Below are 112,635 nucleotides of genomic sequence, written 5' to 3'. Positions count from 1 at the left end.
TGGTGGCATTGGTGACGCCGCTACGGCGGGCCAGCTCGCGCTGGGACAGTTTGTAGCTTTCGCGTACTAATTTGAGTCGTGAGCCCGTATCCATGACAGCCTTATGTGCTTGGTACTTAAGGGTAATGGGGGTGGAGAGCAGGCGCGGATCACGCCGTTTTCCGGTCCCGGAAACGTGAAAGGCGGCTATTAAATCACGTTTGTTGGTGTTGCTCAGCAGGTTCGATAAACGGCTGAAAAAAACTTTCTTCCGTCCTGATATTGCACCAACTGTGGGAGCGAGCCTGCTCGCGAAGGCGGTGTGCCAGGCGACATCAATGTTGGCTGAAATGGCCTCTTCGCGAGCAGGCTCGCTCCCACAGGGGAAAGCAGTGTTTGTAGCAATAAAAAAGCCGGCGACACCTTTTGGGGCCGTCGCCGGCGAGGTAAAGCTTAAATACCGAAACGGTCGCGCAGCGAGTAGTACACGGCGCCCATGGCGGTGAGCGGCGCGGAGAACGTGCGCCCGCCGATCATTGGCATGTGCGGTAGCGAGGCGAAGGCGTCGAAGCGCTCGGCGTCGCCGCGGATCATTTCCGAGATCAGTTTGCCGGCCAGGTGCGAACAGGTGACGCCGTGGCCGCTGTAGCCCTGCATGTAGTAGGCGTTTTTCTCGATACGGCCGAATTGCGGCATGCGCGACATGGTCAGCAGGAAGTTGCCGGTCCAGCGGTAGTCGATCTTCACGTCCTTCAGTTGCGAGAAGGTCTTGAGGATTTTCGGGCGGATCAACTGCTCAATATCGTCCGGCTCGCGGGCGCCGTAGACCACGCCGCCGCCGTAGAGCAAGCGGTTGTCGGCGGTAAGGCGGAAGTAATCGAGCAGGTAGTTGCAGTCTTCGACACAGTAGTTATTGGTGATCAGGCTTTTGGCCTGTTTTTCCGACAACGGCTCGGTGACGACGATCTGCGATCCGCAAGGCATGCTCTTGCTGGTCACCCGATTGTCCAGGCCCTGCGGCAGGTAGGCGTTACCGGCGATGAGCAGGTACTTGGCCCGAACCACGCCTTTGGCGGTGCGCACGGTGATCGGTTCGCCGTAGGTGATTTCCACCGCCGCCGATTGTTCGAAGATCTTGCCACCCAGGCCGATGATGGCCGAGGCTTCGCCGAGGGCCAGGTTCAGCGGGTGAATGTGCCCGCCCTGCATGTCCAGCAGACCGCCGACATAGTTGTCGCAACCCACTTCGCGCTTGATATCCGACTCGCTGAGCAGGGTCAGGTTCTTGTTGCCGTAGCGCTCCCAGCTTTTCTTCTGCTCGGCCAGGCCCTTGAACTGTTTCTTGTTCAGCGCGGCAAAGATGCCGCCCGGACGGTAGTCACACTGAATGTCATAGTGCTGTATGCGCTGACGGATGATGTCGGCGCCTTCGAAAATCATGCTGCCGAGTACTTCAGCGGTCTTGTCGCCATAGCGCTCTTCGATGACATCGACGTCGCGGCTGTAGGAGTTGACCAGTTGCCCGCCGTTGCGACCGCTGGCGCCGAAGCCGACTTTTGCCGCTTCGAGTACGGTGACGCTGTAGCCCGCCTCGGCGAGGAACAACGCCGAGGACAGACCGGTGTAGCCGGCGCCGATCACACAGACATCGCATTCCACCAGCTCTTCAAGTACCGGAAAGTCACCGGTGAAGTTGCGGGTGGCGGCGTAGTAGCTGTTTACATGTTTCATAAGATTCTCCGATGGCCGCCGGCACAAACGGCGGCCGCCGCTTTTATTGTTATTTAGAGCTTGATCCAGGTCGCTTTGAGTTCGGTGTACTTGTCGAACGCATGCAGCGATTTGTCCCGACCATTGCCTGACTGCTTGAACCCGCCGAACGGCGCGGTCATGTCACCGCCGTCGTACTGGTTGACCCAGACGCTGCCGGCGCGCAAGCCACGGGCGAAGGTGTGGGCCTTGCTCAGGTTGCTGGTCCACACGCCTGCCGCCAGACCGAAGATGCTGTCGTTGGCGATCGCCAGGGCTTCTTCAGCCGTGTCGAAGGTGATCAGCGACAGTACAGGGCCGAAGATTTCTTCACGGGCAATGGTCATGGCGTTGGTCACACCGTCGAAAATCGCCGGTTCGACGTACAGGCCACCGGTGTCTTCCAGGGTGCGTTGGCCACCGGCAATCAGCTCGGCGCCCTGCTCCCGACCGATGTCGATGTAACGCAGCACGTTGTCCAGCTGACGCTGATCGACGACCGCGCCAACGGTGGTCGCAGGATCGAGCGCGTGCCCCGGTTTCCACGCTTGCAGGGCTTCCACCAGCAGCGGGATGAACTGGTCGCGGATCGAACGCTCCACCAACAGACGCGAACCGGCAGTGCAGACTTCACCCTGGTTGAAGGCGATGCCGCTGGCCGCAGCCTGGGCCGCCACACGCAAGTCCGGCGCATCGGCGAACACCACGTGCGGGCTCTTGCCACCAGCTTCCAGCCAGACGCGTTTCATGTTGCTTTGTCCGGCGTAGACCAACAGCTGCTTGGCCACCGCTGTCGAGCCGGTGAACGCCAGCACATCGACATCCATGTGCAGCGCCAGAGCCTTGCCGACGGTATGACCGTAGCCTGGCAGCACGTTGAACACGCCTTTGGGGATGCCGGCGTCCAGCGCCAGCTGCGCGATGCGGATCGCGGTCAGTGGCGATTTTTCCGAAGGCTTGAGGATGAACGAGTTGCCCGCCGCCAGAGCCGGAGCGAATTTCCAGCTGGCCATGATCAACGGGAAGTTCCACGGCACGATGGCCGCGACCACGCCGGCCGGCTCGCGCGTCACTAGTCCAAGCTGATCACGGGGTGTGGCAGCGACTTCGTCGTAAATCTTGTCGATGGCTTCGGCGGTCCAGCGGATCGCGTTGGCGGTCGCCGGGATGTCGATGTTCATCGAATCGCTGATGGGTTTACCCATGTCCAGGGTTTCCAGCAGCGCCAGTTCTTCCCGGTTAGCCAGGATCAGATCGGCGAAGCGGATCAGGATGCGCTTGCGTTCGACCGGGGCGAGGTTGGCCCAAATGCCGGATTCGAAAGTACGGCGTGCAACGGCAACCGCCGCGTTCGCATCGGCTTCGTCGGTGCTGGCGACGTTCGCCAGAAAGCGACCGTCCACAGGGCTGACGCATTCGAATGTGGCGCCGCTGGCGGCTGCGCAGTATTGACCGTCGATGAAGGCACGGCTTTCGATGTTGAGGGACTGGAAGCGTTGCTCCCAGTCGCTGCGAGTGATTGTCATGGTTGTGACTCGACGCAGGGAATTGAGTGATCGTCGGACGGACACCCGTCCAATCAAAAAAATGAAATGCGATCCCTGTGGGAGCTGGCTTGCCAGCGATTGCGGCGGATCAGACACCATCAATGTTGACTGTGACGACGCCATCGCTGGCAAGCCAGCTCCCACAGGGATGGATGGCGTACACAGGTTTTGTGTACGCCTCCAACACCGTCAAACGGTATGCAAGTACCAGTTGTACTCAAGGTCCGAGATGGAGTTTTCGAACTCGGCCAGTTCGCTTTCCTTGCACGCCACGAACACGTCGATGTACATCGGGTCGATGTACTTGGCCATGACTTCGCTGTCGTCCAGTTCGCGCAGTGCGTCGCGCAGGTTGTTCGGCAAGCTTTGTTCGTTCTGCTCGTAGCTGTTGCCTTCCACTGGCGCGCCGGGTTCGATCTGGTTGGTCAGGCCGTGGTGCACACCGGCCAGGACCGAGGCCATCAGCAGGTACGGGTTGGCATCGGCGCCGGCTACACGGTGCTCGATGCGCACGGCGTCCTTTGAGCCGGTCGGTACACGTACCGCCACGGTACGGTTGTCGATGCCCCAGCTCGGCGAGTTCGGTACGTAGAACTGTGCGCCGAAACGGCGGTACGAGTTGACGTTCGGGCAGAGGAACGCCATCTGCGCCGGCAGGGTCTCGAGCACACCGCCGATCGCGTGTCGCAGCGCGGCGTTCTGCTCGGGATCCTCGCTGGCAAAGATGTTATTGCCTTCCTTGTCGAGAATCGAAATGTGCACGTGCAGACCGTTGCCCGCCTGGCCCGGATACGGCTTGGCCATGAAGGTGGTGTCCATCTCGTGGTCGTAGGCGATGTTCTTCACTAGACGCTTGAGCAGCACCGCATAGTCGCAGGCCTTTATAGGATCGGCCACGTGGTGCAGGTTGACTTCGAACTGCGCCGGGGCGCTTTCCTTGACGATGGCGTCGGCCGGGATGCCTTGCTCTTTCGCGCCTTCCAGAATGTCCTGGAGGCAGTCGACGTATTCGTCGAGGTCGTCGATCAGGTAGACCTGGGTCGACATCGGACGCTTGCCCGAAACCGGCGAACGTGGCGATTGCGGACGACCGTTCACGTTGTCCTGGTCGATCAGGTAGAACTCCAGTTCGAACGCGGCGCAGATGGTCAGGCCCAGGTCGTCGAATTTGCGCACGACATTGGCCAGCACTTCGCGCGGATCGGCGAAGAACGGCTCGCCTTCCAGTTCGTGCATGGTCATCAGCAGTTGTGCGGTCGGGCGCTTCTGCCAGGGCTCGATGCTCAGGGTGCCGGGGATCGGGTAGCAGATCCGGTCGGAGTCGCCGATATCCAGACCCAGGCCGGTGCTTTCCACCGTGGAGCCGTTGATGTCCAGAGCAAACAGAGACGCCGGCAGGTTGATGCCTTTCTCGTAAACCTTATGGAGACTGGTGCGTTCGATGCGCTTGCCGCGCACCACACCGTTCATATCCGCAATCAGAAGGTCGACGTACAAAACCTCAGGATATTTCTTAAGGAATGCGTTTGCTTCGTTGAGTTGAACGGTACGCAGAGGGACCGACATGATGCACCTATTAGCTGTTAATTATTATGTTCACCGCCCTTTCACGTAGCCAGTCAATCCGAAAGACAAAGTGAAGTCAATAGCGAACACTCAGCCTTTCAGCGTTTATTTTCGGGCACTTCAGGAGGACGAGAGTGCCACATCAGCCGCCAGACGCCCGTAAAACCCGAAGATCGGACGTTCGGCGTTTAGAATTTTTTACATGAGAGTTGTCAATTAAAATCAACAAGGCTAAGCTCCGGAAAAGCTCGTTCAAGTGTGAAACTTCGAGGTGATAAAAATGGCATTCAAGCCATTGATCGGCGTTACTGCGTGCGTCAAACAGATTGGCCTGCACCCCTACCATGTCAGCGGCGACAAGTACTTGCGTGCTGTCAGCGTTGCGGCGCTGGGGCTGCCCGTCGTCATTCCTTCCCTGGCTGAACTGACCGAAATCGATGACCTGCTGCCGCAGCTCGACGGTCTGTTGCTGACCGGCTCGCCGTCGAACGTGGAACCCTTCCACTATCAAGGCCCCGACAGCGCTCCCGGCACGGAACACGATCCCCAGCGGGATCGCACCACCCTTCCCCTGATTCGCGCGGCCATTGCCGCCGGCGTGCCGGTACTCGGCATCTGCCGTGGCTTCCAGGAGATGAACGTGGTGTTCGGTGGCAGCCTGCACCAGAAAGTCCATGAACTGCCCGGCTTCCTCGATCACCGCGAAGCCAACCATCCGGACCTGGCGGTGCAATACGCACCGGCCCATGCGGTCACGGTGCAACCGGGTGGTGTGTTCGAAGCCCTGGATCTGCCCCCGGTGTTCCAGGTCAACTCGATTCACAGCCAGGGCATCGACCGACTCGCCCCCGGCCTGCGCAGCGAGGCCATCGCGCCCGATGGCTTGATCGAGGCGGTGTCGGTGGAGCACAGCAAGGCCTTCGCCCTCGGCGTGCAATGGCACCCGGAATGGCAGGTGCTGGACAACCCGCCCTACCTGAGCATTTTCCAGGCGTTCGGCCAAGCGTGCCGGCAACGGGCGGCGCTGCGTCACTCGCGCTGACGTAAAACCCGAAAAACAATTTTCTGCCCCCGCGGGACAGGCGGGCGTGCCTTTGCGCGTCCGTCGCTCGCGATAACAACACACTGCAATAACAACAAGTACCGCAGCCAGGAAGGCGGCACCGGATAAACCCGAGAGGTATGGGTAAGGGAGTCAAACGCAATCCCCCTGTGGGATCGCCGCTGGACTCACTGGCACCGTAAGACTCGGGTTTGCAATCAACTATTAAGTCAGGCCGCGTTGGCCCGACGACTGAAACCTGTTGGGAGTTTCACATGGCAAACGCCTCCAGCATCTACAGGAAGGCCCTTGAAGGTCACCAGGCACCGAAAAAGGTGTTGGTGAAGGTCGATCGCGTCACCAAGAAATTCGACGAAACCACCGCTGTGGACGATGTGTCCCTGGAAATCCATCAAGGCGAAATCTTTGCCCTGCTCGGTGGTTCCGGTTCCGGCAAATCGACGCTGTTGCGCATGCTCGCCGGCTTCGAGCGCCCGACCGAAGGCCGGATTCTGCTCGACGGCGTCGACATCACCGACATGCCGCCGTACGAACGGCCGATCAACATGATGTTCCAGTCCTATGCCCTGTTCCCGCACATGACCGTGGCACAGAACATCGCCTTCGGCCTCAAACAGGACCGTTTGCCCGCCGCCGAAATCGACGCCCGCGTACAAGAGATGCTGCGCCTGGTGCACATGACCCAGTACGCCAAGCGCAAACCCCATCAGTTGTCCGGCGGCCAGCGTCAGCGCGTGGCCCTGGCCCGCTCCCTGGCCAAGCGGCCGAAACTGCTGTTGCTCGACGAGCCCATGGGTGCGCTGGATAAAAAGCTGCGCTCGCAGATGCAGCTGGAACTGGTGGAAATCATCGAACGCGTCGGCGTGACCTGCGTGATGGTGACCCACGATCAGGAAGAGGCCATGACCATGGCCCAGCGCATCGCGATCATGCACCTGGGCTGGATCGCCCAGATCGGCAGCCCGGTCGACATCTACGAGGCACCGGTCAGCCGCATGGTCTGCGAGTTCATCGGTAACGTGAATGCCTTCGATGGCACGGTGGTGGAAGACCTGGAAGGTCACGCGATCATTCACAGCCCGGATCTGGAACAGAAAATCTACGTCGGCCACGGCGTCAGTACCTCGGTGCAGGACAAGTCGATCACCTACGCCATCCGCCCGGAAAAACTGCTGGTCAGTACCGTCAAGCCAGACACCCGCTACAACTGGTCCAGCGGCAAGGTGCATGACATCGCCTACCTCGGCGGCCACTCGGTGTTCTACGTCGAACTGCCTGGCGGCAAGGTCGTGCAGTCGTTCATGGCCAACGCCGAACGCCGTGGGGCGCGTCCGACCTGGGACGATCAGGTCTACGTGTGGTGGGAAGACGACAGCGGCGTGGTACTGCGCGCATGAGAACCTTCAATCAGCAGTTCCTGCGCCTGGTGCCCAGCGGTCGTAAGCTCGTCATCGGCATTCCGTTCCTGTGGCTGTGCCTGTTCTTCATGCTGCCGTTCTTCCTGGTGATGAAGATCAGCTTCTCGGAAGCAGCCCTGGCCATTCCACCCTACTCGGAGATCTACACCTACGCCGAGCAGAAATTCAATCTGCTGCTCAACATCGGCAACTACACGCTGCTGGGCGAAGATGAGCTGTACCTCTCGGCTTACCTCGGTTCGTTGAAGGTCGCGCTGTTCAGTACGCTGATGTGCCTGGTGATCGGTTTTCCGATGGCCTATGCCATTACCAAGGCGAGCAAGGAAGCGCAAAACGTCTTGATGTTGCTGATCATGATGCCGACCTGGACGGCGATCCTGATCCGCGTTTATGCGTGGATGGGCATCCTCAGCAACAACGGTCTGCTCAACGGCTTTCTGATGTGGACCGGTCTGACCGATCACCCGATCGAGATCCTCAACACCAACACCGCCGTCTATATCGGCGTGGTGTACGCGTATCTGCCGTTCATGATCCTGCCGCTCTACGCCAATCTGGTGAAGCACGATCAGAGCCTGCTGGAAGCGGCGTCTGACCTGGGTTCGAGTACCTTCAACAGCTTCTGGAAAATCACCGTGCCGCTGGCCAAGAACGGCATCATCGCCGGTTGCATGCTGGTGTTCATTCCAGTGGTCGGCGAGTTCGTGATTCCGGAACTGCTGGGCGGCCCGGAAACCCTGATGATCGGTCGCGTGCTGTGGCAAGAGTTCTTCAATAACCGCGACTGGCCGGTGGCGTCCGCGCTGGCGGTGGTGATGCTGTTGATCCTGATTGTGCCGATTCTGCTGTTCAACCGCAGCCAGGCCAAAGAGATGGAGGCACGGGGATGAAACGTTTCGGGTTCTCAAAATTGATGCTGGTGTTCGGCCTGTCGTTTATCTACTTGCCGATGCTGATTCTGGTGATCTACTCGTTCAACGCTTCGAAGCTGGTGACGGTGTGGGGTGGCTGGTCGTTCAAGTGGTACGCCGGCCTGCTCGACAACTCGCAACTGATGGGCTCGGTGGTGCGCTCGCTGGAAATCGCCTGCTATACCGCGATTGCAGCCGTGGCGCTGGGCACACTGGCCGCGTTCGTGCTGACTCGCGTCACGCGCTTCAAGGGCCGCACGCTGTTCGGTGGCCTGGTGACCGCGCCACTGGTGATGCCGGAGGTGATCACCGGTCTGTCGCTGTTGCTGCTGTTCGTGGCCATGGCGCAACTGATCGGCTGGCCGATGGAACGCGGCATCGTGACGATCTGGATCGCCCACACCACGTTTTGTGCCGCTTACGTGGCGGTGGTAGTCTCCGCCCGCCTTCGCGAGCTGGACCTGTCCATCGAAGAAGCGGCCATGGACCTCGGGGCCAAGCCGTTCAAAGTGTTTTTCCTGATCACCATCCCGATGATCGCACCGTCACTGGCGGCCGGCGGCATGATGTCCTTTGCCCTGTCGCTGGATGACCTGGTACTGGCGAGCTTCGTGTCGGGTCCGGGCTCCACCACCCTGCCGATGGAAGTGTTCTCAGCGGTGCGCCTGGGGGTGAAGCCGGAGATCAATGCCGTGGCCAGTTTGATTCTACTGGCGGTATCGATGGTGACCTTCATGGTCTGGTACTTCAGCCGCCGTGCCGAAGCCAGCCGCAAACGGGCGATTCAGGAAGCGATGGATCAGACCGCCAGCGAGTCCTGGCAACAACCGAAAAAGCAAATGGTAGAAGCGACGGCCTAGGGCCGTCGCGTTTCACAGCTTTTGCGTCAATTGAATAAAAAGAATGGAGTTGTACCGATGAAAATGTTTGGCAGGACTCTGCTGACACTGTCCTTATTGGGCGCGATGGTTACGGGCGCCCAGGCCAATGACAAGGTTCTGCGCGTCTACAACTGGTCGGATTACATTGCCCCGGACACCGTCAAGAAGTTCGAAGACGAGACCGGGATCCAGGTGACCTACGATGTGTTCGACAGTAACGAAACCCTGGAAGCACGCCTGCTGGCGGGCAAGTCCGGCTACGACATCGTCGTGCCGTCCAACAGTTTCCTGGCCAAGCAGGTCAAGGCCGGCGTCTATCAGGAACTGGACAAATCCAAGCTGCCGAACTGGAAAAACCTCAATCCGGTGTTGCTGAAAAACGCCTCTGCCAGCGATCCGGATAACGCCCATGCCTTCCCGTACATGTGGGGCTCGATCGGCATCGGTTTCAATCCGGACAAGGTCAAGGAAGTCCTCGGCGCCAACGCCCCGACCAACTCCTGGGATTTGCTGTTCAAACCGGAAAACGCGGAAAAACTGAAAGCCTGCGGCATCAGCTTCCTCGATTCACCGACCGAGATGCTCCCCGCCGCCCTGCACTACCTGGGCTACCCGGTGAACGATCAGGACAAGCAACACATCGCCGAAGCCGAAGCGCTGTTCATGAAAATTCGCCCGTCGGTGGCGTACTTCCATTCGTCGAAATACATCTCCGACCTGGCCAACGGCAACATCTGCGTGGCCGTCGGTTACTCCGGCGACGTGCTGCAGGCCAAGGCCCGCGCCCAGGAAGCCGGGGACAAGGTGAAGATCGACTACAGCATCCCGAAAGAAGGCGCCGGCAGCTTCTACGACATGGTCGCCATCCCCCGCGATGCCGCCAACGTCGAGAACGCCCACCTGTTCATGAACTTCCTGATGCGCCCGGACATCATCGCCGAGATCACCAACAACATCGGCTACAGCAACGCCAACGCGGCAGCGACGCCGTTGGTGGATGAAGCGATTCGCAACGACCCGGGTTCGTATCCGTCGCAGGACGTGATGGCGACCTTGTATGCCATTCCGGATATGCCGATTGGTGTGCAGCGGGTGATGACCCGGGGTTGGACCAAGGTGAAGTTGGGTAAATAACTGACACCACAGGGGGCGTGCCAGGCCCAAGACTCTTAATGTTTTCCGTTCACGCAGCGCCTTACCACCGCTGCACTCGTCTCCGATGAACGGCCTCACCTGGCTCCTCGGTTAAGGTGAGTTTGGCGCCCTCGGGCGCCTTTTTTTGTTTCGGCTACGAAATTCCCAATGGCCACGAGGCCAGCGGTATGTACCGGCCCTTGTGCGATTCGAACAGGGCGAATCGATCGGCGCGCAGGAAAAACTCCGGCGGCGTGGCGGACTCGGGCACCGGCGCGCGAAAATCCCGGGCCAGGGTCAGGTGCGGGCGAAACTCCCGTGGTGCATCCCCCGATACAAACGGCAACACGGCCTGTTCCAGGTCATACACCAGGCGCAATAACGCTGGCGACGCCTGCTCCGGCGCCAACACCAGCACCCCTGCCCTGCGCCAGACATCCAGCCGATCCAGCACCACGGTCAAGCGCTCGTCCGAAGTGCGCACTGATGCGGCAGCCTTGCAGATATCGGCAATCTGCGCCGTGGCGACCGAACCGAGGAATTTCAGGGTCAGGTGAAAATTCTCCGCCGGCACCGGTCGCCCGTTCCTCAGTTGCAAGGCGCTGCGCCATTGAGCAATCACCTTGCGTTGCGCCGGCGCGCAGTCCAGGGCAAAAAACAGCCGTTTGAACGGCTCATGGGATTCGTCGCTCATTCGTGGCACCTCCTGACATCCAAGTTATAGTTCATGCAAACACGCTTCAACTGGAGGGGGCCATGCGAGAAATCATCAGCAAAGAGCCATGGTGGGCCGTACCACCGAAACCCGGTCAGGATGAGTCCGAGCTGGAATGGGGCTGGCTGGTTCACTACAACGAAGGAGAGCCGCGCTTCGAGTTCGTCAAGGAGCGGCCAACCGACAGCGAGATTCGTAACCGCAAGAGTTGCAGGATCACCCCGTCATCCGAGTGATCCTGCGCGGGTTGTTCACGCCTTCACGATCGTTTCAAAACCACCGAAGATCATCCGCTGACCATCGAACGGCATGGGATTGACGTCTGGCTGCATCCTCGGGTCGGCCATCATCTTTTCCATCGCGGCGTCACTGGTGGCCTTGTCCGGCCAGATGAGCCAGCCAAACACCACGGTTTCGTTTTCCTTGAGTTTTACCGCCATCGGGAACGAAGTCACCTTGCCATCAGGCACGTCACTGCCCCAGCACTCGACCACGCTCAAGGCGCCGTTTTCCTTGAAAAGCCCGGCGGCGATCTCGGCGTGTTTCTTGTATTTATCACGGTTGGCAGTGGGCACCGCAGCGACAAAAGCATTCACGTAAGACATGCGGGTTCTCCTTGAGTCATGGGTTGATTCGCTGGTTAGTCGATTGGCTCGGCTGCCATTCGACATGGCTGGCCTCCAGACCGACCGGCGGTTCAGCGCTGCCTGCCAGGTTGCCTTCGATCTGCCCCGCCATATACAGGGTTCCGGCCATGACTCCGGTGGTCGGGTTCTGTACCAGCTTGGTCCAGGCCTTGTCGAACGTATTGCCCAGACTGCTGCGAATCAGTGCCTCACTGTCGGGCCGGTCGTTGGCCTGGATAATCGCCCGGATCCCCGCCACGCCCACCGAAATCAGGGCACCGGCCAGTTTTCCTGCTGCCGCGGCCACGGCGCTGGCCGCACCACGGGGCGCCATTTCAGCTTCGATTCGTCGACTGGCGCGCTTGGCGACCGGTGCCATCGCGGTGTCGGTCGAATCGACGCCCTTGTCCCCACCGGCCTTATGGATCTTGTCGACCAGCGCGGCGTAGGCCGGCAGGTTATTCAACGGCTCGGCGTACACCACCTGATACAGTGAGGCGTCACGCGCCGAGGGTGGCCCGAGGGCAATGGCCGGGACTTTCTGGATGCGGCCATTGAGTTGGGCGATGGGCACGCCATGGCGCTGGGAAATGCGCTGCAGGTCTTCCTTGAGAATGTCCACGTAGAACGCCGACGCCAGACTGAGAATCTGATCGGGATCGATCTCCACCGCCACCGGCGCCAGGACTTTTTCCTGGTATTGCTCCAGCAAGTAAGCGGCCAGGCGCTTTTCCGAAGCATCCCGCTCGCCCTGGGCGCTGAGGGTGTACCAGCTGACTTTCATCGACAACCATTCCTGGGTCCAGTAGCTGCTGAACCACGGAATGAAGTTTTCTTCGGTCAGTTGATAGACCCGCGTGCGCCAGTAATCCATGGCGCCGCGGGCGTAGATTTTGGTCTGCTCGGTGGCCGATTGCGACGCCGCGACAATCTCCCGGTCCACTTGCTGCCAGGTACTCGGCGAGATCATGACCTGCGGCGTTTCCACCGGCGCGCGCGGGGCCGTGACGCACCCCGCCAACACCACCAGCACGGCGACGATCAGCGAACGCAGGTTCAAGATCGCGGTTCCCAACTGTTGGCGCCGGACCGAATGCCCGGCGCTCAAAAGGCCCTGAATTGAGTATAGGTGGCGGCCATTGCCCTGATGTCGTCCTCAATACCGCCTTCGCGAGCAGGCTCCGGGCGGCGTTCCGACGAAGAGGCCGGAACGATCACCACAAACCGACCATCACTCCCATCGATATTCACCATCGCCACGATTGCCTTCCGCCCGCCGGCCGTCAGCGTAGGATCAATTGCAACCCAACACGAAACCCTGAAGCGGAGGGTCGAATCATGCTAATCCATCTCCTGACCTGCCTGGCCCTGACGGCCTTCACGTTGAGCGTATTTGGCTGGTTCGTTCTGTCCGAGGAGCGCACGTCATGATCTACGAAGTCACCCTGGCCGTGAGCTTCCCGGTGTTCGGCAATAACTACTACTCGCAGCAATTCGAGTCTCGTAAAGTGTTGACCCTGGTGTTCGACAAAAAATTCGAAGCGTTGCTGATTCCGGCAGCCGGTCATCACTTCAACAACGAAGTGGTCGGGCTCAACGATCAGTTCCGCTTCCTCAACGATGTGCTGGCCGAGCATTTGCTGGCGACCGAGGTCGCTGCCACCGCGCGCCGCAATCAATACTTCTGAACCGCGGGTTCATTTATCGCCAGGCACGGTGTTCGTTTCGGGTTTGGCCATTGCAATGAACTCGCCCAATTCCTGAATCAGCTCACGACTGTCGGTGATCATTTGTTCCCAGTCGGTCGGGAAACGAACGTTCAGCGGCAGCTGATCAATGCGCCAGCGTGACGGCAGCGGCTGATCGAACTTGGCGGCGACCTGCAGACCCATTTCGCTGGCGGCAAACGGCCCGCGCAACACCGTTGGCGTGCGGCCGGCGCTGTCCACCGCCTGCACCACGCGGGCCGTCAACCATTTGCCGTCGGGCATGCGCACGCGCAGCGGCTGGCCGATCCCGGCGTAGCTGATATTCAGCGGTTCCAGATAGATCCACAATAATGGCTCTTCAAGCTGCTCGATGCGCATCAGCAAGGTGCCGGCGCCGACGTTTTCGCCGGGGTTGACCAGCACTTCCGCCACCCGCCCGCTCTGCGCGGCCTTGACCGGCAACGCCGCCAGGCGGGTCTGCAACCATTTTTGCTCGGCGGTGCGTTCAGCCTTCTCACGCTCGTCGCTCAACGGTTGATTGGCCAGTTGCTCGCGGCGCTCGAACGCCAGCAGGTCCGCCTTGAAACTGTCGAGTTCGGACTGCGCGGCCAGCACCTCGCCGCGGGACACGGCGCCACGAATCACCAGGTCCTCAAGCACCCTCACCCGGTCTTCCGAGCGGGCAATTCGGGTCCTGAGCAATTGCCGCTCCCGACCACCCAGTTTGGCATTGCTCAAGCGTGTGGTATTGGCCGGGACAGCGGAGAGTTGCGCCAACCGGGCACGCCACTCGGGGTTGTCGAGATTGGCCAGGGGCTGATCGATCCGCACCTGGTCACCGGCCTTGACGAGCAGTTGCTCGACCCGACCGGCATCCCGCGCACGCACCTCCAGAATCGGCAAGCGCAGTTGCGCCGGCGCGTCGATCATCAGCATGCCGTACACCAGCTTGCCGCCCAGCCAGATCAACGGGCTCGCCACCAATAACAGGATCAGGTACCAGCGCACACGAAACGCCGCGCGTTTGCTCGGGGCGTAAAGCACACTCAAACCTTGCTCCTGAGTCGGGTTCAGTTCCTTGCGACTATCGAAACGAATCTTCATGACGGCTCACCGTTTTGGAAAGTCCCGCCAGGCTTGCCAGTCGATGCCGGCAATCCCCAGGGGTTGCAGTTGTTCGCGCCAGGCGCTGGTCTGGCGTTGCAACTGTTCGGTCGACGCGCCGGCCCAGGACTCCGTGGCATCCAGTTGCGGCTCGGTGCTTTGCGCCAGGCGAAATTGCAGCGCGGGCCAGCGTCTGGCGATCTGCTCGGCCATGCGCGCACTGTTTTTCGGGTTGCGGGTGTAGATCATCAGGCTGACCTGACGCACCCCTGCGTCGGGCAGCGCACAGGGCACACAGGTTTGTCCGGGCTTGGGCTCGGCGAACCAGCGATGATGGCTGGACATTTCTACCGGCCAGGGGCTTTGCGCCGCGGCCATGCGCAAGGTCCCGAGCAGGTCTTTCAAGCGTTGATCAGGAACGGGAACCCCCAGTTGCTCGACTTCCAGATCCAGGTGCAGGCTGGTGAACGCCAAACCTTTAAGCTTGTGCAGTAAATCGGTGAGTTGATGGCGCCCTTCTGGCTCGATCCATTCCGGATCGCCCAGCAACAGGCTCACTTGCATCCCCTCGGCCGCCGCTTGCCGCAGCAATTGCTCCAGCCGCTGGCGCGTGGTGGTCAAATCATGGATCTGTGCGGCTTTGAGACCCAGGTAGATCTTGTCCATCCCGGCCTTGTGCAGCGCCGCCAGTTCGTTTGTCCGTTGATCGGGATCGAGCAGCGCTTCGCTGTCCCAGACGTAACTGGCCTGGGACCACGTCGAGGGCGCCGCCCGCAGCGTTGTCAATGCGAGGGGCAGGCACAGGGCCAGGACAAAGCGTATCGATCGCATATCAAAACCTCGTGGCTCGTTTAAGTACCCACCAGGGCGCCATCGAACTTTCTTCATGCCCGCGACGGAACATCTCGTTGAGCATGGCCACCGCGCTCCAGCACCGCAGGATCAGCATGAACAGCGGAAAAAGCGGCACCAGCAATCCCAGGACCATGTCCTGCCGGGGTCGGTCGGAGACCATCAGCAACATGGCCAAAAACAACAGCATGGTAATCATCAGGTACAGCAGATAGACCAGTACAAACAGAAACAGCAGGGTCTTGCCCGGCAAAACGAACAAGGCGATCAGGGTGTAGCTGAAGATCAGAAATGGCAGCACCAGCTGGAAAAAGAACCCCGTGAGCAGGATCATCAGAAAGGTTTTCCAACCCAGTAATTTAGGATCGATGTTGCGGTTGTGCTTTCGGATGTACAGAAAAAACAGGTCGCCATCCCAGCGCAGTCGCTGCATCAGAAACTGCCAGAGCGTTGCCGGTGCGTCGGTATGACCGATCGCTTCGGGTTCGAAGGGAATCCGCAGGTCGTGGCGCTTGAAGTAGCTCTTGATACGCAGTGTCAGGTCCAGGTCCTCGGCGGTGTGGGTGTTCCAGCCGCCGATTTTCACCAGGAAGCTGCGACGAAACGCACCAAAGGCTCCTGAGACGTTGTTGACCAGGTTCCATTCGGACAGACCGATTTTCGACATATGGATCGACAACAGATATTCCAGCGCCTGCATCGCGGTTACCCAGGAGCCCCAGACATTGCGCACACGCAGGCTGCCGGCGACCGCTGGTACCGAGGGGTCCTCGAAATGCCGCACGATGGAGCTGACCATGTTGTTGTCAAAGGACGTATCGCCGTCGAGCGCCATCACGATTTCGCCACTGGCCAGCGACAGGCCTGCATTCAGGGAAGACACCCGTCCGCCCCGCTGCCATTTGGCAATCGGCCGTAAATGACGCCTGGGGTACAACTGCGGATCGACGTTGAAACTGCGCACGGCGCTGAGCGTCGGATGGTTGATCGTGGCGCCATCCACCACGGGAATCATCTCGATGTGGCCCTGGTAGGTTTGCTCACACAGGCTCAACAGCGTGGTCTGAACGTCCATCCCTTCGCTGTAGCAGGTGATGATGCAAGAAACCCTGGGGCGATAGAGGCTGTTCTTCGGCACCCGGCTGCGGCGCTGTGTGAACCAGCGCAAAACGCCGAGCAACACCATGATCATCAGCGGCAGTTCAAACATCAGGAACAATGGAAAAAGCATGTAGAACAAACGGCTCAGCCCGTCCGTCCCCATGAACGCAACCAGCAGGATGTAGAGTTGCTCCATCAATGGGCTCATGGCATCACCCCAGTTCACTGGCCAGACGGGCCAGGAGCAGTTCACCGTCTTCCTGATCGAGAAGATCCTGGGGCGCGGTGATGCTGATGACACGCAGGGAAATGTCGCTGGTCTCCGGCGCGGAAAACAGCTCGGCGACCTTGCCCAGGCGTTGCTTGACGATTGCCAGGCCATTGGCATCGGTATGGGGCAGCATGATCCAGAAGAATTCTTCGGTACTTCGCGAACAGCGGTCGGTGTCCCTGACGGTTTCCTTCAAGCGATCGGTCACGCTGTCGATGAATGCGTGGCCGCGCTGTTCGCCCAGGCGCGACAAAGTCCCGGTCAGGTTGACGAAACGCAGGCCGATCAACGAGAAGGGAGGATCGGGGTAACGGCGCACGAGCTGGATCTGCCAGCTCAGCAGGTCATAGAAATCCTTGCCACCCAACAGACTGAGCCGACCGAAATGCTGGGCCGAATGGTCGCTGAACTCCTGGCGACAGCGGAAGCGCCCGGCTTCGGTCAGGCGGTAATCCCTGACTTCCCGCACCCGCAACTTGTCGGGCGTGTGCGACAGGCCGCAGTCCAGACAACGCGCTTGCACTTCGGCATCGACAAAAAACGCCTGGCACGACCGGCAGCGATAATTCTCCATCGGGCGGTCGTAATCGCTGCCAATGTGACGCAGGCGGTTCAGACAGTTGGGGCATAGCAGCACCCCGTCCTTGAGGAAGGATTCCTGAGGCCCGACATGGCCACAGGTAAAGCAATGCAATGAAGGTTGCCGGGAAATGTCCAGGGCGTGGCATTCGGCGCACACATCGATGAAATTGAGCCTTCCGGAGCCACAATCCGAACAGAGGCGGACGCGGTCGACCAGAACCCCCTCCTCCAGCCAGTTCTGCTGTGCCACCAGGCTCAACCAGACAAACGCGTTGACTTGCTCGCTATCCGCCAGGGCATCCAGTAGCGGATAGCGATAATGCTGGGGGACTTCAGGGTCCCGCAGGGCGTAGATTCGGGCGTCGTCGCGCATCCACAGCCAAGACAGCACCCGACTCTCGAAGCGTTCGGGGGCCGTGCCCTGATTGAACAGCTTGAAACGCTCAAGCCACCCTCGCCATTTGGTTTTGATTTCGTTGGAGTCGGCCGGGCAAGGACCATCTCCCAGGGCTTCGCACAAAGCATCCTGATCCCGGCAGCAATAAATGAGGGTGTAGCGATAAGGGGGTATGGAGCGCAATTTGCGCAGGACCTTTCCCGCATGGGTGCCGGGCATGTCCAGCAGCACGACATCGAATGCGGCGACAGCCAACAGGCTGCCAAGATCGGTAAAGTGCGCAATCTCAGGAAGATTCGCGCTTGGAACTCTATTACCGAGTATCGCGATCCGTGGATTTGTAATCGGCATGGCACACGCCCTCTACCAAAGACAAGAGAAATGCGATTAAACGAGAGATACCAACACTAGCACCGCTTCGCAGAAGCGCGAGCTTAATTGTGAAGTTATTTTTTGACAGTTCGAATGCCGGAAGTTCGTCAGAGAACAGATTGAATTTGCAAACGCCCCACAGCGGTGCAATTAATGCCTCACGAGAATAAAAACAAACATAAAGCTTTATTTTTCATATAGTTAAAAAACTAGCAAACTAACTAAAAATACAATTGCCATTACTGGTTAATTGCCATCATACGGAGCGTTTTGCCAATTTTTCTATTGACTGCGACTGACAATCAATTGCCACCTTGATTACTGTTATGCAGACATACAATTCGAACACTTATAAGTTCAAATTTTTTTTATATTAAAATAACAGGCACTTATTACCAAACCAAACTCATTAACCACAGTTGGTTCATCAGCTTAACAGCCACTACTTCAATATCAACCCCACTCATTTACCAACGAATAAAGTTGGTTATATGCACACTATTACTCACAAACTTCCCTTAGGCACCCCCGCAACCAGCGATGCACAGGGTCGGCATCCAGGCGCGGATGCCAGAGCATGGCCACGGTAAATTCCGGCAAGGACAGCGGCAGTGCAAAGCTGTGCATGCCCCATCGCAGGTTGGCGGTGTGGCGTTCCGGCACGCTGGCGATCAGGTCACTGGAGCGGGCGAGCGCCAGCGCGGTGGAAAAACCGGCAACGATGGTCACGATCTGTCGCTGCACACCATGGGCCGCCAGGGCGTCATCGACCGGTCCCTTGTCCAGCCCACGGCGGGACACGCTGATGTGGCTGCCCGCCGCATAGCGCTCAGGTGTGATCTCGCCCTCCTCCAGCGCATGCCCCGCACGCACCACGCCGATAAAACGATCGCGGAACAATCCCTGGGTCCGTAGCTCCGGACTGGCAGCCTTGCCGACGACACCGGTTTCCAGATCGACCGTGCCGTCGCGCAATGACGTGCTGTCCTTGTCGGGTTTGTGCATGAAACGCAGGCGTATGCCCGGCGCTTGTTCCGCGATACGTGCGATCAGTACGGCGCCGAAGTTTTCGACGAAACCTTCGCTGGTGCGCAGGGTAAAAGTGCGCACCACGCCGTTGAGGTCGGGTTGCTCGGCCGGTCGCAGGACCGATTCGGCGTCCTGTACGAGCTGGCCGACCCGCTCACGCAATTCAAGCGCCCGCGGCGTCGGCACCAGGCCGCGCCCGGCCCTGACCAGCAACGGATCGCCGGTGGTTTCCCGCAAGCGCGCCAGCGCCCGGCTCATCGCCGACGGGCTCAGCCTCAAGCGCTTGGCTGCGCGGGCCACGCTGCCCTCTGTCAGCAGGACATCCAGGGTGATCAGCAGGTTGAAATCTGGTGTGGACATGGTTTGCACCGTGGTTTTGTGGAGTGGCGTCTAGTGCATGTATCAAGTGCAACCGGTGCGCCTTCCGCCATGTTAGGTGCGGGCGTAGCTTTGCGGTAGCTCCAATCGGGAGTGGCCAGAAAAGAGGAACAGCATGGACTCTACAACGACCCTTACAGAAAGCGGACAACGGGCACCGTCCGTCAGGTGGGCGTTGGTGAGCCTGTCGTTGTCGATGTTGTTGTCATCCCTGGGCACCAGCATTGCCAATGTCGGTTTGCCGACGCTGGCTCGGGTGTTCGATGCGTCCTTTCAACAGGTGCAGTGGATCGTCCTCGCCTACCTGCTGGCCATCACCACGTTAATCGTCAGCGTCGGTCGCCTCGGTGACCTGACGGGGCGGCGCCGTCTGCTGTTATCCGGAATTAGTGTGTTTACCCTGGCCTCGGCCCTGTGCGGCCTGGCGCCGAACCTTGAACTGTTGATTGGCGCGCGGGGGCTGCAAGGGCTCGGCGCGGCGATCATGATGGCGCTGACCCTTGCATTCGTAGGCGAGACCGTAGCGAAAGAGAAAACCGGCAGCGCCATGGGTTTGCTCGGCACGATGTCGGCCATGGGTACGGCGATGGGACCGTCCCTCGGTGGTGTATTGATCGCCGGATTGGGCTGGCAGGCGATTTTCCTGATCTCGGTGCCGTTGGGCTTGCTGACCCTGCTGCTCGCCTGGCGCTATTTGCCTGCCGATAAACCCAAAACGTCGCGGCGCGCTTTCGATCCGCTGGGCACCCTGCTGCTGGCCCTGACACTCGCCGCCTACGCACTGGCCATGACCCTGGGGCGCGGCCATTTCGGCCCGCTCAACATCGCATTGCTACTGGCGGCTTGCGTGGGCATGGGGTTGTTTGTGTGGGTTGAGAAACGCGTGACTGCGCCGTTGATTCAACTGGCGATGTTCCGTGATCGGCAGCTCAGCGGCAGCCTGGTTATGAGTCTACAGGTGACCACAGTGATGATGGCCACCCTGGTAGTCGGACCGTTCTACCTGTCGCAGACCCTCGGACTAAACGCCGTCGGGGTCGGGCTGGTGCTGTCGGTCGGGCCATTGGTCGCCGCATTCGCCGGGGTACCTGCCGGGCGTATTGCCGACCGCTTCGGCGCCCGGCGCATGACCTTCATCGGGTTGGTTGCCATCGCACTGGGCTGCCTGCTGTTGTCTGCGTTGCCGAGCAGCCTGGGAATCATCGGCTACATCACACCCATGGTGGTGATCACATTGGGTTATGCGGTGTTTCAGACGGCCAATAACACGGCGGTGATGGCTGATGTACAGCCGGAACAGCGGGGAGTGGTGTCGGGGTTGCTCAACCTGTCGCGAAATCTTGGGTTGATCACTGGGGCGGCGGTGTTGGGGGCGGTGTTTGCTTTGGCTTCGGGGACGAGCGTTACCGCGTCCCCGCAAGCGGTTGCCCACGGAATGCGCACGACTTTTGCCGTTGCGCTGGGTCTGATCGGCATTGCTTGCCTTGTAGGAGCGATGCTTGCTCGCGATGGACGTCAACGTTAACGCGTGCTGTCTGAATGCCCGCGTTGTTCTGACACTTTTCGCGAGCAAGCTCGCTCCTGAAAGACAGCGTTTATTACTTGAGGATCAGCAGCGGCGTATCTTTCTTGACGATGTAGGTCGCCAGTTCCGAAGCCTTTTCCTTGCCGATGTTCTTCGCGACATGGGCGGTGCCGGCCGGGATGTACAGGGATTCGCCCGCCTTGAGGATGACGTTTGGCTGACCTTCGAGTTCGTACTCGAACGTTCCTTCAATCACATAGGCCACTTCAACGCCAGGGTGAGAATGTTTCGGCGATACGACGCCCGGTTCGAAATCGACGCGCACCTGAATGACTTCACGGCCTTCTACATCAAGATCGCGGCGCACCAGGTCGGTACGGCTGATACCTGTCTGCCAACTCTTGGCAGGAGCCTGGCCAGCGTTGGCGGCTGGTTTGGTTTCCTGGGCCTGGGACAGGCCGGCGAACGCGGTCAGTGTCGCGGCGACGAATGCAGCGCCGAGCAAGGTGGCGGTTTTGGATTTGTTATTTCGGGACATCGCAGTTCTCCAATGAGCGCGGGGTAAAAAGCGCGCGGGGTGCTTTGTGGGCAGTGCCGTTGTGGGCAGCTCCATTACGCGGTCGCCGTGTATCGCGCTCGTGTCGCGCAGGGCCTGTTTTTGTATGCGCAAGTAGCTGTCGGCAAAGGAGATACGTTCAGATACACAGGCCTGGTTCGTCGCCGGACATTATTTTTGCTTTTCGCTGATACCTTTTTTGCTGTCGTTCGGTGTGTAGGGGAATTCTCATTTTTCCTTTGCATCCACAGGCATGCCGCATGACATCCAGATCGCCGCAGTACCTTTCCAGAGTCCGTCCCGCCCGCCTCCCCTTGAGCGCTTTGAGCCTGGCCATCGCGCTGACCGCCATGGGTCCGGTTCACAGTGCCCTGGCTGCCGACACCACGCAAAGCGCGGCCACGCGCAGCTACGCCATCGGCGCGGGTTCACTGGCCAGTGTGTTGGCGCAATTAGCGGCACAATCGGGGGTGCTGCTGTCGTTCGATGCCAACCTGCTCAATGATCAACAAAGCACCGGTCTGCAAGGCAACTACAGTGTGCAGTCCGGTTTCGCCCGGTTGTTGCAGGGCAGCGGCTTTTCGCTGATCAACACCGGTGCCGACAGCTACACCGTGGCACCGCAGGTCGACAGTAACGCGGCATTGGAGCTGGGCGCGACCACGGTGAACGGCGTGAACACCGCAGCGGCCGATACCTATGCCGGCGGCCAGGTGGCGCGGTCGGCGCGCCTGGGTGTATTGGGCAATCGCGACATCAATGACGTGCCGTTCAGCGTGGTCAGCTACACCGCCAAGACCATCGAGGATCAGCAGGCGCGGACCGTGGGCGATGTGCTGCTCAACGACGCCTCGGTGCGCCAGTCCGCCGGTTTCGGCAACTTCTCACAGGTGTTCTCCATTCGCGGGTTGCCGCTGACCACCGACGACATTTCGTTCAATGGCCTGTACGGCGTGTTGCCACGGCAGATCATCACCACCGAGGCGTTGGAGCGGGTCGAGCTGTTCAAGGGCCCGAACGCCTTCATCAACGGTGTGGCGCCGTCCGGCAGCGGCATTGGCGGCAGCGTCAACCTGGTACCCAAACGCGCCCAGGATCTCCCGACCCGCAGCGTAACCCTCGATTACGCCAGCGACAGCCAGGTCGGCGGGCACATCGACCTCGGTCAGCGCTTTGGCGAAGACAACCGTTTCGGCGCCCGGGTCAACCTCGCCAATCACGGTGGCGACACCGCCGTCGACGACGAATCCGAACACTCACAACTGGTCGCCGTCGGCCTGGATTATCGCGGTGATCGCCTGCGGGTCTCCACCGACCTGGGCTATCAGAAACAGCGCATCAACAATGGTCGTTCCGTGGTCTATCCCAACGGCACCAAGGTCCCGCATGCACCGTCGGCCAAGGACAACTACGCCCAGGACTGGACCTGGTCGGAGCTGGAAGACACTTACGGGATGGTAAACGCTGAGTACGACCTCAACGACAACTGGACCGCTTACGCCGGTGGTGGCGCCAAGCACACCCGGGAAAACGGCCAGTACTCGTCGCTGTATGTCGGCAACGACGGCAGCGGCAAGGTTGGCTTTCTCTATTCGCCCCATGACGAAGACAACAAAAGCGCCATCGCCGGGCTGAACGGCCACTTCACTACCGGCCCGGTCACGCACCAGATGAACTTCGGCTTGTCCGGCACCTGGGGCGAACAGCGCTCGGCGTTCGAAGCGATCCTGGTGGCCAACCGCCCGAACGGCAACCTGTACAACCCGGTGCAAGTGCCGCGCCCGACCAATACCTACTTCGGCAGCGATATCCATGACCCGCGCATCGTCGGCAAAACCCGGGTCAAGAGCGCTGCGGTGTCCGACACCCTGGGCTTCATTGATGATCGCGTGTTGCTGACCCTCGGCGTGCGCCGCCAGACCCTCGAAGCCGATGCGTGGAACACCACCAGCGGCGCGCGCACTGCCAATTACGAAGAGTCGATCACCACGCCGGTCTACGGCCTGGTCATCAAACCGTGGGAGCATGTGTCGTTCTACGCCAACCGCATCGAAGGCCTGCAACAAGGCCCGACCGCGCCGACCACTGGGGTAACCAACTCCGGCGAAGTGTTCGCCCCTAACCGCAGCAAACAGACAGAGGCCGGGGTCAAGCTCGACTGGAACAGTTTCGGCGCGACGCTGGGCGTGTACCGCATAGAGATGCCGAACAGCTCGACCTCGACCGTTGCCGGCGCGCGCCTGCCGACCTTCAGCGTCGACGGCGAGCAAGTGAACAAGGGTGTGGAACTGAACGTGTTCGGCGAACCGCTGGATGGCTTGCGCGTGCTGGCCGGGGCGACGTGGATGGACACCGAACAGAAGAAAACCTCCAACGGCCTCAATGACGGCAATCGTGCCGCCGGCGTGCCGCGCTTCCAATACAATCTGGGCGCGGACTGGGACGTTCCGGGCATTCAGGGTGCAGCGCTCAACGGTCGCCTGTTGCGCACCGGCGGCGAATACGTGAACGCGGCCAACACCCTGAGCATCCCGGCCTGGACCCGCGTCGACCTCGGCGCCCGCTATGGCTTCAAGGCCGACGACAAGTACATCACCCTGCGCGCCAACGTCGAAAACGTGGCGAACAAGGCGTACTGGTCTTCGGCCTCGACGGCCAACAACTACCTGACCCAGGATGAGCCCCGGACGCTGAAACTGTCGGCGACCGTGGACTTTTAAGCGTTATCCCCTCCCTCGCTGCGGCCGGTCACGGGGCATGATCGTTCGCCGGTTCACACGCCCTGACGACGCTTGCGGAACTCGGCAACCTTATGCCGGTTGCCGCACAGCGCCATGCTGCACCAGCGCCGTTTATGGGCTTTGGTGCGGTCATAAAACATCAGCGAACACTCCGCGCTTTCGCATTTACGCACCAGGTTGAAATCGCCTTCGGCCAGCAACTCGGCGGCGGCGTAGGCCAGCCTGCTCAGCTGCTGGCTCATCAAGTCCGGTTGATGGAAGCGATCCAGCTCGGGCGCCCCGGTCCGATCCCAGACCAGCTGCGGCACAGCGCCGAGCAGGAACCTGTTCAGCGCCGCCGGATCCGCCGAACGGTTTTCGCGGCGGGCAACGATCAGGCTTTCGATGCTTTCGCGCAGCGCCCGCAGTTCACCGAGCAAGCGACCGTTGCCAGTTTCCACAGTCAGGCCCAGGCCGATCTGTTCCAGCCATTGGGCGGCCTGCGCGTCGTTCTGCAGAAGGTCGCGTTTTTGCCCTTCGACCATCATCTGCGTGTTCAACAAGTCCAGCGCCGGATGATCGGCCAGGACAAAGGGCGAAGGCAGATCAGGCATTACGTCGGTGGCAGTCATGGATTTCATCCCGGGAATCAATGCAGCAATTGTAACCAATAAAAATAATTTGACCAGTTACAAAAGCCGTGCACAATGAAGCCAAGTAACCCCAATAACTACACTTAATTAGTTACAGGAGTGTCAGCCATGTCATCGCCCCAACATACCCGCGTTGCCTACAAATTCATCGAAGCCGACGGTGTCCGGGTTTTCTATCGCGAAGCCGGCGCGGCGGATGCGCCGGTGTTGCTGCTGTTGCACGGTTTCCCCAGTTCATCCCATCAGTTCCGCGACCTGATCCCGTTGCTGGCAGACAAGTACCGTCTGATTGCGCCGGACCTGCCGGGGTTCGGCTTCACTCAGGTGCCGGCCGAGCGCGAGTACGTTTACACCTTCGACGCCATCGGCAAGACCCTTTCGGCGTTCGTCGACGCGCTCGATCTCAAGCGTTACGCCCTGTACTTCTTCGATTACGGTGCGCCGACGGGTCTGCGACTGGCACTGGCTCACCCGGAGCGGGTCAGCGCGATCATTTCCCAGAACGGCAATGCTTACCTGGAAGGTCTGGGTGAGGCCTGGGCCCCGATCCGCCAGTACTGGGCTGATCCTTCCCGGGAGAATCGCCAGGTGATCAAGGATGCCATCCTGCATCTGGAAGGCACCCGCTGGCAGTACGTGGAAGGCGTGAGCAACCCGGACGCCATCGCGCCCGAGGCGTATTACCTCGATGCCCTGCTGCTGGAGCGTCCGGGGAACAAGGACATCCAACTCGATCTGTTCTATGACTATCAGCACAACCTGAAGCTGTATCCGGCGTTTCAGCAGTTCTTCCGTGATGCCCGGGTGCCGACGTTGGCCATCTGGGGTAAAGGCGATCCGTTTTTCATTCCACCGGGTGCCGAGGCTTTCAAGCGTGACAATCCGAATGCGGTTGTCGAGTTGCTGGACACCGGGCACTTTGCGCTGGAGACCCACGTCGAACACATTGCCCGGCGGATCGTTGAGGTGGTGGGAACGGCAATTGATTGAGTCCAGTCCCTTGTGGGAGCGAGCCGGCTCTGGGCGGCTCGCTCCCACAAGGGGAAAGTGTCAGGCGTTCATTTCAGCGGCGAGCACATTGACCAATGCCGCCGCCGGCATTTCCCGGGCCAGTGGTGCGCCCTGCCCGGCCCATTGCACGGCGAAATCGCTGTTGGCCTTGGCCGCTGCGGCGGCGTTCAGCGCTTTGTTGGCGTCGTAGGCGATCGGATAGTCGGGCAACGCCGGGGCATTGGCCTCGAGGCTGGTGAAATTACGATTGACCATACCCCGGGCAGGACGACCGGAGATAACGCTGGTGACCCGGGTCCGATGCGCGCGCGGGCCTTTCAGGGCTTCGCGATACGCGGCGCTGGCGGAGGATTCGGGGCACAGAATGAACGCCGTGCCCAACTGCGCGGCACCGGCGCCCAGTTGCAGGACGGCCTTGATGCCGGCGCCGTCCATGATGCCGCCCGCCGCGATCACCGGCAGCCGGCAGGCATCGGCCAGCACACGCACCAGGGCGAAGGTACCCATCTCGCTGTCCTGTTGCGGATCGAACACGCCTCGATGTCCTCCGGCTTCGTAACCTTGTGCCACCAGCGCATGCACACCGGCACGTTCTGCCTGTTGCGCTTCAGCCAGGCTGGTCACGGAACACAGCAGGACGATGCCGGCGTCCTTGAGCGCATCGATGGCCGATTGTGGCGGCAAACCGAAATGGAAGCTGACGACGGCGGGTTGTTCTTCCAGCAGCATCTGCAACATGCCTTCGTCTTCAACGAACGAGGTGTAGATCTCTCGCAATGACGTTGGCGCAGCGGCGTCGAATTCTGCAAAAAATGGCGCAAGGAAATTCAGCCATTGGCTTTCGCGCACGCTGTCCTGCACCGCAGGCGCGTGACAGAACAGGTTCACATTGAAGGGCTTGTCCGTCAGTGCAGCCGTCTCGCGCAACATGGCCCGCGCCTGTTCGACGTTGCTCGCGCCGATGCCGATGGAACCGAGCCCGCCGGCGCTGGACACCGCTGCCGCGAGTTTGGGAGTAGAGACGCCCACCATCGGCGACTGGATGATCGGCAGTTCGAAGTTCAGAAGGGACAACAGAGGATTGGACATGTCAGCACCTGAATGTGATGAGTAAAAAAACTAAAGCTCCCCGGTCAGAAACTGCGCCCGACCACGACCGAACGACCAGTCGGCATCAGTGTTTTCTACCAGCGAAACGATCAGATCATCCGGGGACAAATCGCAGTCGGTTTGCAGCCGCTCGGCCAACAAGCGGTAGAACGCAATTTTCTGTGCCTGTGAACGCGGACGGGAAATCACCGTCAGCAACACCACGTTGCCCGAACGGGTGTACCCCAGCCCCGTGTCATGCAATATCAACTCCCCCGGACGGTGCTGGGTGACGCTTTGGTAACGATCACTGGCGGGCACGTCGAAAGCCTCGACCATGGCCTGATGCGTCCCATCCAGCAGGGCCTTGAGTTGTTCGTCGCTGCGACCCTGGATGATGTCGAACTTGAGCAATGGCATGACGATTCACCTCTATAAAAAACCGGGAGCGAGGAGCTCGCCCCCCCGGGAAATACGGAATGCGTGCCAGCCCGCGCCAACACACCCTCCCCACCCGAAAAACGACAATGCTTATTTGGCGGTCGGCATGGCGAACTCGGCGCCCTTGGCAATGCTGTTCGGCCAGCGCTGCATGATCGACTTCTGCCTGGTGTAGAAACGCACGCCCTCTTCGCCATAGGCGTGCATATCACCGAACAGCGAACGCTTCCAGCCACCGAACCCGTGCCACGCCATCGGCACCGGAATCGGCACGTTGATGCCGACCATGCCCACCTGGATGCGGCTGGCGAACTCCCGGGCGATGTGGCCATCGCGGGTGTAGCACGCGGTGCCGTTGCCGAACTCATGGGCGTTGACCAGATCGACCGCCTCGGCAAAATCCTTGACCCGCATGCACGCCAGCACCGGACCGAAGATTTCCTCCTTATAGATCTTCATTTCGGGGGTGACGTGATCGAACACCGTGCCACCGAGCCAGAAGCCCTCGGCGCAACCCGCGCCTGCCTGCGAGCCGTCAAAGCCACGGCCGTCGACCAGCAGCTCGGCGCCTTCGGCGATGCCTTGTTCGATGTAACCGGTGATGCGCTGGTGGGCCACTTGCGAAACGATCGGGCCCATCTCGGCGGCCAGGTTCATGCCCTCGAGGATCTTCAGTGTACGGGTACGCTCCACCAGTTTCGGCATCACCTTGTCGGCGACATCACCGACGAACACCGCCACCGAAATCGCCATGCAACGCTCGCCGGCGGAACCGAAAGCCGCGCCGATCAACGCGTCGACCACCTGATCGATATCAGCGTCGGGCATCACCACCATGTGGTTCTTCGCCCCGCCCAGTGCCTGCACGCGCTTGCCGTAGCGGGCACCGGTCTCGTAGATGTAGTTGGCAATCGGCGTCGAACCGACAAAGCTCACAGCCTGGACTTGCGGGTGATCAAGCAGCGCATCCACCGCTTCCTTGTCGCCCTGCACTACGTTGAATACGCCGTCGGGCAACCCGGCTTCCTTGAACAATTCGGCGATCAGCAGCGAGGGCGACGGATCGATCGGGCTCGGCTTGAGGACGAAGGTATTACCGCAGGCGATGGCCACCGGGAACATCCACATCGGCACCATCACCGGGAAGTTGAACGGCGTGATGCCGGCCACCACACCCAGGGCCTGGCGCAGGGTCCAGTTGTCGATATTGGTCGAGACCTGCTCGGTGTAGTCACCCTTGAGCAGTTGCGGAATGCCGCAGGCGAACTCGACCACTTCGATACCGCGGGTCACTTCGCCCTGGGCATCGGTGAACACCTTGCCGTGTTCGCGGGTGATCATCTGCGCCAGGGTGTCGCGGTGTTCGTTGAGCAGCGCCAGGAACTTGAACAGGATGCGCGCGCGGCGCAGTGGCGGCGTCGCCGACCAGGCCGGGAACGCGGCCGCGGCCGACTGCACCGCCGCGTCGACTTCAAAGACATTGGCCAACGCCACCTTGCCGGTGACCGCACCGGTGGCCGGGTTGGTGACGTTCTGCGCGCGACCGGAATTGCCCGGTGTCGCGCGGCCGTGAATGTAGTGTGCGATGTCTGCTGGCTGGTTGCTCATGGCGGGTGTCCCCTGGTGGTGGATAAGAGCCATCTCTTTTTGTTTTCGGAAAAGTGCCAGGCGGATGTGGATGCGTCTGGCAGAGCCAAGGTAGGTCGGACGCTGGATCATGTAAAATGATGATTAATGAACTTATGGATCATAAATCATGAACTAGCGTTTTGCGGTGCCTGATAGCGGTCGCTTGGGAACTTCAAGGGAGAGATCAGGTCGATAGGAGCGCCTTCATCCGTGAGCGCCGGGCAATGGAAGCCTGTGTAGTGACAGTGCCATCCTGAACCAGCCGAGTCCGTCCCTGATGCCAACCAAGAGTGTTCTGCCCGGTCTCCTCCTGGCGTTGTACGCTGCCATGTCGCCTGGCTCGTTCGCAGCCGAGCGAAAAGCCACCACCCAAAGCAACAACGCATCAACCACCCTGATTGAATCCGCCTCGCAGCAGTATGCCGATGGTCACCTGGACCAGGCCGCTGCCACGCTGGAGCGTGCGCTGCATATCCAGCCGAACAATCCCGCGACCCTGCATTACCTCGGTGTGTTGCGTCTTCAGCAGGGACAGTACCAGCAGGCTGAAGCGCTGGCGGCGCGCTCCAACATACGGGTTGGCAACAACATCGCGTTGCGCAATCGCAACCTCCAATTGATCCAGGCCGCGCAGACGGCCCAAGGGTCAAACAGCCCACCCATTGCCGACGAGCGCCTTGTTGCAGTACAGGAAGGGTTGGAAGAGGAGGTTAAAAGACGCCGTGAAGCAGAAGTAGCCCAAGAGCGTTTGCAAATGGCCTCCGTTAACCCGGAGCCCGCGCATGAGGTTGAGATTCCCCGCGGCCATTGGCCGCCTCCAGGTAAATGTCGAATCTGGTTCCCTGATCGCCCGCCCGGGCATCAACCCGCCCCCCGCAAATGCAAGAAGCTGCGGGATCGGGTTCCGTTCGGCGCCTACTTGATACAAGGTTGAAGCGCAATCAGGAAACGTCTGTAGCGCGCTTTTGAAGATACTTCGCCCGCTCGGACAGGCGTCGCTTCCAGTCCTCCGCCAAGCCAGGGATTGCCGCCAGCGCCCGCAGGTCATCGATCAGCGGCCGGTGCGACAACTGCACCTGCCAGAACTGGTCGATGGAAAACCGTTCGGTGTGCCGCTCCAGCAGTTCGATCCGGTCTCCCGCTTGCAGGAATCCCGGCTGAACAACGCGGTAATACCAACCGGTGATGCGCTCCTTGGCGACGAACATCGACATGTGCTCGGCATCAAATCGGTGGTTGATCTTCCAGCACGGGCTGCGCGGCTGGGACACCTGCAACACCGTGCTGCCGACCTGGAACACATCGCCGATATGCACGTTGAATTCAGATAAACCAACCGCCGAAATGTTCTCGCCCAGGCTACCCGCCACCAGTTGCGGGGCGCTGTCGGCAAAGGCCTGTGCCAGGCGCGCGTAGTTCTGCGCCGCGTACTGATGCACCGCCTTTTCCGGACCGCCGTACACCCGCGTGTCGCCGTGCTGGTCACCGACAATCCCGTGCAGTGCCACGCGGACGGGGCCTTCGTGGCGCTGCTTGAAGATGCCCGTGCGTTGCCCCTCGGGTTGCAACACCCCCAGGCCGCCGGCGAAGACGTGATCGATTTTCGTAGTCAGTGTCATCAGTCGAACGGCGCTCATTATTCGGTTTTGGCCACTTTACTAACCCCTGTCGACAGCCGTAAAGTGATCGTTAAACATATCCATAATCACTTTTAGAGATGGATGGTGACGATCATGGAAATGCGCCAACTGAAGATTTTCTGCGCCGTGGCCGAGCTGGGCAGCTTCACCGCCGCGGCGTTGCAGGTAAACACGGTGCAGTCCAACGTGACCATGCGCGTGAAAGAGCTGGAAGCCGAACTCAATCGCGAGCTGTTCATCCGCAAGAAGTCCGGGGTCGTGCTGACATCGGCAGGCGAAACCTTTCTCGGTTATGCGCGGCGCATCCTGCAGCTGACCGACGAGAGCCGCAGCGCCTTGATGGACACCGGCAGCCCGACGGGTCTGCTGCGGCTGGGCTCGATGGAAACCACCGCCGCCATCCGCTTGCCGCAAGTGCTGACCAAGTACCGCGAGCAATATCCCGAAGTGCAGTTGTCGTTGCTGACCGGCACCACGGTCGAGTTGATCAAGGCGATTGAGGCCCACCGACTGGACGGCGCATTCGTGGGTGGCTTCCACCAGAATTCGGCACTGGCCCAGGAAGAAGTGTTTTCCGAAGAACTGGTGCTGGTGAGCAGTAACCAGTTCGAATCGCTGCCGGCGCTGATGGACAAGATGCCTCAGCAAACGGTGTTGGTGTTCCGCACAGGCTGCTTCTATCGCTCGACCCTGGAGAACTGGTTCTACCAGGTCGGGCTGGTGCCTAATCAGATCATGGAACTGGGTACCCTCGACGGCATCCTGTCGTGCGTCGCGGCGGGCATGGGCGTGACCCTGTTACCCAAGGCCATCGCGGAAAACTGCAGCGTGCGCCATGCCATTCGCTGGCACACGCTGCCGCCGGAATTCGCCAACGTCTCGACCGTGTTCATCCGTCGCAACGACTCGATGATCACCTCGGCGATGAGTGCGTTCATCGGATTGGCGCAGCAGCAGATTGCGCGGCCGGCGGTGGCTTGAACTACACCGGCAACCCCTGTGCGAGCCTGCTCGCGAAGACGGCATTCCAACCCCAGAGAATGTGGAGGATGTACCGGCCTCTTCGCGGGCAAGCCCGCTCCCACAGGGATTCGGTACATCCGCCAAGTCGCGTCTTTTGATTACACGGTGTATCAACAGAAATTCCGGGCGAGCGGTATATCTTCGCGCCACAGCTTTTTACAGTGATCGATCCACTCCGTTCCCTTACGCCAAGAGTGATCCTTCATGCCCCACGACTTGACCCATCTTGATGCCGCACTGGCCGCCTACCCCCGGGCGACATTGCTCGAAGGCCCGACACCCATCCAGAAACTCTCCCGACTCAGTCGGCTGCCGGAAATGAACGGCTGCAACCTCTACGTCAAACGCGACGACCTGACCGGTCTCGGCGGCGGCGGCAACAAACTGCGCAAGCTCGAGTTCCTGCTGGGCGAAGCACTGGCCGAGGGCGCCGATACCCTGGTGACCTGGGGCGGTCTGCAATCAAACCACGCCCGCCTGACCGCCGCCGTCGCGGCTCGCCAGGGTCTGGCTTGCGAGCTGATCCTGACCCCATCCGCCGTGCGCGGCGATGACGACTTTTGCTACAACGGCAACGTCATACTGGACGCGCTTTTCGGCGCAAAAATCCATCGCCTTGCCAAAGGCGTCGCACCTGACATCCTCGCCGCCGAATTGGTGGAAAAGCTCAAGGCCCAAGGAAAAAAATCCTTCGTCATGCCATTGGGCGGCTCCAGCCCCCGCGGCAGTCTGGGCTATGCCGCCTGCGCCGGCGAAATCCTGCGCCAGGCCGATGATCTCGGCATTCAGTTCGACCAGATCATCGTTCCCAACGGTAGCGCCGGAACTCACTCGGGACTGCTGGCCGGTGTCACGCTGGCCCAGGCCTCCACGAAAATCGTCGGCTATTCGGTGCTGGCCACCGAAGAACAAGCATCGGCGTTAACCCTGGAAAAAACCCGGCAGGTGTTGCAACTCCTCGCCCCCGCCACCTCGCTGGCCGACAGCGCAATCAACGTCGATGGCAGCCAACGCGGCGAAGCCTACGGCGCGCCCACCGAAGCGATGCTTGAAGCGGTGCACCTGCTGGCTTCCCATGAGGGTCTGCTCACCGACCCGGTCTACGGCGGCAAGGCGTTCGCCGGTTTGTTGGCCGCCGTGCGCCGGGGCGACTACCCGGTGGGCAGCCATGTGTTGTTTGTGATGACGGGTGGGTTGCCTGGGCTTTTTGCCTATCGCAGTGCTTTCGACTGACCGTTTTTTTCAGGCATAAAAAAACCTCCCCGGTTACAAACCTGGGGAGGTTGGATTGACGCAAGACAATCAGTTCTTGGCTTTGGCCATGTTGGTGAACAGCTCGGTCGGTACTTTCTTGCCGTTGGAGGTGAACTGGTTGGTGCGGAATTTGTAGACCTCGCCTTCGGAGAGGAAACCGTCTTTGTTGGTGTCCATCGCCTTGAACTCTTCACCGCCCTTCGGCGCCACGGTCAGTAGTTCTTTCAGGGAAACGCGGCCGTCGTCGTCGGTGTCGGTACGGGCGAAGGAAGCGTCGCCGCATTTGCCTTCACCGCACTTGCCTTCACCGGCCTTGGTCACTTTGGCACCGGCTTCATCGGCCCCGCATTTGCCTTCGCCACACTTGCCTTCACCGGCCTTGGTCGCCTTGGCTTCATCGGCGCCGCACTTGCCTTCGCCACACTTGCCTTCACTGGTCTTCTCCGCGGCGGCGAGTTGGTAGCCTTGTGGCAGTGCGTCGGCGGCGAAAGCGGTCGAAGCGAGGTTCATGCTGCCGGCCAGTGCAACTGCGATCAGGCCAATGCGGGATTTATTCGACATACGGGACATGGTTGTTACTCCGGATACAGTGTGCGGCCAGGCCGCTAAGGGTCATGCCACAAGGGCAATAAGCCGTGGTGCGAGGGCGTTTGCTTTCTCGCTGAGGCAGGGCTATTTGACTGCACACGTGTATCCCGGATGTATCCGGATCGAGGGGCATTTGTAAGCCAGTCTCCGAACACGGGGTTGGGATACACAGCGATACATATGCCCTGCTTTTTAATCCTGGCGAGCTGATTGCGAACGTTGCGCGGCTTGAAATGCAGTACCCTATGTCGTCGAGGTAGGTGACTATTTCAGGATGAACAGATCCCCTTCCACGTCCGCATCGCCATGTTTACGACTCTGTGCCGCGGCATCGTAGAGGATCAGCAGAACCTCCCCAGGCTGCGTCCCCGATTCGAACAGACACATGCCCTCGGCATGATCGTTGCCTTGTCCAAAAGGCACCTCCAGCACCGCTTCCATTTGATCGGCAAAGACCACACTTTCCTCCTTGGGCACGAAACCGCCGTGCCAACGGAAGACTGTCACCGGACCGTCCAGCTCCATGGTGGGACCCGCCATGATCAATAGATCGTCGCCGCTCGTGCACAAATCACGCACCCCCAGGCCGTTTAGCGCGAAGAAGTGCTTGCGGTAGCGGCGCCCGCCTGGGCCAATCTTCTTGAGGATCAGCGTGTCAGTCGAGCCATCATCCAGTTCGGGCTCGATCTCCAATAGCACAGCCCAGCCGCGAAGGACCGGTCCTCGCAGCCCCAGCAAAAGGCGCGAGCCGATCACCACCAAACCTTCAATATCGAAACCGTTGTCTTTACCCGGGATACTCAGGAAATGGCGAAGCTGATCATCTTCAGCAATTTCCGCAGTCAGGTCGTTACCGACCTTACTGCCATTTAGCTGCGCCGCCGAACGCCCGTCGGCGTCCACCTTCCTGGCGAGTGTAAAACCATCGTTCTGCTGTACCACCGGGATGCGGGCCAGTAAAAAGCGGTTGCCGTCCGCCTCTACCGCCGATAGCCGCTGGATATTCTTCTGCGCAGGCCTGTCGGCCTCAGCCTTCTTTCGCTTCAGGCTATGGGAGCCCACCACCCAGAGGTAACCACTGTCGTCGTAGGCCAATCCCTCGATATCGACCTCGGCGTCTTGCTTCGTGATGGGGAGGTCGAGGTAATCCATGAGCGGGAATGATTGGTGCTCATTGCACGTCACCCCTTCGCCGGGTGCAGCGTCCTGGATTTTCAGGCGTTCCAGGTTTGTGGTTTCGTCGTTGGCCACCCAAAGTGTGTCGCCAATCTGCTGAGCGACCGAAAGGCCATCGCGCAACGGCCCGGACGCAGGATCAAATTTCAGCAACGCAGCATTGTTTCGCTCGCTCATGAGCGCTCTCCTGTCATCATGGCGTAGTGCGCCGATTATTCAGAGCCGGATTTCCCGCAACTTATTCGTCCAATGCTTGCGATCGAGGCTAGTGGCTGGCCGACGATAATCAACGCCTTCCGCTAGTATGTTTTCTCACAGTTGATAGAGCGCAGGGGAATAACCTGAGCGTGCCGGGTGGTTGCTGCTCTGTTGTGCGGGGCATGAGTAGCTATGCTTGATCTGTTACCAGACGCTGGCAGCCACATCGTGAACGGAGGTGTTTGAAATGCAACTCATCACGTTGAAAATCGATAAGCCGGAAGTGACGAACTTCATTTTTGGTCAGACGCATTTCATCAAATCCGTCGAGGACATCCATGAAGCGCTGGTCAATGCGGTGCCAGGTATCCAGTTTGGCGTGGCGTTCTGTGAAGCTTCCGGCAAATGCCTGGTGCGATGGTCCGGCACTGATACCTCAATGATTGAGCTGGCACAGAAGAATGCGCAGGCCATCGCCGCCGGTCATAGTTTCATCATTTTCCTGGGCGACGGCTTTTATCCGCTGAACGTGCTGAACACCGTCAAAGCGGTTCCAGAGGTATGCCGTATTTTTTGTGCCACAGCCAATCCAACTGAAGTGATTCTGGCCGAGACGGAACAAGGGCGAGCCATCCTGGGCGTCGTGGATGGCTTCTGTGCCAAAGACATTGAAGGCGACGAAGACATCCTGTGGCGCAAGAACCTGCTGCGGCAGATCGGCTACAAATTGTGAATGGCAAAACGGACCGGGTTCACGCCAGCAGCTCGGTAATCCACCGGGCCTGGCGGGCAACGTCCTGTACCTTCTCTTCGGGAACGGCCTGCCGTGCCTTGGCGAAGCTGGTCAGGGTCTTCTGTTTCTGACGCAGCCTGCGCTGCCACTTGAGCAGGAACGCCGGGCTGCGGGCCTGCATCTGCAGCGGGCCAAAGTACAGCTCCTTGTCGGTGTAGATCACCGGCCCATCGCGCTCGGCGACGATGATTTCGTAGTCGAAGCGGTCTTCGCGCAGCACGTCCTCGCAGAGGATTCGGTAGTCATTTTCCATCAGCCATTGGCGCAGTGGCTGCTCGCCGCCGTTTGGCTGCAGAATCAGGCGCTCGTGACCACTCAGGCGTGCCTTGCCGCTGTCGAGGATGTCGCGGATCGTCTCGCCGCCCATGCCGCAGAGGCTGATCGCCGTGATCCCGTCTCCCGGCTCGATGGCCGCCAGGCCATTGGCCAGGCGCACGGTGATCCGCTGGTCCAGACCGTTCTCGCACACAGTGCGTTCAGCCGCGTGAAACGGGGTTAATGCCACCTCGCCGGCCACCGCCACCTCAATGACGCCACGGCGCATCAACGCCACCGGCAGGTAGCCATGATCCGAGCCGATATCGGCCAGGCGCGAACCTGCCGGTACATGCGCCGCCACGCGTTCCAGGCGCATGGACAATGTCTGTTGGTTCAACTGCAGCCCCTTTTCACCACGAACGTCCGGCACCTTTGGTCGGATAAGGGCGTGATTCTGTCGAGCATCGCCGTGCATTTCAAATTTATGCGACCAGAGCCACGGGGCCTCCCGTGCCCACAGAGCATTTAGCCACTATTGGCCACCCAAAAAACTCGCGAGATTTTCATGAACAACCGAGGAATATCGAATGTCCCAGTCGTTAGTGGCGCTTTCAAAAAGCTGATGTCAAGGCTATGCCCAATAGGGGGAGGACTTCTGATGGTTAGGTCGCAGGCTGTGGATGCTCCCGTACAAACCTTGCTGCTCGACCGCAATGACTGGGTGCCCAACAACCCTCGCTTGCCGGTACTCATTTACATCAAGGCCATTGCCGTTCAACAAAGTGACCCGGCGGCTGTGTTCGAAAATATCTTCAGCGCTAATGGCTGGCCGCCGCAATGGCGGTATGGCGTTCACGACTACCACCACTATCACACCCAGGGCCATGAAGTGCTGGGTATTGCCAGCGGCTTCGCGCGCCTGATGCTGGGGGGCCCGCAGGGTCGGGTGTTGGAAGTCAGCGCCGGCGATGTCTTGCTGTTACCTGCGGGCATCGCTCACTGCAATACAGAGTCCAGCGATGACTTTCTGGTGGTGGGTGCATACCCGCCGGGCCAGCACGCCGACATCTGTCGCGATGCGCCGACTCAGGAACAACTGGCGAGTATTCTCGAACTGCCGTTTCCCGAGCGGGATCCGGTTCAGGGTGTGCATGGGGCGATCAGCCGATATTGGCTTTGAGTTTTGCCCGAGCGGGCGGGTCTGGACAGAGGCGCAAACCATCAAGCGTTCAGTCGTCCCAGAAGACCGCTACCCAGCGAAAGGCCTCACCGTCGACTTTCACCCGACCGACCGAGGGAAATGGCAAGTGCGTGGCGACAAACAGCTCGCCGCTCACCGCCGCTTCTTGCATAAGGCGCCGCTCTCCGATTGCCTGGGTCAAAACCTGATGCGAAAGCCGCTCCCTCTGTGCGAAGCGACGAATCGCGTTGGGATCCAGTCTGCGTCGCGAGGCACTGCCGCCGATACCATACGGGGGTATAGCGCGCTTGCGCTTTAGGGTGATCATTCCCAACAAAAGGTATGAGCGTTCGACGAGACGAGGCGAATAGCCGGTGTTATCCCACGCGTGAAAGCCGAAAGAAGCGGACGGGGATCTGGTTTATGATGCAATCCGAAACATTCAAGCATGTACAAGCCGGGCAGGAAATCATGAATCGTCAAAAGAAAATAAAGCAGCTATTAAAGGCGCACGCTAAAAAGGCCAGTGCCAAATTGGCACCGAAGAACAAGCCTAAATACATCAGCAAAGCCGACCGATTGAAACTGGCGGCTGAAGCCAGTCCCGACTCGACCATTCCCACTGAGAGCTGATCCTTTCAGTAAGTCCTGTCCCGCACCGCCCGTCTGACCTCAGCCTGTATGGCATAGGCCGGCGCCTCCACAGCGTCGAAATCCTGTGTGTAGCGCTGGGCAAATCCTTCTACCCCCCACTCCTGAAACTGCTGCACATGCTTGAGTTCGTGAGCCCAGAGCGCGATGTCCTGTTCTGCGCTTTGAGCGTCCCGGAACAGGATAATGTCGATCAGCGTCACGGCACCGACATCGGGGTTTTGCAGCATGGCGGTGGCTGCGGTGAATTGGCCGTTGTCGCTGACTTTATAGTGCGCGGCATCGAGGACGCTGGGGGCGTACCAATGCAACAGTTGCTCCCGGATATGCGGTGGAATGGGTTGCAGGCCGACGGCGGCGGCTTCGGCACGCGCCTGGGTCAGCCACAACGCCAGGGCAGGCGCCGCGATCTGGTAAATGCCATCAGGCACGGTGCCGAGCAGCGGTCCCAGGTCTGGCAGGCAAATGCAGCTATCCAGGCACACCTCTCTCTCGCCAGCCGGACAGCCGCTGGCCTGGGCTGGCACTTCAAGTGCCAGGCAAAGAACAGACAGCGCCACCAGGCGCGTGGTGATAGGCAGCATTGGGCGCTCCAGGGATGGATGTAGTGCACAGCGGGCCGGAATAAATGGGCGACCTGCGTCGATTCAGCGTAGTCCCGAAGTGCAAATGGTAGTAAAAGCCATCGGGTTGAATCGTGCAGAGGTCACCAGATTCCCGAAAAGCGATTTCTCCATCTTGGGCTACTGTCACAACAGAGTTGGGCGACAGGTAATCCGAGGCAGGAAGACAGCATGCTTTATTTTCAGGAAATGCTAGGCATTGCCGTGTTCTCGATAACCGGTGTACTGGCTATTCAAAAAGCCGATGTTGATTTGTTCGGGGCTGTGGTGCTTGGCATCATCACCGCTATCGGTGGCGGCACCCTGCGAGATCTGTTGTTGGATCTGCCGATCTTTTGGATTGCCGACTTCAACTACATCTGGGCTGCGTTGGTTGCCGCGCTGCTGGCGTTTTTCCTGACCCAACGCTTGCAAAAACGTTACCGCCTGCTGCTCTATCTCGATGGTCTGGCCGCTGCGTTGTTTGGGCTGGCGGCTACGGAGAAAGTACTGGCATTGCACCAATCCGCGCCTTTGGCGGTGATGATGGGAGTACTCACCAGCATTGGAGGCGGTATAGCACGCGATGTCCTGGCTGGAAGAGTTTCGCTGTTGATGTCGCGTGAGATCTACGCCACGCCGATCTTGTTGGGATGCACCCTCTACGTTGCGCTACGTGACCTGTTCCCGTCGATCTGGGTCGCCGGATGGATCGCTTTGATTTTCACCTTTGGTCTGAGGTTTTTGGCCATCTACCTGCATCTTCAAATGCCAGCGATTTTCTCTACGAAGCAGGGATAATTCTCTCTGTTGCAGCCCTCAGTGAAACGGCGATCTGGCCATGTGCTAACGTTCGCGCGTCATTACCTGAAAGGCATACGCCGATGTCCATTGCTGACAACCTCCTCGCCTTTACCCTCGCCGCCACTCTGCTGACGCTCACACCCGGGCTTGATACCGCTTTGGTATTGAGAACGGCAACGGTAGAAGGCAAGCAACAGGCGTTCCGCGCCGCACTGGGTATCAATGCCGGCTGCCTATTGTGGGGGGCTGCGGTCGCGTTTGGCCTGGGTGCCTTGATTGCGGTATCGGAGTTAGCGTACAGCCTGTTGAAGTACTGCGGCGCCGCTTACCTGGCATGGCTCGGATTGAACATGCTGCTGCGTCCACGCAGCTCATTGTCGCCCCTTGAGGCAGATGGAACGCCAAAGGCAAACTGGTTCTTGAAGGGCATGATGGGGAACGTCCTCAATCCCAAGATCGGGATTTTCTACGTTTCCTTTCTACCGCAGTTCATCCCCCAGGGACACAACCTGATTGCCTGGACATTTGGCCTGGTCAGTATTCACGTGGTACTCGGCCTGATGTGGTCTACGACGTTGATTGGCGCCACTCAACCACTTGCCAGCGTTCTGCGGCGCGGGAAAGTGATCAAGTGGATGGATCGCACGACAGGCCTGGTATTTGTTCTGTTCGCGGCTCGGTTGGCCTTTAGCAAGCGTTAGGACGGCATCATCCGATTTGCCGTGATTGACTCTTTTCCTGATTTGATTTCTTGCTTTGAGGGTCACGGTTCAATCCTGATGCGTGAACCTTTGTCTGGCGATGTGGGCCGCGCAGCGAGCTCAAAAATAGCCCTGCTGCGCAGTCCAGCGGGAGCAAGCTCCCTCGCCACAAAAGCTCTGCGTAACGGCGACTCTATGGTGGGTCAGCCTGATCCAGCCCACTCGACATCATTTGATGGCCACGACCTTGTTGCCACCGCTATCCCACCCTCCTCCCAACGCTTTGTAGATCGCGACGATGCCGCGGTACTGGTCGATTTCACCCTGCGCCTGTGCATCCTCGGCGTTCAAGCGTTCGCGCTCGGCATCGAGCAATACCAGATAGTCGACGGAGCCTTCCTTGTACTGGATCCCCGCCAGATCCGCCGCCGCCCTGCTCGACTCGCTTTGTTTGATCAACGACAGCAAGCGCTGCTGGCGTTTTCCGTAGTCACTGAACGCGTTTTCCGATTCCTCCAGCGCCAGCAGCACTTGCTGTTCATAGGTGGCCAAGGCGCCTTCGGCGTCGGCGTCCGCGCCGCGAATGCGTGCTCGCACGCTGCCCAGATCGAAGGCGGCCCAGGTAATGCTCGGGCCCAGGCTCCAGGCTCTGGCGGCGGCGGAGCCGATTTGTGAACCGCGCCCGGCGGTGAAGCCGAGGAAGCCGCTCAAGCTGACCCGAGGGAACAGGTCGGCGGTGGCCACGCCGACGTCCGCTGTCGCGGCGGCGAGCCGGCGTTCGGCCGCCAGTACATCGGGGCGGCGGCGCAGCAGTTCGGCGGGATCGCCGATGGGCAGTGACTTGGCGATGGCTGGCAAATCTTTCGGGCTCAAGGACACGCTCAACTGGTCCGGACGCTCACCGAGCAAGGTCGCGATGCGGTTTTTCTGCCGCACCTGTTCCGCTTGCAGTTGCGGCACGCTGGCTTCGACGGCGGCCAGGCGTGCGTCGGCGCGTACCACATCGAGTTCATTACCGACGCCAGCATCGCGCAGGCTGACCGTGACGCTGCGTGAGTCGTTCTGATTCTTCAGGTTGGCCAGGGCGATTTTTTCCCGCAGTTGCGCACCGCGCAGTTGCCCGTAAGCATCGACCAGTTCGGCAATCATGGTCACCCGCAGTTGATTCAGGTCCGCCGCTGCCGCGTCTTCCCGGGCATCGCTCGACTCAAGCGCCCGCTGGATGCGTCCGAACAGGTCGACTTCCCAGGCCATGTCCAGGCCCAGATCGTAGCGCTCGGTGTTCACCCGGCTTTCGGTCTGGCCCGGTACCTGTGATTTACCTTGCAGGCTGCTGACACGACTGGTGACCACCGGCAGGTTGTCGTTGCTGATGTCGTCGCGAATCGCCCGGGCCGCTTTCCAGCGGGCAAAGGCCACGCGCAGGTCTCGGTTGCCTTCCAGGGATTTGCTCACCAACTGGTTCAGCGTGGGGTCGTCGAACTGTTGCCACCACACCGTTTCGAATCGCGACTGATCGTAGTTGGCGGCTTTGGCATAAACGCTGTTGGCCGGCGGAGTATCAGGGGTCTTGTAGTCCGGCCCCACCGTGCAGGCGGCCAGCGCGGTCACCAGGAGGCTGGGCAGAAAAAGCTTTAGAGCATTCATGGTTGCACCTCCAGGTTCAGCGCGTGGGCTTGCTTTTTAGCTTTCTTGCGTTCGATGTAGCGGCGAATCAGGACGAAGAACACCGGTGTCAGCAGCAGGCCGAAGAAAGTCACGCCGAGCATGCCGGAGAACACCGCCACACCCATGGCCCGACGCATTTCCGAACCGGCACCGGTGGAAGTCACCAGCGGGATCACGCCCATGATGAAAGCGAACGAGGTCATCAGGATCGGCCGCAGACGCATGCGGCAAGCGTCCAGTACGGCGTCCAGCGGCGACAGGCCCTGGTCCTGTCTGTCCTTGGCGAACTCGACGATCAGGATCGCGTTCTTGCACGCCAGGCCCACCAGCACGATCAGACCGATCTGGGTGAAGATGTTGTTGTCGCCTTGGGAAATGATCACCCCGGCAATCGCTGAAAGCAGGGTCATGGGGACGATCAGGATCACCGCCAGCGGCAGGCTCCAGCTTTCGTACAACGCCGCCAGGACCAGGAAGGCCAGCAGCACGCAGAGCGGGAATACCAGCAGTGCGGTGTTGCCGGACAAAATCTGCTGGTAGGTCAGGTCGGTCCACTCGTAGGTCATGCCGTTGGGCAGTTCCTCTTTCAGCAGTTTTTCGATGGCCGCCTGGGCCTGGCCGGAGCTGTAGCCGGGCGCCGCGCTGCCGTTGATTTCAGCGGTGAGGAAACCGTTGTAGTGCGAGACCCGGTCGGGACCCGAGGTCGGAGTGACCTTGACGAAGGTCGCCAGTGGGATCATCTCGCCGCGATCGTTGCGCACCTTCAACTGGCCAATCTGCTCCGGCTCCTGGCGGAACTGTTGCTCGGCCTGCACGTTGACCTGGTAGGTCCGGCCAAAACGGTTGAAGTCATTGGCATACAGCGAGCCCAGGTACACCTGCAAGGTGTCGAAGATGTCGTTGATTTTCACGCCGTGGGTCTTGGCTTTTTCCCGGTCAATGGCGGCTTCGACTTGCGGCACGTTGACGGTGTAGCTGGTGAACACCCTGGCCAGCTCCGGCACATTGCGGCTCTTGGTAATGATGTTCATGGTCTCTTTGTACAGCTCGTCGTAGCCCAGGTTGCCACGGTCCTCGATCTGCAGGCGGAAGCCGCCGATGGTGCCCAGGCCCTGGACCGGCGGTGGCGGGAACACCGCCGTGTAGGCGTCCTGGATCTCGCCGAATTTGGCATTGAGCGAGGCGGAAATCGCCCCGGCGGACAGGCTCGGGTCCTTGCGCTCATCGAACGGACGCAGACCGATGAACGCGATGCCGGCATTCGGGCTGTTGGTGAAGCCGTTGATCGACAGCCCCGGGAACGCCACGGCGCTGTCAAAGCCCGGTTCGTTCATGGCGATGGTGCTCATGCGCCGGATCACCGACTCAGTGCGATCCAGGCTCGCCGCATCCGGCAGTTGCGCGAAGGTCACCAGGTACTTCTTGTCCTGGGTCGGCACAAAACCGGTCGGTGTGGTGCTGAAGCCCATGTAGGTCAGGGCGATCAGGCCGGCATAGATCAGCAAGGCGACGCTGCTGCCGCGCACGATCTTGCCCACGCCCACCACGTAGCCATGGCTGGCTTTTTCGAAGGCACGGTTGAAAGGCCTGAACAACCAGCCGCCGAGCATCCGGTCCAGCACTTTGGAGAAGCGGTCTTTCGGCGCGCCATGGCCCTTGAGCAACACCGCCGCCAGTGCCGGCGACAGGGTCAGCGAGTTGAAGGCCGAGATCACCGTCGAGATGGCGATGGTCAGGGCGAACTGCTTGTAGAACTGACCGGTGAGCCCGGAAATGAACGCCGCCGGTACGAACACCGCGCACAGCACCAGCGCGGTGGCGATGATCGGCCCCGTCACCTCGCCCATGGCTTTCTTGGTGGCCTCGACCGGTCCCAACCCGGATTCGATGTTTCGTTCGACGTTCTCCACCACCACGATCGCATCGTCGACCACGATGCCGATGGCCAGTACCAGGCCGAACAATGACAGCGCGTTGAGCGAGAAACCCAGCAGGTGCATCACGGCAAAGGTACCGATCAGCGACACCGGCACCGCCACCAACGGAATGATCGAGGCGCGCCAGGTTTGCAGGAACAGGATTACCACCAGCACTACGAGGATCAGAGCTTCGAACAGTGTGTGCACCACCGCTTCAATCGAGCTGCGCACGAAGATGGTCGGGTCGTAGACGATCTCGTAGTCCATGCCTTCCGGGAAGTTTTTCTTCAGCTCAGCCATCTTCGCCCGCACCTGGTCGGAGACGTCGATGGCATTGGCACCCGGCCGCTGGAAGATCGGCATCGCCACCGCTTCCTGGTTGTTGAGCATGGCGCGCAAGGCGTACTGGTTGGAACCCAGTTCGATCCGGGCAATGTCCTTCAAGCGAGTGATTTCGCCGTCCGGGCCACTGCGGATGATCACGTTCTCAAACTCTTCTTCAGTGACCAGCCGCCCCTGGGAGTTGATCGACATCTGGAAGCTGGTGGCATTCGGCGCAGGGGGCGAACCCAGTTGCCCGGCGGCGACCTGACGATTCTGTTCGCGCACCGCGTTGACCACGTCGGTGGCGGTGAGATTGCGCGAGGCGGTTTTGTCCGGGTCCAGCCAGATACGCAGCGAGTAGTCGCCGATACCGAACATCTTCACGGTCCCGATACCTTCCAGACGCGCCAGCTCATCCTTGACGTTGAGGATCGCGTAGTTCGACAGGTAGAGCATGTCGTAGCGCTTGTCCGGCGAAACCAGGTGCACCAGCAGGGTCAATTCCGGCGATGCCTTGTCGACGATGATGCCGATGCGCGTCACTTCTTCCGGCAACTTGGGCTCGGTGCGGGTCACGCGGTTTTGCACCTGGACCTGGGCGTTATCCAGATCGGTGCCCAGGGCGAAGGTCACGGTGAGGGTCAAACGACCATCCGCTGTCGATTGCGAAGACATGTACAGCATGTTTTCGACACCGGTGATGGCCTGCTCCAGCGGCGCGGCCACGGTTTCACCGATGACCTTGGGGTTGGCCCCCGGATAGTTGGCTTGCACCACCACGGTCGGCGGTACCACTTCGGGGTATTCGCTGATCGGCAACTGGAACAGGGAGATGGCGCCGGCGATCAGGATCAGCAGCGACAGCACCGCGGCGAAGATCGGCCGGGTGATAAAGAACTGGGAAAATTTCATGTCGGTGGGCCCTTATCCGCGAGGTGTCACAGCCGCATCCGTCTTCACCAGGGCAGGTGATTTACCGGATACGGGAGATGGGCTTGCTGGTTGATTGCCCGCTTCGACGGCCTGGCGCTGACGGGTCAGGGCCGCGACGGTTTCCGGGTCGGCCATCGGCGCGTCTTGCGGGGCGACCACGGCGCCCGGACGCACCCGCTGCAGGCCGTTGATGACGATGCGGTCTTCCTTGTTCAGGCCGCTGCGCACGATGCGCAAGCCTTCGAGTTTCGGCCCCAGTTCAACGTTGCGGTACAGGGTCTTGTTGTCCTGATCGACCACCAGCACGAACTTCTTGCCCAGGTCCGTGCCCACCGCTTCGTCCTTGATCAGCAGGCCCGAGTAAGCCGCGCTGCCCACCAGTTTCAAGCGGGCATACAGGCCCGGGGTGTATTGGCCATCGGCGTTGTCGAACACCGCGCGGCCACGGATGGTGCCGGTCTTGGGGTTGACCCGGTTGTCGACGAAGTTCATCTGCCCCAGGTGACTGTTGCCCTCCTCGTTCGACAGGCCCATGTACACCGGCGTGGTCTGGCCGCGCTGGCCCTGGCGAGAGAGCTGGCCGTACTTGAGGAACAGGCGCTCATCCGCATCGAAATAGGCGTAGACCTTGTCGGTGGAGACCACGCTGGTCAGCGGTGTGGTGTCGGCGGTGACGATGTTGCCGGCAGTGATTTCGGCGCGGCTGACGCGGCCGGTGATCGGCGCGGTGACACGGGTAAAGCTCAGGTTCAGCCGTGCCAGATCGAGCTGGGCCTGGATGGCATCGACGCCGGCCTTGGCCTCTTGCGCGGTGGTGGTGCGGGTGTCGGCCAGTTCGGCGGAAATCGCATTACTGCCCAGCAGGCGCTGACCGCGCTGCGCTTCATTGGCGGTGCGCACCAGCGTGGCCCGGGCTTGTTGCAACTGGGCTTCGAAACGATGCACTTCGTGTTCGAACGGCCGTGGATCAATCTGAAACAACAAGTCGCCCTTCTTCACCAACGCGCCATCGGTAAAGGCGACCTGCACGATCTGCCCCGATACCCGTGGCCGGACCTCGACCGTTTCCGGCGCTTCCAGTCGGGCGGTGACTTCATCCCACTCGGTGATGGGCTGTTCGATAACCTTGGCGACCGTGACATGGGGTGCCCCCGGTGCATTGGCGGCGACAGGCGCGCGGTCGCACGCGGTGAGCATGGTGAGCGCCAATGCGGCAAACGGATAACGAAAAGCTTTGAGTGACTGTTCCATGGGGGTGTCCGCCAGACGGTTAAGGGATTTTCGGAGTCTCGGCCTCGCGCGAGGCGTCGACGAATCGAACAAAGTGAACTTGGGTATCAGTATTAATGATGAACGTCATGTATAAGGGCAAAAAAAGGCAATCGCCCTGCTCAAGCCTTGGTATTGGTGATTGCACTGCACACGCAATCCAATGCCGGGCCCAGCGTCTGCGCGACCGAAATGGCGCGGGGCGTGGGCCGCATTTCCCGGCCCATGCGCTTGAACAAAGGGTCGTTGAACAAGGCCCGCAAACGCCTCAGCGCCCCGCTGACCGCCGGTTGGCCCATCGAGAGCCTTGATGCCGCCCGGGTGACGTTGCGCTCCTGGATGAGGGCTTCGAACACCACCAGTAGATTCAGGTCGATACTGCGCAGATCATGACGTTTCATAACGTGTCCACCTAGTATTTGCGCAGACGATATATTACGACCATAATCAATACAAGCCTCTTGGCGACGACTTGCACAACGCAAGGCCCACCTGGCCCCGGGAGCAGCTGATGAAAGTCACGAAAGACAAGGCCGCGGCGAACAAAGAAGCCATCCTGACCGCAGCGTCCCGTCTGTACCGCGAAAAAGGCATCGACGGCATCGGCATCGGCGAGCTCTCACGCTCGGTCGGGCTGACCCACGGCGGGTTCTACGGGCAATTTCCCGGCGGTAAGGAACAGCTGGCATCGGAGGCCGTGACCCGGACGTTCGAGACCAACATCCGCAATTGGCAGAATGCCAAATCGATTCCGGAACTGGTGAAGGGTTATCTGACCCAGAAACACCTGGACAACTGGACAGAAGGCTGCGCGATCCCCGCGCTGGCGGCCGATGTGGCGCGCACCGGCGGCACCGTCAGCCAGTCATTCACCCAAGGCATCGAGCACTTTATTGAAATCCTGATGCCTTTGGTTGGAGGCGAAACTCAGGAAGAAAAACTTCAGCAGGCGCAGCAGGTCATCGCCTCGATCGCCGGCGCCATGCTCATCGCCCGGGCGGTGGACAAACCTGAGTTGGCGAAGCAGTTTTTGAGGTCGGTGATCAACGGTTGGCCGTCCTGAAAGCCGCCAAAAACAAAAAAAGCACCTGAGGTGCTTTTTTGTTGGCGCTATTTCAACGGGATAAAGCCGCCACATTGGCCCGTGCCATGTGCAGTTTTTTATAGCTGTCGATCAGGCGCAGGTGCCTGTCGAGCCCCTCCAGTTTCATGCTTGTCGGCGTCAAGCCGAAGAAACGCACGCTGCCGTTCACCGAACCGATCGCGGCATCCATACGTTCGTTGCCAAACATGCGGCGGAAATTGGCTTCGTAGTCCGCCAGTTCCAGATCCTCGTCCAGCTCCATCTCCAACACCCCATTCACGGCCTGGTAAAACAGCCCGCGCTCGACCGTGTTGTCGTTGTACTGCAGGAACATCTCCACCGCCTCTTTCGCCTCTTCGTATTGCTGCAAGGCGAGCCAGATCAGCAGCTTCAGCTCCAGGATCGTCAGCTGACCCCAGGCGGTGTTGTCGTCGAATTCGATGCCGATCAAGGTGGTGATGTCGGTGTAATCATCCAGCTCGCTTTCCACCAGACGCTCGACCAGGGACTTGAGTCCGGTCTCATCCAGACTGTGCAGATTCAGGATATCGGCACGGAAGAACAACGCTTTGTTGGTGTTATCCCAGATCAGATCGTCGATCGGATAAATCTCGGAATAGTCCGGCACCAGGATGCGGCAGGCGGTTGCGCCGATATGCTCGTACACCGCCATGTACACTTCCTTGCCCATGTTTTCGAGAATGCCGAACAAGGTCGCGGCTTCCTCGGCGTTGGAATTTTCACCCTGCCCCGAGAAGTCCCACTCCACAAATTCGTAATCCGACTTGGAGCTGAAGAAGCGCCACGACACCACACCGCTGGAGTCGATAAAGTGCTCGACGAAGTTATTCGGCTCGGTGACCGCATGGCCTTCGAAGGTAGGCTGAGGCAAATCATTGAGGCCTTCGAAACTGCGGCCTTGAAGCAGTTCCGTCAGGCTGCGTTCCAGCGCCACTTCAAGGCTTGGGTGCGCGCCGAACGAGGCAAACACGCCGCCGGTACGCGGGTTCATCAAGGTGACGCACATCACCGGGAACTCACCGCCCAGGGACGCATCCTTCACTAGCACCGGAAAGCCCTGTGCTTCCAGTGCCTGAATACCGGCCAGAATCCCCGGGTACTTCGCCAGCACTTCCTGCGGCACATCCGGCAGTGCGAATTCACCTTCGATGATTTCGCGTTTTACCGCGCGCTCGAAGATTTCCGACAGGCATTGCACCTGGGCTTCGGCCAGGGTGTTGCCGGCGCTCATACCATTACTGAGGTACAGGTTTTCGATCAGGTTGGACGGGAAGTACACCACCTCGCCATCCGACTGGCGTACGAACGGCAGCGAAACGATGCCGCGCTCTTCATTGCCCGAGTTGGTATCGAACAGATGCGAGCCACGCAACTCGCCATCGCGGTTGTAGATCTTGAGGCAATACGCGTCGAGAATTTCAGCCGGCAATTCATCCTTACGGCCGGGCTGGAACCAACGCTCGTCCGGGTAATGCACGAACGGTGCATTGGCGATCTCTTCGCCCCAGAACTGATCGTTGTAGAAAAAGTTGCAGTTGAGTCGCTCGATAAACTCGCCCAGCGCCGACGCCAACGCGGCTTCCTTGGTCGCGCCCTTGCCGTTGGTGAAACACATCGGCGAGTGTGCATCGCGGATATGCAGCGACCAGACATTGGGCACGATATTGCGCCACGAAGCGATTTCGATCTTCATACCCAGGCCGGCCAGAATGCCCGACATATTGGCGATGGTCTGCTCCAGCGGCAGATCCTTGCCCACAATGTAAGTGCCCGCCTCCGATACCGAATGGGGCATCAGCAGCGCCTGGGCATCGGCATCGAGATTTTCCACTTCCTCGATCACAAACTCAGGCCCGGCTTGCACCACCTTCTTCACCGTACAACGGTCGATGGAGCGCAAAATGCCCTGGCGATCCTTGTCCGAGATATCCGCCGGCAACTCGACCTGAATCTTGAAAATCTGGTTGTAGCGGTTTTCCGGATCAACAATGTTGTTCTGCGACAGGCGGATATTATCCGTGGGGATGTTGCGGGTTTCGCAGTACAACTTCACAAAGTACGCCGCACACAAGGCCGACGAAGCCAGAAAGTAGTCGAATGGACCCGGTGCCGAACCATCGCCCTTATAGCGGATTGGTTGATCGGCCACCACGGTGAAGTCATCGAACTTGGCTTCAAGTCGAAGGTTGTCGAGAAAGTTGACCTTGATTTCCATGCGGGATTACCAGAATAGCGAGCTAACAAATTGGCCGCCATTATCCGGGTTTTCCGGCGGATGTATTGTCCTTTCAGCGAAAACCTGGGGTTTGGGGCAGCCCGACTACGCAGTCTGCGAAAAACCGGCCCAAACGCTACAATCCTGCCTTTTCACCCAGAATCAGACAGGCAGTAAAGACATGGCGCTCGACCCACCCACAATGCTGGCAATCTCCACCGCCCTCGCAGCCGCCGCGGCGCTGTACCTGGCGATCGAGTGGCGCAGCATTCGTGAATCCTCGCCGCCCGCCAGCCTCGCGGCCTTGATCGAGCAAGGCGACGCGGCACTGTACGAATCCAAGCGGAGCGGACGCGACAGCATGCGACTGGTCGATCGGACCCTGGCCAGGCAAGAACCGCTGCAGGCAGGTTGATTGGCTGTTTGCAGGCAGCCATCCGCGATTTCAAGCATGTGACGGGAAGTGCGGCAGGACGTATTCGCCGAGTTCTTCGAGGATTTCGCCATAGGGTTGACGGCTGACCTTGGGGTTGAGCGCAATATGCGAGACACCGGCGGCTTGCGCTTGCTCCAGGTAATCGCGCAGACCGTTGCGCCCCGCCCGGAAGCCACCCTGGATGCGCTGGAATGGCTGGTTCGGGTTGTCGCTGAGGTCGAGATACCCGCCCAGCCCCAACGGTTTGAAGGCGTTCCGGCCCTCAGCCACTTTCACCAGACCGTGCCAGCTCTCACTCAATGACGCCAACCGCTCCGGGCTCTGCACGCCGGCCAGATAGCCATCAAGGTGTTGCGCCAACCATTCGATACTCTGCTGGGCCTGACCGACAGCAATCGAGGGAACGCGCCCGTACGGCGCTTTCGGCACCAGATCCAGGGCTGCGGGGGAACCGCCGAAGCGCTCGGACCGGAACCGCGGAAAGCTCTGCTCGATCAGGGTGCGAAACACGGAAAAGGCATCACGGTAGCGATCGCCACGACTCTCATAATCAATGCCCAGCATCGGGTAGTCACTGTATCGATCCCCCGAGGACAGCCCGAGTACCAGCCGGCCTTCGCTGAGTTGATCCAGGGACGTCGCCTGTTTGGCCAGGTACATCGGCTCGCGGGTAGGCAGTACGATGCCCGTGGTTCCCAGGACGATGCTGCGAGTGGCGGCGGCCAGGTACCCGATATAAACCAGTGGCTCGAAGATCTGCGCCACATCGCCATAACCTGGATCATAGAAAGGAATGTCCCGCATCCACAGCGCGCCAAAGCCCAGCGCTTCGGCGCGCTGTGCCATTTCCACGTGACCATGCATGGTCGGGGCGGGTCGGCCGGCATGGGTTTCGAGGGGCAAGATCAACCCGACAGTGAGCGCCTGCGGTTGAAACAGCCGCTGAAAACCAGGGTGACGCTCAAGTGAAGGATGAGGGGTCGGCGAGATGGCGGGATGGGCTTGCGGCGCAATGTGTGTGAAGGAAGTCATGATGGCAGTCCCGTTGAGTAACGATGACTGACATGCTCATTGAATCCACAGCCTGGATAAACCGCTGCCGGCGACCGTTACCGGGGCCGCAGAGTCCCCAATGCCATCATGTTTCCCAAGGCACCCCGGGTGCCCAACGTTCAACCAGCAGATCGATGAATGTGCGCACGCGTGGGGACAGGTGCCGCTTGCTCGGGTAGACGATTCTTATGGGATCGGGCGGTGCACGGAAGGGTTTAAGCACTTCCACTAACGCGCCTTCGCGCAGATCGTTGCCGGTAATGTAGGTCGGCAGATGAATCAGGCCGATACCGGCCAGCGCCGCTTCCCGCATGGCTTCGGAACTGTCGATGTTCAGCCGCCCAGGCTGTTCGTGCAGATGAAGGCCGGCCGGTGTTTGATAACGCCAGACGCCAGTCCGCTCGCCACTGGTGAACGCGATGGTGTCATGCCCGGCCAGTTCAGCGGGCGTTTGCGGTACACCGCAGCGGGCCAGATAAGACGGCGAGGCACAGGTCGCGAATTGCTGCCAACCGACGGTGCGGGTCAATAATTGTGAGTCGTCTTTGGGCACACCAATGCGTATGGCGACATCGACCCCCTCTTCGACCAGATCGACAAAGCGATCGGTAAACCACACGTCCGCGCGCAACTCAGGCCACTGCTTCAAATAAGCATCAAGGATCGGCAGGACATGACGCTGACCAAAGGACAACGGGGCCGTGAGTTTAAAGGTGCCGGTCGGTCGCCCACGGCGCAAAGCCATGGTCGCGTCCACCTCATCAAGGTCCTCGAGAATCTGCCGCCAGCGTTCATACGCAACCTGCCCCTCGTCCGTCAGGCTCAGTTTTCGCGTCGTGCGATTGAGCAGCCGTGTGCCCATCCGCACTTCCAGGCGAACGATGCTTTTACCCACCGCAGATCGGGTCAAGCCGAGTGAGGCCGCCGCCGCAGTAAAGCTTCCGCTCTTCACGGCTCCGACAAACGCGGTAATGTCTGCGAATCGGTTGGCTTCCATTGTTGGCTAGACTCCAGGAAAGACCCGGGTGGTCGCGGGACTTGTAGCCTTCAAAGAGTAGTGTTTGCCAGTGACTCAAGGGTAAAAACTTCAGCTCATCAGGAAACCCGCAAGTATGCCGGGCATCCCGAGGCCTCAAGTTCCAACCATGAGTGACGACGTAGTCCTTACATCACAAAGGAGCGTGAGCCATGAAGATCAAGCATCTGCCTGTCGCCATCAGCGTTTTTTTCACACTGAGCGGTTCAAGTTGGGCGGCCACGCCCGGGGCCCCAGACACGATCCGGTTCGAGGGCGCCATCGTCGAACGCAGCTGCAGTTCCGGCCTGAGTACTCAGGCGACCGTCAAGCTGAACACCTGCCCTGCGCTCGGCCGCGCCACGGTTGTCAATGTGCGCAACGTCGACCCGCTCAGTGCTTCCGCCCAGGTCACGGTCAAGCTGCTCGCCGACAGTGGTCAAGGTCGCTATTACGATCAGCGTTACGCGTTGGTGGACGCCACAGGTGCGCCGGTTCGGTCCGGGAATTACCTGATGACGATGACCCTGCCCTGACCAACCGCTACTGAACGCCCAGACCCTGGATCAGTGCATGGTGTGACGGGGCAATGCAATGGAGATCAGCGCTGCAAGCAACACGAATGCGCTGGATATCCATAAGCACGGCCCCAGTCCATAGACCTGATAAACCCCGCCGGAAAGCACCGTGCCGATCAGTCGTCCCAAGGCGTTCGACATGTAGTAAAAACCCACATCCAGCGAAACGCCGTCTTCCTTGGCGTAGGACACGATGAGGTAGCTGTGCAGCGACGAATTCACCGCGAACAGCGCACCAAAGATCATCAACCCACCCAGCAATACCATGTGCCGTGACGATTCGCTGTCCAGCCCAAGGGCAATGGCCGCCGGCACGCCCGCCAGAGCCAGTGCCCACAGAAATGCCGAACGGCCATCGGGTACATGCCCACGTTTCTTTCCGGTGATGTTGGGCGCAAAAGACTGAACGATGCCGTAGCCAATCACCCAGGCCGCCAGAAAGCCGCCGACCTCCCAGAAGTCCCAGCCGAAGACGCTGCTGAGGTACACCGGCAAGGCCACCACGAACCAGACATCGCGGGCACCGAACAGAAACATCCGTGCCGCAGAAAGGACATTGATCGCCCGGCTCTTGGACAGGATGTCGCGAAACCTGGGCTTGGCTTTGGCCTTGCCCAGGTCCTTCTTCAACAGGATCAGGCTGCTGATCCAGATCAGCGCCAGGACACCGGCCATGGCCAGCAACGCCCCCTTGAAACCGATCAACGCCAGCAAGGCCCCACCGAGAAAGAAGCCGACACCCTTGAGTGCGTTCTTCGACCCAGTGAGGATCGCCACCCACCGGTAAAGCGTGCCCTGCTGCCCTTCAGGAACCAGAAGCTTGAGAGAGCTTTTGGCACTCATTTTGTTCAGGTCTTTGGCAATCCCGGACAACGCCTGAGCAGCCATCACCCAGGGGATGGTCAGCAAGGCCGAGGGCACTGTCAGCATCAACAGCGCCGCGACCTGCATGCCCAGCCCGATGTTCATGGTCCGGTTCAGCCCCAACCGGGCCCCAAGGTAGCCACCCAGCAGATTGGTAATCACACCAAAGAATTCGTAGAACAGAAACAGCGCCGCAATTTGCAGCGGGCTGTAGCCCAGCCCGTGAAAGTGCAGCACCACCAACATGCGCAAGGCGCCGTCGGTGAGGGTGAAGGCCCAGTAGTTGCCCGTGACGAGCAGGTACTGGCGCACTGACGGCGCGAGGGCTGGCAACGCTTTCATGACCGCTCCTCAGACTGCCCCACCGACCATTCTGGCCAGCTCGACGGTGCGGTTGGCATAGCCCCATTCGTTGTCGTACCAGGCATAGAGTTTGACCTGGGTACCGTTGACCACCATGGTCGACAGCGCATCAATGATCGATGACCGCGGATCGGTACGGTAGTCGATGGACACCAGTGGACGCTCCTCGAACCCGAGGATGTCCTTTAGCTCATGCTCGGAAGCGTCCTTGAGAAATTTATTCACCTCTTCGACCGTGGTGGCACGCTCGACTTCAAAGACACAGTCCGTCAGCGAAGCGTTGGCCAGCGGCACGCGCACCGCATGACCATTCAAGCGCCCGCGCAGCTCAGGGAAGATTTCTGCGATGGCGGTGGCCGAACCGGTGCTGGTGGGAATCAGGCTCATGCCTGAGGCTCGCGCACGGCGCAGATCCTTGTGCGGCTGATCGAGAATGCTTTGGGTGTTGGTCAGGTCGTGGATGGTGGTGATCGAACCGTGGCGAATGCCCAGCTTCTCGTGGATGACCTTCACCACGGGCGCCAGGCAGTTGGTGGTGCACGAAGCCGCAGTGACGATGCGATGTTCAGCCGGTTTGAACAGTTGGTGATTAACGCCCATGACGACGTTCAACGCGCCTTTTTCCTTCACGGGCGCGCAGACCACCACACGTTTAACGCCCTGATCCAGATAAGCCTGCAACACCGCCACGGTTTTCATCTTGCCGCTGGCCTCGATCACCAGATCGCAACCCGACCAGTCAGTGTCGGCAATCGCCTTGTTCGCGGTCACTTTGATGCGCTTGCCGCCAATCACCACATGATCGTTTTCCGCGCTGGCTTCGTTGTGCCAACGACCGTGTACAGAGTCGAAGTTGATCAGGTGCGCATGGGTGACCGCATCGCCGGCCGGATCGTTGATCTGCACGAATTCGAACTCTGGCCAGTTCCAGGCCGCTCGCAGCGCGAGGCGACCGATCCGACCGAAACCATTGATGCCAATTTTGATAGTCATGTTGTTGTGCTCTGTGTCGGAACAGGGGTGTTGTGACAAGATGAAAAATCTTCAGATGGAGCGCTGGTTGACACGTTTCATGAGTTCTTGCGCCGATTCCTTGCGCTCGGAATAACGGTCGACCAGATAGTCCTGACGGTCGCGAAGCAGCAGCGTGAATTTCACCAACTCCTCCATCACATCAACGACACGGTCGTAGAACGCAGAAGGCTTCATCCGGCCGTTATCGTCGAATTCCATATAGGCCTTCGGCACGGAGGATTGGTTGGGGATGGTGAACATGCGCATCCAGCGTCCCAGCACTCGCAGTTGATTGACCACGTTGAACGACTGCGAACCACCACACACCTGCATGACGGCGAGGGTTTTGCCCTGGGTCGGGCGGACGGCGCCCATGGCCAGGGGCACCCAATCGATCTGCGCTTTGAACACTGAGCTCATGGCGCCATGACGCTCTGGAGAACACCAGACCTGACCCTCGGACCACAACACTAAGTCACGCAGTTCCTTCACGCGTGGATGATCGTCAGGAGCATCATCTGGTAGCGGTAAACCCGACGGATTGAAAATCCGCGCCTCGGCACCGAAATGCTCCAGCAGTCGAGCGGCCTCCTCGACCAGCAGACGGCTGAAAGAGCGCTCGCGGGTCGATCCATACAGCAGCAAAATACGTGGTTTATGGAGGGAGGTCTTTTCGATACCGAGCCTGTCTGTCGATGGAAGATCAATCAGTTCGGTTTCGAGTTGGGGGAGATGGTCATCAAACATGGTCGTTGTCCTGTGCAGCGGCGTTCATGTGGTCCAAGGCGAAATCAAAGGTTCCAGTTTTAACAGCAGGCGAGTGCCCGTTCAGGACGGTCGCCCATCTCGTCAAGGCGCTTGGCATCAGGACTTAACCAATGCTGGTTGCTTTCGAGCGCCGTGGTCAGCACTTGATGAACCCAATCCGGCAGATTGGGGTGCAGTCGGTAATAGACCCATTGGCCTTGCCGACGATCCGCCAACAGGCCACACGTTCGCAGTTGTGCGAGGTGTCTGGAGATTTTTGGCTGACTCTCGTTCAACGCACAGGTCAACTCGCAGACACACAGTTCTCCTTCGCGAGTGATGAGCAACATCGTGCGCACCCGAGTGTCGTCAGCCAGGCATTTGAAAACAGTGATCGGTGTCAGAGGGTCAGTGATGGCGCTCTCAAGGACGCTGCTGGTCATCTTGAAATCTCATTTCATATACGATTTTCCGAATATATGGTTTTTCGCATATAAGTTAAAGCGTCTTCGGCAGATTAATATCTCGATCCATTGTTGTTTGAACAGGGAAGCGACTCCATGGCCAACCCCAAGGGCGAACACCGCGGCGCCTGGTCGGTGTTTCTGGTCTTCCTGCGCCTGGGGCTGACCTCCTTCGGCGGGCCCATTGCGGCCTGCATCGCCTTGCTTGAACCGTCCGCCTGGGGCCAGGTCAGCGTGATTGTCGCCGCCGGTGTTGCCGGTCTTGTGCTGTTCAACCCCAAGCCGCGTGACGGGCACGATCCGCTCCCGATCACCATCAGCCATCGGGCGGGAGCGATCTGGCTGTCACTGTTTTTCATATTGCTGGCGGGTCTGCCGCTCTTGACCCAGTTGCTGCCCAATCAAACCGTAGCCATGACGGATGCCTTCTACCGCTCCGGATCACTGGTATTCGGTGGCGGTCACGTGGTTCTGCCACCGCTGCAAGCCGAGGTCGTGCCCTCCGGCTGGATCAACAACGAAGTTTTCCTGGCAGGATATGGCGCCGCGCAGGCCGTGCCAGGTCCCTTGTTCACGTTCGCCGCGTTCCTTGGCGCATCGATGAGCCAGGCCCCGTCCGGCTGGATCGGCGGCCTCCTCTGCCTGCTGGCGATTTTCGCCCCGTCCTTTCTGTTGATCATGGGCGCCATGCCCTTCTGGGAACGGTTACGCCAGAGCCTGCGCGCACAGGCTGCGCTGGCCGGCGTGAATGCGGCAGTGGTCGGCCTGCTGTTGGCCGCGCTCTATCGGCCTGTCTGGACGAGCGCCATTTTCCAGGCGCAAGACGTCGGCCTGGCCCTTGTCGCGCTGGTGGCGCTGATGTTCTGGAAACTCCCGTCCTGGCTGGTCGTCATCGGCAGCGGGGTCGCGGGATGGTTGTTGAGTGTTGTGTGGTGAGGGGGAGAAATCATCTCGAACCAATTTCGTTCAAGCAAAATGCACGATTTCACCGGTAATCATCTAGGCTTCGGTGAGTGGTGCACGCTGCTACATCGGGACAAGCAGCACACAAAGGACCCCTCCCCATGCAAGCCATAACAACATTGCTCAAGCGCCTGCAATCGGGAGCGAGCGACTCGATTGCGCCGACCAGACAACCCAACCTCCTGCGCTGGTTTTCGATCGTCAGCTTCATTCTTATCAGCGCCATCGCGGTTGGCCTGGGTGCGATATCGACCCGTTACCTGGTCACCGAAAGCCTGGAGCGCGACGCGCTGTTGTCGGCACAGTTTATCCAAACCATCGCCAAGGGCGAGATACGCCACCACGAACTGACCGGCATGCGGATGGGCGATGTCCTGGCGGCCACCGATTACGGAATGCTGTCGCAGGAAATGTCGCAGAACAGGCAACGTGCCCGCTCCGAGTTTCTCGACCACCTTTCGCACCTCCCGGACTCACTCCTGATCAGCATCTACTCCCCGCTCCGGACCGTGATGTGGTCGACCAATCCGCGGCTGATCGGGAAAAAATTCCTCAACGACGAGGCGCTTGAAGCGGCCTTCAGCTCCAAGGATCGGGTGTCCACCCGCTACAGCAATGCCGATGAAATCCGTCCCGAACAGCAATTTTTGCACCCGCCAAAAATGTTCTTCATCGAAAGCTACATCCCCCTGGTCGATGACCTGGGCAATACCCTGGCGGTGGTGGAAATCTACAAGGAGCCGGTCGACCTGATCGAACGCCTCGACCGTGGTCACTGGATTATCTGGTCATCCACCGCGGTGGGCGGCCTGCTCCTTTACTTAGGGCTCTACTGGATTGTCCAGCGGGCATCGAACCAACTGGCCTCCCAGGAGGCGCAACTCGTCGCCAACAAGACCTATGTGGGCCTGGTCGAAATGTCCACGGCGGTCGCCCACAGCCTGCGCAACCCCTTGGCCTGCATCCGTTCGAGCGCAGAATTGGCGAACGAGATGAAGGGGCAACCCGCGAAGAAGAACATCGACGATATCGTCAGCCAGGTTGACCGGATGGCGCAGTGGGTGCATGAGTTGCTGCTGTGCCTGCGACCGATCCGCGGAGAGGCGGAACTGGTGGAGCCGATGGAAGTGGTACAGGCCACGCTGACCAGCTTCAGCCCGCAACTGACGCAATCAAACATCCAGGTCAAATTCAAAAATGAGCCCACCCCCAGGATCATCAGCAATCCGCTTTTACTGTCGCAGATACTCAATAGCGTCATCGCCAATGCCATTGAGGCGATGCCCGAAGGCGGCAAACTGAGCATTCACGCCAGCGTCGATGAAACCCATCAATGGCTGCACCTGATCATTGACGATACCGGGGATGGCGCTTCGCGGCAGCAGGAAATGATGGCGTTCAAATCTTTCTACACCACGCGGCAAGGCAGGTTGGGCATCGGGCTGATAATGGTGAAACAGATCATGGAAATCTTTGGTGGAGAAGCCGGCCTGACCCACCACGAACAACAGGGAACCTCCGTGCAGTTGAGCTTCAAGGTGGTGGAAAGAAGGGCCAGTGTGTTGAGCTAACCTTTAAGGTCCCCAATCACATCAAAAACAGCACGGTACGGATAAGACGCTGTCATCCTGATTGTCTACGCCAAGTGCCAGGCGATGTGCCGAACTGCCGCTTGAATGCACGACTGAACGCGGCTTCGGATTCGTAGCCCACCGCAAAGCCGATTTGCGCCACATTGCCGCGACCTTCGCGCAGGTGTTGAGCCGCCACGTGCATACGCCAGAGCGTCAGGTATTGCATCGGTGGCTGCCCGACCAATGCCGTGAAACGCTCCGCGAACACCGAGCGCGACATGCCCACTTCAAGCGCCAGGGCTTCCGCCGTCCAGCCCTCGGTTGGACGAGCATGGAGCAGTGCCAAGGCGCGCCCGATATGCGGATCGCGCAAACCCGCCAGCCACCCGCGCCGTTCAGCGGGGAGGCTCGCGACATACTGGATGACGGCTTCGACGAACAGCAATTCGGATAGCTTGGCGATGATCGTTGCCGAGCCGACGCGTCCCGCTGCGATCTCACTGACGGCGAAACGGAATGAGCTTTCAATCCAGGCGCCCGAAGCCGTCGCGCGCACGTTCAGTTTCAATAAGGATGGCAGCGACGAAAGCAACGGACTGAAAGGTGTTTCTGAGCCGAGGAATCCGCACAACAGCTGCGTCGCCTCGCCGCCCCCGCCATATTTGATTCGTGAAATGCCGCCGACTTCTGGCGGCTGAATGACTTCACGCGCCGACATGGGCGCAATGCTCAGGTCGCTGCCAAAGGAATGAACGTCATTGTGAGGCAGCAGAATGAGTTCGCCTGCCCCCACGTCCAGGGTAGCGCCACCGTCGATTCGTAATTGCATGTGCCCCGCCGCGACAAAATGCGAGGCAATGACATGTCGAGGCGCCGCCAGGAACGGTTTGCAATCGTCCGCAGAAAGTCTTCCGTTGATGCACCAGGGCGCCGTGAATTCCGCCTCGAGAAAGACCCCTCCAGACAGCCGGATCACACGCAAGACATCAGAAAGCGCATCCAACATTGGCCAGCCCTCCTTTCCGGAGTCCGGAGCATGTAATCAGGCGGCCAGGTCATTCGCCGCCTGAACGGCGAGGCCTAGATTAGCACCAACGCGGACTCAGTGATCGAGACGATCCCCGGATGCTTCACCCAGAGTCATTGGCTCCGACGTCAACCGTAATACCTCATCCCAACTCGACCAGGGAAGCAGGAGATCGACATGAACACCGTCGTCAACATACCCGGCTCAGATTCGGGCAACGCCGCCCGTTATGCTCAACTTGTCAGATCATCGAAGAAAGCCGAATGGCAGATCGATCGCGATTTGCTACAGGACCGCAGCTTCGATTTCTCGCGCAAATTCCTGCCCGACGGACTATCGCGGATCGACCGCCTGACTTTTCTCACCGCGGACGAAGCGCGCTTGCTCAGCCAGATCCAGGGCCGAACCTATGCGTACATCTTTGGCCTGGTCGAGCGTTTTATCAGTGCCAAAATGCTCGATCAGGGTCGGGCCCATGTGTTTGACGATCAGCTCGCACTTGAAGCGCTGGTGCGCTTTTCCAACGACGAGATCAAGCATCAGGAGCTGTTTCGGCGCATGGAGACGATGATGGCTGCGCAGTTGCCAGCGGGATACCGTCAAGTTGCCGATCCAAACGATGTGGCGCGCGCGGTGCTGGCGGCCAGTACCTGGTCGGTGCTGGCGCTGACCTGTCATATCGAGCTGTTTGTCCAGACGCACTACTCGCAAAGCATCGCCCCGCGCGAGGAGTTGTGCCCACTCTTCAAGGATGTCTTCAAGTTTCACTGGAAGGATGAAAGTCGGCACGTCGTCATCGATGAACTGGAGTGGAAGACGGAGTACGCGAAACTCTCGCCCGCCGAGCGCGACCAGGCCGTGAATGATCTGATTGCGCTGGTGGCCGCTGTCGACACAATCCTGCAGGCCCAGGCGGCATCCGATGCCGACTACTTCATGCGCAATGTTTCACCACCATTCGAGGTCGATGAGGCAGCGCAAATCAGAGCCTCCGTGCTGGGCGCCTACCGCTGGCAATACATTATTTCAGGCGTGCAGCATCCACACTTTGGCCGGCTGCTTGCGGGCATGACAACACCCGCACAGATGTCGAGGATTCAGACCGCACTGGCCCCCATCATGAATTGATCGAGGAAGGCAGCCATGACGATACCGATGTGGATGTTGCTTGGATTTGCGACCTGGACTTTGCTGTTGTTGGTGGCAACTGTCGGGGTGTATCGCTGGGTCAGAATCCTGTTCTCGAATGTTCCGATTGGCTCTTTCCGAAGCGATCAGCCCGAAGGCGAGGATTGGTATCGACGCGGAACAAGAGCGCACGCGAACTGCGTGGAAAACCTGCCAGTCTTCGGCGCCATCGTGTTTGTGATTTCAGCCCTTGGTATCGACAGCCCGGCAGTGAACTTTTTATCCGTAATCGTCCTGATCGCTCGCGTGTGCCAGTCCCTGGTCCACGTATCCCATGTGCAAACCGACAGGTTCGTGGCGGTTCGGTTTGCCTTCTATTGCGTTCAACTGGTCTGTTTTTTCGCGCTCATGGGGATAGCCGCCTTTTATGGTGCGTGAACACATCATCCGGTGACATGGGACAAGCACACTATTATCTTGGACGGCAGTCATTGCAGCCGCTTCACCTGGGAGAACAGCCCCATGAAGATCGTGATAACCAGTGTAATGGTCGACGACCAGGCCAGGGCGAGTACGCCCGGCTCTGTGCCGCCGGGGTCCGCTTTACCCAACCGCCGACAGCCATGGGACCGGTGACCACCGCCGTGTTCGACGACACTTGCGGCAACCTGATCCAGATCGTCCAAAAGCATTGACCTGTGGCGATTGGCAGGGTCTCTTCGTAAAGAATCAGACTACGGAGACACGTCTTCCTGGCCAACCGCCGCAAGCTGCGCAAACGCAAGGTAATAACCATTGCAATCACGCACCCCAAACTCCCGCGATCCATACGGCATGTCCTGCAGCGGCCATGTAATGTCAGCCTTGCCCTTCACAAAGTCGTAGTAGCGATCCACTTGCTTGATCGCACAGTAAATCGTGCCCGAACACGCAACGGGACTGTTCCACAGGTCCTGCTCAGTGAAAGTAATCCGGCAATCCTCTCGCGTCACCGTGAGTGTCGACTGCGCCGACTCGATTACCGTGAAGCCCAAAATATCGTGATAGTACTGGCGCGTGCCGTCCAGATCGTTGCAACGCAGCAAAAGTGTTAAAGGCATGCTGACCTCAAGCAGTGAGTGCACGAAAGCGAAATCAATACGGGTCAATCATAGCCAGCTTTCAATCACTCACACCGGCGAAATCGTCGCCAGCACGCCAATCAAAATAGTCACCACCAGAAAGCCACCCAGAAAAATCGCCATCTTGCCCATGAGCCCCCCTACACGTTGAGTTTGCGGTGCACCGCTGCAAAAGCAGCTGAACTGGCCGTTATTGTGCGGGGCAAACTGAGTGCATTACAGAGGCAGAAAGCGTTGAAAAATAAGGATCAGATGAGATCCGGCCATAAAAAACCCGCTGAGAGTTAACGGCTCAGCGGGCGTGTTGTTTTGCATCCCATCACAACACCTAACAAGACGCTAGATCCGGCAAGTGAATTCCACGAACAGAGTCTGTTTTACTACCTTCGCTAAATAGGTTGATTTACCTCGGCGGCCAGTCCGGGTGGGGTCCATAAACCATAACCGGACGCTGCCCCGTGCCAGAGGGTTTAGTCGCCTGTGCTGGATCCAGTGCAGCTTGAACAACCCCTGCCGCCGCACCGATTGTCCCCAAAAAAAATCTGGCATTTTGTACAAGCAGGCTTTTCTCGGCAGAAACGTGAATGCGTAAATCTTTGACTCTTTCCAAGTTCACCAGCGTCAATCTGCCCAATTTGAAAATACCCAGTTCGTTATTTTCATTGATCGATTGCACGCTTCCACTCATGAATTGATTGTCATAAGTAAGCAGTTCGACTTGATCTCCATCGCTGAGAGAGATTGAAGCTAAACAGTCCGTAGAAATTTCCATTTCAAGCACCCGCGCGAAGTATATGGGATTTGAGTGTGCGGCGAGACGAGCGGAACGGCCTACTGTAATAAATGACAGTCGTTAAGATTTTTTCGAATTAAATTCGGCAACTTTAATAAGTTGATTACGCATCGAATCAACCGCTCTGCGCATTGTAAATCCCACTGACCGATAAAGGTTCAGCGGGATTTTTATTACGGATCGGACTGATGAAGTGACATTGGCTACGCTTGCGGATCGACGTGATCCAGCACCCGATTCACCGACAACTCCGCGAGAGAAATCATCTGCTGAATCGCCAAGGCCAGATTGCACTTTGGGCCTTCGAGGATAAACGCCAACTCACTGGCCATGACACTGGCCGAGGCAAGGGTTTCACAGACGTGAACCAGGAGGGCTTCGTTATTGACGTCAGGAGCGATGGTGAAGATGGGGTTGGGACGGCGTTCGGCCATGGCTGGCTTTAGCGGTGGGGTCAGTGAATCGGTATCAGTGCTGTCGTCCGCGTCCGGGGGATTCGGAGTTACCTTGAACATAATGAAGCTCCTATGAAAGTGAGCCTCTCCCCATCCGCTACCACGCTAAATAGGGAGACGACTGTACACGGGGTGGTAGACCGGTCATAGGAACCCGGCAGGCCGAAGCCTCCCATGCACAGCCGCCACAAAGCAGCCAGCATAAAAAACGCCCTGAGGCGTTCTGGGTCCTATGACAACACCGGGCTACCACACCCGATCGCTGAATTGGCAGCGACGGCGGGAAGGTTAACGAGAGGGCCCGCCAAGCGCAAGCCTGGATGGTGCGCGTTATCGTTGACGTCCATCGCGAGCAGGCTCGCTCCCACAAAGATTGAGAACATTCTGAAAGGGATTGGTCGGCTGTCAGATCCTCGGAATCGACCAGTGCCAGTTAAAAACTGTTACCTATGTGCTTGAACTGTTTTGTTACCTATGTGGGTGAGTCATACCCCGAGCCTTTTTTGCTTACTTTTTTTGGCGTTTGAAAAAAAGTGAGTCGCCGTAAGGGCGAAACCGCCAGTGGCCATTACCGCAGGAATGGATATGTACTCCATCAAAAACGATGTCGCCTGACACAAAGCCTTCGCGAGCAGGCTCGCTCCCACAATGGATTAGGTATATCCGTAAAATCAGGTCGGCTATGAGGCCGCCATCGCTGGCAAGCCAGCTCCCACCGTTACCGGTGAGTTCATGAAAAACCAAATATCCCACCAACGAAAAAGCCCGCTGACCATCACCGGTTCAACGGGCTTTCTTTTCTGCGGTTCAGTCAGTCCCGCCGCAATGGCGGGACAACCGGATTACAGCGCCATATCAGTCGCTGCATTCTCTTTCACAGGCTTGGCTTTTTCCACGTCAACAGCCGGAGCCACCTGACCAATCACCGGCGGCGCAGGCAGTTCCAGGACCTTGGAGGTATAGGCCCACTCTTCTGCCACTTTCACCGGATCGCTGTTCAGCTGGGTGCCATAGCTCGGCACGATCTGGTGCAGTTTTTCCTGCCAGGCAGGAGTCGCGACCTTGTCTTTGAACACCTTCTGGATCACGGTCAGCATGATCGGTGCCGCGGTCGATGCGCCTGGCGATGCGCCCAGCAGACCGGCAATCGAACCGTCCGCAGCAGCGACGATTTCGGTGCCGAGCTTCAACACGCCACCGGCGGCTTCGTCACGCTTGATGATCTGCACGCGTTGGCCCGCTTGCCACAGGCGCCAGTCTTCGGCCTTGGCGTTCGGGAAGTATTCCTTCAGGGCATTGAGGCGGTCTTCGTCAGACAGCATCAGTTGACCGGCAAGGTACTCGACCAACGGGTATTCCTTGATGCCGACCTTGGTCATCGGCCACACGTTGTGCGTGGTGGTGGTGGTCAGCAGGTCCAGGTACGAACCTTCTTTCAGGAACTTGGTGCTGAAGGTCGCGAATGGGCCAAACAGGATCACGCGCTTGCCGTCCAGCACGCGGGTGTCCAGGTGTGGAACCGACATCGGCGGGGCACCAACCGAGGCTTTGCCGTAGGCCTTGGCCAGGTGTTGCTCGGCAATGCTTGGGTTTTCGGTCACGAGGAACGAACCACCCACCGGGAAGCCTGCGTATTCCCGGGCTTCAGGAATGCCGGACTTCTGCAGCAGGTGCAGGGCACCGCCGCCGGCGCCGATGAACACGAACTTGGCATCGGTTTCGGTTTTGCTGCCGTCTTTCAGGTTTTTGTAGCTGACGCGCCAGCTGCCGTCTTCGTTCCTGATGATGTCCTGCACTTCGCTGGACAGTTTCAAGTCGAATTTCGGCGTGGTTTGCAGGTGAGCCACGAACTGGCGGGTGATTTCGCCGAAGTTCATGTCGGTGCCGAGCGGGCTCCAGGTGGCCGCGATTTTCTGGTTCGGGTCACGCCCTTCCATCATCAGCGGGACCCACTTCTTGATCACAGCCGGGTCTTCGGAGTACTGCATGCCGGCGAACAGCGGGCTCGCTTGCAGGGCTTCGTAGCGCTTTTTCAGGAATTTGATGTTGTCATCGCCCCACACAAAGCTCATGTGCGGTGTGGCGTTGATGAACGAACGCGGGTTCTTCAGCACGCCCTGGCGAACCTGCCAGGCCCAGAACTGACGGGAGATCTGGAAGGCTTCGTTGATTTCAACGGCCTTCGGGATCGAAACCTTGCCGTTTTCGTCTTCCGGGGTGTAGTTCAGCTCGGCCAGCGCGGAGTGGCCGGTACCGGCGTTGTTCCAGCCGTTGGAGCTTTCCAGGGCGACGCCGTCGAGGCGCTCGATCATCTGCATCGAAGTGCCGGGTTCCAGCTCATTGAGCCACACACCCAGGGTCGCGCTCATGATGCCGCCGCCAATCAGCAGCACATCGACTTTTTTGGCTTCTTCCGCCTGGGCTGTCGTGATCCCCAACGACAACGCCAACCCCAGCAGGGCTGTGTTCACTTTCTTAAACATCTGTAGCACCTATGATAAAACGCCATCCGCCCTGCCATCCCCGTACCAGGCCCCTTGATGACGACAGACAGGCTGGCTGTCGCGGGGCTCGCACATAAGGATCGCAGGGTGGGCACACAAGGCCGACTGACTGCATCGACCCCAAGTTATATGTCCCTACTGAACTGACTTTTTATCTTTTTTGGCTTCAGCTACTTGAGCGACAGTGATTCCGTCGGCGCATCTGGAGGACACGCAAACTGAATAGGTCAAACCAAGTTGGGGCGAAGAATATCACGACATGGCAAACCCGCGCGTCTGTTCACGACCGGATAGTCCGGGCAGCCACGCCTGGCCTTCTATACTGATCGGGGCTTTCTCTAGATGAGCGTGTGAGGAACAGCCATGAGCGATAGGAGAAAAAGCCATGAGCGATAAAGACGATCTGCGCAAGTATTCCTCAGAAGTGGTCGATGGCGTCGAAGCCGCACCGGCCCGGTCCATGCTGCGTGCCGTGGGCTTTACCGACGACGACTTCACCAAGCCGCAGATCGGCATTGCCTCGACCTGGGCGATGGTCACGCCGTGCAACATGCACATCGATAAGCTGGCGATCGAAGCCGAAAAAGGTGCGAATGCCGCCGGTGCCAAGGGGGTGATCTTCAACACCATCACCATTTCCGACGGCATCGCCAACGGCACCGAAGGCATGAAGTATTCGCTGGTGTCGCGGGAAGTGATCGCCGATTCCATCGAGACGGTGGCCGGTTGCGAAGGCTTCGACGGGCTGGTGACCGTGGGCGGTTGTGACAAGAACATGCCCGGCTGCCTGATCGGCATGGCGCGGCTCAATCGGCCGTCGATCTTCGTTTATGGCGGCACCATCCGCCCGGGGGCCGGTCACACCGACATCATTTCCGTGTTCGAAGCCGTGGGCCAGCATGCGCGCGGCGACATCAGCGAGATCCAGGTCAAGCAGATCGAGGAAGTGGCGATTCCCGGCCCCGGTTCCTGCGGTGGCATGTACACCGCCAACACCATGGCTTCGGCCATCGAGGCCCTGGGCATGAGCCTGCCCGGCTCCAGTTCCCAGGATGCCGTGGGCAGCGACAAGGCTTCGGACAGTTTCCGCGCCGGGCAGCAGGTCATGGAACTGCTCAAGCTCGATCTCAAACCCCGGGACATTATGACCCGCAAGGCCTTCGAAAACGCGATCCGCGTGGTGATCGCCCTCGCCGGCTCCACCAATGCCGTGTTGCACCTGTTGGCCATGGCCCACGCGGTGGGCGTCGAACTGACCCTGGATGACTTCGTCGAACTGGGCAAGGTGTCGCCGGTGGTCGCCGACCTTCGCCCCAGCGGCAAATACATGATGAGCGAACTGGTGGCTATCGGCGGCATCCAGCCCTTGATGAAACGCATGCTGGGCGCCGGGATGCTGCATGGCGACGTCATGACCGTCACCGGCAAAACCCTCGCGGAGAACCTGGAAAACGTGCCCGACTACCCCGCCGGCCAGGACGTGATCCTGCCCTTCGACCAGCCGATCAAGAAGGACTCGCACCTGGTGATCCTGCGCGGCAACCTCTCGCCCACCGGCGCGGTGGCCAAGATCACCGGCAAGGAGGGTTTGCGCTTTGAAGGCACGGCGCGGGTCTATCACGGTGAGGAAGGTGCGCTGGCCGGCATTCTCAACGGCGAAGTGAAAGCGGGCGATGTGATCGTGATTCGCTACGAAGGACCCAAGGGCGGGCCGGGCATGCGCGAAATGCTTTCACCCACCTCGGCGGTGATGGGCAAGGGCCTGGGCAAAGACGTGGCGCTGATTACCGATGGACGTTTTTCCGGCGGCTCCCATGGTTTCGTGGTGGGGCATATCACGCCGGAAGCCTTTGAAGGCGGGCCGATTGCGTTGATCGAAGATGGCGACAGGATCACCATTGATGCCGAAACCCGGCAGATTACGGTGGATGTGTCGGATGCTGAATTGGCCAGGCGCAAAACCCGTTGGGTGCGGCCGGAATCGAAGTACAAGCGCGGGGTTTTGGCCAAGTATGCCAAGACGGTGTCCAGTGCTTCGGAGGGGGCTGTGACGGATAAGTATCTTTAGCCCTTGGTCCAGCGTTGACTGAGCTATCGCCCGCGCGAGCAGGCTCGCTCCCACAATGGAGGGTGCGCAAAGCCCCATGTGGGAGAGAGACTGCTCGCGAAGAGGCCCTGAATGACAGCACAAAATGACAGGGTGTATCAGAGGCGGAATCGATCCACCGACTGCGACAACTTACCCGCCAACAACGACAACTCATCCGTCGTCGAAGCCGTCTGCCCGATCACCTTGCTGTTGCCTTCGGACATCCTGGCAATCATTTCCACCTGATGGGCGATTTCATTGCTGGCCAGGCTCTGTTCGCCGATGGTCCGGCTGATGTCATTGACCAGTCAGCGCAGTGAGCACGCCAGTGTCGATCAGCAACAGTAAACACAGTTTTATGGACACTCTGTGGTTCCTCTTTTCGCACGTTTGTCGTTTGGGTGGCTTCATCCTCTGAAGAAGGCCCATTGCTGAAGAGGTTATCGACTGGCCCGAGCGGTAATTGACAGCCGGAGCCCGGGTTTTGCGGTTTTGTCGACATGCGGTAGGTCACCGTCCTCTACCAATCGCTGCCCCCATCTTCCATTTAAGAAGAAACCTGCTAGGTTGTACGACAACCTACAACAATAAGGAAGCATCCATGAAAAAAGTCAACGTGCTGATCGGTTTTCTCTGCCTGTTCAGCGGCTACGTGGCAGCGGCAGCCTCGCCAAGCGACAAAGACGTCGCGCAAGCTGTCGACCACCTGACCGACGCCATGCTGCACAAGGACATCGCGCAACTTCGGGCGCTGACTGCCGAGAACCTGACCTACGGGCATTCCAGTGGCAAGATCCAGGACAAACAGGCGTTCATCGCCGACATCGAAACCGGAAAAAGCGCGTTCAAGACCCTTGAAATGCAGAATCAGACCATCACCGTTTCCGGTGATGTCGCGCTGGTTCGCCACCACTTCTCGGCTCAGGCCCTCAAAGGTACCGAAGTGGTTCCGACGGAAATCGAAAACTTTCAGATCTGGCAGAAGCAGCACGGGAAATGGCTATTGGTAGGACGACAGGCGTTTAAATTCTGATGTCGGCGTAACGCAAAAAAGGGCGGATGCGGCGTTAACGCGCCGATCCATCCCCTTTTGCGCTCCACTCGATTAAAAGCGGCTTTCAGTGCCCGCGAATGTAGTGTTCGAACTGTCGAATCAAGTCGGCCTGTTCGACGATGGCTTCCTTGACCAGATCGCCAATCGACAGCAAACCGATCAGCTCGCCGTTCTCCACCACTGGCAAGTGCCGCAGGTGGCTGTCCGTCATGACCGCCATGCAATGTTCGATGCTCTGCTGGCTGTCCGCGGTGATCACCGGCGAACTCATGATCGCCCTGACCGGCGTGCCTACCGATGAACGCCCCAGCAACACCACCTTGCGTGCATAGTCGCGCTCGCTGATCACGCCAACTACCTGGCCCTCTTCAATCACCGGCAGGGCCCCGACATTCTTTTCGGCCATTTTCTTCACGGCCTCAAGCACCATGGCATCCGGTGCGATGCTGTGCACCTGCTGGTTCTGAACGATCTTGAGTTTGAGCAACTGCGCAGCTGTTTTCATATCGGTCTCCTGCGGTATCGGCGTACAAGGCCAACCTTGAAGTCAAACCACCCCCACTTCCACCCTCCCCTCGTTCAACCGCACCGGCCAGACCCGCAGACGCTGTTGCGGGTATTCCAGGCAAGTGCCGTCTTCCAGGCGGAAATGCTGTTTGTAGATGGGCGATGCCACCACCAGGTCGCCCTTGATGCTGCCGACGAGGCCGCGGCCGATGACATTGGCCCCCGATTGCGGGTCGTGGTTGTCGATGGCGTAGAGTTTTTTGCCCTCGATGCCCGGCAGATAAAACAGCGCCACTTGCGCGCCGTCCAGCCACACCACTACACCAGAGTCGTTCACCAGGTCCTGCTGGCTGCACACCGATTGCCAGTGGGCAGACGAGCCGGTTTCAAGGCGTTGGGTATTGGACTGAGTCATCAGGCGCTCTCCTCGGTGACAGGGATCAGGTTGAGTTCGGCGGCCATGATCGGGCGCCGTTGACCGCGTTCCTGGACAAAGTGAATGTCCGGGTCCGGGCGTTTATCGTTGACGAAGGTGCGGAAGCGCTTGAGTTTTTCCGGATCCTTGAGGGCGTTGGCCCACTCGCATTCGTAACGGTTGACCACCAGCTGCATCTGCGACTCGAGCTCGGCACCCAGGCCCAGGCTGTCGTGGATGATCACGTCCTTGAGGTAGTCAAGGCCACCCTCCAGGCTTTCGCGCCACACCGAAGTGCGCTGCAGTTTGTCGGCGGTGCGGATGTAGAACATCAGGAAGCGGTCGATGTAGCGGATCAGCGTCGCGTCATCCAGATCGGTGGCGAACAGTTCGGCATGACGCGGGCGCATGCCGCCGTTACCGGCGATGTAGAGGTTCCAGCCTTTTTCGGTGGCGATTACGCCGACGTCCTTGCTTTGCGCCTCGGCGCATTCACGGGTGCAACCGGACACCGCGAATTTGAGCTTGTGCGGCGAGCGCAGGCCCTTGTAGCGGTCTTCGATGGTCAGCGCCATTTGCACGCTGTCCTGCACGCCGTAGCGGCACCAGGTGCTGCCGACGCAGGATTTCACCGTACGGGTCGATTTGCCGTAGGCGTGCCCGGTCTCGAAGCCCGCTTCAATCAACTCGCCCCAGATGTCCGGTAATTGATGCAACTGGGCGCCGAACAGGTCAATCCGCTGGCCGCCGGTGATTTTGGTATAGAGGTCGTATTTCTTCGCCACCACACCGATGGCGATCAGCTTGTCGGCAGTGATCTCGCCACCGGGAATGCGCGGCACGACTGAGTAAGTGCCGTTTTTCTGCATGTTGGCCATGAAGGTGTCGTTGGTGTCCTGCAACGGCACCAGCGACGGGTCCATGATCGGCTGGTTCCAGCACGACGCCAGGATCGAACCCACCGCTGGCTTGCACACATCGCAACCGGTGTGGCCACGGCCATGTTTGGCCAGCAACTCTTCGAAGGTGATCACCCCTTCTACCCGCACCAGCGCATACAACTCCTGACGGGTGTAGGCGAAATGCTCGCACAGGCTCTTGTCGACACTGACGCCACGGGCGATCAACTCGTGTTCGAAGACTTGCTTGAGCAGGCCGGCGCAACCGCCGCAACCGGTGCACGCCTTGGTCTGCGACTTGAGCAAGCCCAGATCGGTGCAGCCGCCGTCAATGGCCGAGCAGATGGCGCCCTTGGTGACGTTGTGACAGGAACAGACGGTGGCCGTTTCCGGCAAGGCGCCAGGGCCGAGGGTCGGCGCGCCTTCGGACGATGGCAGGATCAAAGCAGCCGGTTCGGATGGCAAGGCAATCGCGTTCTGCATGTATTGCAGCAGCGTGTCGTAATAGCTGTTGTCGCCGATCAGCACCGCACCGAGTACCTGCTTGCCGCTGGCGTCCACCACCAGACGGCGATAGCTGGCGGTCGTCTCGTCGATGAACTGATAACTGCGCGCGCCCGGCGTATTGGCGTGAGCATCGCCGATGGAGCCGACATCGACACCCAGCAGTTTGAGCTTGGTCGACATGTCGGCGCCCTGGAACGGCTCGGCAAGGTCCTCACACAGCCGCGCCGCAACGCTGCGCGCCATCTGGTAGCCGGGGGCGACCAGGCCGAACAGGCTGCCGTTCCATGAAGCGCACTCACCGATGGCGTAGATGTTCGGGTCGCAGCTCAGGCAGGTGTCGTCAATCACCACCCCACCACGCGGGCCGATCTCCAGCGCACACTGGCGGGCCAGCGCATCCTGGGCACGGATACCGGCGGAGAACACCACCAGGTCGGTTTCCAGAAATTCATCGTTGGCAAAATTCATGCGATAGCGATAGTCCTCGCCCGCACTGATCGATTGCGTGGCGCGGGACAGATGCACCCCGACGCCCAGCCGTTCGATCTGCGCCTTGAGCGCCAAACCACCCAGATCGTCCAGTTGCACCGGCATCAGGCGTGGCGCGAATTCCACTACATGAGCTTCCAGGCCCAGGCTCTTCAAGGCATTGGCCGCTTCCAGACCGAGCAAGCCACCGCCGACCACCACACCACGGCGGGCATTGGCTGCCGCGGCACGGATGGCGTCGAGGTCTTCCAGGGTGCGATACACCAGACGCGAATGGCCTTCGGCGCCGTCAATCGGCGGCACGAACGGATAAGAGCCGGTGGCCAGGACCAGTTTGTCGTATGGCACGCAACCCTGGGCCGTGATCACCTGACGCCTTGCACGGTCGATTTCCAGCACCGGTACACCCAGGTGCAACGTGACGCCGGGCGTCTCGTACAGCGAGGCGTCACTCAGCGCCAGCGACTCGGCATCGCGACCGGTAAAATATTCGGACAGATGCACACGGTCGTAAGCACGCATCGGCTCTTCGCTGAAGACGTGCAAGCGATAGCGCCCCAGAGCGCCGCGCTCGATCAACTGCTCGACACAATGATGCCCGACCATGCCATTGCCGATCACGACCAGCGTTTGCAGTTTGTTCAAAGTGGCTACATTGGAATTCATAAACGACACCTGCCCAAGCCCATCACGGTTCAAAAAGCAAAAAAAAACGCCTGAAACCTTGCGGTTCCAGGCGTCTTTGCCTGTTCTTTTGCGGTGTTGAAACCAGACGGCCATGCCTGATCCACCGATATTGCCCACGACCTGTGCGGTTGATCGATCGTCGTTGACCGAGCGGGCTGCCCATCTATGTAGAGGGGCTTGAGGGGATCAATGCAGGGTTTGTGCCAGTCGAAGATCGGGGCTGGAGAAATGGTCGGGGGGCGGCGGTTCAGGCGGGTTTCAAGGCGAGTCGTGTTCAACTGGCCGGGCGTGGCCGAGGGGAAGATGGATCAGCAAACCGCTACGCACTGGTGCACGCTATCAAGCTTCGCGCTTTATATAAGTGCATGCAGCGTTAAAAAATCGAGGGTGAAATCGTTTTTATTGTAGGAGCCAGGCTTGCCGGCGAAGGCGTTTTCAAGGACGTCTTCGCCGGCAAGCCTGGCTCCTGCAGGCATTGATTCGACTGGGCGTTCAGCAACACCGCGTATTGCACTTGCCCCGGCCGAACCGTGCTTCCTGGCGCTCACGGAAGAACGCCTCGTAACTCATGACTGGCTCGCCCGGGGATTTGACCGCCATGAGCGCTACGTAATTATCGTAATCGGGAACACCCACCATTGACTGTGCGCTTTGGCGGAAGAACCGGGCGACCTGCTTCAGTTTATGGAACATGGCAATGCTCTCTATGGGGGATTGGATGGCCCCATGTAACCGCGCCGATGTATCTGCAATGTGTCCGTGCGCAGGGCATTTGTATCTTCGTGTAGCACCGGGACCGCGACCTTTTGGCGCAGGACCGGCGGGCGATCGATTGAGCGCCACAGGGCAACAGTTTGTTAACATCCCTGCGCTTTTTTTCGTCTGATCCGTCAGGCACTGTGTTTTTCCGGTTGCTACACAGGAAGCTTTTTTCCATGAGTACGTTGTATACCCGTCGCACGGTCCTGCGCGGCATGGGCCTGCTGAGCCTTGGCCTGCTCGCTGGCTGCGATGACAGCAGCAAGCTGTCGTTCAAGTACGGCAAGGATCTGAGCGACAAGATCATGGGACGTTCCTTCAAGCTTAAGGACGCCCAAGGCGAGACCCGGATGCTGGGCAGCTACCAGGGCCTGATGCCGATGATCTTCTTCGGTTTCACCCAATGCCCGGCCGTCTGCCCGACGACCCTGGCCCGCGCGGCCCAGGCGAAGAAACTGATGGGACGCGATGGCGAACGCCTGCAAGTGATCTTCATCACCCTGGACCCCGAGCGCGACACGCCCGAAATGCTCGACAAATACGTCAAGGCCTTCGATCCGAGTTTCGAGGCGCTGTCCGGCACGCTGGAAGAAACCGCCGCCACCGCCAAGGAGTTCGGCGTATTCTTCGAAAAGGTTCCGAGCGGCGATACCTACACCCTGTCCCACACCGCGACCAGCTTCGTGTTCGACTCCCGAGGCAATTTGCGCCTGGGCCTGTCCGCATCCCTTACCGCTCAAGAGTGCGCAGAAGACCTGCTCACCGTCATGGAGGTCTGCTGATGACTTCGTTTTGCGCACCCCGTATCAAACAGCTGGTGCTGGGCCTGTCCCTGATCGGCCTGGCCTGGCAAGTGTCCGCGCAAACCCAGGTCAACGACGCCTGGGTTCGCGCCACGGTGGCCGGCCAGCATTCGACCGGCGCCTTCATGACCCTGCAGGCCGACACGGACAGCAAGTTGCTCAGCGTGCAGTCACCGATCGCCAAGACAGTACAAATCCACCAGATGAGCATGAAAGACGATGTGATGCGCATGGGGCAGGTCGAGTCCGTCGAGTTGCCGGCAGGCAAACCGGTGAGCCTGGATCCCAGTGGCTATCACATCATGTTGATGGACCTGACCGCCCAGGTGGCAGAAGGCAGCACAGTCCCCCTGACCCTGACCGTGGAAAACGCCAAGGGCGAGAAAGAGACGATCAAGGCCGAGGCCCAGGCCCGTTCCCTTGGCGCGATGGATCACAGCAAAATGGATCACAGCAAAATGCATTGAGGGTCTGACGGCCTCGATCAACGAGGCCGGTCACTGATAAGAGGTGCGCACCATGACGACGAACACTGAGACCGCCATCCTCGCCGGCGGCTGCTTCTGGGGTATGCAGGATCTGCTCCGACGCTACCCGGGCGTGCTGGCCACGCGGGTCGGCTACTCGGGCGGCGATGTGCCCAATGCGACCTACCGCAATCATGGCACCCACGCCGAAGCGATCGAAGTGGTCTTTGACCCACAGCAGATCAGCTATCGCCAGATTCTCGAATTCTTCTTCCAGATCCACGACCCGACCACCAAAAATCGCCAGGGTAATGACCTGGGTACGAGTTATCGCTCGGCACTCTATTACCTGAGTGATGAACAGCGGCAAATCGCTGAAGATACCGTTGCCGACGTCGAAGCCTCCGGCCTTTGGCCCGGCAAGGTCGTCACCGAGATCGAGCCTGCCGGACCGTTCTGGGAAGCGGAGCCTGAGCATCAGGACTATCTGGAACACTATCCCAGCGGCTATACCTGCCACTTCATCCGGCCAAACTGGACGCTGCCGAAACGCCGCTGATGGTTGACCCCTTGTAGGAGCACGCTCGCTCGCGATGGACGTCAACGATGACGCGGGGCGTCTGAATGCCCGTGTCGCTCTCAGGTTTATCGCGAGCTCGCTCCTACAGGGGTTACGTCGCCCGTTCATTTGCGCGTTGACGTATTGAGCGCCACGGCGGCGAGAATCAGCGCCTTCAGGGCGGCGGCGTCGATGATGTCACCTTCATGCAGATCAATCGCACGTCGGGTGTTGCCTTCCAGGCTGGCGTTGAACAGCTTTGAAGGATCGTCCAGCGCGGCGCCCCTGGCGAAGGTCATCTTCACCGCGTTCTTGTAGGTCTCGCCGGTGCAGATAATCCCGCCGTGCGACCACACGGGTACCCCGCGCCACTTCACTTCCTCGACCACCCCGGGGTCGGCCTGCTTGACCAGCGCCCGGACCCGCGCCAGCGTCTGGCCGCGCCAATCATTCAGTTCGCGGATTTTCGCGTCGATCCGCTCGGAGGCAGAGCCCGTCTCTTCCTGTGAGTCAGTGATTTCCTTTTTCATGAGGGCTGTTGTCCTCGACGCGTGACGATTTTGTTGAAAGCAGGTAGCCGCGCTGGACCCAGACCCTGCGGTCGATAGCCTGTCGCAGCCGCTCGCGGTGTTCGGACCAGACCAGCGGGTCGACCGAGGTCGTCGAGCGCATCAGTTCGAGCATGGCCGAATGGGCCGCGTGATATTCAGCCTGGGCATCGCTGGCCTTGATTTTCAGGCGCTCGCTGTCAGTCATCTCCATCCGCCGCAGGGCCAGTACCGCTTCGTCGGTGATCAACGGGCTCAATGTCAGTTGCGCCCGGTGGGGGGCCACGAATGGCTCGGTCTCCAGCACGAGTTCCCGGGCCCGCCGCGCTCCCCATTTCAATGCCGAAGCGAGCGGCTCGCGGAAACCGCGATCCGAAAAGGCTTCGAACATGGCGCCACCACTGGCGTCGTAGATTCCGATAAAAACCTGAGTCATCCCCTCCAGCGTGATGCGCGCCTGCACTTCAATCTGCCGACCGTCGTTCAACACGTCTTCGTAGGTTTTCACCGGTAAGCGTTTATTGAGCCATAGCCAGAACTGTGCGCCTCTGCGTCGCATTCATAACCCTCCCCGGTTTAATCATCGAGTAAGGCACAGGTAAACACTGTTCGCCACTCCACCGGTCGTTCGTAAATGAATGTGAGTATTGCGCATTTTCAATCATCAAACTGCCATTGCGATCTAGACTACATCAACAACGAGGCAGCGATCGCCGGTTCAATCAGCAGGCCGATAAAAACAAGGAAACTCAACCTTGAACACTTCAACCCTTTGCCTCCTGGGAGGCCTGCTGGTATCCGCCGGGGTGCGTGCCGACGGGGTCATTCCCGTCCTTGAACTGGACTTCACCAGGGCAGCCACCGAAACCCTGAAGAAACACGGCATCAACGACGCGTGCATTATCGCCGCCGCCAACCCTGGCGCTTTCACCTATTGCCGGGAAGGCTCGACAACGCTCTGGAAGTATCAGGCGCTGGACCTCGATCAACAGGCAAAAACCCTCGAGGGCAACATGCCGGCGTCAATGGATGACGGACGGATCTCCATCGCAGAAGTCGAAAGTGCGGCCTGCGCCGAAGACACTCCCGAGCCGCTGGTCCACCCGACGATTACCCGCGCACTGGCCCTCGGCCTGATCATCCTGTTTCTGTTGATTGGCTTGCGCCACACTTACAGGGCAACCATGGACGGCTTTTTTGTCCCTAACATGAATTTGGGCACACACCTGCAACGATCCGCCGGTCCTATGCACTCGAATCGCTCGACGACGAAGGCCTTGGGCGCTTTCTCCATTGCCGCTGTGATCGCACTTGTTTATTTCGGCTACACCACGCTTTGAACAGAGCCGACGAAAACGAACGGGTCATCGCAAAATCAAAATCGACGAGAACGAGCGCAAGGTGGCGCAAGGCAATTGAAACAGTAGACACCTCGCAATTGTGAATATGGGAGCAAGCATTGCTCCGGATATCCCGGGCCGCATTCATTTGAAGTGGCCAGAAAACAAGCGTCCACTGCCCTCTTTCTACCCGCTATTTGCAATGCGCGCAGGGTGTCATTCGTGCAGCCTGCATGGCGAGGTTCAACCTGCGGGGAAAACAACACACTGATTGCAAAGGGATTTACGCCCACGATTCGATTGGCACAGTCAATGCTGCCTATGTTTGGAAACCAGGGGTGCCGGCATCGACCGGCGCAACACTTCCCGTGACAGTGAGGCAAGATAATGAACGCCATTGACATGCTCAAAGCCGACCATGAACGAGTGAAAGGCATCCTGACTCAGTTGGAAGATTCAACCGAACGCGCGGTGAAAAAACGCGCCGAGCTGATTGCAAAGCTAGAAATGGAAATCACGATCCATACCAGGCTCGAAGAACAGATTCTCTACCCGGCCTACAAAAAAGCCGGCGGTAAAGAACAGGAAAAAATGTACTACGAGGCCAAGGAAGAACACCGCACGGTCGACTCGCTGGTCATGCCGGACCTCAAGATGACCGATCCTGCCAGCGTCGAGTTTTCCGGCCGCGCAAAAGTGGTCAAGGAGCTGCTTGAGCATCACATCGAAGAAGAGGAAAAAGAGATGTTCCCCGAGGCCAGGAAGCTCTTGGGCAAAGCGCAACTTGAGGAGTTGGGCAAGCAGATGGAGACGATGAAAGCGTCCTGTAAAAAAGAACTGAACGGCGGCAACATCGCAGCTTGATGGTGCTGGCGCTGTTCAGTCCGGCGCGTCGGCGTTATTGATCGGCGGTTGTCTGTTGGCGATCAATTGCATCCGGGGCCAAAACCCCAATCGCTGAACGCCGGCATCAGGGTCGGCGTTCGGCGATCGGCGCATGTTGAGCCATCAGCTCGGCGACCCACTCGATGAACACGCGCACCTTGCGGCTGATATGCCGATTGGGGGGAAAGGCCACGTAGATCGGCATCGGATCGAGACGCCAGTCTTCGAACAGGGGCAACAGTTCGCCACGTGCCAGATGGGGCCTGGACATGTAGTCGGGCAACCAGAGAACCCCCATCCCTGCCAGGCCTGCCGCGATGTACGCATTGCCATCGTCGACGGCCAACACGTAGCGACCTCTGATCTGGACGCTCTCACTGTCATTGCGCATGGCGTATGGCAATGCCCGGCCGGTGCGCGCCCACAGGAAGCCGACGATACGATGATCGGAATCTTCCAGCTCCCGTGGATGCAGGGGTTTACCGACACGTTCCAGATAACTCGGCGCCGCAAACACCCCGAGCTGCAAGTCACCCACCCGCCTCGCCATCAGTGACTGATCGCTGAGCTCGCCGCCGCGCACTACGCAATCGACGTTCTCATCAATCAGATCGACGATGCGGTCACTGACGCCCATGTCGATCTGGATGTCGGGGTATCGGGCGTGAAAATCAGGCAGCGCCGGGATCAAGATCATGCTCGCCAGCGGGCTGGGCACATCCACCCGCAGTCGGCCCCTGGGCACTGCCGAGGCACCCGACAGGCTGCTTTCGGCATCGTCCAGCTCGGCCAACAGACGCACCACGCGCTCGTAATAGAGCGCGCCATCGGCAGTGACGTTGACCTTGCGCGTGGTGCGGTTGAGCAATTTCACCCGCAAGCGTGCCTCCAGTTGCTGCACCAATTGCGTCACGCTGGTCTTGCTCATGTGCAGGGTTTCGGCAGCCTTGGTGAAGCTGCCCGCCTCCACCACCCGGGCAAATGCCTGCATCGCATCGAAACGGTCCATACCTGCTCCAATAGCTGGCGGATTGTTTGGTTTTTACGAACAGTGATAGTTGCAGTTGCGCGTTTATCCGGCAAGCCCGTGGACCTACAGTCCTTCCATCGTTAACCGCGGATCGGTTTTGATCCGCTGATGGAGGTCTGTATGACAAAGCGTGATGTTGTTTTTCCACCCGGCCGCCAGGCGCTGTATGAGCGCAATCGCTACTCGCCGGCGATCCGTTCCAATGGCTTTTTATTCGTTTCGGGGCAAGTGGGCAGTCGCGAAGACGGCTCGCCCGAACCGGATCTGGAGACCCAGGTCCGGCAAGCGTTCAACAACCTGAATGGGATTCTGGGCGCTGCCGGTTGCAGCTTCGATGATGTGGTGGATATCACCGTCTTCATCGTCGATCCCGAATCAAGGTTCGAGACGATCTGGAAGGTGGTACCCGAGTTCTGGGGCCAGGCGCCGCACCCGACGTTGACCGCCGTCGGCGTCACCTGGCTCTATGGCTTCCAGTTCGAGATCAAGGTTATCGCCAGGCTTCCCGAAACCGCGGGAAGCTGAGCGGCGGTCACTCCTTGACCAGCCCGCCAGGCAGCGCCGCGCCCTGCTGGAAGATCACGGTCTGTGCCGGCATCGGCGCCGGGAAACCGGCTTCACCGAGGGCATCCTTGATGATGCGATTGGTGTCGAAATACACCTGCCAATAGTGCTCGTTATGGCAGTACGGACGAACCGCCAACACCGGTCCAACCAGGTTGAACTCGAGGATTTCCACGTCGACCGCAGGTGTTTCGAGCACATTGGGGATGGCGGCGATCTTCTCTTTCAGCAAGGCCGCGGCCGCTTTCCAGTCGGCGGCACCGGACAGCTGCGCCTTGAGTTCGACGCGACGGAACGGGTTGTGGGTGAAGTTCTGGATGTTGTCGCTGAAGATCTTGTTGTTGCCGACCAGGGTCAGCACGTTGTCCGGGGTGTTGATCGCGGTCGCGAACAGGCCGATCTCGATGACGGTTCCGACAACCCCGCCCGCCGAGATGAAGTCACCAACCTTGAACGGACGCAGCACAATGATAAAGGCACCGGCCGCCAGGTTCGCCAGCAGCCCGGACCAGGCCATGCCGATCGCCAGGCCGACCGCGGCGAGCAGTGCCGCGAAGGTGGTGGTCTGCATCCCCAGGTAACCGAGGATGGCGATCACCAGGATGATGTTCAGGGTCACGGTGATGGCCGAGCCTACATAGCGCAGCACGGTCGGGTCCACCTGCTGCTTGCCCAGGGCTTTCTGCACCATGCCGACGGCAAAGCCGATCAGCCAGCGGCCGACGATCCAGAAGGCAATGGCGCTCAGAACCTTGACCGCGAAGGCCACACCATAGGCCTGTATCACGGCCATGACCGCGTTGAACTTCTCGGTTGTTACGTTAACGATGGTCTCGTCCATGGCGAAGCTCGCAAATGAGGGTAGACCTCAAGACGCTAGCACAGCCTTAGCGGGTCGCCAGTTCGGGCGTGGGGTGAATCGGCTGCCGTCTTCGCGGGCAAGCCACGCTCCCACAGGCATCCAGGGTGCTCACAGCATGTGCGTGCCACAGAACCCTGTGGGAGCGAGCCTGCTCGCGAAGGCGGCGGGTCAGTCAACATTGATGTTGAGTGTGATGCCCTCTTCGCGAGCAGGCTCGCTCCCACAGGTTTTGTGCCCTTAGTGCGGGGCGCGGGGGATGGTCTTGAGCAGGTCGTCCGGGCTGATGTAGCCAACGACCGGCTGAACGCTGCCCGGTTGCGGCAGGTCAAGGATGTGGCCCTTCATCTTGCCGATCACGTGCATCTCGCAGGGTTTGCAGTCGAACTTCAGCGTCAGCACTTCATCGCCGTGAATCAGCTGCATCGGCGCCACTTTGGTGCGCACGCCGGTGACGCCCTTGGCTTGTTTCGGGCACAGGTTGAAGGAGAAACGCAGGCAGTGCTTGGTGATCATCACCGGCACTTCGCCCGGTTCCTCGTGCGCCTCGTAGGCCGCGTCGATCAGCTTGACCCCGTGACGGTGATAGAAATCCCGGGCCTTCTGATTGTAGACGTTGGCCAGGAACGACAGGTGCGATTCCGGGTACACCGGCGGCGGATTGGTTTCGGCCTTGCGGCCACCCCGTGGGTGAGCCTTGATGCGTGCCGCAGTCAGCGCTTCGATCACTTCCCGGCGCAGCGACTTGAGCTGCGAGTTGGGAATGAAGAACGCTTGGGGCGCATCGAGCTTGATGTCGGTGGCGTGGTATTCGGTGGTGCCCAACTGACCCAGCAGGTCACGCAATTGCTCCAGTGCCTGCTCCGGCTTATTGGCCAGACCGAACGGGCCGTCCAGAGCGACACTGGCGCTAACGCCCTCCTCACTGGTGACCGTCAGTTGCAGACGCTGCTCGTCCAGGCGTGCAACCCAGGCCACGCCGATGCGGCGTTCGGCAGAGGTCTTTTGCAGGGCTTGCTGCCAGTTATGGTCCAGGTTGCGATTCAGAGGATGATTCGGGCGCAGTTGGTGCAGCCCCTTGGGCATCTCGTTGGGCTCGACGCGGTAGCGATAGCGCTTTTCGCCGTCCTCTTCAAACTCGCCTTTCGGTTCGGCAATGTTGGTCCGCCAGCCCACGACCTCGCGCTTGACCAGCACATTGAGGCCGTCGCCGTTGGACAGTGGTTCCTGTGTGACAACGATCAGGTCGCGCTTGCCGACTTTTTCCACCACGCCCACCGGCAGGCCGGTGAAGGTCGGCGAGTCGAAGGCGCCGATGTCGATCTTGCGTTCGCTGACGAAGTAGTCGGTACTGCCACGGTGGAAGGTCTTGTCCGGGTCGGGCACAAAGAAGTGCGCGGTGCGGCCACTGGAAGCACGGGCCAGGTCAGGGCGATCTTCGAGGACCTCGTCCAGGCGCTGACGGTAATAGGCGGTGATGTTCTTCACATAGCCCATGTCCTTGTAGCGTCCTTCGATCTTGAACGAACGCACGCCGGCTTCCACCAGGGCGCGGATGTTGGCGCTCTGGTTGTTGTCCTTCATCGACAGCAGGTGCTTCTCATAGGCGATCACACCGCCCTTCTCGTCCTTGAGGGTGTAAGGCAGTCGGCAGGCCTGGGAACAGTCGCCACGGTTGGCACTGCGACCGGTCTGCGCATGGGAAATGTTGCACTGGCCGGAGAACGCCACGCACAGCGCGCCATGGATGAAAAACTCGATCGCAGCGTCGGTCTCGTCGGCGATGGCGCGGATTTCCTGAAGGTTCAGCTCGCGGGCCAGGACCAGTTGCGAGAAACCGGCCTGATCGAGGAACTTCGCCCGCGCCAGGGTGCGGATGTCGGTCTGGGTGCTGGCGTGCAGCTCGATCGGCGGGATGTCCAGTTCCATCACACCCAGATCCTGGACGATCAACGCATCGACACCGGCATCATACAACTCATGGATCAGCTTGCGCGCTGGCTCCAGTTCGTTGTCGTGCAGGATGGTGTTGATGGTGGTGAATACCCGGGCGTGGTAGCGATGGGCGAACTCCACCAGGCTGGCGATATCGCTCACTTCGTTGCAGGCGTTGTGGCGCGCGCCGAAGCTCGGGCCGCCGAGGTACACGGCGTCGGCGCCATGCAGGATGGCCTCGCGGGCGATGGCTACGTCGCGGGCGGGGCTGAGCAATTCCAGGTGATGCTTGGGCAAGGACATAGTTTTTTTTAGTCAGGCTGTCACGGTCGAGGTGCGCATTGTAGCGGCGAAATGCCTGATGGGCATCCGTGTGCTGCCGGGTGGCAGCCAGAAGTCTGAAACCCTTGTGGCGATTGCAATAGGTGTGTACGACTTGAACCTGTGGGAGCTGGCTTGCCAGCTCCCACAGGGGGCGGGGTGTTGCCGGGATCAGGCCTTGGCCGCCATGGCGACGACTTCCACGCGCATGCCTTCGACTGCCAGGGCGGCAACGCCAACGGCGGCGCGCACTGGCCAGGGTTTGGCGAAGTAGCGTTTGTAGACTTCATTGAACGCGGCGCGGTCGGCCATGTCGGTGAGGTAGATGGTCAGGTGCATGACGCGGTCCATGGAACTGCCCGCACGCTCCAGCGCGACCTTGAGCGCTTGCAGGGTGCATTCGCTCTGAAGGGTGATGTCGCCCAGTTCCAGGCTGCCGTCGGCGCGGGTCGGGATCTGGGTGGACATCAGGATGCCGTTGAACGCGGCGACGTCGGAGGAAATGGAATCCTGGTCAGGATCGGGCGTGAAGGTGATGTCTTGGTTGGCCATGGGGCTCTCTTGTTTGAGGAGGTAAATTTGTGTCGGGAGTTTACCAGACACCTCCGTAACTGCCGCAAAACACCACCGGCTATACCGACGGCTGATGGCTGGTGACGCAGTGAATGCCACCGCCACCGGCCGCGATGGCGTCGATATTGAGCTGCACCACCTCACGATCCGGATAAAGCTCGGACAGCAGATCAAAGGCTTTGCGATCGGCCGCCTTGTCACCGAACTCGGGCGAAATGATCGCCCCGTTGATCACAAAATAGTTGATGTAGCCGGCGGCGAAATCCGGGTTGTCCCGGCTGAACTTGCTCTTGCGTGGCTTGAGCGGCGGCGACACCGTGTGTACCTGCAACTTACGGCCATCAGCATCCGTGGCGTTCTTGAGAATCTCCAGATGCGCGCGTGTGACTTTACTGTCGTAGGACTCGGGGTCGCTGTCGAGGTTGGCGATCACCACGCCCGGCTTGACGAAACGGGCATAAAAGTCGACGTGGGCATCGGTGATGTCCTTGCCCTTGATGCCCGGCAGCCAGATGATTTTGCGCAAGCCTAAACGGTCCTTGAGTTCCTGCTCGACCTCGGCCTTGCTCCAGTCTGGGTTGCGGTTGGCATTGATCCAGCTGCTTTCGGTCATGATCCCGGTGCCATGACCGTCCACCTCGATGCCACCGCCCTCGCCCACCAATTCACTGCGCTGGTAACGGGCCTCTTCGCGATGGGCAACCTGCTTCGCCACCTGTGCATCCTTGCCGTGCCGCTGCTTGTTGCCCCAGCCGTTGAAGTTGAAGTCCACGGCGCCGAGTTCGCCGTTGCCATCGACGACAAAATTGGCGCCGATATCACGCATCCAGATGTCGTCGAGTTCGGTGATGACGTAGGTGATGTTGGCGGTACCGCAATGTTCTTCGGCCAGATCCCGCTCGCTCTCGCGACAGAACACGGTGACCGGCTCATAACCGGCGATGGTCCGTGCGATCCGGCCGAGGGCCGCTTGCACGTCGGGGGTGAAGTCTTCCCAGATGGCGCCCTGTGCGCCGAAGGCGATGAAGGCCTGTTCGTGCTTGTCGCCTTCATCCGGCATGTACCAGCGGCCTTCGCTGGCCGCCAGCGCTGACACCGGGCTCAGGCCAAGACCCATGAAGGCGGCTCCCACACCGGCGATAACCGATGCCTGTTTGATGAATTCGCGACGCGTTGACATGCAATTGTTCCTGAACATTAATAACGCCCGGCTGAACGCTGGACCTGTGGGAGCAGGCTTGCCCGCGAAGGCGTCCTGTCAGCCAACATCAAAGTCACTGATCGACCGCTTTCGCGGGCAAGCCCGCTCCCACAGGGGCAGTGCTGGATTCACTGGCCGGTAGCGGTCTTGAACTTGGTCCAGGTGCGCATGCGCGCCCGCATGTCGGCCTGGGGAATGTCCTTGCCCGGGATCAATCGAGCATAGGTGGCTTCATCGATGTAGATGTCCGGGTTGTCGCGCATCGACGCATCGACGCTCGGCCGGGCCTTGGCGTTGGAGGTCGGGTAACCGGTGAAATTACTGATGGCGGCCATGTTCTGCGGACGCATGACAAAGTTGATGAACGCATAGGCGTATTCCGGATGTTTGGCATCGACCGGGATCGCCATGGTGTCCATCCATACCGTGGTACCCTCGCGGGGAATGCGGTACTGGAAGGTGGTCTTCTTGCCGGTGGCGTCCGAGGTGCGCTGGGCCTGGGTCATGTCGCCGCTGTAGCCGAGGGACAGGCACAGGTTGCCATTCACCAGGTCGGTCACCGGTTGCGACTGGAACTTGCGAATGTACGGCCGCAAGCCGGCCAGCAGTTCACTCGCCGCCTTGAGGTCTTCAGGCTTGGCGCTGCGCGGCTCGCGACCGAGGTAGTTGAGTACCACCGCCAGCACTTCGTCCGGTGAATCGATCATCGAGATACCGCAATCGGCAAACTTCGCGGCCAATTCAGGCTTGAACAACATGTCCAGGCTGTTGACCGGGGCATCGGGCACGCGCTGCTTGATCTGCTCGGCGTTGTAGGTCACGCCGATAGTGCCCCAGGTATAAGGGACGGTGGCCTGGCCCGAATGCTCGTACTGCCCGCGCAGCTTTTGCAGACCGGGTTCGATGTCGGCCAGTTCGGTGAGTTTGGAGCGGTCCAGCGGCTGCAGGCTGCCGGCGCGCACCAGGCGCTCGGCCACGGTGTCGCCGGGGAAGATCAGGTCATAGCCGCTGCCGCCGGCCAGCATCTTGGCTTCCAGCGTCTCGCTGCCCTCCATGACGTCGTAGATCACCTTGATCCCGGTTTCGGCGGTGAACCGGCTCAGGGTGTCCTCGGCAAAATAATCGGCCCAGTTGTACAGCCGCAGGGTTTTCTCCTCGGCGTGCAGCGATGGCATCGCACAACTGATGGCCAATCCCAGGACGCCGGGTAACAGTCTGTTGAACGTAGGCATGTCAGACCCCTTGAGTGTTCCAGCGTGCGTGGATGTGGCGACCGTCCTGGCTCAACAGCGCTCCGTACATCTCCGGACGACGGTCGCGGTAGATGCCCCAGCTCAGGCGTTCTTCGCGCATGGCGGCCAGGTCGAGGCTGTGCACCAGTACACCGGTGCTGTCACGGTCGGCCTCGGCGAGCAATTTGCCTTTGTGGTTGCAGATGAAGGACGAGCCGTAAAAGCTCATCTGCAAGGTCGGATCAAGGGTCGCCGCTTCCCGGCCGACGCGATTGGACGCCACCACCGGCAGGATGTTGGCGGCCGCATGGCCACGCATGGTCATTTGCCAGTGGTCACGGGAATCCAGCGTGGCGCAGCCGGGCTCAGAGCCGATGGCCGTGGGAAACAACAGCACGTCGGCGCCCATCAAGGCCAGGCAGCGAGCGGTCTCGGGGAACCACTGATCCCAGCAGATACCCACGCCGATACGCCCGAACGCCGTGTCCCAGACACGGAAACCAGTGTCGCCGGGGCTGAAGTATTCCTTCTCCTGATAGCCGATGGCGTTGGGAATGTGAGTCTTGCGATACACCTCCAGCAAGCGCCCGTCGGCATCGGCTACACACAAGGAATTGAAGTACGCGTTGCCGGCTTTCTCGAACCAGCTCAGCGGCAACACCACGCCCAGCTCCCGGGCCAACGCGGCAAAGCGCTTGAGTACGGGGCTGTCGCGAAACTCCTGGGCCAACGCCAGATGTTGGTGACTTTGCTCGATACAGAAATACGGCGTGGCAAACAGCTCCTGCAGCAGGATGACCTGGGCGCCTTTGGCCGCTGCTTCGCGCACCAGTTGCTCGGCCTGATCGAGGTTGTGTGGCAGGTCCCAGGTGCAGGGCATCTGGGTGACAGCAATGGTCAACACGGTCATGGCATCAACCCTCCACCGGCCAGGCCGGCTGTTGCTGGGTGATGCAATGCACCCCGCCACCACCATGGGCCAGGTTGTTGATGCGCACCGGTACGATTTCGCGCCCCGGGAACGCCTGAGCCAATACTTCGGCCGCCGCGTGGTCAGCCGCAATGCCATAGGCCGGCATGATGATCGCGTCGTTGGCGATGTAGAAGTTGGTGTAGGACGCGCAGAACACTTCAGCCTCGGTGTCCACGGCTTCGCTGGCTTCATACAGTTCGATCAGTTCGAACTTGCGCCCTTTGGCATCGGTTGCCAGTTCCAGGGCACGACGGTTTTCCCGGGCCACTTCGGCGTACACAGATTGGCGGTCGTGGGTCGCGTCCACCAGCAACACACCGGGACGGGCGAAAGCACACACGCCATCGACATGACCGTCAGTCATGTCGCCGGTGACATAGTCCGGATCGCCCGGCAGCCAGATGGTTTTCTTCACGCCCAACAGCCGGGCGAAGATCTCCTCCATCTCGGCCTTGGTCATGCCCGGGTTGCGATTGGGGTTGAGCAACACCGATTCGGTGGTGATCAGCGTGCCTTCGCCGTCGACATGAATCGCCCCGCCTTCGTTGCTCAGGTGCGTGCCGAAGCACGGCAAGCCCATTTGATTGAGCGCGCGGCGCGCCAGGCCTTCGTCCAGGTCGTGGGCCGACTTGCCGCCCCAGGCATTGAAGCGCCAGCTCACCCCGGCCAGGCCTTGCTGCGGATGGCAGACGAAACTCGGACCGGAATCGCGGCACCAGCTGTCGTTGACCGGCAACTCGATCAATTCGATGTTGGCGCCACACAAGGCCTTGGCACTGGCGACAGCAGACGGATCGACGACCATTTTCACCGGTTCGAAACGTGCAATGGCGTTGGCCACGCCCGCGAAATCCGCTTGCACCTGCGCCAGGGTCACACGCCAACCCGACTCCCAGAGGGCCTGATTGTGCGGCCAGACCATCCAGGTCGCGGCGTGCCGAACCCATTCCGCAGGCATCATCCAACCGGTGTTTGGTATTTCATTCTGCTGCATGATAAAAGCCCTTTCAGTTAAGCCATTGTGTTCAACAAATGCTGCGTTGTTGGTCATGGCCTGCATGCTACGGCTGTAAAAACGGGCAAACAAACGATGGATTTTGCGGAAAAGTGATTAGAGGATCTTATCAATATGCTTAAGCACTGGCCGCCGCTGAGTACCCTTCGCGGCTTCGAAGCCGCCGCCCGCCTGGGCAGTTTCCACAAGGCTGCCGCCGAGTTGCACCTCACCCAATCGGCCATCAGCCAGCAGATCCGCAGCCTTGAGGCGTACCTTGAACAACCCCTGTTCTTTCGCAGTGGCCGCAGTGTCAGCCTGACCGATGCCGGTCACGACCTGCTCAGCACCACCCAGGCCATGCTGCAACAACTGGCCGTGGGCATTCGTCGCCTCGGGCAGTATCAAAAACCCAACCAACTGGTACTCAACACCACCCCGGCCTTCGCCCGCCATTGGCTGCTGCCACGCCTGGGTGACTTCCGCCGTCAGCATCCTGAAGTCGATCTGTGGATTTTCAGTACCGATGAAGTGCCGGACATGGCCACCCAGACCATCGACATCGCCGTACGCGATGACATCAGCTCCCAGGCCGAATGCAGCTTCAGGGTGCTGTACGCCGACCGCCTCTACCCCGCCTGTCACCCGAACCAGCTGGCACAGCCGCAGGCACAACGCACCACCCTGCACGGCGAACGGGAAATGGACTGGAGTCATTGGGCGGTGGAGGCCGGCATTGATGTCGGCCAGCAGGATCAGGGGCTGAACTTCTCCGATCCCGGCCTGCTGCTGGACGCTGCGTGCGCGGGGCTCGGTATCGCGCTGGTCAGCCAATTGCTGAGTCGCCAGGCCCGCGCTAACGGCCTGTTGCAACCCTTGGTAGAGCAAACCATCCGCGGCCCGAACTGGGCGTTGTTGACCCATCGCGACAGTGAGAACAATGCGCGAAGCTTCAGTGAGTGGCTGATCAAAAACCTGGAAATCGAATAAGCCGAATCGGAATTCTGCGCAGGATTAACAATCGACCAGCGGGTTGGAAATAAAGGTACGGCACAAAGAAGACAAGCATCTGGATAAGGAAGCGTAAAAAACACCTGTGATGCCTTGAATGAAGTAACCAGATTTCGTCGGGGCAACTTGTGGGAGCGAGCCTGCTCGCGAAGCGCCAGGTCGTTCAACATTGGTATCGACTGACACGACGCTTTCGCGAGCAGGCTCGCTCTCACGGTTTTTGTGGTTCAGTGCCGGGACATCAGGCCGTGCAGCACACCGAACCGCAACCCCGGTTCCGAAGGTGTCATGTGGGAAATGCCGAAGACCTTGAACGCCGCCAGCATCAGCACCAATCCACCCGGCAGGATGCTCAGGCGATGGGGTTGCAGCCCCGCCAGCCGCAGCTTTTTGACATGCCCGACTTCCAGCAGACGCAGCGACAAACGCAGCAGGCCGCTGTAGGTAATGCCGCGCTGGCCGAAGTCATTGAGCCCGTTGCCATTGAGTATTTTGGCCAGCATGCGCGCCGTGCCTGAAGAGCCGATGGTCTGCTGCCAGCCCTGGGCGCGATAACGGCGGACTACCTTTTCAAACTCAAGCATGGCGACGCGTTCGGCTTCGAGCAGCGCCTGGGCGGTAATGCCGCCGTCCGCAAAGTAGCGCGCCCCCCAGGTGCCGCTGCCGATGGCAATGCTCTCGGTGACCAGGGGCCGGGCGCCGCGCCCCAGAATCAACTCGGTGGATCCCCCGCCGATATCCACCACCAGGCGCATGCTCTGCTGACACGGAATCGTATGGGCAACACCGGCGTAGACCAGATGCGCTTCTTCCTGGCCGGAGATGACATCGATGCGAAACCCCAGGTGGCGTTCCGCACTGGCCAGGAATAATTGAGCATTGTCGGCTTCACGCACGGCGCTGGTCGCCACCGCCCGCACTCGCCCGGCTTCGAATCCGCGCAATTTCTTGCCGAAGCGCGCCAACGCCTGCCATCCCCGATCCAGCGCCAATTCGTCCAGTGCCCCGCCTTGAAACCCCTCGGCCAAACGTACGGGCTCACGCAGGGTTTTCACTTCCTGAATCATGAGTTGTTGGTTGCGTTTGACCGACTGGCCAATCATCAGGCGAAACGCATTGGAGCCCAGGTCAATGGCTGCAAACAGGGAGGCGTCACCTTTCATGGGAGGGATTCCTGGCAGTTACATCAGCCCGCGAACGGCGTTGCACCGGTCGCTCAGGGTGGTTTGCGACGATCCTGCCACGGCGTTGGTGACATCACGATGACAGGCAGGTGAATTTCGCCATATCAGAGACGCCACCATTTCGTCACACCCACGAACCTGACGGCGTGATTTTTAAGTGATGTTTTTTGCAGAAGCTTACCCACTGCTTTAGCGGCATAATCGCCACTGGTTCATACCAGGATCGAATAAATGACCGCTGAAAGCTACGACCAACTCGCGATCTTCGCCGCTGTAGCACAGGAGCGCAGTTTCACTCGCGCCGCTGCCAGACTCGGCATGTCGCAACCCGCCTTGAGCCGGGCCATGCGTCAACTGGAAGATCGGCTGGGCGTCAGGTTGCTTTCACGTACCACCCGCAGCGTATCCGCCACTGAAGCGGGCGAACAGTTGCTGCGGGTGATTGCTCCCAGGTTCGAAGAAATCGACACAGAACTGGCCTTGCTCAGCGAATTCCGAGACAAGCCGGCGGGCAAACTGCGCATCACCGCCGGCGAACACTCCGCGATCACGATCCTGCAACCCGTACTCGGGAAACTACTGCCCGACAACCCCGACCTCAGCATTGAAATCATCGTCGACTACGGACTGACCGACATCGTGGCCGAAGGCTTCGACGCCGGCGTCCGTTTGGGTGAGCAGGTTGCCAAGGACATGATCGCGATGCGCATTGGCCCTGACATGCGAATGGCAGTGGTCGGCTCGCCGGAGTATTTCGCCCGGTATTCGAAGCCAGGCGTTCCGGGCGATCTCATGCAGCACAACTGCATCAACTTGCGTATGCCCACTTACGGTGGGCTCTTTCTCTGGGAGTTCGAGAAAAACGGGCAAGAGCTGAAAGTCCGCGTCGAAGGCCAACTGGTGTTCAACAACATTGCCATGCGTCTGGAGGCCGCCCTCAAGGGGTTGGGGCTGGCCTATATGCCGGAAGATCTGGTGCAGGAATACGTCGCCCAGGGTCGATTGATTCGCGTGCTGGCGGATTGGTGCGAACCGTTCTCTGGCTACCATCTCTACTATCCGAGCCGGCGCCAGAGTTCACCGGCCTTCACACTGCTGCGTGAAGCCTTGCGCTATTTGGATTGATTTGCCTGAGTTGCTTGCAGTGCCTCACCGGCACGCTTGGCCGCATCGGTATGGCCTTGGTCAGCCAACAACCGGGCCAGTTGGCGCAATTGCCCCGGGCTCAGGCCGACCCTCAGGCTGGCGGCCATGTGCGAGCGCAGTTGCGATTCCACACCGGGGGTGACGGCCAGCGCCGCAACCGTGGCCAATTCACGACTTTGCCAGTCAAGGTTATCGCGCTCGAAAATGTCGCCGAACAAATGCGCCTGCAGGTACTGATTGATGACAGGGGCGAAATCGAACAGCGGGCCCTGCACCGGCGCGCCGGCAATGCGGGTCTGGTTGGCCTTGCCCACCGCCAGCAGTTCATCGCCAGTGGGAATGACGCGCCCGGGCTCGCGCCCCGGATCGTCCTCAATGCCGTTTTGCTTGCGCGTTTGCACCACTTTCATCAGCTCGCCGAGCGCGTTGAGGCTGCGTGGAAAACCGCTGTACGCGTAAAGTTGAACCAGTATTTCCTTTGCCTCGCTGACGGTCAGGCCCGCGTCCAACCCCTGATTCAAGGCAGCATTGAGTCCCGGCATGTTGCTGGTGGCCATGCTGGCTGCAATCAATGGAATGGCCTGCTGTTTAGTGGACAGCACCTCGGACACGGGATGTTCGGCTGGCATTGAAGGCGGCGCCACGGCATTGCGCGCGTTGTATTGATCATCGCTGACTTTCTCCAGCCATTGGACGCTCTTGCCTTCCATCACACCGGTCACGGCCAGATGAGTCATGGGGCTCGTCGGTGCGGCACCGTGCCAATGCTTCACGCCGGGTGGACAAACGATCACGTCCCCCGGGCGGATTTCCTCCACGGGCTTGCCCCACTCCTGGGTCAGCCCGGTACCGGAAACCACTACGAGCCGCTGGCCGGCGGGATGGGTGTGCCAGGCCGAACGCGCACCCGGTTCGAAGGTGACGTAAGCGCCCGATGCATTGACTTCGCGGGTAGCGGGAAACAAGGGGTCAACCCGCACCCGCCCGGTGAAATAATCCGCCGGCCCCGCCGCCGATGCCTGGGTGCCCGCACGGCTGATCTGCTGGGCGACCCGGGATTCACTGGCCCCTGCTTCAGCCCCGGCAGCACTGGCGAAGGGCGCCGCGGCGCACACTGCGATACCCAGAAGGGTGTTTTTCATGATCTCGGTTCCTTCAAGTCAGAGCGTTCTGGCGTAAAACGCGTTCAACTGGCCAATGGCGACGTCCACATACTCAGGCACCCAGTAGGTTTCGATATGCGTGGCGCCATCGATCATGAACAGTTTCTTGTCCTGGGTGCCTGTGGCCTTGGCAAAGGCCTGCTCCGACATGTACAGGCTGTCGGCCTTGCTGCCGGCGATCATCAGCAAGGGCTTGTCGATCAGTTCGATCTGATCCGTGGCGTCGAAACTCATCAGGTCCAGAAGGCTGCTCAAGGTGTATCGGAACGTGGAGTTGGGATGAGCATGGGTCTTGCCGTAGTACTCGAAACCTTGCCGATACAGATCAAATGGCAGTTTGGCAATTTGCTCATCCGTCAGCTTGGCATCCCCGGTATAGAGAATCTCCCCGCCAGCAGCCTCTTGGGCGCGGGCCGCCGATGCTTGCTCCAGGCGTTGCTGGATCGTGGCCAGTTGCGAATCCCGGTAGCCATTGCGCCGCACCAGTCCGGAGTTGAACATGCTCAGGGTTGCGATGGACTGGAAGCGCTTGTCGGTTTGCGCCGCCTTCAATGAATAACCGCCACCGCCGCAGATACCGAGCAAGCCCAGGCGCGAACGATCGACGCCCGGGTAGCCGGCGATAAAATCCGCCATGCCATGGATGTCCTCTATGCGGTACGCGGGTTTGTCGACGTTGCGCGGCTGACCACCACTGGCCCCTTGATACGCTGCATCGGCAGTGATCGTGATGTAGCCCTGATCGGCCAGGCGCTGGGCATACAGGCCTGCGACCTGCTCCTTCACCCCGCCATTGGGGTGGGCCACGACGACGACCGGGTATTGCTTGGCCGAGTCATAGTTTGCGGGGGTGTAAACGTTGGCGGATATATCCAGGCCATTGAGTTTGTACGTGACAGGGTGGATGTTGACCTTGCCTGGCTCGTTCCTGGTGATCGCACCACCGTAGGTCAATGTGAAGGGGTTCTGCTGGTAATCCTCGGCCTCGACTTCGGCTCCCGACATCCCGATCATGGCGGCCAGAAAAGTGGCCTTCAGCGTGGTTCGCGTCATATGAGTATTCCTGCCCATTTCTGTTTGCAAGGTGCACGGCAACCATGGCCGTGCTTGTGATCAATCCAGTTCTTTTTCCGCGAGGAAGGCCGAAACCAGATCCGCGATCTCGATGTTGTTCATGTCCGAGAACGGGAAGTGGCTATTGCCCCTGATCCCGATCTGCGGCAAGTGGATCAGCCTGACGTCACCGCCATGGCGATTCACCGCATCACGCCACAGTCGCGCCATCTCCAGCCGGGCACGCCAGCTGTCCTGTGCCGGTAGCCGAACGGGTTTATCGGGGATGTTGTCGCCGTAAAAGATCAGGATGGGGATGCGGGTCAGTGCTTCGAACTGCGACTTCGATACGACATGTGCCGAGAGCGTGTCGAACGCGCTGGAAATCGGCGCGGGAACCTCGCCTTCCGGGAACACGAAGCTGCTGCCAGGCTCGAACGCGACGATGGCCCGCACATTGCGGTTCTTGATCGCCGTCAGCCAACCGGGCCCGCCACCCTGTGAATGGGTGAACAGGATGGCCGGCCCTGTCTTGTCCAATAGCGCGGACACGCCATCGGATACGACCTCAATGTCAAAAGGACCGGTGTTGGGCGTCATCGAACGCAAGAATTGCTCAAGCGCCTGCGGTCCACGGGGAAACTGGCTGCCCTCGAAGGTCGAGGGCCACAGGCCGATGCGAAACTGGTTGAACCACAGTTGCTCATCCGGTATCGGCTTGACCGTCGTCTCAACCAGACTGCGCCCCGCATCGCCACGGCGTGGCTGGTCGATCAGGTACGTGGAGAAACCGCGACGCAGGAAAATGTTCTGGAACCCTTCCCTGCCATCGGCCGTGGTTTCCCAGGACTTCGCCGATTGGCCCGCGCCGTGCCACATAACGATTGGCAGCGGACGGGCGTCAACCGGAACCTGGTAGAACGCATAGACGTGGTCGCCGTGGTAGCTCTGGCCATCAGGGCGCAACGGTTTATAGGGATCAAAGGTGCCCGGCTGAGTGAGCAACCCACCGCCAGCGAACAGGCTTCCCTGATCCTTGATGACCAGCGGAGCGCGCTCGCTCGCACTGGCGATCGCACAGGTACTGAGTGCGAAACAGAGGGTACTCATCCTCGCGGCGGCGGGGACGCACTTGCGCAGAAGGTTCTGGGGCATGGGTTGCACTCGATTCGAAATCGTCGAGCGGCAACTTACCCTTCGAGCATTGATTGATAAACGGCACTAATTGGATAGCACCGATACCAGGTTTGCATAAATCAAATGAACAGCCATCAAGGGTCAACCTGCCCCATCAATTGCGCCACCGTTTCCTGGCGTTTTGCATAGCGCTGCGCCAACACTGCACACACCATCAACTGAATCTGATGGAACAGCATCAGCGGCAGGATCAACACGCCGATGGTGCTGCCGGCGAACAGTACCTGGGCCATCGGCACACCAGTGGCCAGGCTTTTCTTCGAACCGCAGAACAGAATGGTGATGCGGTCTTCCTGATTGAAGCCGAAGAGTTTGCCCAGCACGGTGGAGGCCACCAATACCAGACCCAGTACCACGCAGCATGCGACCACCAACCCCGCCAGGTCCCGCAACGGAATCTGGTGCCAGATGCCTTCGTTCACCGCTTCGCTGAACGCGCCATAGACCACCAGCAGAATCGAGCCCTGATCAACGAACTTCAGCCAGTTTTTGTTGCGCCCCACCCAAGCGCCGATCCAGCGTCGCGCGATCTGCCCGGCAATGAACGGCAGCAACAACTGCACGCTGATTTTCACGATGGCATCGAGGGTCGAACCGCCTTCGCCGTGCACATTCAGCAGCAGGGTCACCAGCAGCGGCGTGAGAAAAATCCCGAACAGACTGGAGGCTGCCGCGCTACAAATCGCCGCCGGCACGTTGCCCCGGGCCAGGGACGTGAAGGCAATCGCCGACTGCACCGTGGCGGGCAGCGCGCAGAGGTAGAGCATGCCCATGTACAGGTCGGCGCCGATCATCGGAGACAGCACCGGTTTGAGTGCCAGCCCGATCAGCGGGAACAGCACGAAGGTCAGGCTGAACACCAGCAGATGCAAGCGCCAGTGGCCGGCGCCGGCGATGATCGATTCGCGGGACAGCTTGGCGCCATGCAGGAAAAACAGCAGCGCAATGGCGACGTTGGTCAGCCAGCCAAAGCCCACCGCCACCTGCCCGCTGGCGGGCAGCAAACTGGCGAGAAGCACCACGCCGATCAGGGTCAGGGTGAAGTTGTCGGGTAGGAAGCGAGGGCGAGTCATCGGGATCATCCGGGTTTGCCAGGGGTGTGGCCTCGACTCTACTCCGCCACAAGGTTACCGGCTAACGCTAGTAAGCCAGTAGATAGCGCCTAACGGACAAACCTGTCATTCCTCTGTGGGAGCGAGCTCTGCTCGCGATAAACGTCCAGGCAACGCGATCATCCAGGTAGCCCGCGTTATCGTGGACGTCCATCGCGAGCAAAGCTCGCTCCTACAACCTTCCCCGCCTTGTATCGAAATGTATCTACACTTCCCCACGATACAAAACGCTTCACCCGCACGCGTTTCTGAAATAGCCCGGATACCTGCCTGCACTTAAATGTGAACCACGGCCTCCCCCCGCCTGACCTACATTTAAAAAGGAGCTCCACCATGAAAGTGCATTTGTTGAACAAACACGCCGACAAAAATCGCCGTCATCTGGTGGGTTCCACCGTTCTTGCTCTGACATTGGGTGTACTGGGAGCAGTCAACGCTCAGGCCAATACCCCTGCCACCGCAGCACCTGCACCCGTCAGTGCGTCAACCACCACCGACACCCCGTTCGGCCCGCTCAAACACATCAATGCCGGCTTGCTGAGCGTGGCGTATGCCGAAACCGGCCCGGCCAATGGCCCGGTGGTCATTCTCCTGCACGGCTGGCCTTACGACATCCACAGCTATGACGAGGTCGCGCCCTTGCTCGCGGCGAAGGGTTACCGGGTACTGATGCCGTATGCACGGGGGTATGGCGATACCCATTTCCTGTCCGACAAAACCCTTCGCAATGGTCAACCCGCCGCTCTGGCCAGCGATGTCATCGATTTCATGGACGCTTTGAAAATCAAACAAGCCGTACTCGGCGGCTACGACTGGGGTGCGCGTACGGCGGGTATCGTCTCGGCGCTCTGGCCTGAGCGGGTCAAGGCGCTGGTTTCGGTCAGCGGTTACCTGATCGGCAACCAGGCCGCCGGCAAGAATCCCTTGCCGCCCAAAGCTGAATTGCAGTGGTGGTACCAGTTCTACTTCGCCACCGAGCGCGGTCGTGCGGGTTATGAAAAGAATACCCATGAGTTTGCCAAGTTGATCTGGCAGTTGGCTTCGCCGCAATGGGCGTTCGATGACGCCACGTTCAACCGCAGCGCCGCCGCCCTGGACAACCCCGATCACGTCGACATCACGATCTATAACTACCGCTGGCGCCTGGGCATGGTGCCAGGCGAAACGAAGTATGACCCGCTGGAACAGAAACTGGCCAAGGCCCCGTCCATTAGCGTACCGACCATCACCATGGAAGGCGACGCCAACGGCGCACCGCATCCGAAAGCCGAGGACTACCGCCAGCGTTTCACCGGTAAGTACGAATACCGGCTGATCACCGGCGGCATCGGCCATAACCTGCCGCAAGAAGATCCGCAAGCCTTTGCCAAGGCGATCATCGACGCCGATAACCTTTAAGGTCATCGCCTGCTGCTCCCGGAGTCGCCTACGGGTGATTCCGGGAGGTCTTCTCTAAAAAAGAACAAAAGCTTCTGAATTATTCAGTTTTCCAAATACCCACTCGGCACTACCTTGACGCCATGTCTGGCAAGCACTTGGGCAGATTGAAAGATCGCAGCCTGCGGCAGCTCCTACACTTTGCGTGTGCAAACCCGATCCTGTAGGCGTTGCCGCAGGCTGCGATCCTTTGACGTCCCAAGGCTCGCTGAAACGGCAATCCGTCAATGTAAGATTCGAGGTAAGTCCCATGTCTGAACAAACCCTGGCTGTGCACGCGCCTTATAACGGCGCGGTGATCGGTCATGTGGCGATTTCCACAGACGCCGATGTCGAGCAGGCGTTGACTGTCGCCCACAGCCTCTTCCGCGATCGCAGCCAGTGGTTGTCCAAGCCGCGTCGCATTGAAATCTTGCTCCGTGCCGCCGAGTTGATTGGCGAACGCAAAATCAAGATTGCCACTCAAGCGGCCAGCGAAGGCGGCAAGCCGCTGAAAGACTCGATCGCCGAAGTCGAACGCGGCATCGATGGCATCCTCAATAGCATCGAGGTTTTGCGCTCCGAGGGCGGCCACGTGATCCCCATGGGCCTGAACGCCGCTTCGGCAAACCGTGTGGCGTTCACCCAATTCGAGCCGATCGGCGTGGTCGTGGCCGTCTCTGCGTTCAACCATCCGTTCAACCTGATCGTGCACCAAGTGATACCGGCCATCGCCGTCGGCGCACCGGTGATCGTCAAACCGGCAACCAACACTCCGCTCAGTTGCAGGGTGCTGGTCGATATCCTGATCGAGGCGGGACTGCCCCAGGGTTGGGCGCAAATGGTGCTGCCGACCGACAATGCCATTACCGGCAAACTGGTGTCCGATCCACGGGTGGGCTTCTTCAGTTTCATCGGCTCGGCGGCGGTGGGCTGGATGTTGCGCTCGACCCTGGCACCGGGCACCCGCTGCGCGCTGGAGCACGGCGGAGCGGCGCCGGTGGTGCTGGCGGCTGATGCCGATCTTGAAGACGCACTGCCACGCATCGCCCGCGGTGGCTTCTTCCACGCCGGCCAAGTCTGCGTGAGCGTGCAACGGGTGTTCTGCCACAGCAGCATCGCCGAGCAGGTCGCCGAGCGCCTGGGCCAGTTGGGCGACGCCATGGTGGTCGGTGATCCGACCGATCCGTATACCGATGTCGGTCCACTGATCACTGAACGTGAAATGAACCGCGTGGGCCAGTGGGTCAATGAAGCGGTCGCCAGTGGCGCGCGCCTCGTCTCGGGAGGTCGCACATTGGGCAACAACTGCTATGCGCCTACCGTGCTGCTGAACCCGTCCATCAATTCGAGCGTGATGCAAAAGGAAGTGTTCGGCCCGGTGGTGGCGGTATACGCCTACGATGAACTGGCAGAGGCGATCCAGTTGGCCAATGCCCTGCCCTATGCCTTCCAGGCCGCGGTATTCACACAAAACCTGGACACCGCCATGCAGTGCTACCAGGACCTGAACGCCACAGCGGTGATGGTCAACGAAAGCACCACGTTCCGCGTCGACTGGATGCCGTTCGCCGGGGCGAGTCTGTCCGGGCATGGCGTGGGCGGGATTCCGCACACCATGAAGGACATGCAGGTCGAGAAAATGATGGTCTGGCGCTCTCGGGCTGTGCGGGGTTGAAGCACCGCGGTGATCGAACACCGCGGTGGTTGAACAAGCAGCCGGATGTCAGGCGAACAGATCGACGCCCAATTGAAACGCGACCCACAGCGCCAGGCCCGTGGCGAAAAGCAGTGCGATGTTCTCAAACAGGTTGTTGCGGTATTGCTTGCCGAGCAATGACTTCTGGTTGGACATGATCAGCAAGCCCAGGGAGATGACCGGCAACCCGATGATGTTCAGTGCACTCACACCGATGGTCAGCGTCACGAAATCCGGCATGCCCGGGAGCGACCAGATCAGTGGCGTCACCAGAATGAACAGCATGAACCACTTGTGCATCGGGTCATGGTGGAACTCTTTACCGTAACGCTCGCGGCGCTTGGGGCTGACGTGTTGCAACGCATCGGTAATGAGCATCGGGAAGGCTGTGGTCTTGCCCGAAATACTGGCGAACAGGGTCGCGAATACGCCGATGAAAAAGACATACCAACCGATGGGGCCAAAGAAAATTTCCAGCGCTTTGCCCAGGTCGCTCAGGGTTTTGACTTCAATGCCGTTCGGTCGCAGGATCTCCGCGCCAACGATCCAGATGGCCAGGTTGATGACGATCCCGACAAACACCGCAAACAGCAGGTCGTTACGCTGAATGCGCTTGTGTTCAGGCCCGACCCACCCCTTTTGACGCATGACGTAGGGGTGAACAAAGTTGGCGATCGAACCGGCAACCGCGCCGATGACCGACACCGCGACCAGCAGTGCACCATGCACACCTTCATCGGGCGGAATGCTGAAACCGATGGTGCCTTTGACGATGCCGGCGACATCGGGACCGGACATCACGGCCAGGGCAATGAACGCCAGCGTCATGATCGCCAGCAACACCTTCATGACGCCTTCGATCATCGAATAGATATTGCGACCGACCAGTAACCAGACCGCCAGCACCACCGCCACTGAACAGAGCAATGGATAGTCGACCTTCAGCAACATGGCCAGGGACTCGCCCGCCCCCTTGATCATGTAGGCGTTCATCAAGTGCCCCATCAACAAGGCATAACCGAGCATGAACCAGGCAAAAAACGGATGGAGCTGGGCATAGCCTTGCAGGATCGTCATGCCCTGGTTATTGCACAACTGGAAGCGCGCAATGATGTTGACGATCAAGTATCTCAAGAGCAGGGAGACCGCCAGCACCCACATCATTGCGTAGCCGTAATTGGCTCCGGCTACCGATGACGTGATCAGGTCACCTGCGCCCAGCCAGGACAGTACGGCAATGATGCCCGGGCCAAGCAGCTTGAGTGTTCGGGCGAGACGGCTTTGGGTGGGGGCCGCAGATTGGGGAACAGCGGATGGGACGCTGGTCATAGACGGAATCTCCATTATTGTATTTTTGAGAACCGGCGCAGTCGACCATAATTGATACGACGTCGTACAACTAAAAATAAGCTGAAGTATTTAAAAATGTTTCAAGCTCTGGGGTCGGTCATTTCGGCAACGTGAGGATCGCCGGCTCAAGTCACCCTTCTTCCCTGACTGACCGGGGTGTTGCATACCTGTGGGAGCGAGCCCTGCTCGCGAAAAACGTCCGGACAACGCGGTCATTCAGGCAGCACGCGTTATCGTTGACGACCATCGCGAGCAGAGCTCGCTCCTACCCGGGCAGTGCGCGTTGCCGCCCGGAGTCAAGCGTTGCGCCTACGCGGATTGAACCACCGCCTGAAGCCTGTTCAGCAACTCACTGGACTTGTTTTCGTCCGGCTCTTTCTTGTCAAACCAACTGGTGCCGTTCTGCAGAATCTCGGCCAGGATCGGGAAATACAGCTGCTTTTTCTTCGCCAGTTCTACAGGGTCGGCGGCGGTGGCCTGGTCCAGTGCGGTCTGGATGGTCGCGCGCTGGGACAACCATTGCGGCGTTGATTTCTCTTCGGGACTCATGTTGTCCAGGAAGTTCAGGGCCGCCTTGGCGCGGCCGACCGGGTCGTTGGCGAACGGATCTCGCCAATTCTTCTTTTGATCCTCCGGCCCGACGTAATAACCGGTGGCCAGTTGCGCCTGCTGGCGCATCAGGTCTTGCGCCGCGGTCTGCTCCTCCTTGGTGAACTTGCCGCCTTCGTTGGTGGCGACGGCGTACAGCGAACGTCGATCCAGATCGCCCATCAGCGCATTGCGATCCTGAATGCTGTTGTCGTACGGCTTACCGCTGTCCTTCATCAGCGCGTATTTTTCATCCATGCGCTTGCGGGCATCGATGGCAACATCGGCAAAGGTCTTGTCCCTGGAACTGGAAATCGCCCCGGGTTTGGCGACACCCAGGATAAGCGCGTCGGCGTTCATCCCCGGCCGCACCGGAAAATACGGCGCGTTGCTGGCGATCGAATCACTGTAATCGGTGGCCGTGCCGGACAAACTCACCGAATCATCATTCTGCGTTTTGTCCGCCGACTGATCGCTGTCGGCGACATTGCCCTTGCCATCGGCAACCCTGGCGTTGGCGGCAGAGGAATAGGCGGCGATCAAGGCACTGGATGAGGACGAGGATGAGTGGACGTTCATGATTCTTCCTTGTTGTGAGGCTGGGTGGTCGGCAAACCGCCGCCTAATCTACTGACGTTGGCCCTGTAAATAAACCATCGTCTGTGGGAGCGAGCCGGCTCGCTCCCACAAGGGATCTCTGTCTCGCGTCTATACCAAAGCGTTAATGGCATGCACCCATGTCTGGTGGTCAGCACGCTTCTTTGCCCATAAATTCCCCACGACAAGGGAATCGGTGCCGTCGCCGGACTGACTGTCCTGGACCGCTCCAAGCGCTAACCACAGCACGCACATGAGTATTGAAAAAATGACTGATGAGATAAGCGGAACCACCCGTCGCGCCTTGATGACCAGCGGTGCCATGGTAGCCGCGGCACTGGCCGTGACGGGACCGACGCTGGCAGCACAGCAGGCACCTGCGGCAACGCCTGCGGTTGGCAAGACCAGTGGCAAAGGCTCGGGAATGATCACGGTCAAGGACGGCACGCGAATTTTCTACAAGGATTGGGGCAGCGGACAGCCGATCGTATTCCACCATGGCTGGCCGCTGTCCAGCGACGACTGGGATACGCAAATGCTGTTTTTCCTCAGCCAGGGCTTCCGCGTCATCGCCCATGATCGCCGTGGTCACGGCCGCTCGACCCAAACCGCCAGCGGCAACGAAATGGACACCTACGCCGCCGACGTCGCCGAGCTGATGGCGTACCTCGACATCAGAAATGCCGTGCATATTGGTCACTCCACCGGTGGCGGTGAAGTGGCCCGCTATGTAGCCAAACATGGCCGTGGTCGCGTAGCCAAAGCGGTGCTGATCGGGGCCGTGCCGCCGATCATGCTGCGCACCGCGAACAATCCGGGAGGCCTGCCTCTGGAAGTCTTCGATGGATTGCGAAAAGCCGTGGCCGACAATCGCGCCCAATTTTACCGGGATTTTCCCACCGGGCCGTTCTATGGCTTTAATCGCACCAACGCCAATGTCTCCGAAGCCGTCATCGACAACTGGTGGCGCCAGGGCATGAACGGTGGGATCAAGGCGCAGTACGACTGCATCGAAGCCTTCTCGGAAACCGACTTCACCGATGACCTGAAGAACATCGACGTGCCGACCCTGGTACTGCACGGCGAAGACGACCAGATCGTACCGATCGCCGACTCGGCACACTTGTCGATCAAGCTGCTCAAGCATGGCACGCTGAAAACCTATCCCGGCCTGCCCCACGGCATGTGCACCACCCATGCCGAGGTCATTAACCGCGACCTTCTGGCGTTCATCAAGGGTTGACCTTCATTCACCGGGCAGCCAGCAATGCACGCCGGGCGGGCGAGGTCATCAGGCGAATTCGCGACCTTACCCGCAAAAGCGATTCGCACTACGAAGAACTGGATCTAGAATCGGTAGTAGCAGACTCACTTGCCCTGCTTGACCGGGAAATCCAGAGCCATCAGGTGCAATTGTCGCGCAAGGTAGAAGGCCGTTCGCCCAAGGTGTCGGGCGATCGAATCCAGCTCCAGCAGGTGGTGATCAACCTGATCATGAACAGCCTGCAGGTCATGATTGGCCACAAGGATTTGCCCAGGGAGCTGCACGTGCGCATTCATGCGAAAGAGAGTCTTGCGGTGGTGGAAGTGCACGATAATGGCCCAGGGATTGACAAAAAACACCTTGCGTTGCTGTTTGATGCGTTTTTCACGACCAAAGAAGAGGGTATGGGAATCGGTTTATCCATCTGCCGCTCAATAATAGAGTTGCATGGTGGACGCATCTGGGCAGACAGTCAGCCAAACGGCGGCGCGACTTTCTCATTCTCCCTCCCTGCTTCGACAACGGACACCCAACGATGGACATAGCACCACGCTTCATCATCCATGAAACCACTCACTGGATACTCAATCACCACATGTCGTCCAAGCTCCCTGGCTATCTGGTGCTGGGGACGAGGCACCCTGTCCGTTCATTGTCCGACCTTCCTGACAACGCACTGGGCGAGATGGGAACTCTGCTCGCCCGAATCCAGAAAACCATGCAATCGGAGCTGCAACCGAAGTGGCTCTACATCAGCCGATTCGGCCATGACCCACGCTTCCCCATCCATTTCCACTTCATCCCGGTGTATCACTGGGTCGAGGATCTGTTCTGCCAGGATGAGCGATACCGGGTGCTGAAGAACTTCGGCGCGGGCGTCGAAGCGCATACCCTGACCGATGGCGCGGAATTGACCCTGTTCATCTGGCGCGAATTTGGCGAGAGCCCGGAGCCGCCAAGCGTTCAGGGGCCTTCGATCGAGGAGATCATCGAGCGGTTGCGGGTGGCGTTCGACCAGAAGGACTAATCGCACGATTCAGGTCAAGACCCTGGGTTTGATACAGGGCTATCGGTGATAGCCCTCGTCATACCGAATCAACTAGGCAGCTTTTACTTCGCCCACGTGTTTAACAAGTTCGTCGACCTGCTGAGGCAAATCACCCAACTTAGTTGGATCAGTGACTACGCTCACTAAAGTAACGCCAATGACAACCAGATCTCCGACAACATCCAGGACTTTGCCCACCACCTTTAAATTCTTGATTGTTTCGCTTGCACCTTCGATAGACTTGGTAAGTCTGGCGACGGGCATCTTCACGTCAACAACCAAGCTTTTTTTTGCCAACTTTGAGTAATACTCCGCAACCTCTCGAGCCTTATCGATCTTGAACCCAATATCCTCCTTCTCTTCATCTGTATAAGGGGGCGTGCGATCCGCCACCTCAAATGCAAGCTTGGCATATATAGAATAATAAAAATTCGAAACCCTGTAGAGCCCTGTCGCATCAAGCTTATTTCCTGACATGGCACAACTCCTCTTAATCCGCAAAGGCGGCCTGATATTGTTTACGAGCCTTTTCGACATCCTCTTTAGCAGCCTTGACATTCGCAATCAGGTCCTTCATTGACCTTGAATTGAATGAGCTCAAATTCATCGCCATTTCATGATGAACCGTGCCAAATTTCTTGATAGCGTCGGACGCCGCGAATGCTGCATTCGTCTTGGCATTCGATTCAGCGAGGCGATCCTTTCGTGATTGAATATTGCCAAATGCATCTATAAAATTGTTCGCCGGATATGCTTGCACAATGCGTCCGTACCATTGATTTGTTTCCAATTCCTCAGTCAAAATTCTATTTGCAGTGTTTTTCGTTTGTTCCGACAATAAATCGACAAGCAACTGAATATCAGCGTCATTCTCAATAATTAATTGCTTCAACTTATACTGGCGCCACCCTTCCAAGGGTAACTTTACCAGTTTAACAATAGCCCCGTAGGCTGCGTTTCTTTTCTCTCTGCTTTCTTTGTCCTCCGCACTCCCCGGAAAACCATTCAAATCCTTGACGAGCTCGTCGACATTTTTATCAACACTAACAACATCATCTCCCGCCAGAGCCGCCAGTTGCACCATATACTTCGAAAGAACACTTTGAACAGATTCAATTGCCTTTTTCTCGTCCTCACTTAAAGTTTGAACATCGGCTTTTGGAATATCTATATATTGGACGCACACATTTTCGACTTTCTTACAGAGAGGATACGATTGTGCAACATTGATCAGATTTTTTTTTCGTGCTTCCCAGGTTTGCTCGTAGTTTAGAGCTTGAGTCGAAGCAGTAATCGCTGCCGACTGATTAGAGAAATCCCGGATTTCCTCCAGGTTGGCACACCCATTCAGTAACGATAGAGAAAGCAAAAGACCAGACAGTTGTACAAGTGATCGAATCGCAGACAATCGCATAGCGTGATCCCTCGGGTAAGCCTGCGCGGAAGATGAGCGCACTCACTGCCCTGTACACTCAACATGAGCGAATACTCAGACGGGAATCTAGTCGACAAACCGTAATAGCGCCAAGCCAGCATTGCGACTGGAAAAGAGGAGCAGCAATGCTGTCCTTCAGGACGCCGACCCCTCCCCCATCACATCGTCCGCCCAACTGATCGCCGCTACCACCGTCGGGAAACCGATGGTGCTGGTCAGCGAGATCAGTGCGTGACGGATCTGCTCCGGCGTGGCACCGGCCTCCAGCGCCCGTCGGGTATGGCTGTGCACGGCGCCTTCGGAGCGAATGGCCGCCGCGGCGCCGAGCTGGATCAACTGGACCATCTTCTCTTTCAAGGGCCCGGCATGACGTACCGCCGTCCCCAGGGCCTCCACCGCGTCCAGATAATTCGGGTACTGACCTTTGAGGTTTCCGTAGGTTTTGTACGCTCTTTTCTTCGCCATTTTCTTTCCTCCGCGCGCCTGCACCGGTCGGCGCCCATGGGTACTTTCCCGATCCCGTTCTGCCCGACCCGCAAGGCCTCGATGAGCGAAAACTTGCGAAAAGCGACAGTAGGCTAAGCTTAGTGCAGCTTATTGCTCACGATGCTCGCATCTGCAGGTTTTGGGTTGTTTCTGGAGAGCGTCTGCAACAGCTATTTCAGACAGGCCCACACAAATTGCGCAGGACTTGCCGTGATGCCCGAGCCTTTTTTAAGTTTTGACGAACTCAAGCGTGCCGCCACTTCTGGCGAAATCGATACAGTCCTGGTGTGCATGGTCGACATGCAGGGGCGATTGGTCGGCAAGCGATTCCAGGTCGAGTTTTTCATCGACAGCGGCCATGAAGAAACCCACTGCTGCAATTACCTGTTGGCTGACGACATCGACATGGAGCCGGTGCCGGGCTACGCCGCCGCCAGCTGGAGCAAGGGCTACGGCGACTTTGTCCTCAAACCCGACATGCGCACCTTGCGCAAGGTGCCCTGGCTTGAATGCACGGCACTGGTGCTGTGCGACGTACTCGACCATCACCATCGCCGTGACTTGCCCCACAGCCCGCGGGCGATTCTGAAAAAACAGGTCGAGCGTCTGCGTGAGCGTGGCTACACCGGCATGTTCGCCTCGGAACTGGAGTTCTACCTGTTCGACGAGAGTTACGAGGCCATCCACAAACGCAACTACCACAAGCCGAAAACCGCCGGTCACTACATCGAGGACTACAACATCCTGCAGACAACCCGCGAAGAGCCGGTGCTGCGGGCGATCCGCAAGCATCTGCAGGCCAGCGGCATTCCGGTGGAGAACTCCAAGGGCGAATGGGGGCCGGGCCAGGAAGAGATCAACATTCGCTACGCCGATGCGATGACCATGGCCGACCACCACGTCATCATCAAGCACGCCTGCAAGGAGATCGCGCAACTGCAAGGCAAGGCGATCACCTTCATGGCCAAGTGGCGTTACGACGCCGCCGGTTCCAGCAGCCATATCCACAATTCGCTGTGGGACAAAAACGCGAAAAAGCCGCTGTTTTTCGACGCCAAGGCCGAGTTCGGCATGTCGAAACTGATGCGTTCCTGGGTGGCCGGCCAGCTCAAATATGCCAACGACATCACCTGTTTTCTCGCGCCCTACATCAACTCCTACAAGCGCTTCCAGGCCGGCACTTTCGCCCCGACCCGCGCGGTGTGGAGCCGCGACAATCGCACCGCCGGCTTCCGTTTGTGCGCCGAAGAAAGCAAGTCGATCCGCATTGAATGTCGCATTGGCGGCGCCGACCTCAACCCCTATCTGGCCTTCGCCGCGCTGATCGCCGCGGGGCTGGCGGGGATCGACGAAAAGCTCAGCCTCGACCCGCCTTACGAGGGCGATGCCTACGTCGACGAACATTTGCCCGAAGTGTCCAAGACCCTGCGTGATGCCTGCGCCGCGCTCAAGGGTTCGAGCATGTTGCGCGAGGCGTTCGGTGATGAAGTCATCGACCACTACGTGCACACCGCCGAGTGGGAGCAGAAAGAGTACGACCGGCGGATCACCGATTGGGAACTGCAGCGCGGCTTCGAGCGCTACTGAGAGCACCATGACCTCGACGATTCAACTCATCTCCCCGGTCGATGGCCGGGTCTACGCCGAACGCCCCTGCGCCGATGCGGCCCAGGTCGACAAGGCACTTGAGGCGGCCGCAACCGCCCAGGCGCAATGGAAACGCCGGCCACTGGGCGAACGCGCGGCTTTTTGCAATGCCGCAGCGGACGCGATGCTGGCCATGAAGGATGAAATAGCCCCGGAACTGTCTTGGCAGATGGGCCGCCCGGTGCGCTATGGCGCCGGTGAACTGCGTGGTTTTGACGAGCGTGCGCGGCACATGATCGCCATTGCGCCTGAGGCATTGGCCGCCGTCGAACCGGCGCCGATCTACGGTTTTCGCCGGCATATCAAACGCGAACCGCTGGGCACGGTGCTGGTGATCGCCCCGTGGAATTACCCCTATCTGACCGCCGTCAACACGATCATTCCGGCGTTGATGGCCGGCAACAGCGTCATCCTCAAGCACGCTTCGCAAACACTGCTGGTGGGCGAACGTTTCGCCGAAGCCTTTCGCCGCGCCAATCTGCCGGAAGGGCTGTTCCAGAACCTGGTGCTCGACCATGAGCAGACGGGCAGGATCATTGCTTCTGCGCGCGTACAGCAGGTGAATTTCACCGGTTCGGTGGGCGGCGGCAGAACCATGGAAAGCGCTGCCACCGGACGCTTTCTCGGCATGGGCCTGGAACTCGGCGGCAAGGATCCGGCTTACGTTCGCGCCGATGCCAACCTCGACCACGCGGTGGAAAACCTGGTGGACGGCAGCTTCTTCAACTCCGGGCAGAGCTGCTGCGCGGTGGAGCGCATCTACGTCGATCAAACCATCTACCCGGCGTTTGTCGAGCGTTTCGCCGCCCTCACCCGCCAGTACGTGCTGGGCAATCCGCTGGACGAAGCCACCACCCTCGGTCCGCTGGTGAGTCCGCAGGCCGCTGATTTTGTCCGTGACCAGATCGCCGCCGCACTGAGCCAGGGCGCCAAGGCACTGATCGGTCCACAAGACTTTGCCGCTGATGTACCGGGCAGCGCCTACCTCGCACCGCAAGTATTGGTCGACGTGACCCATCAAATGTCGGTCATGCGCGATGAAAGCTTCGGTCCGGTGGTCGGCATCATGCCGGTGGCCAGCGATGAGGAAGCCATCGCCTTGATGAACGACAGTGAGTTCGGGCTCAGCGCCTCGATCTGGACCCAGGATCTCGCCGCCGCCGAACGCCTGGGCAACGAGATCGAGACCGGCACCGTGTTCATGAATCGCTGCGATTACCTCGACCCGGCCCTGGCCTGGACCGGCGTGAAGAACAGCGGGCGCGGCGTGACGCTGTCGCGCCTGGGCTATGAACATCTGACCCGAGCCAAATCCTTCCATTTGCGCCACGAGATTTGAGCCATGAGCCTGACTGGAAACTGGAACTACCCCACAAGCATTCGCTTCGGTGTCGGCCGCATCAGCGAGCTGGCCGAGGTCTGTCGCAACCAGGGTATCCAGCGACCGCTGCTGGTGACCGACAGCGGCCTGGCGCGGGCGCCGATCACCACGGCGGCACTGGATACCTTGCGTAACGCGGGATTGGGCGCCGCGCTGTTTTGCGACCTCAAGCCCAACCCGGTCGAAGCCAACCTGGCCGGCGGGCTCGATGCCTGGCGTGCGGGCAACCATGACGGTGTGGTGGCCTTTGGCGGCGGCAGCGGCCTGGACATGGGCAAGCTCATTGCGTTCATGAGCGGACAGACCCGACCGGTGTGGGATTTCGAGGACATCGGTGACTACTGGACCCGTGCCGATGAAAGCCGCATCGCCCCGGTCATCGCGGTGCCGACCACCGCCGGCACCGGCTCTGAAGTGGGCCGCGCGGCCGTGATCATCGACGATCGCACCCACACCAAACGCATCATCTTCCATCCGAAAATGATGCCACGGGTGGTCATCAGCGACCCGGCCCTGACCGTCGGCATGCCGGCAAAAGTCACCGCTGGAACCGGCATGGATGCGTTATCGCACTGCCTGGAATCGTACTGTGCCCCCGGTTTTCATCCCATGGCCGATGGCATCGCGGTGGAGGGCATGCGTCTGGTGGCCAATGCGCTGGTGCGAGCGGTGCACACCCCGTCCGACCTCGATGCGCGCGGGCAGATGCTCGCCGCCGCGGCGATGGGCGCCACCGCTTTCCAGAAAGGCCTGGGCGGCATGCACGCCCTGGCGCATCCGATTGGCGCGCTGTACGACACCCACCACGGCATGACCAACGCCACCCTGATGCCCTATGTCCTGAAATTCAATCGCCCGGCCATCGAGGAACGCATCACGCGCCTGGCGGCTTACTTGCATCTGCCCTCGCCGGGCTTCGACAGCTTCCTGGCCTTCGTCCTCAAATTGCGCAAGGACATCGCCGTGCCGCATACGCTGTTTGAACTGGGGGTGGATGACAAGCAGGCAGACCTGATCGCGGACATGGCGATTGTCGACCCGTCCGCCGGTGGCAACCCGCTGCCGCTGACCCGGGCCGGCGTGGCGGAAATTTTCGAAGCGGCATACCACGGCCGTCTGTAGGAGCGAGCAAGCTCGCTCCTACAGAAAAGCGGGCAAGTTTCACCGGTTGGAAACAGGAGCAGTACGACAAGGGGTTGAAGGCCAGGCCGTCCGGGTTTCCCGGATGGATGCGTATCAAAACCTGAAGGGGCACACGACGATGAACCCAGCAAGCCAGCCCGGCACCGACGCGCACGACGATGACGTCAAGGTGCTGCACAGCATGGGCTATGCCCAGCAGCTCTCGCGACGAATGGGCGTTTTTTCCAACTTCGCGATTTCCTTTTCGATCATCTGCATCCTCTCCGGCGGCATCAACTCACTTGCCCAGGGCACCTCGGGCGCGGGCGGTGCTTCGATCGGCATCGGCTGGCCGATCGGTTGCCTGATTTCCGGGGTGTTCGCCCTGGCCATGGCGCAGATCTCCTCGGCCTACCCCACCGCCGGCGGGCTGTATCACTGGGGTTCGATCCTCGGCAACCGCTTCACCGGTTGGCTCACGGCCTGGTTCAATTTGCTGGGGCTGGTGACGGTACTCGGTGCGATCAACGTCGGCACCTATTACTTCTTTTTCGGTGCCTTCGGGCCGACGCTGGGCATGGAAGACACCACCACGACACGGGTGATTTTCCTGGCGATCCTCACCGGAATCCAGGCCCTGTGTAACCACCTGGGGATCGGCCTGACCGCGAAACTCACCGACTTCTCCGGCTATCTGATCTTCGCCACGGCACTGGCACTGACCATCGTCTGCCTGATCTCGGCCCCCAGCTACGAGTTCTCCCGGCTGGTGACCTTCGGTAACTATTCCGGCGAGGCTGGAGGCAGCGTCTGGCCACAGGTCTCCAACGGCTGGATCTTCATGCTCGGCCTGCTGTTGCCGATCTACACCATCACCGGCTACGACGCCTCCGCGCATACGTCCGAGGAAACCCGCAACGCCGCCATGTCGGTGCCACGCGGAATGGTCATGTCGGTGGTCTGGTCGCTGTTATTCGGCTGGGTCATGCTCAGCGCCTTCGTGCTGATGCTGCCGAGCATGGACGAAGCGGCCAAGCAAGGCTGGAGCGTGTTTTTCTGGGCCATGAACACCCAGGTGAACCCGTTGCTCAAAGATGCGTTGTTCGTGGCGATTTTCATCTCGCAAGTGCTCTGCGGCCTGGCCACCGTGACGTCGGTTTCACGCATGATCTTCGCGTTTTCCCGTGATGGCGGCCTGCCGTGTTCCAAGGCACTGGCCTCGGTTTCGCCGACCTTTCGCAGCCCGGTGGCGGCCATCTGGACCGGCGCCACGCTGGCGGTATTGTTTGTGTGGGGATCGTCCGTGATATCGATCGGTGAAACGCCGGTCTACACCATCGTGGTGTCCTGCACGGTAATCTTCCTGTTCTTCTCGTTCGTCATTCCCATTGTGCTGGGCCTGTTTGCCTACGGCACCTCGAAATGGCCAACCATGGGCCCCTGGAACATGGGGCGCTTCTGGTACACGGTGTTTGCCCTGCTCTCGGTGTTGTCGATGGTGATCATCTTCGTGATCGGCATTCAGCCACCGAATGATTGGGCGTTGTACATCACCATCGGGTTTCTGGTGTTGACGGCCATTGTCTGGTTCGGGTTTGAGGCCCGGCGCTTCCAGGGGCCGCCGGTGGGGGACATGATTGTCAAGCGCCAGGCCGATATTGCGGCGGCCGAGGCGGCTTTGGAGAAGCGCTCTTAAGGCGATTGCGCCTGTAGGAGCGAAGCTTGCTCGCGAAGACGGCAGCCCATCAACCATGATGCGCCTGACCCATCGCCTTCGCGGACAAGCCCCAATGCCTCAAACAGGTGTGTTTCTGCAGGCGTTGCCGAAGGCTGCGATTTTTCGATCTTCTACTCAGGCCGATCGATACGATCCAGCGCGCGGTTCACCGCCAGCTCACCCAACATGATGACCTGGGCAATGCCCAGCAGCGTATTGCGACTCGTCCCTTCCGTGCGGTCCGCCAGATCCAGGGTCATGACGTTGGCGGAGGCCAGGGACTCGCAGGCATGGGCCAGCAGGGATTCGACATCGAGCTCCGGGTTGACGATGAACATGCTGCAGAGTTTGCGCGGGGTGGCCTGGATGTCGGCGGCTGAGGGAATGCGGTCGGAAGGTATTGCCGGATCGTTCTCCGGCGGATTAGGTGTCGGTTTGACCATAAGCTGATTACTCCTGAATGGAGCCGCTATCGCTTCCCTACTAAAAGAAGGGTGGCGGCTGTACGCAGGTTAGTAGACCGGGGAGATCAGCATTTACCGGCGCGCCGAAGCGCCCTGCGCACAGCCACCATCAAACTCAGGATTGAATGCCTGACTGACAACACTGTGCACCTTACTGATAACACCACGGGCTACTAAACCCGATCACTGACAATCAGTGACGCGAATCAAGTTACCGAGCGGCCCCAAGGCGCACAAGCCGGCGGATTCTGGCGTAACCGTAGGCAACGACGCAAGGCGCTGTGGCTTTCTTGAAGTAACCTGACGGGCTTTTAAACACGCCCAAACTCCCACACCAAAAAGCGCCAGAAGGCGGTCGAACAACCCTGAATCCGCCCCCTTTAAACACTCCGTAAAAATTCCTACAGACCCGACATGCCAGCACACCGAAAGCGTCCTACACGCATATCGGAAGCATCCTATTTCAATCGTTGTCAGCTTGCAGAAAGCTGTCGAACGCATGAATGAGGGATGGAAATGAAGCCTCCCCGAACGCCCCAGGGAGGTCCAAATTTGAACACCACACTACCGGTCTTCTTCGACCACAGCCGCCACAAACTCTGGGTCAGCGACCTCCAAGCCCCCCTCGACGTCCTCGCCTTCCACGGCCAGGAACGCCTCAGCCAACCGTTCAGCTACCACATCGAATTCACCAGCACCGAACAGGACATCGCCGCCGAACACCTGCTCGGCAAGTCCGCCCGTTTCAGCCTGTACGCCCTCCCCAAACCGGTGATGCCTTGGGAAACACCGGAGGTCAAACCGCTACGCACCCTAAACGGCGTGATCACCGCCTTCAAACGCCTGTCCGCCTCCCTCGACGAAGCCCGCTACGAACTCACCCTGCAACCGCGTCTGGCCTTGCTCGAGCGCGGTCGGCAATACCGCCTCTATCAGCATCAGTCGGTGCCGCAGATCGTCGAACACATCCTGCGCGGCCGCCACGAATTCGAATACCAGGACTTCCTGTTCCGCTTGGTGCGCGACTACCCCAAGCGCGAACAGGTGATGCAATACGGTGAAAGCGACCTCGCCTTCATCAACCGGCTGCTGGCCGAGGTCGGCATCTGGTACCGCTTCACCCGCCACGAACGGCTGAACATCGACGTCGTGGAATTCTGCGACGACCAGCGCGGCTACCAGTTCGACGTCGAGCTGCCGTTGCGCCCACTGTCTGGACTTAACAGCAGCAGCGAGGACGCCGTCTGGCAGCTGCAATCGAGCCATCAAGTCGTGGAAAAAAACCTGCACCTGCGCGCCTACGACCCGCGTAACGCCAACGCCTGGCTGCAGAGCGATGTCGACCAGACCCGTGGCGCGAAAACCACCTACGGCGAGGCCTACCACTACGCCGAACCCTACACCGTGCTCGGCGATCGCTATCTGCAGGACGAGGACCTGCAAAGCGAAAGCGGCTA

At 59.6% G+C, this 112,635-nt stretch carries 107 protein-coding genes and 5 pseudogenes (1 of these 112 only partly in view); 46 read left to right on the top strand and 66 right to left on the bottom strand.

The annotated features are described in order from the left end of the window. From FFS64_RS17730 to FFS64_RS17710, 4 genes are all read right to left on the bottom strand, one after another. Nucleotides 1-94: the beginning of a cupin domain-containing protein gene (locus FFS64_RS17730; protein ID WP_028623608.1), read on the bottom strand. The gene continues 455 nt to the left of window position 1, outside the view; the window shows 94 of its 549 coding nt (coding positions 1-94); its start codon is at nt 92-94; the stop codon falls past the left edge of the window. A gap of 338 nt (nt 95-432) precedes the next feature. Then, nucleotides 433-1,710, bottom strand: a complete 1,278-nt coding sequence (locus FFS64_RS17720; protein WP_137806467.1) for an FAD-binding oxidoreductase — start codon at nt 1,708-1,710, stop codon at nt 433-435. A 53-nt stretch (nt 1,711-1,763) separates the two neighbouring features. Continuing rightward, entirely contained in the window at nt 1,764-3,254 is a 1,491-nt protein-coding gene (locus FFS64_RS17715; protein ID WP_137806466.1) for an aldehyde dehydrogenase, read from the bottom strand. Between the two features lie 210 nt (nt 3,255-3,464). Then, complete coding sequence (locus FFS64_RS17710) at nt 3,465-4,841, bottom strand: glutamine synthetase family protein (RefSeq protein WP_095195100.1); 1,377 nt, start codon at nt 4,839-4,841, stop codon at nt 3,465-3,467. 280 nt (nt 4,842-5,121) lie between these two features. Between FFS64_RS17710 and FFS64_RS17705 the strand changes: the two genes are divergently transcribed. The 5 genes from FFS64_RS17705 (at nt 5,122) to FFS64_RS17685 (ending at nt 10,248) form a co-directional block, all read left to right on the top strand. Beyond that, nucleotides 5,122-5,883, top strand: a complete 762-nt coding sequence (locus FFS64_RS17705; RefSeq protein ID WP_137806465.1) for a gamma-glutamyl-gamma-aminobutyrate hydrolase family protein — start codon at nt 5,122-5,124, stop codon at nt 5,881-5,883. Nucleotides 5,884-6,158: 275 nt separating this feature from the next. Further along, nucleotides 6,159-7,301: a polyamine ABC transporter ATP-binding protein gene (gene potA / locus FFS64_RS17700; RefSeq protein WP_137806464.1), complete on the top strand. Its 1,143-nt coding sequence runs from the start codon at nt 6,159-6,161 to the stop codon at nt 7,299-7,301. A gap of 29 nt (nt 7,302-7,330) precedes the next feature. Further along, nucleotides 7,331-8,212 carry an ABC transporter permease subunit gene (locus tag FFS64_RS17695; protein WP_171017102.1) on the top strand — a complete coding sequence of 294 codons (882 nt, stop codon included), beginning with the start codon at nt 7,331-7,333 and terminating at the stop codon, nt 8,210-8,212. Next, the gene (locus FFS64_RS17690; RefSeq protein WP_137806463.1) at nt 8,209-9,093 is read left to right on the top strand and encodes an ABC transporter permease subunit; all 885 of its coding nucleotides are present in this window, start codon (nt 8,209-8,211) and stop codon (nt 9,091-9,093) included. The genes FFS64_RS17695 and FFS64_RS17690 overlap by 4 nt, the downstream gene beginning before the upstream one ends. A 57-nt stretch (nt 9,094-9,150) precedes the next feature. Further along, nucleotides 9,151-10,248 carry a polyamine ABC transporter substrate-binding protein gene (locus FFS64_RS17685; protein ID WP_137806462.1) on the top strand — a complete coding sequence of 366 codons (1,098 nt, stop codon included), beginning with the start codon at nt 9,151-9,153 and terminating at the stop codon, nt 10,246-10,248. 154 nt (nt 10,249-10,402) lie between these two features. On the opposite strand, the gene thpR is transcribed toward FFS64_RS17685, so the two are convergent. Further along, nucleotides 10,403-10,942, bottom strand: a complete 540-nt coding sequence (thpR, locus tag FFS64_RS17680; RefSeq protein ID WP_137806461.1) for an RNA 2',3'-cyclic phosphodiesterase — start codon at nt 10,940-10,942, stop codon at nt 10,403-10,405. Between the two features lie 62 nt (nt 10,943-11,004). On the opposite strand from thpR, the gene FFS64_RS17675 reads away from it, so the two are divergent. Continuing rightward, on the top strand, nt 11,005-11,199 hold the full coding sequence (locus FFS64_RS17675) for a hypothetical protein (RefSeq protein ID WP_137806460.1): 195 nt from the start codon (nt 11,005-11,007) through the stop codon (nt 11,197-11,199). Between the two features lie 15 nt (nt 11,200-11,214). Here the strand turns inward: FFS64_RS17675 and FFS64_RS17670 are convergent, their stop codons facing one another. From FFS64_RS17670 to FFS64_RS31310, 3 genes are read right to left on the bottom strand one after another with little or no spacing between them, the layout of a single operon-like run. Then, a complete protein-coding gene (locus FFS64_RS17670; protein WP_137806459.1) occupies nt 11,215-11,568 on the bottom strand; it encodes a DUF1428 domain-containing protein in 354 nt (117 codons plus the stop codon). A 16-nt stretch (nt 11,569-11,584) separates the two neighbouring features. Further along, nucleotides 11,585-12,649 (bottom strand): hypothetical protein, encoded by a 1,065-nt coding sequence (locus FFS64_RS17665; protein WP_137806458.1) that lies wholly within the window; start codon nt 12,647-12,649, stop codon nt 11,585-11,587. 44 nt (nt 12,650-12,693) lie between these two features. Continuing rightward, nucleotides 12,694-12,849, bottom strand: a complete 156-nt coding sequence (locus FFS64_RS31310) for a hypothetical protein (RefSeq protein ID WP_171017101.1) — start codon at nt 12,847-12,849, stop codon at nt 12,694-12,696. Between the two features lie 167 nt (nt 12,850-13,016). Between FFS64_RS31310 and FFS64_RS17660 the strand changes: the two genes are divergently transcribed. Next, entirely contained in the window at nt 13,017-13,277 is a 261-nt protein-coding gene (locus tag FFS64_RS17660; RefSeq protein ID WP_137806457.1) for a hypothetical protein, read from the top strand. Between the two features lie 9 nt (nt 13,278-13,286). On the opposite strand, the gene FFS64_RS17655 is transcribed toward FFS64_RS17660, so the two are convergent. The 5 genes from FFS64_RS17655 to FFS64_RS17635 form a co-directional block, all read right to left on the bottom strand. Beyond that, entirely contained in the window at nt 13,287-14,402 is a 1,116-nt protein-coding gene (locus tag FFS64_RS17655; RefSeq protein ID WP_137806456.1) for an HlyD family secretion protein, read from the bottom strand. Between the two features lie 6 nt (nt 14,403-14,408). After that, nucleotides 14,409-15,233, bottom strand: a complete 825-nt coding sequence (locus FFS64_RS17650; protein WP_137806455.1) for a hypothetical protein — start codon at nt 15,231-15,233, stop codon at nt 14,409-14,411. A 1-nt stretch (nt 15,234) separates the two neighbouring features. Beyond that, nucleotides 15,235-16,563: a glycosyltransferase family 2 protein gene (locus FFS64_RS17645; protein ID WP_137806454.1), complete on the bottom strand. Its 1,329-nt coding sequence runs from the start codon at nt 16,561-16,563 to the stop codon at nt 15,235-15,237. A gap of 4 nt (nt 16,564-16,567) precedes the next feature. Further along, entirely contained in the window at nt 16,568-17,956 is a 1,389-nt protein-coding gene (locus tag FFS64_RS17640) for a diguanylate cyclase domain-containing protein (protein WP_137806453.1), read from the bottom strand. A gap of 522 nt (nt 17,957-18,478) precedes the next feature. Beyond that, complete coding sequence (locus FFS64_RS17635) at nt 18,479-19,366, bottom strand: LysR family transcriptional regulator (protein ID WP_137806452.1); 888 nt, start codon at nt 19,364-19,366, stop codon at nt 18,479-18,481. A gap of 133 nt (nt 19,367-19,499) precedes the next feature. On the opposite strand from FFS64_RS17635, the gene FFS64_RS17630 reads away from it, so the two are divergent. Further along, on the top strand, nt 19,500-20,909 hold the full coding sequence (locus FFS64_RS17630; RefSeq protein WP_137806451.1) for an MFS transporter: 1,410 nt from the start codon (nt 19,500-19,502) through the stop codon (nt 20,907-20,909). Between the two features lie 73 nt (nt 20,910-20,982). Here the strand turns inward: FFS64_RS17630 and FFS64_RS17625 are convergent, their stop codons facing one another. Then, nucleotides 20,983-21,447 (bottom strand): cupin domain-containing protein, encoded by a 465-nt coding sequence (locus tag FFS64_RS17625; RefSeq protein ID WP_095195116.1) that lies wholly within the window; start codon nt 21,445-21,447, stop codon nt 20,983-20,985. A 278-nt stretch (nt 21,448-21,725) separates the two neighbouring features. Here FFS64_RS17625 and FFS64_RS17620 point away from each other — a divergent pair, with 278 nt between their 5' ends. Further along, entirely contained in the window at nt 21,726-24,185 is a 2,460-nt protein-coding gene (locus FFS64_RS17620; protein WP_137806450.1) for a TonB-dependent receptor, read from the top strand. Nucleotides 24,186-24,238: 53 nt separating this feature from the next. On the opposite strand, the gene FFS64_RS17615 is transcribed toward FFS64_RS17620, so the two are convergent. Next, the gene (locus FFS64_RS17615) at nt 24,239-24,817 is read right to left on the bottom strand and encodes an ABATE domain-containing protein (protein WP_137806449.1); all 579 of its coding nucleotides are present in this window, start codon (nt 24,815-24,817) and stop codon (nt 24,239-24,241) included. 129 nt (nt 24,818-24,946) lie between these two features. Between FFS64_RS17615 and FFS64_RS17610 the strand changes: the two genes are divergently transcribed. Next, the gene (locus FFS64_RS17610; RefSeq protein WP_137806448.1) at nt 24,947-25,828 is read left to right on the top strand and encodes an alpha/beta fold hydrolase; all 882 of its coding nucleotides are present in this window, start codon (nt 24,947-24,949) and stop codon (nt 25,826-25,828) included. A gap of 60 nt (nt 25,829-25,888) precedes the next feature. On the opposite strand, the gene FFS64_RS17605 is transcribed toward FFS64_RS17610, so the two are convergent. The 3 genes from FFS64_RS17605 to FFS64_RS17595 all read right to left on the bottom strand — a co-directional run bounded on the left by FFS64_RS17605 (nt 25,889) and on the right by FFS64_RS17595 (nt 28,987). Then, nucleotides 25,889-26,938: a nitronate monooxygenase family protein gene (locus FFS64_RS17605; protein WP_137806447.1), complete on the bottom strand. Its 1,050-nt coding sequence runs from the start codon at nt 26,936-26,938 to the stop codon at nt 25,889-25,891. Between the two features lie 30 nt (nt 26,939-26,968). Further along, on the bottom strand, nt 26,969-27,358 hold the full coding sequence (locus FFS64_RS17600) for a tautomerase family protein (protein WP_137806446.1): 390 nt from the start codon (nt 27,356-27,358) through the stop codon (nt 26,969-26,971). A gap of 111 nt (nt 27,359-27,469) precedes the next feature. Continuing rightward, entirely contained in the window at nt 27,470-28,987 is a 1,518-nt protein-coding gene (locus FFS64_RS17595) for a CoA-acylating methylmalonate-semialdehyde dehydrogenase (RefSeq protein WP_137806445.1), read from the bottom strand. A 298-nt stretch (nt 28,988-29,285) separates the two neighbouring features. Here FFS64_RS17595 and FFS64_RS17590 point away from each other — a divergent pair, with 298 nt between their 5' ends. Further along, complete coding sequence (locus tag FFS64_RS17590; protein ID WP_137806444.1) at nt 29,286-29,942, top strand: tetratricopeptide repeat protein; 657 nt, start codon at nt 29,286-29,288, stop codon at nt 29,940-29,942. A 7-nt stretch (nt 29,943-29,949) separates the two neighbouring features. On the opposite strand, the gene FFS64_RS17585 is transcribed toward FFS64_RS17590, so the two are convergent. Beyond that, a complete protein-coding gene (locus tag FFS64_RS17585; RefSeq protein ID WP_137806443.1) occupies nt 29,950-30,627 on the bottom strand; it encodes an MOSC domain-containing protein in 678 nt (225 codons plus the stop codon). A gap of 114 nt (nt 30,628-30,741) precedes the next feature. On the opposite strand from FFS64_RS17585, the gene FFS64_RS17580 reads away from it, so the two are divergent. Together FFS64_RS17580 and FFS64_RS17575 are read left to right on the top strand one after the other, a co-directional pair. Beyond that, complete coding sequence (locus tag FFS64_RS17580; protein WP_137806442.1) at nt 30,742-31,629, top strand: LysR family transcriptional regulator; 888 nt, start codon at nt 30,742-30,744, stop codon at nt 31,627-31,629. 246 nt (nt 31,630-31,875) lie between these two features. Then, the gene (locus tag FFS64_RS17575) at nt 31,876-32,904 is read left to right on the top strand and encodes a D-cysteine desulfhydrase family protein (protein ID WP_137806441.1); all 1,029 of its coding nucleotides are present in this window, start codon (nt 31,876-31,878) and stop codon (nt 32,902-32,904) included. Between the two features lie 69 nt (nt 32,905-32,973). Here FFS64_RS17575 and FFS64_RS17570 read toward each other — a convergent pair whose 3' ends face one another. Together FFS64_RS17570 and FFS64_RS17565 are read right to left on the bottom strand one after the other, a co-directional pair. Then, entirely contained in the window at nt 32,974-33,495 is a 522-nt protein-coding gene (locus FFS64_RS17570; RefSeq protein ID WP_137806440.1) for a hypothetical protein, read from the bottom strand. Between the two features lie 282 nt (nt 33,496-33,777). After that, nucleotides 33,778-34,866 carry a DUF3616 domain-containing protein gene (locus tag FFS64_RS17565; protein WP_137806439.1) on the bottom strand — a complete coding sequence of 363 codons (1,089 nt, stop codon included), beginning with the start codon at nt 34,864-34,866 and terminating at the stop codon, nt 33,778-33,780. Nucleotides 34,867-35,134: 268 nt separating this feature from the next. Between FFS64_RS17565 and FFS64_RS17560 the strand changes: the two genes are divergently transcribed. Further along, a complete protein-coding gene (locus tag FFS64_RS17560; RefSeq protein ID WP_137806438.1) occupies nt 35,135-35,620 on the top strand; it encodes an adenosine-specific kinase in 486 nt (161 codons plus the stop codon). 19 nt (nt 35,621-35,639) lie between these two features. On the opposite strand, the gene FFS64_RS17555 is transcribed toward FFS64_RS17560, so the two are convergent. Next, nucleotides 35,640-36,335, bottom strand: coding sequence for a tRNA (adenine(22)-N(1))-methyltransferase TrmK (locus FFS64_RS17555; protein WP_305955740.1), 696 nt, complete (start codon nt 36,333-36,335; stop codon nt 35,640-35,642). Between the two features lie 261 nt (nt 36,336-36,596). Here FFS64_RS17555 and FFS64_RS17550 point away from each other — a divergent pair, with 261 nt between their 5' ends. Then, on the top strand, nt 36,597-37,118 hold the full coding sequence (locus FFS64_RS17550; protein ID WP_137806436.1) for a cupin: 522 nt from the start codon (nt 36,597-36,599) through the stop codon (nt 37,116-37,118). 49 nt (nt 37,119-37,167) lie between these two features. Here the strand turns inward: FFS64_RS17550 and FFS64_RS17545 are convergent. After that, a pseudogene (locus FFS64_RS17545) lies at nt 37,168-37,296 on the bottom strand (MBL fold metallo-hydrolase); the annotation flags it as partial. A gap of 293 nt (nt 37,297-37,589) precedes the next feature. Between FFS64_RS17545 and FFS64_RS17540 the strand changes: the two are divergent. After that, complete coding sequence (locus tag FFS64_RS17540) at nt 37,590-37,751, top strand: DUF2986 domain-containing protein (protein WP_137806473.1); 162 nt, start codon at nt 37,590-37,592, stop codon at nt 37,749-37,751. Nucleotides 37,752-37,756: 5 nt separating this feature from the next. Here the strand turns inward: FFS64_RS17540 and FFS64_RS17535 are convergent, their stop codons facing one another. Continuing rightward, nucleotides 37,757-38,353 carry a DUF4157 domain-containing protein gene (locus FFS64_RS17535; RefSeq protein ID WP_137806435.1) on the bottom strand — a complete coding sequence of 199 codons (597 nt, stop codon included), beginning with the start codon at nt 38,351-38,353 and terminating at the stop codon, nt 37,757-37,759. Nucleotides 38,354-38,563: 210 nt separating this feature from the next. Between FFS64_RS17535 and FFS64_RS17530 the strand changes: the two genes are divergently transcribed. Then, complete coding sequence (locus FFS64_RS17530) at nt 38,564-39,172, top strand: trimeric intracellular cation channel family protein (RefSeq protein ID WP_137806434.1); 609 nt, start codon at nt 38,564-38,566, stop codon at nt 39,170-39,172. Nucleotides 39,173-39,255: 83 nt separating this feature from the next. Then, the gene (locus FFS64_RS17525) at nt 39,256-39,876 is read left to right on the top strand and encodes a LysE family translocator (RefSeq protein WP_137806433.1); all 621 of its coding nucleotides are present in this window, start codon (nt 39,256-39,258) and stop codon (nt 39,874-39,876) included. Nucleotides 39,877-40,104: 228 nt separating this feature from the next. Here FFS64_RS17525 and FFS64_RS17520 read toward each other — a convergent pair whose 3' ends face one another. The 4 genes from FFS64_RS17520 to FFS64_RS17505 form a co-directional block, all read right to left on the bottom strand. After that, the gene (locus FFS64_RS17520; protein WP_137806432.1) at nt 40,105-41,523 is read right to left on the bottom strand and encodes an efflux transporter outer membrane subunit; all 1,419 of its coding nucleotides are present in this window, start codon (nt 41,521-41,523) and stop codon (nt 40,105-40,107) included. Next, nucleotides 41,520-44,699, bottom strand: a complete 3,180-nt coding sequence (locus tag FFS64_RS17515; RefSeq protein ID WP_137806431.1) for an efflux RND transporter permease subunit — start codon at nt 44,697-44,699, stop codon at nt 41,520-41,522. Before FFS64_RS17515 ends, FFS64_RS17520 begins: the two co-directional genes overlap by 4 nt. Nucleotides 44,700-44,711: 12 nt before the next feature. Next, nucleotides 44,712-45,971, bottom strand: coding sequence for a multidrug efflux RND transporter periplasmic adaptor subunit MexE (mexE, locus tag FFS64_RS17510; protein WP_137806430.1), 1,260 nt, complete (start codon nt 45,969-45,971; stop codon nt 44,712-44,714). 140 nt (nt 45,972-46,111) lie between these two features. Further along, entirely contained in the window at nt 46,112-46,390 is a 279-nt protein-coding gene (locus FFS64_RS17505; protein WP_137806429.1) for a LysR family transcriptional regulator, read from the bottom strand. A 110-nt stretch (nt 46,391-46,500) separates the two neighbouring features. Between FFS64_RS17505 and FFS64_RS17500 the strand changes: the two genes are divergently transcribed. Then, nucleotides 46,501-47,052 (top strand): TetR/AcrR family transcriptional regulator, encoded by a 552-nt coding sequence (locus tag FFS64_RS17500; RefSeq protein ID WP_137806428.1) that lies wholly within the window; start codon nt 46,501-46,503, stop codon nt 47,050-47,052. 52 nt (nt 47,053-47,104) lie between these two features. Here FFS64_RS17500 and FFS64_RS17495 read toward each other — a convergent pair whose 3' ends face one another. After that, nucleotides 47,105-49,309: an OsmC domain/YcaO domain-containing protein gene (locus FFS64_RS17495; RefSeq protein ID WP_137806427.1), complete on the bottom strand. Its 2,205-nt coding sequence runs from the start codon at nt 49,307-49,309 to the stop codon at nt 47,105-47,107. Nucleotides 49,310-49,592: 283 nt separating this feature from the next. Here FFS64_RS17495 and FFS64_RS17490 point away from each other — a divergent pair. Beyond that, nucleotides 49,593-49,724: pseudogene (locus FFS64_RS17490) on the top strand (GGDEF domain-containing protein); the annotation flags it as partial. Nucleotides 49,725-49,754: 30 nt separating this feature from the next. Here FFS64_RS17490 and FFS64_RS17485 read toward each other — a convergent pair. Both FFS64_RS17485 and FFS64_RS17480 read right to left on the bottom strand, forming a co-directional pair. After that, a complete protein-coding gene (locus tag FFS64_RS17485; protein ID WP_137806426.1) occupies nt 49,755-50,777 on the bottom strand; it encodes an LLM class oxidoreductase in 1,023 nt (340 codons plus the stop codon). Nucleotides 50,778-50,883: 106 nt separating this feature from the next. Then, complete coding sequence (locus FFS64_RS17480) at nt 50,884-51,795, bottom strand: LysR family transcriptional regulator (protein WP_137806425.1); 912 nt, start codon at nt 51,793-51,795, stop codon at nt 50,884-50,886. A 191-nt stretch (nt 51,796-51,986) separates the two neighbouring features. Here FFS64_RS17480 and FFS64_RS17475 point away from each other — a divergent pair, with 191 nt between their 5' ends. Further along, entirely contained in the window at nt 51,987-52,349 is a 363-nt protein-coding gene (locus FFS64_RS17475; protein ID WP_137806424.1) for a type 1 fimbrial protein, read from the top strand. Nucleotides 52,350-52,379: 30 nt separating this feature from the next. Here the strand turns inward: FFS64_RS17475 and arsJ are convergent, their stop codons facing one another. Genes arsJ through FFS64_RS17455 form a run of 4 tightly spaced genes read right to left on the bottom strand, consistent with a single transcriptional unit; the run spans nt 52,380 to nt 55,795 of the window. Continuing rightward, nucleotides 52,380-53,597, bottom strand: coding sequence for an organoarsenical effux MFS transporter ArsJ (gene arsJ, locus FFS64_RS17470; protein WP_137806423.1), 1,218 nt, complete (start codon nt 53,595-53,597; stop codon nt 52,380-52,382). A 9-nt stretch (nt 53,598-53,606) separates the two neighbouring features. Further along, nucleotides 53,607-54,611: an ArsJ-associated glyceraldehyde-3-phosphate dehydrogenase gene (locus FFS64_RS17465; protein WP_137806422.1), complete on the bottom strand. Its 1,005-nt coding sequence runs from the start codon at nt 54,609-54,611 to the stop codon at nt 53,607-53,609. 51 nt (nt 54,612-54,662) lie between these two features. Then, nucleotides 54,663-55,379 (bottom strand): arsenical resistance protein ArsH, encoded by a 717-nt coding sequence (arsH, locus tag FFS64_RS17460; RefSeq protein ID WP_137806421.1) that lies wholly within the window; start codon nt 55,377-55,379, stop codon nt 54,663-54,665. Between the two features lie 59 nt (nt 55,380-55,438). Beyond that, nucleotides 55,439-55,795: a metalloregulator ArsR/SmtB family transcription factor gene (locus FFS64_RS17455; protein WP_137806472.1), complete on the bottom strand. Its 357-nt coding sequence runs from the start codon at nt 55,793-55,795 to the stop codon at nt 55,439-55,441. A 231-nt stretch (nt 55,796-56,026) separates the two neighbouring features. Here FFS64_RS17455 and chrA point away from each other — a divergent pair. Together chrA and FFS64_RS17445 are read left to right on the top strand one after the other, a co-directional pair. Further along, a pseudogene (gene chrA / locus FFS64_RS17450) lies at nt 56,027-56,779 on the top strand (chromate efflux transporter); the annotation flags it as partial. Nucleotides 56,780-56,907: 128 nt separating this feature from the next. Beyond that, nucleotides 56,908-58,377: a HAMP domain-containing sensor histidine kinase gene (locus tag FFS64_RS17445; RefSeq protein WP_137806419.1), complete on the top strand. Its 1,470-nt coding sequence runs from the start codon at nt 56,908-56,910 to the stop codon at nt 58,375-58,377. Nucleotides 58,378-58,429: 52 nt separating this feature from the next. Here FFS64_RS17445 and FFS64_RS17440 read toward each other — a convergent pair whose 3' ends face one another. Then, nucleotides 58,430-59,386 (bottom strand): AraC family transcriptional regulator, encoded by a 957-nt coding sequence (locus FFS64_RS17440; protein ID WP_137806418.1) that lies wholly within the window; start codon nt 59,384-59,386, stop codon nt 58,430-58,432. Nucleotides 59,387-59,584: 198 nt separating this feature from the next. Between FFS64_RS17440 and FFS64_RS17435 the strand changes: the two genes are divergently transcribed. The 3 genes and pseudogenes from FFS64_RS17435 to FFS64_RS17425 all read left to right on the top strand — a co-directional run. Beyond that, nucleotides 59,585-60,535, top strand: a complete 951-nt coding sequence (locus FFS64_RS17435) for a diiron oxygenase (RefSeq protein ID WP_137806417.1) — start codon at nt 59,585-59,587, stop codon at nt 60,533-60,535. 15 nt (nt 60,536-60,550) lie between these two features. After that, nucleotides 60,551-60,973: an MAPEG family protein gene (locus tag FFS64_RS17430; protein ID WP_137806416.1), complete on the top strand. Its 423-nt coding sequence runs from the start codon at nt 60,551-60,553 to the stop codon at nt 60,971-60,973. A 110-nt stretch (nt 60,974-61,083) separates the two neighbouring features. Continuing rightward, a pseudogene (locus FFS64_RS17425) lies at nt 61,084-61,230 on the top strand (VOC family protein); the annotation flags it as partial. 39 nt (nt 61,231-61,269) lie between these two features. On the opposite strand, the gene FFS64_RS17420 reads toward FFS64_RS17425, so the two are convergent. From FFS64_RS17420 to mqo, 4 genes are all read right to left on the bottom strand, one after another. Then, complete coding sequence (locus FFS64_RS17420; RefSeq protein ID WP_256660475.1) at nt 61,270-61,683, bottom strand: glyoxalase/bleomycin resistance/extradiol dioxygenase family protein; 414 nt, start codon at nt 61,681-61,683, stop codon at nt 61,270-61,272. Between the two features lie 376 nt (nt 61,684-62,059). Continuing rightward, entirely contained in the window at nt 62,060-62,428 is a 369-nt protein-coding gene (locus tag FFS64_RS17410; protein WP_137806415.1) for a hypothetical protein, read from the bottom strand. 224 nt (nt 62,429-62,652) lie between these two features. After that, nucleotides 62,653-62,964: a DUF6124 family protein gene (locus FFS64_RS17405; RefSeq protein ID WP_171017100.1), complete on the bottom strand. Its 312-nt coding sequence runs from the start codon at nt 62,962-62,964 to the stop codon at nt 62,653-62,655. Nucleotides 62,965-63,746: 782 nt separating this feature from the next. After that, the gene (mqo, locus tag FFS64_RS17400) at nt 63,747-65,387 is read right to left on the bottom strand and encodes a malate dehydrogenase (quinone) (protein ID WP_137806414.1); all 1,641 of its coding nucleotides are present in this window, start codon (nt 65,385-65,387) and stop codon (nt 63,747-63,749) included. A gap of 406 nt (nt 65,388-65,793) precedes the next feature. Between mqo and ilvD the strand changes: the two genes are divergently transcribed. Then, nucleotides 65,794-67,476: a dihydroxy-acid dehydratase gene (gene ilvD / locus FFS64_RS17395; RefSeq protein WP_137806413.1), complete on the top strand. Its 1,683-nt coding sequence runs from the start codon at nt 65,794-65,796 to the stop codon at nt 67,474-67,476. Between the two features lie 137 nt (nt 67,477-67,613). Here ilvD and FFS64_RS17390 read toward each other — a convergent pair. Next, nucleotides 67,614-67,805: pseudogene (locus FFS64_RS17390) on the bottom strand (methyl-accepting chemotaxis protein); the annotation flags it as partial. Between the two features lie 293 nt (nt 67,806-68,098). Between FFS64_RS17390 and FFS64_RS17385 the strand changes: the two are divergent. Then, complete coding sequence (locus FFS64_RS17385) at nt 68,099-68,530, top strand: nuclear transport factor 2 family protein (protein ID WP_137806412.1); 432 nt, start codon at nt 68,099-68,101, stop codon at nt 68,528-68,530. Between the two features lie 85 nt (nt 68,531-68,615). On the opposite strand, the gene FFS64_RS17380 is transcribed toward FFS64_RS17385, so the two are convergent. The 4 genes from FFS64_RS17380 to FFS64_RS17365 all read right to left on the bottom strand — a co-directional run bounded on the left by FFS64_RS17380 (nt 68,616) and on the right by FFS64_RS17365 (nt 72,748). Next, on the bottom strand, nt 68,616-69,056 hold the full coding sequence (locus FFS64_RS17380) for a CBS domain-containing protein (protein ID WP_137806411.1): 441 nt from the start codon (nt 69,054-69,056) through the stop codon (nt 68,616-68,618). Nucleotides 69,057-69,098: 42 nt separating this feature from the next. Next, a complete protein-coding gene (gene nirD / locus FFS64_RS17375; RefSeq protein WP_137806410.1) occupies nt 69,099-69,473 on the bottom strand; it encodes a nitrite reductase small subunit NirD in 375 nt (124 codons plus the stop codon). Then, nucleotides 69,473-72,034: a nitrite reductase large subunit NirB gene (gene nirB / locus FFS64_RS17370; RefSeq protein WP_137806409.1), complete on the bottom strand. Its 2,562-nt coding sequence runs from the start codon at nt 72,032-72,034 to the stop codon at nt 69,473-69,475. The genes nirD and nirB overlap by 1 nt, the downstream gene beginning before the upstream one ends. Before the next feature lie 513 nt (nt 72,035-72,547). After that, a complete protein-coding gene (locus FFS64_RS17365) occupies nt 72,548-72,748 on the bottom strand; it encodes a YbdD/YjiX family protein (RefSeq protein ID WP_137806408.1) in 201 nt (66 codons plus the stop codon). Between the two features lie 242 nt (nt 72,749-72,990). Here FFS64_RS17365 and FFS64_RS17360 point away from each other — a divergent pair, with 242 nt between their 5' ends. The 3 genes from FFS64_RS17360 to msrA are packed head-to-tail and all read left to right on the top strand — an operon-like array spanning nt 72,991 to nt 74,643. Then, the gene (locus FFS64_RS17360) at nt 72,991-73,596 is read left to right on the top strand and encodes an SCO family protein (protein WP_137806407.1); all 606 of its coding nucleotides are present in this window, start codon (nt 72,991-72,993) and stop codon (nt 73,594-73,596) included. Then, on the top strand, nt 73,596-74,084 hold the full coding sequence (locus FFS64_RS17355) for a copper chaperone PCu(A)C (protein WP_137806406.1): 489 nt from the start codon (nt 73,596-73,598) through the stop codon (nt 74,082-74,084). The genes FFS64_RS17360 and FFS64_RS17355 overlap by 1 nt, the downstream gene beginning before the upstream one ends. Nucleotides 74,085-74,136: 52 nt before the next feature. Further along, the gene (gene msrA, locus FFS64_RS17350) at nt 74,137-74,643 is read left to right on the top strand and encodes a peptide-methionine (S)-S-oxide reductase MsrA (protein ID WP_137806405.1); all 507 of its coding nucleotides are present in this window, start codon (nt 74,137-74,139) and stop codon (nt 74,641-74,643) included. 125 nt (nt 74,644-74,768) lie between these two features. Here the strand turns inward: msrA and FFS64_RS17345 are convergent, their stop codons facing one another. Further along, nucleotides 74,769-75,173 (bottom strand): DUF1801 domain-containing protein, encoded by a 405-nt coding sequence (locus FFS64_RS17345; RefSeq protein ID WP_137806404.1) that lies wholly within the window; start codon nt 75,171-75,173, stop codon nt 74,769-74,771. Then, nucleotides 75,154-75,750 (bottom strand): hypothetical protein, encoded by a 597-nt coding sequence (locus FFS64_RS17340; RefSeq protein WP_137806403.1) that lies wholly within the window; start codon nt 75,748-75,750, stop codon nt 75,154-75,156. The genes FFS64_RS17345 and FFS64_RS17340 overlap by 20 nt, the downstream gene beginning before the upstream one ends. A gap of 196 nt (nt 75,751-75,946) precedes the next feature. Here FFS64_RS17340 and FFS64_RS17335 point away from each other — a divergent pair, with 196 nt between their 5' ends. Both FFS64_RS17335 and FFS64_RS17330 read left to right on the top strand, forming a co-directional pair. After that, nucleotides 75,947-76,531: a hypothetical protein gene (locus tag FFS64_RS17335; protein ID WP_137806402.1), complete on the top strand. Its 585-nt coding sequence runs from the start codon at nt 75,947-75,949 to the stop codon at nt 76,529-76,531. 387 nt (nt 76,532-76,918) lie between these two features. Beyond that, a complete protein-coding gene (locus FFS64_RS17330) occupies nt 76,919-77,395 on the top strand; it encodes a hemerythrin domain-containing protein (protein WP_137806401.1) in 477 nt (158 codons plus the stop codon). Nucleotides 77,396-77,501: 106 nt separating this feature from the next. Here FFS64_RS17330 and FFS64_RS17325 read toward each other — a convergent pair whose 3' ends face one another. Further along, nucleotides 77,502-78,425, bottom strand: coding sequence for a LysR family transcriptional regulator (locus FFS64_RS17325; RefSeq protein WP_137806400.1), 924 nt, complete (start codon nt 78,423-78,425; stop codon nt 77,502-77,504). A gap of 141 nt (nt 78,426-78,566) precedes the next feature. Between FFS64_RS17325 and FFS64_RS17320 the strand changes: the two genes are divergently transcribed. Continuing rightward, nucleotides 78,567-78,971 carry a RidA family protein gene (locus FFS64_RS17320; RefSeq protein WP_137806399.1) on the top strand — a complete coding sequence of 135 codons (405 nt, stop codon included), beginning with the start codon at nt 78,567-78,569 and terminating at the stop codon, nt 78,969-78,971. 7 nt (nt 78,972-78,978) lie between these two features. On the opposite strand, the gene FFS64_RS17315 is transcribed toward FFS64_RS17320, so the two are convergent. The 7 genes from FFS64_RS17315 to FFS64_RS17285 form a co-directional block, all read right to left on the bottom strand. After that, nucleotides 78,979-79,851: a mechanosensitive ion channel family protein gene (locus FFS64_RS17315; protein ID WP_137806398.1), complete on the bottom strand. Its 873-nt coding sequence runs from the start codon at nt 79,849-79,851 to the stop codon at nt 78,979-78,981. Nucleotides 79,852-80,109: 258 nt separating this feature from the next. Continuing rightward, entirely contained in the window at nt 80,110-82,107 is a 1,998-nt protein-coding gene (locus FFS64_RS17310; protein ID WP_137806397.1) for a U32 family peptidase, read from the bottom strand. Nucleotides 82,108-82,296: 189 nt separating this feature from the next. Continuing rightward, on the bottom strand, nt 82,297-82,677 hold the full coding sequence (locus FFS64_RS17305) for a RidA family protein (RefSeq protein ID WP_137806396.1): 381 nt from the start codon (nt 82,675-82,677) through the stop codon (nt 82,297-82,299). Nucleotides 82,678-82,756: 79 nt separating this feature from the next. After that, a complete protein-coding gene (locus FFS64_RS17300) occupies nt 82,757-83,878 on the bottom strand; it encodes an agmatine/peptidylarginine deiminase (RefSeq protein WP_137806395.1) in 1,122 nt (373 codons plus the stop codon). Between the two features lie 149 nt (nt 83,879-84,027). After that, nucleotides 84,028-85,131: an extracellular solute-binding protein gene (locus tag FFS64_RS17295; protein ID WP_137806394.1), complete on the bottom strand. Its 1,104-nt coding sequence runs from the start codon at nt 85,129-85,131 to the stop codon at nt 84,028-84,030. 1 nt (nt 85,132) lies between these two features. Continuing rightward, nucleotides 85,133-86,041 (bottom strand): N-carbamoylputrescine amidase, encoded by a 909-nt coding sequence (aguB, locus tag FFS64_RS17290; RefSeq protein ID WP_137806393.1) that lies wholly within the window; start codon nt 86,039-86,041, stop codon nt 85,133-85,135. 4 nt (nt 86,042-86,045) lie between these two features. Beyond that, the gene (locus tag FFS64_RS17285) at nt 86,046-87,098 is read right to left on the bottom strand and encodes an agmatine/peptidylarginine deiminase (protein WP_137806392.1); all 1,053 of its coding nucleotides are present in this window, start codon (nt 87,096-87,098) and stop codon (nt 86,046-86,048) included. Nucleotides 87,099-87,233: 135 nt separating this feature from the next. Between FFS64_RS17285 and FFS64_RS17280 the strand changes: the two genes are divergently transcribed. After that, nucleotides 87,234-88,088: a LysR substrate-binding domain-containing protein gene (locus FFS64_RS17280; RefSeq protein WP_137806391.1), complete on the top strand. Its 855-nt coding sequence runs from the start codon at nt 87,234-87,236 to the stop codon at nt 88,086-88,088. A gap of 248 nt (nt 88,089-88,336) precedes the next feature. Here the strand turns inward: FFS64_RS17280 and FFS64_RS17275 are convergent, their stop codons facing one another. Beyond that, the gene (locus FFS64_RS17275) at nt 88,337-89,272 is read right to left on the bottom strand and encodes a Ppx/GppA family phosphatase (RefSeq protein WP_137806390.1); all 936 of its coding nucleotides are present in this window, start codon (nt 89,270-89,272) and stop codon (nt 88,337-88,339) included. Between the two features lie 252 nt (nt 89,273-89,524). Here FFS64_RS17275 and FFS64_RS17270 point away from each other — a divergent pair, with 252 nt between their 5' ends. Further along, complete coding sequence (locus tag FFS64_RS17270; protein ID WP_137806389.1) at nt 89,525-90,418, top strand: LysR family transcriptional regulator; 894 nt, start codon at nt 89,525-89,527, stop codon at nt 90,416-90,418. On the opposite strand, the gene FFS64_RS17265 is transcribed toward FFS64_RS17270, so the two are convergent. The 4 genes from FFS64_RS17265 to FFS64_RS17250 form a co-directional block, all read right to left on the bottom strand. Next, complete coding sequence (locus FFS64_RS17265; protein ID WP_137806388.1) at nt 90,406-91,581, bottom strand: carboxymuconolactone decarboxylase family protein; 1,176 nt, start codon at nt 91,579-91,581, stop codon at nt 90,406-90,408. The two genes, FFS64_RS17270 and FFS64_RS17265, sit on opposite strands and share 13 nt — an antisense overlap. An 18-nt stretch (nt 91,582-91,599) precedes the next feature. After that, complete coding sequence (locus tag FFS64_RS17260; protein WP_137806387.1) at nt 91,600-92,655, bottom strand: alpha/beta hydrolase; 1,056 nt, start codon at nt 92,653-92,655, stop codon at nt 91,600-91,602. A gap of 60 nt (nt 92,656-92,715) precedes the next feature. After that, on the bottom strand, nt 92,716-93,810 hold the full coding sequence (locus FFS64_RS17255; protein WP_137806386.1) for an alpha/beta fold hydrolase: 1,095 nt from the start codon (nt 93,808-93,810) through the stop codon (nt 92,716-92,718). Between the two features lie 116 nt (nt 93,811-93,926). After that, entirely contained in the window at nt 93,927-94,925 is a 999-nt protein-coding gene (locus FFS64_RS17250; RefSeq protein ID WP_137806385.1) for a bile acid:sodium symporter family protein, read from the bottom strand. Nucleotides 94,926-95,297: 372 nt separating this feature from the next. On the opposite strand from FFS64_RS17250, the gene FFS64_RS17245 reads away from it, so the two are divergent. Further along, entirely contained in the window at nt 95,298-96,362 is a 1,065-nt protein-coding gene (locus FFS64_RS17245) for an alpha/beta fold hydrolase (protein WP_137806384.1), read from the top strand. A 289-nt stretch (nt 96,363-96,651) separates the two neighbouring features. After that, nucleotides 96,652-98,058, top strand: coding sequence for an aldehyde dehydrogenase family protein (locus FFS64_RS17240; RefSeq protein ID WP_137806383.1), 1,407 nt, complete (start codon nt 96,652-96,654; stop codon nt 98,056-98,058). A 48-nt stretch (nt 98,059-98,106) separates the two neighbouring features. Here the strand turns inward: FFS64_RS17240 and FFS64_RS17235 are convergent, their stop codons facing one another. Both FFS64_RS17235 and FFS64_RS17230 read right to left on the bottom strand, forming a co-directional pair. After that, nucleotides 98,107-99,408, bottom strand: a complete 1,302-nt coding sequence (locus FFS64_RS17235; protein ID WP_137806382.1) for an Nramp family divalent metal transporter — start codon at nt 99,406-99,408, stop codon at nt 98,107-98,109. 330 nt (nt 99,409-99,738) lie between these two features. Next, nucleotides 99,739-100,596 carry a hypothetical protein gene (locus FFS64_RS17230; protein WP_137806381.1) on the bottom strand — a complete coding sequence of 286 codons (858 nt, stop codon included), beginning with the start codon at nt 100,594-100,596 and terminating at the stop codon, nt 99,739-99,741. Nucleotides 100,597-101,038: 442 nt separating this feature from the next. On the opposite strand from FFS64_RS17230, the gene FFS64_RS17225 reads away from it, so the two are divergent. The 3 genes from FFS64_RS17225 to FFS64_RS17215 are packed head-to-tail and all read left to right on the top strand — an operon-like array spanning nt 101,039 to nt 102,905. Beyond that, nucleotides 101,039-101,857 carry an alpha/beta fold hydrolase gene (locus FFS64_RS17225; protein WP_256660477.1) on the top strand — a complete coding sequence of 273 codons (819 nt, stop codon included), beginning with the start codon at nt 101,039-101,041 and terminating at the stop codon, nt 101,855-101,857. Continuing rightward, nucleotides 101,854-102,423 (top strand): sensor histidine kinase, encoded by a 570-nt coding sequence (locus FFS64_RS17220; RefSeq protein ID WP_137806379.1) that lies wholly within the window; start codon nt 101,854-101,856, stop codon nt 102,421-102,423. The genes FFS64_RS17225 and FFS64_RS17220 overlap by 4 nt, the downstream gene beginning before the upstream one ends. Next, nucleotides 102,414-102,905 carry an HIT domain-containing protein gene (locus tag FFS64_RS17215; RefSeq protein WP_137806378.1) on the top strand — a complete coding sequence of 164 codons (492 nt, stop codon included), beginning with the start codon at nt 102,414-102,416 and terminating at the stop codon, nt 102,903-102,905. The genes FFS64_RS17220 and FFS64_RS17215 overlap by 10 nt, the downstream gene beginning before the upstream one ends. Before the next feature lie 72 nt (nt 102,906-102,977). Here FFS64_RS17215 and FFS64_RS17210 read toward each other — a convergent pair whose 3' ends face one another. The 3 genes from FFS64_RS17210 to FFS64_RS17200 all read right to left on the bottom strand — a co-directional run bounded on the left by FFS64_RS17210 (nt 102,978) and on the right by FFS64_RS17200 (nt 104,826). Then, a complete protein-coding gene (locus FFS64_RS17210) occupies nt 102,978-103,403 on the bottom strand; it encodes a hypothetical protein (protein WP_137806377.1) in 426 nt (141 codons plus the stop codon). 13 nt (nt 103,404-103,416) lie between these two features. Next, complete coding sequence (locus FFS64_RS17205; RefSeq protein ID WP_137806376.1) at nt 103,417-104,340, bottom strand: hypothetical protein; 924 nt, start codon at nt 104,338-104,340, stop codon at nt 103,417-103,419. Between the two features lie 156 nt (nt 104,341-104,496). Beyond that, a complete protein-coding gene (locus FFS64_RS17200) occupies nt 104,497-104,826 on the bottom strand; it encodes a carboxymuconolactone decarboxylase family protein (protein ID WP_137806375.1) in 330 nt (109 codons plus the stop codon). A 234-nt stretch (nt 104,827-105,060) separates the two neighbouring features. Between FFS64_RS17200 and FFS64_RS17195 the strand changes: the two genes are divergently transcribed. The 4 genes from FFS64_RS17195 to FFS64_RS17180 all read left to right on the top strand — a co-directional run bounded on the left by FFS64_RS17195 (nt 105,061) and on the right by FFS64_RS17180 (nt 110,693). After that, entirely contained in the window at nt 105,061-106,434 is a 1,374-nt protein-coding gene (locus tag FFS64_RS17195) for a glutamine synthetase family protein (RefSeq protein WP_137806374.1), read from the top strand. Nucleotides 106,435-106,441: 7 nt separating this feature from the next. After that, the gene (locus FFS64_RS17190) at nt 106,442-107,833 is read left to right on the top strand and encodes an aldehyde dehydrogenase family protein (protein ID WP_137806373.1); all 1,392 of its coding nucleotides are present in this window, start codon (nt 106,442-106,444) and stop codon (nt 107,831-107,833) included. 3 nt (nt 107,834-107,836) lie between these two features. Further along, complete coding sequence (locus FFS64_RS17185; RefSeq protein WP_137806372.1) at nt 107,837-108,997, top strand: iron-containing alcohol dehydrogenase; 1,161 nt, start codon at nt 107,837-107,839, stop codon at nt 108,995-108,997. A gap of 139 nt (nt 108,998-109,136) precedes the next feature. After that, on the top strand, nt 109,137-110,693 hold the full coding sequence (locus tag FFS64_RS17180) for an amino acid permease (RefSeq protein WP_137806371.1): 1,557 nt from the start codon (nt 109,137-109,139) through the stop codon (nt 110,691-110,693). 152 nt (nt 110,694-110,845) lie between these two features. Here FFS64_RS17180 and FFS64_RS17175 read toward each other — a convergent pair whose 3' ends face one another. Then, entirely contained in the window at nt 110,846-111,157 is a 312-nt protein-coding gene (locus FFS64_RS17175; protein WP_137806370.1) for a DUF6124 family protein, read from the bottom strand. 573 nt (nt 111,158-111,730) lie between these two features. On the opposite strand from FFS64_RS17175, the gene FFS64_RS17170 reads away from it, so the two are divergent. Beyond that, nucleotides 111,731-112,635, top strand: a 905-nt coding sequence (locus FFS64_RS17170; protein ID WP_256660473.1) for a type VI secretion system Vgr family protein, incomplete at its 3' end; no start/stop codon positions are given.

The organism is Pseudomonas sp. G(2018), from assembly GCF_005502415.1.
Lineage (GTDB): Bacteria > Pseudomonadota > Gammaproteobacteria > Pseudomonadales > Pseudomonadaceae > Aquipseudomonas.
The sequence above is the reverse complement of the archived record's forward strand: the minus strand, read 5'-3'. Positions and strand labels throughout refer to the sequence as shown.

What these genes read in the sequence shown, in the direction of transcription:
- FFS64_RS17575 (WP_137806441.1), top strand. Translation starts at nt 31,876, where the DNA reads ATGCCCCACGACTTGACCCATCTTGATGCCGCACTGGCCGCCTACCCC.
- FFS64_RS17690 (WP_137806463.1), top strand. Translation starts at nt 8,209, where the DNA reads ATGAAACGTTTCGGGTTCTCAAAATTGATGCTGGTGTTCGGCCTGTCG.
- FFS64_RS17430 (WP_137806416.1), top strand. Translation starts at nt 60,551, where the DNA reads ATGACGATACCGATGTGGATGTTGCTTGGATTTGCGACCTGGACTTTG.
- FFS64_RS17580 (WP_137806442.1), top strand. Translation starts at nt 30,742, where the DNA reads ATGGAAATGCGCCAACTGAAGATTTTCTGCGCCGTGGCCGAGCTGGGC.
- arsJ (WP_137806423.1), bottom strand. Translation starts at nt 53,597, where the DNA reads ATGAAAGCGTTGCCAGCCCTCGCGCCGTCAGTGCGCCAGTACCTGCTC.
- FFS64_RS17265 (WP_137806388.1), bottom strand. Translation starts at nt 91,581, where the DNA reads ATGAAAAACACCCTTCTGGGTATCGCAGTGTGCGCCGCGGCGCCCTTC.
- FFS64_RS17615 (WP_137806449.1), bottom strand. Translation starts at nt 24,817, where the DNA reads ATGACTGCCACCGACGTAATGCCTGATCTGCCTTCGCCCTTTGTCCTG.
- FFS64_RS17310 (WP_137806397.1), bottom strand. Translation starts at nt 82,107, where the DNA reads ATGTCCTTGCCCAAGCATCACCTGGAATTGCTCAGCCCCGCCCGCGAC.
- FFS64_RS17275 (WP_137806390.1), bottom strand. Translation starts at nt 89,272, where the DNA reads ATGAAAGGTGACGCCTCCCTGTTTGCAGCCATTGACCTGGGCTCCAAT.
- FFS64_RS17705 (WP_137806465.1), top strand. Translation starts at nt 5,122, where the DNA reads ATGGCATTCAAGCCATTGATCGGCGTTACTGCGTGCGTCAAACAGATT.
- FFS64_RS17635 (WP_137806452.1), bottom strand. Translation starts at nt 19,366, where the DNA reads ATGTCCACACCAGATTTCAACCTGCTGATCACCCTGGATGTCCTGCTG.
- FFS64_RS17185 (WP_137806372.1), top strand. Translation starts at nt 107,837, where the DNA reads ATGAGCCTGACTGGAAACTGGAACTACCCCACAAGCATTCGCTTCGGT.
- FFS64_RS17570 (WP_137806440.1), bottom strand. Translation starts at nt 33,495, where the DNA reads ATGTCCCGTATGTCGAATAAATCCCGCATTGGCCTGATCGCAGTTGCA.
- FFS64_RS17475 (WP_137806424.1), top strand. Translation starts at nt 51,987, where the DNA reads ATGAAGATCAAGCATCTGCCTGTCGCCATCAGCGTTTTTTTCACACTG.
- FFS64_RS17270 (WP_137806389.1), top strand. Translation starts at nt 89,525, where the DNA reads ATGACCGCTGAAAGCTACGACCAACTCGCGATCTTCGCCGCTGTAGCA.
- FFS64_RS17720 (WP_137806467.1), bottom strand. Translation starts at nt 1,710, where the DNA reads ATGAAACATGTAAACAGCTACTACGCCGCCACCCGCAACTTCACCGGT.
- nirB (WP_137806409.1), bottom strand. Translation starts at nt 72,034, where the DNA reads ATGAATTCCAATGTAGCCACTTTGAACAAACTGCAAACGCTGGTCGTG.
- FFS64_RS17255 (WP_137806386.1), bottom strand. Translation starts at nt 93,810, where the DNA reads ATGCCCCAGAACCTTCTGCGCAAGTGCGTCCCCGCCGCCGCGAGGATG.
- FFS64_RS17325 (WP_137806400.1), bottom strand. Translation starts at nt 78,425, where the DNA reads ATGGACCGTTTCGATGCGATGCAGGCATTTGCCCGGGTGGTGGAGGCG.
- FFS64_RS17500 (WP_137806428.1), top strand. Translation starts at nt 46,501, where the DNA reads ATGAAAGTCACGAAAGACAAGGCCGCGGCGAACAAAGAAGCCATCCTG.
- FFS64_RS17505 (WP_137806429.1), bottom strand. Translation starts at nt 46,390, where the DNA reads ATGAAACGTCATGATCTGCGCAGTATCGACCTGAATCTACTGGTGGTG.
- FFS64_RS17495 (WP_137806427.1), bottom strand. Translation starts at nt 49,309, where the DNA reads ATGGAAATCAAGGTCAACTTTCTCGACAACCTTCGACTTGAAGCCAAG.
- ilvD (WP_137806413.1), top strand. Translation starts at nt 65,794, where the DNA reads ATGAGCGATAAAGACGATCTGCGCAAGTATTCCTCAGAAGTGGTCGAT.
- FFS64_RS17285 (WP_137806392.1), bottom strand. Translation starts at nt 87,098, where the DNA reads ATGCAGCAGAATGAAATACCAAACACCGGTTGGATGATGCCTGCGGAA.
- FFS64_RS17655 (WP_137806456.1), bottom strand. Translation starts at nt 14,402, where the DNA reads ATGAAGATTCGTTTCGATAGTCGCAAGGAACTGAACCCGACTCAGGAG.
- FFS64_RS17650 (WP_137806455.1), bottom strand. Translation starts at nt 15,233, where the DNA reads ATGCGATCGATACGCTTTGTCCTGGCCCTGTGCCTGCCCCTCGCATTG.
- FFS64_RS17610 (WP_137806448.1), top strand. Translation starts at nt 24,947, where the DNA reads ATGTCATCGCCCCAACATACCCGCGTTGCCTACAAATTCATCGAAGCC.
- nirD (WP_137806410.1), bottom strand. Translation starts at nt 69,473, where the DNA reads ATGACTCAGTCCAATACCCAACGCCTTGAAACCGGCTCGTCTGCCCAC.
- FFS64_RS17465 (WP_137806422.1), bottom strand. Translation starts at nt 54,611, where the DNA reads ATGACTATCAAAATTGGCATCAATGGTTTCGGTCGGATCGGTCGCCTC.
- FFS64_RS17670 (WP_137806459.1), bottom strand. Translation starts at nt 11,568, where the DNA reads ATGTCTTACGTGAATGCTTTTGTCGCTGCGGTGCCCACTGCCAACCGT.
- FFS64_RS17605 (WP_137806447.1), bottom strand. Translation starts at nt 26,938, where the DNA reads ATGTCCAATCCTCTGTTGTCCCTTCTGAACTTCGAACTGCCGATCATC.
- FFS64_RS17715 (WP_137806466.1), bottom strand. Translation starts at nt 3,254, where the DNA reads ATGACAATCACTCGCAGCGACTGGGAGCAACGCTTCCAGTCCCTCAAC.
- FFS64_RS17205 (WP_137806376.1), bottom strand. Translation starts at nt 104,340, where the DNA reads ATGCGATTGTCTGCGATTCGATCACTTGTACAACTGTCTGGTCTTTTG.
- FFS64_RS17340 (WP_137806403.1), bottom strand. Translation starts at nt 75,750, where the DNA reads ATGCGACGCAGAGGCGCACAGTTCTGGCTATGGCTCAATAAACGCTTA.
- msrA (WP_137806405.1), top strand. Translation starts at nt 74,137, where the DNA reads ATGACGACGAACACTGAGACCGCCATCCTCGCCGGCGGCTGCTTCTGG.
- FFS64_RS17620 (WP_137806450.1), top strand. Translation starts at nt 21,726, where the DNA reads ATGACATCCAGATCGCCGCAGTACCTTTCCAGAGTCCGTCCCGCCCGC.
- mqo (WP_137806414.1), bottom strand. Translation starts at nt 65,387, where the DNA reads ATGTTTAAGAAAGTGAACACAGCCCTGCTGGGGTTGGCGTTGTCGTTG.
- FFS64_RS17675 (WP_137806460.1), top strand. Translation starts at nt 11,005, where the DNA reads ATGCGAGAAATCATCAGCAAAGAGCCATGGTGGGCCGTACCACCGAAA.
- mexE (WP_137806430.1), bottom strand. Translation starts at nt 45,971, where the DNA reads ATGGAACAGTCACTCAAAGCTTTTCGTTATCCGTTTGCCGCATTGGCG.
- FFS64_RS17565 (WP_137806439.1), bottom strand. Translation starts at nt 34,866, where the DNA reads ATGAGCGAGCGAAACAATGCTGCGTTGCTGAAATTTGATCCTGCGTCC.
- FFS64_RS17520 (WP_137806432.1), bottom strand. Translation starts at nt 41,523, where the DNA reads ATGAATGCTCTAAAGCTTTTTCTGCCCAGCCTCCTGGTGACCGCGCTG.
- FFS64_RS17595 (WP_137806445.1), bottom strand. Translation starts at nt 28,987, where the DNA reads ATGAGCAACCAGCCAGCAGACATCGCACACTACATTCACGGCCGCGCG.
- aguB (WP_137806393.1), bottom strand. Translation starts at nt 86,041, where the DNA reads ATGACCGTGTTGACCATTGCTGTCACCCAGATGCCCTGCACCTGGGAC.
- FFS64_RS17380 (WP_137806411.1), bottom strand. Translation starts at nt 69,056, where the DNA reads ATGAAAACAGCTGCGCAGTTGCTCAAACTCAAGATCGTTCAGAACCAG.
- arsH (WP_137806421.1), bottom strand. Translation starts at nt 55,379, where the DNA reads ATGTTTGATGACCATCTCCCCCAACTCGAAACCGAACTGATTGATCTT.
- FFS64_RS17330 (WP_137806401.1), top strand. Translation starts at nt 76,919, where the DNA reads ATGAACGCCATTGACATGCTCAAAGCCGACCATGAACGAGTGAAAGGC.
- FFS64_RS17235 (WP_137806382.1), bottom strand. Translation starts at nt 99,408, where the DNA reads ATGACCAGCGTCCCATCCGCTGTTCCCCAATCTGCGGCCCCCACCCAA.
- potA (WP_137806464.1), top strand. Translation starts at nt 6,159, where the DNA reads ATGGCAAACGCCTCCAGCATCTACAGGAAGGCCCTTGAAGGTCACCAG.
- FFS64_RS17435 (WP_137806417.1), top strand. Translation starts at nt 59,585, where the DNA reads ATGAACACCGTCGTCAACATACCCGGCTCAGATTCGGGCAACGCCGCC.
- thpR (WP_137806461.1), bottom strand. Translation starts at nt 10,942, where the DNA reads ATGAGCGACGAATCCCATGAGCCGTTCAAACGGCTGTTTTTTGCCCTG.
- FFS64_RS17550 (WP_137806436.1), top strand. Translation starts at nt 36,597, where the DNA reads ATGGTTAGGTCGCAGGCTGTGGATGCTCCCGTACAAACCTTGCTGCTC.
- FFS64_RS17410 (WP_137806415.1), bottom strand. Translation starts at nt 62,428, where the DNA reads ATGGAAATTTCTACGGACTGTTTAGCTTCAATCTCTCTCAGCGATGGA.
- FFS64_RS17315 (WP_137806398.1), bottom strand. Translation starts at nt 79,851, where the DNA reads ATGGACGAGACCATCGTTAACGTAACAACCGAGAAGTTCAACGCGGTC.
- FFS64_RS17300 (WP_137806395.1), bottom strand. Translation starts at nt 83,878, where the DNA reads ATGTCAACGCGTCGCGAATTCATCAAACAGGCATCGGTTATCGCCGGT.
- FFS64_RS17365 (WP_137806408.1), bottom strand. Translation starts at nt 72,748, where the DNA reads ATGTTCCATAAACTGAAGCAGGTCGCCCGGTTCTTCCGCCAAAGCGCA.
- FFS64_RS17660 (WP_137806457.1), top strand. Translation starts at nt 13,017, where the DNA reads ATGATCTACGAAGTCACCCTGGCCGTGAGCTTCCCGGTGTTCGGCAAT.
- FFS64_RS17590 (WP_137806444.1), top strand. Translation starts at nt 29,286, where the DNA reads ATGCCAACCAAGAGTGTTCTGCCCGGTCTCCTCCTGGCGTTGTACGCT.
- FFS64_RS17260 (WP_137806387.1), bottom strand. Translation starts at nt 92,655, where the DNA reads ATGACGCGAACCACGCTGAAGGCCACTTTTCTGGCCGCCATGATCGGG.
- FFS64_RS17385 (WP_137806412.1), top strand. Translation starts at nt 68,099, where the DNA reads ATGAAAAAAGTCAACGTGCTGATCGGTTTTCTCTGCCTGTTCAGCGGC.
- FFS64_RS17305 (WP_137806396.1), bottom strand. Translation starts at nt 82,677, where the DNA reads ATGGCCAACCAAGACATCACCTTCACGCCCGATCCTGACCAGGATTCC.
- FFS64_RS17190 (WP_137806373.1), top strand. Translation starts at nt 106,442, where the DNA reads ATGACCTCGACGATTCAACTCATCTCCCCGGTCGATGGCCGGGTCTAC.
- FFS64_RS17525 (WP_137806433.1), top strand. Translation starts at nt 39,256, where the DNA reads ATGTCCATTGCTGACAACCTCCTCGCCTTTACCCTCGCCGCCACTCTG.
- FFS64_RS17280 (WP_137806391.1), top strand. Translation starts at nt 87,234, where the DNA reads ATGCTTAAGCACTGGCCGCCGCTGAGTACCCTTCGCGGCTTCGAAGCC.
- FFS64_RS17210 (WP_137806377.1), bottom strand. Translation starts at nt 103,403, where the DNA reads ATGTCAGGAAATAAGCTTGATGCGACAGGGCTCTACAGGGTTTCGAAT.
- FFS64_RS17485 (WP_137806426.1), bottom strand. Translation starts at nt 50,777, where the DNA reads ATGACTTCCTTCACACACATTGCGCCGCAAGCCCATCCCGCCATCTCG.
- FFS64_RS17640 (WP_137806453.1), bottom strand. Translation starts at nt 17,956, where the DNA reads ATGCCGATTACAAATCCACGGATCGCGATACTCGGTAATAGAGTTCCA.
- FFS64_RS17600 (WP_137806446.1), bottom strand. Translation starts at nt 27,358, where the DNA reads ATGCCATTGCTCAAGTTCGACATCATCCAGGGTCGCAGCGACGAACAA.
- FFS64_RS17445 (WP_137806419.1), top strand. Translation starts at nt 56,908, where the DNA reads ATGCAAGCCATAACAACATTGCTCAAGCGCCTGCAATCGGGAGCGAGC.
- FFS64_RS17250 (WP_137806385.1), bottom strand. Translation starts at nt 94,925, where the DNA reads ATGACTCGCCCTCGCTTCCTACCCGACAACTTCACCCTGACCCTGATC.
- FFS64_RS17230 (WP_137806381.1), bottom strand. Translation starts at nt 100,596, where the DNA reads ATGAACGTCCACTCATCCTCGTCCTCATCCAGTGCCTTGATCGCCGCC.
- FFS64_RS17625 (WP_095195116.1), bottom strand. Translation starts at nt 21,447, where the DNA reads ATGTCCCGAAATAACAAATCCAAAACCGCCACCTTGCTCGGCGCTGCA.
- FFS64_RS17355 (WP_137806406.1), top strand. Translation starts at nt 73,596, where the DNA reads ATGACTTCGTTTTGCGCACCCCGTATCAAACAGCTGGTGCTGGGCCTG.
- FFS64_RS17710 (WP_095195100.1), bottom strand. Translation starts at nt 4,841, where the DNA reads ATGTCGGTCCCTCTGCGTACCGTTCAACTCAACGAAGCAAACGCATTC.
- FFS64_RS17225 (WP_256660477.1), top strand. Translation starts at nt 101,039, where the DNA reads ATGATCACGGTCAAGGACGGCACGCGAATTTTCTACAAGGATTGGGGC.
- FFS64_RS17585 (WP_137806443.1), bottom strand. Translation starts at nt 30,627, where the DNA reads ATGACACTGACTACGAAAATCGATCACGTCTTCGCCGGCGGCCTGGGG.
- FFS64_RS17175 (WP_137806370.1), bottom strand. Translation starts at nt 111,157, where the DNA reads ATGGTCAAACCGACACCTAATCCGCCGGAGAACGATCCGGCAATACCT.
- FFS64_RS17480 (WP_137806425.1), bottom strand. Translation starts at nt 51,795, where the DNA reads ATGGAAGCCAACCGATTCGCAGACATTACCGCGTTTGTCGGAGCCGTG.
- FFS64_RS17440 (WP_137806418.1), bottom strand. Translation starts at nt 59,386, where the DNA reads ATGTTGGATGCGCTTTCTGATGTCTTGCGTGTGATCCGGCTGTCTGGA.
- FFS64_RS17630 (WP_137806451.1), top strand. Translation starts at nt 19,500, where the DNA reads ATGGACTCTACAACGACCCTTACAGAAAGCGGACAACGGGCACCGTCC.
- FFS64_RS17240 (WP_137806383.1), top strand. Translation starts at nt 96,652, where the DNA reads ATGTCTGAACAAACCCTGGCTGTGCACGCGCCTTATAACGGCGCGGTG.
- FFS64_RS17405 (WP_171017100.1), bottom strand. Translation starts at nt 62,964, where the DNA reads ATGTTCAAGGTAACTCCGAATCCCCCGGACGCGGACGACAGCACTGAT.
- FFS64_RS17295 (WP_137806394.1), bottom strand. Translation starts at nt 85,131, where the DNA reads ATGCCTACGTTCAACAGACTGTTACCCGGCGTCCTGGGATTGGCCATC.
- FFS64_RS17360 (WP_137806407.1), top strand. Translation starts at nt 72,991, where the DNA reads ATGAGTACGTTGTATACCCGTCGCACGGTCCTGCGCGGCATGGGCCTG.
- FFS64_RS17245 (WP_137806384.1), top strand. Translation starts at nt 95,298, where the DNA reads ATGAAAGTGCATTTGTTGAACAAACACGCCGACAAAAATCGCCGTCAT.
- FFS64_RS17535 (WP_137806435.1), bottom strand. Translation starts at nt 38,353, where the DNA reads ATGCTGCCTATCACCACGCGCCTGGTGGCGCTGTCTGTTCTTTGCCTG.
- FFS64_RS17645 (WP_137806454.1), bottom strand. Translation starts at nt 16,563, where the DNA reads ATGAGCCCATTGATGGAGCAACTCTACATCCTGCTGGTTGCGTTCATG.
- FFS64_RS17200 (WP_137806375.1), bottom strand. Translation starts at nt 104,826, where the DNA reads ATGGCGAAGAAAAGAGCGTACAAAACCTACGGAAACCTCAAAGGTCAG.
- FFS64_RS17515 (WP_137806431.1), bottom strand. Translation starts at nt 44,699, where the DNA reads ATGAAATTTTCCCAGTTCTTTATCACCCGGCCGATCTTCGCCGCGGTG.
- FFS64_RS17320 (WP_137806399.1), top strand. Translation starts at nt 78,567, where the DNA reads ATGACAAAGCGTGATGTTGTTTTTCCACCCGGCCGCCAGGCGCTGTAT.
- FFS64_RS17180 (WP_137806371.1), top strand. Translation starts at nt 109,137, where the DNA reads ATGAACCCAGCAAGCCAGCCCGGCACCGACGCGCACGACGATGACGTC.
- FFS64_RS17540 (WP_137806473.1), top strand. Translation starts at nt 37,590, where the DNA reads ATGAATCGTCAAAAGAAAATAAAGCAGCTATTAAAGGCGCACGCTAAA.
- FFS64_RS17345 (WP_137806404.1), bottom strand. Translation starts at nt 75,173, where the DNA reads ATGAAAAAGGAAATCACTGACTCACAGGAAGAGACGGGCTCTGCCTCC.
- FFS64_RS17530 (WP_137806434.1), top strand. Translation starts at nt 38,564, where the DNA reads ATGCTTTATTTTCAGGAAATGCTAGGCATTGCCGTGTTCTCGATAACC.
- FFS64_RS17685 (WP_137806462.1), top strand. Translation starts at nt 9,151, where the DNA reads ATGAAAATGTTTGGCAGGACTCTGCTGACACTGTCCTTATTGGGCGCG.
- FFS64_RS17215 (WP_137806378.1), top strand. Translation starts at nt 102,414, where the DNA reads ATGGACATAGCACCACGCTTCATCATCCATGAAACCACTCACTGGATA.
- FFS64_RS17195 (WP_137806374.1), top strand. Translation starts at nt 105,061, where the DNA reads ATGCCCGAGCCTTTTTTAAGTTTTGACGAACTCAAGCGTGCCGCCACT.
- FFS64_RS17560 (WP_137806438.1), top strand. Translation starts at nt 35,135, where the DNA reads ATGCAACTCATCACGTTGAAAATCGATAAGCCGGAAGTGACGAACTTC.